Here is a 112,776-nt window from a genome sequence, read left to right on the forward strand (position 1 = left end):
CCAGAACGCCGTCGACGTCGAACACCGCCAGCGGGCGGGCGTCCCCGGAGGGGGCGAGGCTCACTGGAACAGCCGCACGGGGTTGATCACGTCGGCCACCAGCAGCAGCCCGCTCCACACGATGAACACCATCGCGACCACGTAGGCCACCGGCATGAGCTTGGCGACGTCGACCGGCCCGGGGTCGGGCTTGCCGCGCACCTTCCAGATCCGCTTCTTCACGGCCTCCCAGACCGCGGGGAAGATCTGCCCACCGTCGAGCGGCGGGATCGGCAGCAGGTTGAACAGGAACAGCGAGATGTTGACGGCCGCGAGCAGGTTGAGCAGCAGCGACGCCTCGGCGGCCAGCGGGATCTCCTGGGCCAGGACCTCCCCGCCGATCCGCGAGACCCCGACGATCCCGATGGGCCCGTTGACGTCGCGCTCCTCGCCGAGGAACACCGACCCGAACAGGCTCGGGACCCGCGACGGCAGCTCGGCGATCGCCTGCCCGGTGCGCCCGACGACGTCGCCGATCTCGACGAACACCGCGCCGACGCCGAGCCGCTCGTAGTCCGAGACCAGCCCGATGCCCAGGAAGCTGCCCTGCACGAGCTGCTCGGGGTCGTCGGCCGAGGCGACGAGGTTGGTGATCGGGCTGGCGGCGAGGTCGAGCTGCTGGCCGTCGCGCAGGACGGTGACCGTGATCGGGCCGACGGACTGCTGGATCGCGGCGCGCAGCTCGTCGCCGTCGAACCGCTCGAAGGGCTGCCCGTTCAACGCGACGATCTCGTCGCCCGCCCGGAACCCGGCGACCGCGGCCGGGGTGGGCGGGGCGCCGACGGGGCAGGTCTGGGTCGTGGAGTCGGCGGGCAGCACGCACTCGCTGACCGCGCTGACGGTGGTGGTGCCGTTGAACTGGCCGATGCCCATCAGCAGCACCGCGAACAGCAGGATCGCCAGGATCAGGTTCATGATCGGCCCCGCGGCCATCACGACGATCCGCTTCCAGGGCTTGCGCAGGTAGAACTGCCGGTGCGCGTCCTCGGGCCGCACGTCCATCGCCGACTGCCTGCGGACGTCGTCGATGAGGCCCTGGAACGGGCCGGTGCGGCGGCTGCTGCCCAGCAGCTCCCCGCGGGCGGGCGGGATCATGCCGATCATGCGGACGTAGCCGCCGAGCGGGATGGCCTTGAGGCCGTACTCGGTCTCGCCGCGCTTGACGGAGTAGACCGTCTTCCCGAACCCGACCATGAACTCCGGCACCTTGATGCCGAACCAGCGGGCGGTGACGAAGTGGCCCAGCTCGTGCCAGGCCACCGAGAACAGGATCCCGACGAAGAAGATCAGGATGCCGAGCACGAACATCATCGGGCCACTCCCGTGGCTTCGCGGGCGTGCGCCCGGGCCCAGTCCTCCGCCGCCAGCACGTCGTCCACGCTAGCGGGGTCGCCCGTCCAGCCGTCGGCGGCGTCGAGCACGCGGTCGAGCAGGTCGGTGATGCCGGTGAACGGCAGCGCGCCCGCGACGAACGCCGCCACCGCCTCCTCGTTGGCCGCGTTGAGGACCGCGGGCAGGCAGCCCCCGGTCTCCCCCGCGCGCCGGGCGAGCCGCACGCCGGTGAACGCGTCCTCGTCGAGCGGCTCGAACTCCCAGGTCTGCGGCGCCGCCCAGGTGCACGGGCGCGCCGCCCCGGCGAGGCGCTCCGGCCAGCCCAGGGCCAGCGCGATCGGCAGCGTCATGTCCGGCGGGCTGGCCTGCGCCAGGGTGGAGCCGTCGAGGAAGGTGACCATCGAGTGCACGATCGACTGCGGGTGCACCACGACGTCGATCCGGTCGTAGGGCACGTCGAACAGCAGGTGCGCCTCGATCACCTCGAGCCCCTTGTTGATCAGGGTGGCGGAGTTGATGGTGATCACCGGGCCCATCGCCCAGGTCGGGTGGGCCAGCGCCTCCTCGACGGTGACGCCGGCCAGCTCGTCGCGGGTCCGGCCGCGGAACGGGCCGCCGGACGCGGTGAGCACGAGCGTCGCGACCTCCTCGGCCCGCCCGCCGCGCAGGCACTGCGCCAGCGCGGAGTGCTCGGAGTCGACGGGCACGATCTGCCCCGGCGCGGCCGCCCCCGTGACCAGCCGGCCGCCGGACACCAGCGACTCCTTGTTCGCGAGCGCGAGCGTGGCCCCCGACCGCAGCGCGGCCAGCGTCGGGCCCAGGCCCACCGAGCCGGTGATGCCGTTGAGGACGACGTCGGCGCCCGCGTCGCGCGTCAGCTCGGTGGCGGCGGCGGGCCCGGACAGCACCTCGACGCCCCGCATCCCGGCCGACGGCAGGGCCCGGCGCAGCGTCTGCGCCGCCGCGGGATCGGCGACGGCGACCCGGCGCACGTCGAAGCGGCGGACCTGCTGCATCAGCAGCGCGACGTCGCTCCCGCCCGCGGCGAGACCGGCGACGGTGAAGCGGTCGGGGTGGGCGTCGAGCAGGTCGAGCGCCTGCGTGCCCACGGAGCCGGTGGAGCCCAGCACGAGCACGGATCGGGTGTTCATCACCGACCATCATCCTCGCGCGGGTGTTGTGACACCATGTGGCCCATGGCGAGTGAGTCCCGTGAGCTGGCGCAGCGATCCGCGGTGGATCCCGAGGAGGAGCCGTCGGCCGAGTGGGGGTGGCACGGCGGCTTCCCGAAGGGGTCGCTGATCGCCGGCTGGGTCGTCACTGTGCTCATGTTCGTCCTGCTCATCGGCAACCACACCGGTCGCACCGAGGACATCTGGCTGATCGGCACGGGCGTCCTCATGGCCGCCGCGCTCGTCTGGCAGACGCTGCGCAAGCGCAACGCCTGGCGCAGGTAGGTGGCGGACGCGGTCGAGCTCACCGTCGGTGACCGCACCGTACGGCTGAGCAACCCCGACCGCGTCTACTTCCCGGCCCGCGGGGAGACCAAGCTCGACCTGGCGCGGTACTACCTGGCCGTCTCCGACGGCATCGTGCGCGCGCTGCGCGACCGCCCCTGCATGCTGCACCGCTTCCCCACCGGCGTCACCGGGGAGAAGGTGCACCAGAAGCGGCTGCCGCGCGGGGCGCCCGACTGGGTCGAGACCGTGCGCGTGACGTTCCCGCGCTGGAACCGCACCGCCGACGAGCTGTGCGTGCAGCACCCGGCCGACGTCGTGTGGGCGGTGCAGATGTCGACGGTGGAGTTCCACCCGTGGAACTCCCGGCGCGACCACGTCGAGCAGCCCGACGAGTGGCGCATCGACCTCGACCCGATGCCCGAGGCCTCCTACGACGACGTCCGGCGCGTGGCGCACGTCGTCCACGAGGTGCTCGACGAGCTGGGCGCGGTCGGCTTCCCGAAGACCTCCGGCGGCTCGGGGATGCACGTGTACGTGCGGGTCCCGCCCGAGCACGGGTTCGCCGACGTCCGGCGCTCGGCGCACGCGTTCGCCCGCGAGGTCGGTCGCCGCTGCTCGCTCGTGGACCTCACCTGGTGGCGCAAGGACCGTGACCCCGCGTCGGTGTTCGTCGACTACAACCAGAACGCCCGCGACCACACGATCCGCAGCGCCTACTCGGTGCGCGGCGTGCCCGAGGCCGTCGTCTCGACCCCGATCCGCTGGGACGAGATCGACGACGCCGACCCGCGCGACTTCACCATCGCCACCGTGCCCGCCCGGTTCGCCGAGCTCGGCGACCTGCACGCCGGCATCGACGACGCCCCGTTCTCCCTGACCCCGCTGCTGGAGTGGGCCGACCGCGACGGGACCGAGGTCCCGGACCTCGACTGACGCGTGCGCGGGCGGTGGCCGGCGCTCACGAGGTCAGCGGGACCAGCGCCTCCCGGATCCGCTCGGGGTCCGCGCCGGTGCAGGCCCGCAGGAACAGCCCGTCGAGCACCGCGGAGAACGCGGCGGCCCGCTCCGGGGCGAACCGGGCCGCGAGGGCGTCCAGCGCCTCCCACCACCGGTCCAGCTCCGGGCGCAGCTGCGGGCGGCGGGCCGCCAGCAGGTAGAGCTCGTACTCGGCGAGGCCCGCGTCCCCCGCGGAGCTGCCGGCCACCAGCGCGACGAGCGCGTCGAGGTCGGCGGGCAGCTCGCGCAGCGCCGCCACCCACCGGTCGTTGACGTCGACGAGGGCGGCGACCAGCAGGTCGTCGACGGTCGGGAAGTAGTACAGGACCGCGCTCGCCGCCACCCCGGCCTCCGCGGCGACGGCGCGCTGGGTCACCGCCGTGAGGCCGCCGCGGCCGACCAGCCGCAGGGTGGCGTCGAGCAGCAGCCGGCGGCGGCGCTCCCCCTTCACCAGCCGGCCGTCAGGCATGCGCGCCGCCCAGCTCCAGCGCCAGCACCCCGCCGATCACCAGCCCGATGCCGCCCACCTGGATCCAGGTCAGCCCCTCCCCCAGGAACGCCGCCCCGATCAGCGCGATCAGCGCGACCCCGGCCGCCGCCCACACCCCGTACGCGACCCCGAGCGCCATGCCCTTCGCCAGCGCCTGGGACAGCGCGTAGAACGCCGTGCCGTAGCCGAGCACCACCACCACCGACGGCACGAGCCGGGTGAACCCCTCGGAGAGCCGCAGGGCCACCGTGCCCGTCACCTCGGCCGCGATCGCGCCGGCCAGCCAGAACCACATCGTCGCACCTCCGGGACAGAAACCTGAGCATCTGCTCCAGATTCTAGCGGGCTCAGGCCAGGGTGCGCACCGACTCGTCCCAGAGCCGGGCCGCCGCCTCCGGGTCGAGGGCGTGTGCGGCGACCCCGGTGCGGGACCCGGGGCGCGTGGGGCCGGCCTCCGCGCAGTCCTCGAAGTAGCGGCCGCCGATCCCGGCCACCACCGGTGACGCCGCGAGCAGCACCGAGGTGGCCGCGCCCTGGGCCGGGGTCTTCCAGCGCACCGGACCCGACATCCGCCCCAGTTCGGGGCCGACGAGGTGGCGCTGCAGCCGGGTGCGGATGCCGCCGGGCATCACCGCGTTGGCGACGATGCCGTCCCCGGCCCAGCGACGGGTGGCCTCCACCGCGAAGAGCACGTTCGCCGTCTTCGACTGCGCGTACGCGGCCGACGGCACGTACGGCCTGGTCAGGTAGTGCACGTCGTCGAACACGACCGGCGAGCGCAGGTGCGCGCTCGAGCTGACCGACACGATCCGCGCGTCCCCGGCCGCGGCGAGCGCGAGGTGCAGTCCGGTGGCCAGCGCGAAGTGGCCGAGGTGGTTGGTCGCGAACTGCAGCTCCCACCCCTCGCGGGTGCGCAGCTCGGGGGTGGCCATGATGCCGGCGTTGGCGACCAGCACGTGCAGCGGGCCGTCCCAGGTGCGGACGAAGGACTGGATCGAGTCCTGGTCGGTGAGGTCCAGGGGCGCGACGAGGACGTGGTCGTTGCCGGTCGACGCGACGATGTCGGCGGCGGCGCGCACGCCCGCGTCGACGTCCCGCACGGCGAGGGTGACGTCGGCGTTCGCGGCCGCGAGCGCGCGGGCCGTCTCGGTCCCGATGCCGGAGGAGGCGCCGGTGACGATCGCGCGGCGACCGGTGAGGTCGACGTCGGCGACGACGTCGAGGGCGGTGGAGGTGGCGGTGAAGGGGGTGGTGACCCGGGATGCGGTGGTCATGTGCCGTCCTCTCGTAGCCGGTAGGCTCGAAGCGGAGGAACCTCCGCTACCTTCCGTTCAAACGGAGGCGCCTCCGCATGATTCCGAGGAGTGGCTGTGACGCCCGACACACACCCGATGCGCGCCGACGCGCGGCGCAACCGGGAGCGCGTGCTCACCGCGGCCGCCCGAGCGTTCGCGCAGCAGGGTCCGGACGCCACGCTGGAGGGGATCGCGAAGGACGCGGGCGTCGGCATCGGCACGCTCTACCGGCACTTCCCGACCCGTGAGGCGCTGGTCGAGGCGGTCTACCGCAACGAGGTCACCCGGCTGTGCGGCGCGGCGTCCGACCTGCTCACGCAGCTGCCCACCGACCGCGCGCTGCGGGTCTGGATGGACCGCTTCGTCGACTACATGACCACCAAGCGCGGCATGGGCGACGCCCTGCGCACCCTCGCCGCGTCCGGCGGCAGGCCGTTCGCCGCGAGCCGCGAGCGCATGGTCGAGGCCCTGTCGTCGCTGCTCGGCGCCGGTGCCGCGGCCGGCACGCTGCGGGGCGACGTCGAGCCGGCCGACGTGCTCGCGAGCATCAGCGGCATCGGCCTCGCCGCGGCCGAACCGGCCCAGGCCGCCCGCATGCTCGACCTGCTGATGGACGGCCTGCGCCCCTAGGTCGCGGCGCGCAGCCGGGCGAACTCCCCGGCCATCGCCTCGACCGTCCAGTGCGCGTTCAGCCCGCTCGGGTTGGGCAGCACCCACACCCGCGTGCCACCCCATGCCTCGTCCTGCCGCCCGATCGCGGCCCCGCGGACGCCGAACGCCGTGCGGTAGGCCGTGACGCCGACGACGGCGAGCCACGCCGGCCGGTGCTCCGCGACCAGCGCCCGCAGCCGCTTCCCGCCGGCGACGGTCTCCGCGGCGGTCAGCTCGTCGGCGCGGGCGGTGGCCCGGGCCACGAGGTTGGTGACGCCCAGCCCGAGCGCCGCGAGCTCCCCCTGCTCCGCGGGCGCGAGCTGCCGCGGGGTGAAGCCGGAGCGGTGCAGCACCGGCCAGAACCGGTTGCCGGGGCGGGCGAAGTGGTGTCCGGTGGCGGCCGAGACCAGCCCGGGGTTGATGCCGGAGAACAGCACGCGCAGCGGCGGGTCGTCCGGCCCCGGGAGGACGTCCCGGATCGTCCGGGTGCGGGCGGCCTCCAGCTCGGCGGGACCGGGGAGGCGTCGACGCGTCACGCCCCGATCATGTCGGTACTGGTGCAGGATGGCGCCCGTGGACCTGCCCGTGATGCCGCCGGTCAAGCCGATGCTGGCCAAGCCCGTGGCCGCCATCCCCGACGGCCAGCTCTACGAACCGAAGTGGGACGGCTTCCGCTCGATCATCTTCCGCGACGGCGACGAGGTCGAGATCGGCAGCCGCAACGAGAAGCCGATGACGCGGTACTTCCCCGAGGTCGTCGAGGCGGTGAAGGCCAACTTCCCGGAGCGCGCGGTGATCGACGGCGAGATCGTCGTCCTCGACCGCGAGCACAACACGCTCGACTTCGAGGTGCTCCAGCAGCGCATCCACCCGGCCGCGAGCCGCGTGACGATGCTGTCCGAGACCACGCCGGCCAGCTTCGTCGCCTTCGACCTGCTGGCCCTGGGCGACGACGACCTCACCGGGCTCCCGTTCGCCGAGCGCCGCGCCGCGCTGGAGACCGCGCTGGCGGGCGCGGAGCCACCCGTGCACGTCACCCCGCTCACCCGCGACAGCACGCTCGCCCAGCAGTGGTTCGAGCAGTTCGAGGGGGCCGGGCTCGACGGGCTGATCGCGAAGAAGGCCGACCAGACCTACCAGCCCGACAAGCGCGTGATGGCCAAGATCAAGCACGAGCGCACCTGCGACTGCGTGGTGGCCGGGTACCGCGTGCACAAGTCCGGGCCCGACGTCATCGGCTCGCTGCTGCTCGGCCTGTTCGACGACCGCGGCGTGCTCGCCTCCGTCGGCGTGATCGGCGCGTTCCCGATGGCCCGGCGCCGGGAGCTGTTCACCGAGCTGCAGCCGCTCGTCACCACCTTCGACGACCACCCGTGGGCGTGGGCCAAGCAGGAGGAGGGGGAACGGACCCCCCGCAAGGGCGAGGGCAGCCGCTGGAACAACGGCAAGGACCTGTCGTTCGTGCCGCTGCGCCCGGAGCGGGTGGTGGAGGTGCGCTACGACTACATGGAGGGCGTCCGGTTCCGGCACACCGCCCAGTTCGTGCGGTGGCGCGAGGACCGCGCCCCGGAGTCCTGCACCTACGCCCAGCTCGAGCAGGCCGTCGACTTCGACCTGGGCGAGGTCCTCGGGCTCCCCTGATCGCGCCCATGATCACCAAGAGTGGTCGGGAGGTGCCGCCCGTGACCGCCCTGCACCACTCCCGGCGATCATGCCGTCGGACGAGTCGCGCCTCGGGCCCAGCCGTCGAGGGTCGTGCGGATCAGGCGGCCGAACTCCGCGCTGCCCAGGTGCCCCGCCTCCTCCACCAGGTGCAGCTCCGCACCCGGCCACGCCCGGGCCAGCTCCCAGGCCGTGACGGGCGGGCCGCCCATGTCGAGGCGGCCGTGCACCAGCACCCCGGGGATCCCGGCGAGGCGTCCGGCGTCGCGGATCAGGACGCCCTCGTCGAGGAACGCGCCGTGCGAGAAGTAGTGGGCGCACAGGCGGGTCAGGGCGAGCAGGTCGCGCGAGGGGCGTCCGGCGTAGACGGCCGGACGCGCGGTGGGCTCCAGGGAGAGCACCGCGTCCTCCCAGGTCGCCCAGGCCAGCGCCGCCCGCTCGCGCACCCCGGCGTCGGGGTCGGCGAGCAGCCGGGCGTAGCCGCCGAGGAGGTCGTCGTCGTCGTGCCGGGCCCGGAACTCCGCCCACTCGCGCGGCAGGAACCGGCCGACACCGCGGTAGAGCCAGTCGATCTCGCTGCGCCGGGTGGTGGTGACGGACACGAGCAGCAGCGCACGCACCCGCTCCGGGTGGGCCTGCGCGTACGCGAGGGCGAGCGTCGAGCCCCAGGACCCCCCGAACACCACCCACCGGTCGACGCCCAGGTGCGCGCGCAGCGCCTCCAGGTCCGCGACGAGGTGCGCGGTCGTGTTCGCCTCCAGCGACGTCGACGGGTCGGACGCGTGCGGCGTCGAACCGCCGCACCCGCGCTGGTCGAACGAGACGACCCGGTAACGCTGCGGGTCGAAGCTGCGCGGCGTGCCCGTCGGCGCACCCGAGCCGGGCCCGCCGTGCACCACGACCGCGGGCGTCCCGGACGGGTTCCCGCGGACGTCGAAGCGGATCCGCTGGCCGTCGCCGACGTCGACCATCCCGGCGTGGTGCGGCTCCACCGCGGGGTACCGGTCGGTCACCCCTGCGAGGCGGCCAGCTGCCCGCAGGCCGCCGCGATCTCGCGACCGCGCGTGTCGCGCACCGTGCACGCCACCCCCGCGGCCTCGACGCGCCGCACGAACTCGTCCTGCACGCGGCGCGGCGAGGCGTCCCACTCGCTGCCCGGCGTGGGGTTGAGCGGGATGAGGTTGACGTGCACGCGGTGCTTGCCGATGCGCTGCGCCAGCTTCTTGCCGAGCAGGTCGGCGCGCCACGGGTGGTCGTTGACGTCGCGGATCAGCGCGTACTCGATCGACACCCGGCGCCCGGTGGTCATCGCGTAGCGGCGCGCGGCGTCGAGCACCTCGTCGACCTTCCACCGGTTGTTGACGGGCACGAGCGTGTCGCGCAGCTCGTCGTCGGGGGTGTGCAGCGAGACGGCGAGCGTGACGGGCAGGCCCTCCGCGGCCAGCTTGTCGATCGCCGGCACCAGCCCCACCGTGGACACGGTGACGCCGCGCGCGGAGATGCCCAGGCCGTCGGGCGCGGGCGAGGTGATTCGCCGCACCGCGGCGACCACGCGCTTGTAGTTGGCCAGCGGCTCGCCCATGCCCATGAACACGACGTTGGACAGCCGCGCGGGGGTGCCGAGCGCACCGTCGCGGGCGGCCGCGGCGGCCTGGCGGACCTGCTCGACGATCTCGCCCGTCGACATGTTGCGCTCCAGCCCGCCCTGGCCGGTGGCGCAGAACGGGCAGGCCATCCCGCAGCCGGCCTGGCTCGACACGCACACCGTGGCGCGGTCGGGGTACCCCATCAGCACCGACTCCGCGCGGGTGCCGTCGTGGCCCTTCCACAGCGTCTTGCGCGTGGTGCCGTCGTCGCAGGACTGCTCCAGCACCGGGGTGACCAGGGCCGGCAGCAGCGGGCGCAGCGCCTCCCGGGCCGCGGGCGACAGGTCGGTCATCGCGTCGACGTCGGCGGTGAACCGGCCGAAGTAGTGCCGGGCGACCTGGTCGGCGCGGAACCCGGGCAGGCCGAGCTCGGCGACGGCGGCCCGGCGGTCGGCGGGGTCGAGGTCGGCGAGGTGGCGGGGCGGGAGGGCGCGCTTGGGCGCGTCGAAGACGAGCGGGAGGGAAGTCATGACCGCTCCAGTGTGCCAGGTATCAGATCGGCCGCCCCGCCGCTCCGATCCCCCATGAGGCGTGTGGTGACCGTCGTGCTGCTGGGGGCGCTGCTGACGGCGTGCGCCGGGCCGCCGGGGCCCGGGCCGCAGGGCGGCGCGCCGCTCGACCCCGGGCCCGACGTCACCTACGTGGGCGGCTCGGCGGACGGGGCGCTGTCGGTCGCCGTGACCGTCCACGACGGGCGCGCGACCGGGTTCACCGCGGACGGCGCCACGGGCGTCTGGTTCGACGGCGCCGTCACCGGGGGGCTGCTCGACCTGCGCGCCGCCGACGGGTCGGAGCTGCGCGGCGGTGTCCACGGTCGGATCGTGCACGGGGGCGTCGTCCCGGCCGGCGGCGGCGCCGACCGGTCCTTCGTCGCGGTGCGGGCCGACGACCCCGCCGGGCTCTACCGCGCCGACCCCGTCAGCGGCACCGGAGTGCTCACCTGGATCCGCTTCCCCGACGGGACGACCCGCGGCGCGGCCGAGGTCGACGGGACGCCCGTCCCCGCCCCGGACCCCGCGCCCGACCTGGTCGTCGACGGGGTCCACTTCGGACCACCGGTCCGGGTCGTGACCCGACCGTGATCACCCGGGCGTATCCCCGGCTCCGGCCGCCCGCTCTGTCACCAGGACACGCCACTCCCGAAGGAGCCCCGATGACGATCCCACCCACCCGGCTGACGGCCTGCCTCGCCGCGTCGGCCCTCGCGCTCGCCCTGGGCGCCTGCGGCGGCGCTCCCGCGGCCCCCTCCGCCGAGCCGGGAGCCGCGGCCACCGCCGACGGGTCGGCGCCGGTCGCCGCCTTCTGCGAGTCGGTCGTCGACTTCGAGGGCGCGTCGAGCGCGGGCCCGCCGGTCGACTTCGCCACCGCGACCCCCGAGGAGATCCAGGCCGCTCTGGCGCAGTTCGGCACCACCCTGCAGCCGTTCCTCGCCGCCATCGACTCCGCGGCACCGGAGGCGGTCGCCGCCGACACCGCCACCCTCACCGGGCTCACGCGCCAGGCCCTGTCCACCGGCGACGACACCGTGTTCGAGTCCCCCGAGTTCACCGCGGCCGAGGACCGCGTCGACACCTACATGCTCGCCGAGTGCGGCTACGAGCAGGTCGAGATCACCGCGGCCGACTTCGAGTACCAGGGGCTGCCGGAGTCGCTCCCCGCGGGCGTCACCGCGATCACGCTCGTCAACGAGGGCGAGGAGCAGCACGAGGTCGGCATCGTCCGCATCAACGACGGCGTGACGCTCACCGTCGAGGAGATCCTCGCGCTCCCCGAGGAGGAGGGCATGGCCGCCGTGACCTTCGCCGGCGCCGCGTACGCCGAGCCCGGTGGCACCGACACCTCGTTCATCCGCCTCGCCGAGCCCGGCCGCTACGGGGTGGCCTGCTTCATCCCGGAGGGCAGCACGGCGGGCGCCGAGGGGACCGGTGCCCCGCACTTCACCCTGGGCATGTTGGGCGACTTCACCGTCACCTGAGCAGCGCCCGTCCACCACCCCGAGAGGAGTCATCCGATGTCCGCTTCCACCCGGCGCGGCTCACCGTTCGTGGCCGCCGCCCTCCTGATGTCGCTCGCCGCGTGCGGGGGCGCACCCGCCGCGCCGCCACCGGCCGCCGCCGCGCCCGCCACCGCGGCGGACCGGACCCCGGAGTTCTGCAGCACGGTGGTGGGGATCGACACGGTGTTCTCCAGCTCGCCGCCGCCGGACGCGCTGCCCCCCGAGGCGCTGCCGGGGCTGTTCGCGCAGCAGCTGCAGGCCCTCCAGCCGCTGTTCGCCACCGCGCAGGAGACCGCACCGGCCGGGATCCGATCCGCCGTGGACACCGTCGTCGAGACCAGCACCCAGGCTCTGACCAGCGGGGACACCTCCGCCACCGAGACCCCCGAGTTCGCCGCCGCCCAGGCCGAGGTCGACGCGGGGGCACTGGCCGCCTGCGGGTTCGACGAGACGTCGGTGACGGCGGTCAACTACGAGTACCAGGGGCTGCCCGACACGCTGCCCGCAGGCGAGTCGGCGGTGACGCTGACCAACGAGGGCGAGGACCTGCACGAGATCGTGCTCGCCCGGCTGAACGACGACGTCACCCTGCCGGTCGAGCAGGTGCTGGCCCTGCCGACGGAGGAGGCGCTGGCGTCGGTGCAGCTCGTCGGCATCGTCGTCGTCCCGCCCGGGGCGTCCGACACGGTGTTCGTCGACGCGTCGCCCGGCCGCTACGTGGTCGCCTGCTTCATCCCGGAGGGCACGACGCTCGCCGGGCCCGGGACCGGCCCGCCGCACTTCACGCTCGGCATGATGAAGGAGATCACGGTCGCATGACACCGGTGAGCCGGCGGTCGTTCCTGCGGACGGTCGGGGCGGGGGCCGGGCTGCTCGTGCTCGGCGCCTGCTCCGCCCCCGCGTCCGGGCCGCCGGTCACCGAGGTGGCACTGGGTGCCGGCGAGGTCGGGATCGACCTGGCCGGCACCCTGGCCACGACCTGGGGCTACAACGGGACGGTCCCGGGCCCGGAGCTGCGGGTGCGGGCCGGTGACGTCCTGCGCGCCCGGCTGCGCAACGCCCTGCCCGAACCGACCACGATCCACTGGCACGGGATCTCGCTGGTCAACGCCATGGACGGCACGCCGGGGCTCACCCAGGCCCCGGTGGATCCGGGTGCCGCGTTCGACTACGAGTTCCGGGTGCCCGAGGCGGGCACCCACTGGTACCACGCCCACTCCGGGCACCAGCTCGACCGCGGCATGTACGGGGCGCTGATCGTCGAGCCGCGCACCGAGGAGCTCGCCTACGACCGCGAGCACACCCTGCTGCTCGACGACTGGCGCGACGGCCTCGATGCCCCCGGCGACGACGGCGAGCACGCGGCGCACGGCGGGGTGGGGCTCGGCGGCGGAGTGGGGCTCGGCGGCGGCCCGGGGACCGCCCCCGGCACGGGCGCCGTCGCGGATCCGGGGCCCGACCGCGTGTCCTTCGGCGGCCGGTCCTACCCGTTGATGCTGGTCAACGCCCGCCCCCCGGCCGACCCCGCTGTGTTCGAGGTGCGCCGCGGCGACCGGGTGCGCCTGCGCGTCGTCAACGCTGCGGCCGACACCGGCTTCCGGTTCGCGATCGCCGGGCACCGCCTCACCGTCACCCACTCCGACGGGATGCCGGTGCGGCCCGTCACCGTCGACGCGCTGCGGATCGGCATGGGCGAGCGCTACGACGTCCTCGTCGACGCCGGCGCGCCGGGGGCCTGGCAGATCGGGGTGCTGCCGGAGGGCAAGACCGGCTTCGGGCGGGCGGTGCTGCGCTACGCCGACGCCCCCGCGACGCCCGCCCCGCCCGCCGACGCCCGCCCGACCGAGCTCGACGGTCGGCTGCTCACCTACGACGACCTCGTCGGCACCGGGCCGGCGGAGGTCCCGCCGACCGGCGGCCCCGACCGCACCTTCGCCCTGACGCTGCGGGGCACCGACATCGACGTCGACGGCCTCGGCCCCGACGAGCCGCTCCCGGTGAGCCCCGGCGAGTGGGTGCGGGTGGCGGTGCGCAACGAGAGCGCGAACTTCCATCCCGTCCACCTGCACGGGCACCACTTCCAGCTCGCGACCCCCGGGCGCGCCCTCAAGGACACCGCCGTCGTGGCCGCGCGGGGCGGCGAGCTGACGTTCGACTGGCGCGCCGACAACCCCGGCGAGTGGATGATCCACTGCCACAACCACTACCACATGGAGGACGGGATGATGCGGACGATCAGCTACCGGTAGCGCGAGCCCCGCAGCTGCGCGACCAGGCCCGAGCGGTGCGCGGACGCGGCCCACAGCAGCACCCCGGCCCCCAGCCCGACCAGCCCCCGCGGGTACAGCTGCCCCACCGAGTTGAGCGCCAGGAACGCCCCGAGCGCCGCCAGCACCATCAGCGCCGCCCCCAGCAGCAGGTACGTGCGGTCGCCCAGCAGCGACGACGCCGGCACCAGCAGCGCGCCGACCACCCCGAACCCGAGCGGCACCGCCAGTTCGCCGTACGGGGTGAACCCGAGCAGCGCCGACCCGGCGACGATGACGACGAGCCCGATCACCGCCAGCCGCAGCAGGCGGCGGCTGCGCCAGCGCTCCATCGGTCGCTCGGCGCCGTCGCGGCTGCCGACGACGAACAACCACGCCGTGACGCCGAGCCCGGCGGCCAGCACCACCGTCCCGGTGCCCGCGTCCAGCGCCGAACTCCCCACCAACCACCCGACGCCGCCGGCCAGTGCGAGCACCGCGGCGGCGGAGAGCGTGACCGTCCTCGCCATGCTTCTCACGGTAGCGCTACGCCCCGCTGTGCCAGGCTTGACCCGAACGACGCTCCCCCACCACCACCGCCTGGAGTCGCTCCGTGCCCCACCCCCAGTTGGACCGCCGCACCGTCGTCGTGGGGGCCGCCGCGCTGACCGCGGGGCTCGCCGTCGCCGGCTGCTCGGCCGCCTCGCCCGCCTCCGCCCCGGCCGCCGCGGACGGGCCGCTCGCCCCCACCACCGACGTCCCCGTCGGCGGTGCGACGATCTTCGCCGACCAGGGCGTCGTCGTCACCCAGGCCACCGCGGGCGCGTTCGCCGCGTTCTCCACGGTCTGCCCGCACCAGGGCTGCAACGTCAACGCCGTCGAGGGCACCGAGATCGTCTGCCCGTGCCACGACAGCCGCTTCGACCTCGGCGGCGCCGTGCTCACCGGCCCCGCCGAGTCGGGCCTGACCAGCGTGCCCGTCACGGTCTCGGGCACCGAGCTCACCCTCGGCTGAACCGCCGCACCTGCAGCCGGTAGCCCACCGGGATCTCCAGGCCCGGCACGGCCGCGAGCGCGCGGTCGGCCGTGGCCCGGGAGAACTCGATGCGCAGGACCGCCTCGAGCGTCGCGCGGTCCGGGAAGGCCCACCGCGTCGCGATCCGGCGCAGCGAGAACCCGCGCCGGACGAAGAACCGCTCGGCCGCGACGGGGTCGTAGTGCGGGATGTCGGCGCGCATCCAGTCGCCGTAGGGCGGCTGCGTGGCGTCGAGGTCGACGATCGCGAGCACCCCGCCGGGACGCAGCACGCGCCGGGCCTCGGCGAGCCCCGGTTCGCACCCCGCCCCGAAGAAGTACGCGGTGCGCGCGTGCAGGAGGTCGACCGACGCGTCCGGGAGCGGAAGGGCCGCGGCCCCGCCCTCCAGGACGGGGAGCCCGCGTCCGCGGGCCCGGCGCACCAGCGGCGGGTGCGGCTCGACGCCGATCACCGACGCCGCCCCGTCGGCGAAGACGGGCAGGTGGAAGCCGTCGCCGCAGCCGACGTCGACGACGTCGGCCCCCGCCCACGGGGCGTCCTCGCGCAGCGCGGCCCAGATCGCCCCGTCGACGTCCTGGGCGCGGTTCTCCTGCTCGTAGACCTCCGGCCAGTTCCACAGGTTCGGGCTGGGGATGGTCATGCCGCGGTCCTCACACCGGCACGAGCACGCTCAGCACCAGCCAGGCCACGACGGCGGTGGGGAGCAGGGAGTCGAGGCGGTCCATCATGCCGCCGTGCCCGGGCAGCAGGTTGCCCATGTCCTTGATGCCCAGGTCGCGCTTGATCATCGACTCGACGAGGTCGCCCAGCGTCGCGGAGATCACCAGCAGCGACCCGGTGAGCACCCCGACCAGCCAGGGACCGCCGAGGAACAGGTGGACGCAGAGCGCGCCGGTGGCCATGCCCGCGAGCTGCGAACCGGCGAAGCCCTCCCAGGACTTCTTCGGGCTGATCGTGGGGGCCATCGGGTGGCGGCCGAACAGCACGCCCGCGGCGTAGCCGCCCACGTCGGAGGCGATCACCGGGAGCATGAACGTGAGCACGCGGCCGAGCCCGTCCGGGGCCACGGTCATCAGCACGGCGAACCCGCAGCACAGCGGCACGTAGGCGGCGGTGAAGACGGTCGCGGTGACGTCGCGGACGTAGTGCGAGGCTCCCCCGCGCATCCGCCACAGCAGCGTGGCCACCATCGTCAGCGCGAACGACCCGGCCAGCCCCGCGGTGCCGAACGGCCAGGCCAGCCAGATCATGGCCTGCCCGCCGACCAGCACCACCGGCAGCGGCACCTCGATGCCCGCCCCGCGGCGCAGCGCGCCCGCGAGCTCCCAGGTGGCGATGGCCGCCGACACCGCGAGCACCGCGACGAAGAACTGCCGCACGATCAGCAGCGACGACAGGATGATCGCGCCCATCGACAGGCCCACCGCGATCGCCGCGAACAGGTTGCGGCCCAGCCGCGCCGATTTCGGCACCCGGGGCGGCAGCACCTCCCCGGGCGTCAGCGGTGACCCCGCCGCGGCGAACGGCAGGTCACGGGATGCGGAGGTCGACACCGTCTCAGACTTCGAGGAGTTCGGTCTCCTTGTGCTTCACCAGGTCGTCGATCTGGTGGACGTACTTGTCGACGGTGGTCTGCAGCTCCTTCTCCGCGCGGGCCACCTCGTCCTCGCCCGCCTCGCCGTCCTTGGCGATGCGGCCGAGCTCGTCCATCGCCTTGCGGCGGACGCTGCGGACGGTGACGCGTGCGTCCTCGCCCTTGCTCCGCGCGACCTTGACCATCTCGCGGCGGCGCTCCTCGGACAGCTGCGGGATGACGCACCGGATGATCTGGCCGTCGTTGCCGGGGTTCAGGCCGAGGTCGGACTCGCGGATCGCCTTCTCCAGCGCCTTGAGCGAGCTCGCGTCGTACGGCTTGATGATCACCATGCGGGCCTCGGGGATGGTGATCGAGGCGAGCTGGTTGATCGGGGTCATCGCGCCGTAGTACTCGACGACGACCCGGGAGAACATGTTGGGCGTCGCGCGGCCGGTGCGCACCGAGGCGAGGTCGTCCTTCGCGACGGTGACGGCCTTCTCCATCTTCTCCTCGGCGTCGAAGAGCGTCTCGTCGATCACGACGTACCTACCTTTCCCCGGGCCGTTCCACCGGCGTACTGACCAGCGTGCCGATCCTCTCACCCCGCACCGCACGGGCGATGTTGCCCTCCACGAGCAGGTTGAACACGATGATCGGCATCTTGTTGTCCATGCAGAGGCTGAACGCGGTGGCGTCGGCGACCTTGAGCCCCTGCTCCAGCACCTCGCGATGGGTGATCTCGTCGAAGAGCTTCGCGTCGGGGTCGGTCTTCGGGTCGGCGGTGAACACGCCGTCGACGCCCTTCGCGAGCAGCAGCGCCTCCGCGCCGATCTCGAGCGCGCGCTGCGCACCGGCGGTGTCGGTGGAGAAGTAGGGCATGCCCACGCCCGCGCCGAAGATCACGACGCGGCCCTTCTCCAGGTGCCGGATCGCGCGCCGCGGGATGTAGGCCTCGGCGACCTGGCCCATCGTGATGGCGGTCTGCACGCGCGTGTCGATGTGGTGCTCGCGCTCCAGGAAGTCCTGCAGGGCGAGGCAGTTCATGACGGTGCCGAGCATGCCCATGTAGTCGGCCCGGGAGCGCTCCATGCCCCGGTCCTGCAGCTCGGCGCCGCGGAAGAAGTTGCCGCCGCCGATGACGACCGCCACCTGCGCCCCCGAGGAGACGACCTCGGCGATCTGCCGGGCGACGGTCTCGACGACCTCCGGGTCGACACCGACGGCACCACCGCCGAACATCTCCCCGCCGAGCTTGAGCAGTACGCGGCGGAATCCGGGGCGGTCGTCGGTGTCGACTCGGGGTGCGGTCATCAGGCCTGGCCGACCTCGAAGCGCGCGAACGTCTTGACCGTGACACCGGCCTCGTCGAGCAGCGCCTTCACGGTCTTCTTCGAGTCCTGCACCGACGCCTGCTCGAGGAGCACGACGTCCTTGTAGAACCCGTTGATGCGGCCGTCGACGATGCGGGGCAGCACCTGCTCGGGCTTGCCCTCCTCGCGGGCGGTGGCCTCGGCGATGCGACGCTCGTTCTCGATCACGTCGGCCGGGACCTCGTCGCGGGTGGTGTAGGTCGGGCGGGCCGCGGCGATGTGCATCGCGACGCCCTTGACCACCTCGTCGGAGGACCCGTCGTAGGAGACCAGCGCGCCGATGGCCGGCGGCAGGTCCGACGCGCGGCGGTGCAGGTACAGCGCGACCGGCCCGTCGACGTGGATGTAGCGCTTGAGCTCGAGCTTCTCGCCGATGCGGGCGGACAGAGCGAGGACGGCGTCCTCGACGGTGCCGTCGTCGAGCTTGGCCGCCTTGAGGGCGTCGAGGTCGGCGGGCTTGTCGGCCACGGCGACCTGCAGGATCGAGTCGGCGAGCTTCTGGAAGTCGTCGCTCTTGGCGACGAAGTCGGTCTCGCAGTTGAGCTGGACCATCGTGCCGCCCTCGGCGACGACGAGGCCGTTGGCCGTCTCGCGGCCGGCGCGCTTGTCGATGTCCTTCGCGCCCTTGATGCGCAGCAGCTCGACGGACTTGTCGAAGTCGCCGTCGGAGTCCTCCAGCGCCTTCTTGCAGTCCATCATCCCGGACCCGGTGAGGTCGCGGAGCTTCTTCACGTCGGCGGCGGTGTAGTTCGCCATGGTGGGTCTCTTCGTCCTTCGTCGATGGGACCGGCACCGCCCCGGGCCCCGCACGTGGAGTCGCGGAGGCCTGGGGCGGCGGAGGTCAGCTGGCGGTCTGGGTGCCGTTGCTGGTGGTGGCCGGAGCGGGCTCGGCGGCCGGGTTCGGCGCCTCGGCCGGGGCCGCGGCGGCTGTGAGGCTCGCCCCGTCGGAGCCGGCGCCGCTGGTGAGCAGCTCCTGCTCCCACTCGGCGAGCGGCTCCTCGGCCGCGGCCTTCTCCTCGCCGCCGTCGCCACCGCGGGCGCGCGAGCGCTGCATGAGGCCGTCGGCCGCCGCCTGCGCCACGACCTTGGTCAGCAGTGCGGCGGAGCGGATCGCGTCGTCGTTGCCCGGGATCGGGAAGTCGACCTCGTCGGGGTCGCAGTTCGTGTCCAGGATGGAGACGACGGGGATGCCCAGCTTGCGGGCCTCGCCGACCGCGATGTGCTCCTTCTTGGTGTCGACGATCCAGACCGCGCTCGGGACCTTGGTCATGTCCCGGATGCCGCCCAGGGTCTTCTCGAGCTTGGTCTTCTCGCGGGTGAGCATGAGGATCTCCTTCTTGGTGCGACCCTCGAAGCCCCCCGTCTGCTCCATCGTCTCGAGCTCCTTCATCCGCTGAAGGCGCTTGTGGACGGTCTGGAAGTTGGTGAGCATGCCACCCAGCCAGCGCTGGTTGACGTACGGCATGTTGACGCGGCCCGCCTCGTCGGCGATGGCCTCCTGCGCCTGCTTCTTCGTGCCGACGAACATGATCGTGCCGCCGTGCGCGACGGTCTCGCGCACGAACTCGTAGGCCCGGTCGATGTAGGACAGCGTCTGCTGCAGGTCGATGATGTAGATGCCGTTGCGCTCGGTGAGGATGTAGCGCTTCATCTTCGGGTTCCAGCGTCGGGTCTGGTGCCCGAAGTGCACGCCGCTGTCGAGCAGCTGCTTCATGGTGACGACGGCCATGGCCGGTGTTCACCTCTCGGTCTGGCGCGGTCGCTCGGCGACCGTGCGTGCGGTTGCGCGGAGCGTCGGTCGACGGTTCCGCCCTGGCGTCGCGTCGGCGTCCGGACCCGCCGGTCGGAAACCCGCGGGACCGCCCGTCCGCCGATCCCGCCCCGTGGGATGCGCGGGGTGGAAACGCGAGCGCGCGAAGTCACCCCGGGAATCCGGGGTGCGGGTCGAGTGTACGCCGGGGCCCGCTCCCCCCTCACCGGGCGTCCCGGGGTTGTCCACGTCGACGGGGGCCCGTCCACAGCGGGCGGATCCGGCCCCCCGTCCCGGCCGATCCGCGGCAGCCTGGGGGCATGGACCGAGGCGGGACCGCTCCCCCGCGCCGCCCCGCGGCGGCGGCGCGGCGGGGCGTCCCCGGTGCTCTGCTCGCGGTCCTCGTGGCGGCCGCCGCACTCGTGGCCGCGGCGCCACCGGGCGAGGCGGCCGCGCCCGCTCCGCCAGGGAGCCCCGCGGTTCCCCCAGCGCCCGTTCCCCCAGCGCCCGTTCCCCCGGCCGCGCCCGTTCCGCCGGCCGCGCCCGTTCCGCCGGCCGCGCCCGTTCCGCCGGCCGCGCCCGTTCCGCCGGCCGCGCCCGTTCCGCCGGCCGCGCCCGTTCCGCCGGCCGCGCCCGTTCCGCCGGCCGCGCCCGTTCCGCCGGCCGCGCCCGTTCCGCCGGCCGCGCCCGTTCCGCCGGCCGCGCCCGTTCCGCCGGCCGCGCCCGTTCCGCCGGCCGCGCCCGTTCCGCCGGCCGCGCCCGTTCCGCCGGCCGCGCCCGTTCCGCCGGCCGCGCCCGTTCCGCCGGCCGCGGAGCCGCCTCCCGCTCCACCGGGAGCGGGGGTGCCGGCGCCTGGGGCCGGGTACGCGTGGCCGCTGCTGCCGGTGCCGGTGGTGCGCACCCCGTTCCGGCCGCCCGAGCACACCTACGGGCCCGGGCACCGGGGCGTCGACCTCGCCGGGGCCCCGGGGCAGGCGGTGCTGGCGGCCCGGGGCGGGACGGTGGTGTTCGCGGGTCCGGTCGGCGGGCGGTCGCTGGTCTCGGTGCAGCACGACGACGGCCTGCGCACCACCTACGAGCCGGTGACGCCGCTCGTCGGGGCGGGCGCGGTGGTGGCAGCCGGTGCGGTGCTCGGCACGCTCGAGCCCGGCCACGCCGGTTGCCCCGACCCGGCGTGCCTGCACTGGGGGGTGCGCCGCGACCGCACCGACTACCTCGACCCGCTGGTGCTGCTGCGCCCGCCCCGGGTCCGACTGCTCCCGGTGCCCGACCCGTGGCCGGCCTGACCGGCGCCGTCCGACCACCCGCGCACGCCCGGCGGTCGCGGGACAGCGGACGGTGCGCGGACGTCGGCGCTCAGCCCGCGGCGAGCTCCTCGAGGCGCCCGCGCAGGCGCCCGACCAGCCGGGTGTGCAGCTGGCACACCCGCGACTCGGTGACGCCGAGGTGGCGGCCGATCTCGGCGAGCGTGCGGTTCTCCAGGTAGTACATCTGCACGACCAGCCGGTCGCGCTCCCCCAGCTGGGCCACCGCGACCGACAGCTGCCGCGAGGTCTCCCGGTCCTGCACCACCGACATCGGGTCCGGCGCGGCGTCGTCGGCGAGCAGCTCGGAGAGCCCACCGCTGCCCTCGTCGAGGGCCTCGACGCTCACCAGCTGCACGTGGTGGCCGACCGAGCGCAGGTCGCGCGGGGCGACGCCGAGCTCCGCGGCCAGCTCGTGGTCGGTGGCGGCGCGGCGCAGCCGGGCCTCCAGGCGCTGCTGCACCCGGTCGAGCTCGCGGGCCCGCCCGCGGATGGTCCGCGGCACCCAGTCCTGGGCGCGGAGCTCGTCGAGGATCGCGCCCCGGATCCGTTGCGCCGCATAGCTCTCGAACCGCGGGCAGCGCTCCGGGTCGAACCGCTCGACGGCGTCGATGAGGCCGAAGACCCCGGACTGCACGAGGTCCGCCAGGTCGACGTAGCTCGGCAGCCCGGCCGCGGTGCGGTGGGCGACCGCCCGGACGAGCGGTGTGTAGTGGACGAGCAGTCGATCACGCACCGGGCGTGTCGGCTCGGCCAGATAGGCGTCCCAGAGCTGCTCGACAGGGGTGCGCTGCGCGACCGCCCCGGCGGCCGGAACCGGCGCGGACACCGCCGGGGAACGCTCGACCAGCGACTGCTCGCGCACGGCCAGTGCGGAGATCACTGCCCCGCCGAGCGCCCTGAGCTGCACGGACCCGTCGAGGACCGTGCTACGCCCTGGGGTGAGCCTGCTCATGAACCACCTTCAGACGCTCGACGGTGACGTGTGTGTAGAGCTGAGTGGTTGCTAGCTTAGCGTGACCGAGTAACTCCTGTACGTAACGGAGGTCCGCGCCGCCTGCCAACATGTGGGTGGCGGCGGCGTGTCGCAGACCGTGCGGGCCCGTGTCGGGCGCGCCGGGCACCGCGGCCACCGCGGAGTGCACGATCTCCCGCACGATCCGCGGGTCGATCCGTCCTCCGCGGGCCCCCAGGAACAGGGCGGGCGGTGACGCGCTGCGGGCCAGAGCAGGCCGCCCGGTGTCGAGCCAGCGGTCCAGGGCCCGGGCGGCGGGGACACCGTAGACGACGGTGCGCTCCTTGTTCCCCTTGCCGAGCACCCGCAGGGCGCGCCGGCCCGCGTCGACGTCGTCGACGTCGGCCCCGCACAGCTCCCCCACCCGCACGCCCGTGGCGTAGAGCAGCTCGACGACGGCCAGGTCGCGCAGCGCGACCGGCTCCCCCTCGGCCGCCCCGGCGACGGCTGCCGCGAACAGGGACCCGGTCTCGGCGGTGTCGAGCACGTCGGGCAGGGCCGGGCGAGGCCGGGGTGACACCAGCAGCGCCCCCGGGTCGGCGGCCAGGTGCCCGGCCCGGTGGGCCCAGGCGGTGAACGTGCGGGCCGCCGCGGCCCGACGGGCCAGCGTCGAGCGCCCCAGGCCGGCCGCGTGCCCCTCCGCCAGCCAGCGGCGCAGCAGGCCGAGGTCGAGCGCCGACACGTCCTCGACGCGGGACAGCAGGCCCGTCAGGTCACCGCGGTAGGCCCGCACGGTGTGCTCGGACCGTCCCCGCTCCAGGGCGAGGTGCCGGAGGAATCCGTCCAGCACGCCGGCGACCGGCCCGGACGGCTCCGGCGCCCCACCGGGCGGGCCGGGCGGGTCCGCGGGCGGGACACCGTCCGGGGCGGCGGGGTGCGGCGGCGTCGGGGACATCCACCCGACGGTCCGGCCCCGGCCGGGCGCGGTCAAGCACCGCGGCGGCCGTGTCGTGGCTCAGCCCCCTCCTCCGGTGCGCAGCCGCTCGGGTCGCAGCTGCCACCGGCCGTTGCGGTGGTCGGCCAGCCCGCGCCGTTCGAGATCGACCAGCGCCACCCGCACCGACCCGACCGGGACGCCCGCCTCGCGGGCCAGCCAGCCCACCTCCCGCGCCTCGCGGGCGGGCAGGGCGTCGTGCACGAGCCGGCCGACCGGGTCGAGCGCGTCGGTGGCCCGCCGCTCCCCCGGCGGGTCGGCGGCGAGGTGGGCCCCGATCGGACCCAGCTCCTCCAGCACCTCCTCGACCCGGGTGACCAGGACGGCGCCCTCCCGCACCAGCCGGTGGCAGCCCGCCGACACCCCCGACGTGACCGGCCCGGGGACCGCCAGCACGGGGCGCCCCAGCGTGGCGGCGTCGCTCGCGGTGCGGGTGGCCCCGCTGCGCAGCCCGGCCTCCACCACGACGGTGGCCGCGGAGAGCCCGGCGATCAACCGGTTGCGGACGAGGAACCGGTGCCGGGCGGGCACGCTGCCGGGCGGGTACTCGCTGACCACCAGTCCGCTGGCGGCGATCCGGGCGATCAGGCCCTGGTGCGCCGCGGGGTAGGCGCGGTCGGCCCCGCAGGCGAGCACCGCCACCGTCGGCCCGTCGACGCCGAGCGCGCCCCGGTGCGCCGCGCCGTCGATGCCGATGGCGGCCCCGGAGACCACCGTGTGCCCGCCGTCGACCAGCCCCGCCCCGAACTCGGCGGCCACGTGCAGGCCGTAGCCGGTGGCCGCCCGCGCCCCCACCACCCCGGTGGCCCGCACGCACATCCGGGCCAGGCTCCCGGGGCCGCGGACCCACAGGGCCACCGGCGGCGCCAGGTCGGGCACCCCGCACGCGGCGAGATCGGCGAGCGGCTCGCCCGGCCAGTCGGGGTGCTCGGGGACGAGCAGCCGGACCCCGGCCGCCGCCGCGGTGGCGAGATCGGCGTCGGCGCGCTCCACGGCGCGTCGCGCCGCGGTCTCCGCCGCCACCCGCTCGCTCACCTCCCCGCGGCGCACCCGGTCGGCCGCCTCCACCGCCCCGACCTCCGCGGCCAGGGCCGCCAGGCCCGGTGCGGGCGGCTCGGCGACGCGGGACAGGTAGGCGCGGGCCCGCAGGACAGCGACCGGCACCGCGCTGTCCGGGACCGGGCCGACCGGCCCCGCGTTCACGCCGCCCTCCGGTCGCGGAAGTACAGCGCGGCCTCGACGTGCTCGGGCTCCGGCCGGGCGCACCCGGACAGGTCGGCCAGGGTCCAGGCCACCCGCAGCGCGCGGTCCGCCCCGCGCGCGGTGAGCGCGCCGCTGCGCATGCCCGCCTCGAGCGGCCGCACGGTGCCGCGCGGCAGGCCGAACCGGGACCGCAGCTCCGGTCCGGGCACCTCCGCGTTGGTGCGCCAGCCGTGCGCGGCCCACCGCTCCGCCGCCGCCGAGCGGGCGGCCGCCACCCGGGCGCCGACGGTGGCGGTGTCCTCCCCGTCGCCCACAGCGGAGAAGGTGGTGACCGGGAACATCGCGGCCCGCAGGTCGACCCGGTCGAGCAGCGGCCCGGACAGCCGGCCCAGGTAGCGCCGCCGCGCGGGCGAGGAGCACACGCAGTCGCGGTCGTGGGCCGGCGCGCACGGGCAGGGGTTGGCCGCCAGCACGAGCTGGAAGCGCGCCGGGTAGCGCACCGCCCCCTCGGCCCGGGCCAGCCGGACCTCCCCCTCCTCCAGCGGGGTGCGCAGGGCGTCGAGCAGGTGCGGGCCGAACTCCGGGGCCTCGTCGAGGAACAGCACGCCGCGGTGCGCGAGCGACACCGCGCCCGGCCGGGCCAGCCCGCTGCCGCCCCCGACGAGCGCGGCCATCGAGCTCGAGTGGTGCGGGGCCTCGACCGGCGGCAGCGTGGCCAGCCCCCCGTCGGCCGGCAGCCGCCCGGCCACCGACCGCACCGCGGCCAGCGCCAGCGCGTCGTCGGGGGCGAGGCGGGGCAGCAGCCCGACCAGCCGGCGGGCCAGCATCGTCTTGCCCGTGCCCGGCGGGCCGACGAGCAGCAGGTGGTGCCCGCCCGCCGCGGCCACCTCCAGGGCGTGGCGGGCGTCGTCCTGCCCGACGACGTCGGCGAGGTCGGGCGGCTCCGGCCCCGGCCCGTCGACGACCGGCCCGGGCGAGCGCAGCGGCGTGCCGTCGCGGAGCCAGTCGAGCACCTCGCGCAGGTCGGCCGCGCCGAGCACCTCGATGTCGGGCACCAGCGCGGCCTCGGCCAGCGCCGCCACCGGCACCACGACCCGCCGCATCCGCGCGGAGCGCGCCGCCAGCAGCGCGGGGAGGATCCCGCGGACCGCGCGCAGGCGCCCGTCCAGGGCCAGCTCCCCGAGCAGGACGGTGCCGTCGAGCGCCGCCTGCGGCACCTGCTCGGCGGCGGCCAGCACGCTGCAGGCGAGCGCCAGGTCGAACCCGCTGCCGGTCTTGCGCAGCGTGGCCGGGCTCAGCGCCAGCACGATCCGCTCGTTGGGCCACACCAGCCGGGAGTTGACGACGGCCGACCGCACGCGGTCGCGCGACTCCTGCAGCGCGGCGTCCGGCAGCCCCAGCAGGTGGACGCCCGGCAGCCCGCCGCCGAGGTCGGCCTCGATCTCCACCACGTGCCCGTCGACGCCGTGCAGCGCGACCGACCACCCCCGTGCGAGCACCATCAGAACGCCGCCTCGTAGTACTGCACGGTGGCCGGGCGGCCCTGCTCGACGAGCACCGCGCAGACGTCGAACCGGACCTCGACCCACGGCAGGCCCTGCTGGGCGAGCCAGCGCTGGGCGACGCGCCGGATGCGACGGGCCTTCTGCCCCGTCACCGCCTCGGCGGGCTCGCCGTAGCGCGTGCCGGAGCGGGTCTTGACCTCGCACACCACCAGCCGGCCGCCGTCGGGCTCCGTGGCGACGACGTCGAGCTCACCCTCGCGACATCGCCAGTTGCGGTCGAGGACCACCAGGCCCCGACCCTCCAGGTACCGCACCGCCACGTCCTCGCCGTGGCGTCCGAGCTCGTCCTTCGCTGCCATGCGTCCACGATGGCGCCGCGCGGGGCCGTCGGCGGGACTTCCGGGGATCTGTGGACGGAGCGGGGTCGATGTGGACAACTCCCGGTCAGGAGCCGAACTGGTCGCCCTCCGGCAGCCGCAGCTCGGGCTTGTCCAGCTCCTCGACGTTGACGTCCTTGAACGTCAGGACCCGGACGTTCTTCACGAACCGGGCCGGGCGGTACATGTCCCACACCCACGCGTCCGACATGCGGACCTCGAAGTAGACCTCGCCGTCGGCGTTGCGGGCGGCGACGTCGACGGAATTGGCCAGGTAGAAGCGGCGCTCGGTCTCCACGACGTAGGAGAACTGGGACACGATGTCCCGGTACTCCTTGTAGAGGGTGAGCTCCATCTCGGTCTCGTACTTCTCGAGATCCTCGGCGCTCACAGCTCGGTCTCCTCGCTCACCCCGTCATTGTGGACCAGTGCGGGCGCCCGTCCCGCCGCGGCCCGCACGTTGACGAAGGACCAGCGGTGCACGGCGCTCGGCCCGTGCTCGGCCAGCGCCGCGTCGTGCACCGGTGTGCAGTAGCCCTTGTGCTCGGCGAAGCGGTACCGCGGGTGCTCCCCGTCGAGCTCTACCATGATCCGGTCCCGGGTGACCTTCGCCAGCACCGACGCCGCCGCGACGCACGCCGCGACCTGGTCGCCCTTGGGCACCGCGAGGGCCGGGGTGCCGAACCCGCGCACCGCGAACCCGTCGGTGAGGACGTAGCCGGGCGGCGACGCGAGACCGGCGACGGCCCGGCGCATGCCCTCGATGTTGGCGACGTGCACCCCGCGCCGGTCGACCTCCTCGGGCGGGATCACGACGATCGCGTGGTCGAGCGCCCGGCGCCGGATCAGCGCGTAGTACTCCTCGCGGGCCGTCGCGGTGAGCAGCTTGGAGTCGGTGAGCCCGTCGAGCGCGCGGGCGTCGCCGGGGCGCAGGACGCACGCGGCGACGACGAGCGGGCCCGCGCACGCCCCGCGACCGGCCTCGTCGACCCCGGCGACGGGACCGAGCCCGTGCCGGTGCAGCGTCGACTGGAGGGTCCAGCTGCCGGCGGAGCGCCGCACCACCGCGCGGGCGGGACGCAGCTCGGCGGGCAGCAGGATCCGCGGACGGCGGCGACGAACAGGCACGTGCGCTCCGGTCGGGCAGGACTCACGGGAGGAAGGTGTCGCCGCGCTCCGCCCGACGGCGGCGCCACACGGCCAGGGGGAGCGTACCCAGCAGGCCCATCGCGAGCGGCGCCCCGGCCCCGTCGGAGACACCCATGCCGACGGCCTGGGTCTGCGGGTCGATCGCGTCGATCCAGCCGAACCGGCCGAAGGGCAGCACGATCAGCCGCGCCTGGCCGATGACGTTCTCCACCGGCACGGCCCCGTGGCCGGTGGCCCGGGAGTCCGAGGAGTTGTTGCGGCTGTCGCCCATCATCCAGAGCTGGCCCTCGGGCACCGTGACCGGGTCGAACCGCTGCTCGCGGGCCGGGCCGGCCTCGGGCAGGAAGTAGACGTAGGGCTCGTCGAGGGGTTCGCCGTCGACGAGCAGGCGGTCGCGGCTGTCGCAGCACTGTACGGTCTGCCCGCCCACCGCGATGACGCGCTTGACGAAGTCCTTCTCGTCGGGCGGCGCGAGACCGATCAGCGACCCGAACTGCTGCAGGCCGTTGACCAGCGGGTTGTCCGACGGCGGCGCCGAGAACTCGGTGTTGATCCAGCCGTCGGGGCCGCGGAAGACGACGACGTCGCCGGGGGCGGGATCGGTGAACCGGTAGGTGACCTTGTCGACGAGCACGCGGTCGTTGTTGCAGCCCGTGCAGCCGTGCAGGGTGGTCTCCATCGACCCGGACGGGATCACGTAGACCTTCGCCAGGAACGTCTGGATCATGAACGTGAGCACGAGGGCGACGACGATCAGCAGCGGCAGCTCGCGCCAGAAGTTCTCGCGGCGCCGACGGCCGGGCCGGACCTTCTTCCCCCCGCGCGCGGCGGCGGCCTGGGCCTTGTACTCGGCGGCGGGGCGGGAGGTGGGCGACGCCCCGGCCCGGCGGCGGTGGCGGCCGGGGAACTCCGCGGCGGTGGCGGGCGGGGCCTCGGGCTCGTCGTCGGAGAGGGCCTCGTCGGGGACGGCCCGGGCCGAGGACCCCCGGCCCGCGGCGGGCGCGTCGTCCTGCACGTCGGAGGCGAGCTCGTCGTGCACGACGGTGGGCTCGTCGTCGGGGGTGCGCTGCGGCGGCGCAGGCGGCCGGGCCCCGCGGACGGGCGGGGGCACCACGCCGTAGCGACCGGCCCGCGGCGGGGCGGCGGAACCGTTGCGGCGGGGCGCGCCGTCCGCGTCGGCGGAGCCGTCGCGGCGGACGCCGTCCCCCCGGGCGGACCCGCGCGCGGGTGACGATCCGGCGGCCGGGGCCCGTCCGTCGGCAGGGGCCCGTCCGTCGACCGGGGGCCGCCCGTCGGCGGGTGTCCGCCGGTCGGTCGGGATGCGCCCGTCGGCCGGGGCCCGTCCGGCGACAGGCGCCCGCCCGTTGACCGGGGTCCGCCCGTCGACCGGGCGCCGTACCGCTCCGGGGACGGCGGACCCGTTCGCGGGGGCCGGCGCCTCGGGTCGGCGCGGCCCGTTCACCGGGGCCGATCCGTTCGCGGGAGGGGCGCCGTTCGCGGGAGGAGCGCCGTTCACGCGCCCGTTCGGACGCCGCGGCGGCGGCCCCACGACCGGCATCCGACGCGCGGGAGCCGCCCCGCCGACGGGCCGCGGGACGGGCTCGCCGTCGACCGGGTCCGGCGTGGCGGGTTGCCCCCCGGGGGGCGTCCGCACCGCGTGCCGGGACCCGGACGGACCGGCCGGCGTGAAGCGCTGCGGTCGGGCCCGCCGGTCGTCGGGGAGCTCGGGTAGGGCCACGGCCACGAGGCTACGGCAACGGGTCCGGGTCGGTCAGGACGCGGACGTCGTCTCGCGCTTCTCCTTGATCTTCGCGGCCTTGCCGCGCAGGTCACGGAGGTAGTAGAGCTTGGCGCGGCGCACGTCGCCGCGGGTGAAGATCTCGATCTTGTCGAGGTTCGGGGAGTGCACCGGGAAGGTGCGCTCGACGCCGACGCCGAAGGAGACCTTGCGGACCGTGAAGGTCTCGCGGGCGCCCGCGCCGTGACGGCGGATGACGACACCCTGGAAGATCTGGATGCGCGAGCGGGAGCCTTCGATGACCTTCACGTGCACCTTGAGCGTGTCGCCCGGCCGGAAGGCGGGGATGTCGGAGCGCAGCATCTGTGCGTCCAGTGCGTCCAGGGTGTTCATCGCGAAGGTCCGTCCTCGGTTCGAATAGCAGTCATGCGGTGCGCGCAACGCGTTCTACGTCCAGCGGGGCGCGGGCAGGCGCCTGCGGGCGCGGCAGCTCCCGTCCATAGTGCCAGACGCGGACCGCCGGGCCGACATCACCCGTCCAGACCGGCCAGGAACGCCCGGTCGGCGCGGTCGAGGGCGTCGGGGGGCAGGGCGTCGAGGAGGTCGGGCCGGCGCGCGGCGGTGCGCTCCAGCGCCCGGTCGCGGCGCCAGCGGGCGATGGCGGCGTGGTTGCCGCTGCGCAGGACGTCGGGCACGTCGAGCCCGCGCCAGGAGACCGGCCGCGTGTAGGCGGGCCCCTCCAGCAGGCCGTCGGAGAAGGAGTCCTCCTGCGCGGAGACCGGGTTGCCGAGCACGCCGGGCAGCAGCCGCACCACCGCCTCCACCATCACCAGTACGGCCACCTCGCCGCCGACCAGCACGTAGTCGCCGATGCTCACCTCGTCGACGGGCCCGCGGTCGGCGTAGGCGTCGACGACGCGCTGGTCGATCCCCTCGTACCGCCCGCAGGCGAACACCAGCCGCTCCTCGGCGGCCCACGCCTGCGCGGTGGCCTGCGTGAACGGACGCCCGGCCGGGGTGGGCACGACGAGCCGGGCCGGCTCCTCCCCCAGCACCGCGTCGAGCGCCTCGCCCCACACCTGCGGGCGCATGACCATTCCCGGCCCGCCGCCGTACGGCGAGTCGTCGACGGCCTGGTGGACGTCGTGGGTCCAGTCGCGCAGGTCGTGCACCCCGAGCTCGACGAGGCCGGCCTCGATCGCCCGCCCCAGCAGCGCCTCCCGCAGGGGCGCGAGGTAGCCGGGGAAGATGGTGACGACGTCGATCCGCACGCGCCGCACCGTACGCGGGGCCCCACCGTGCACACCGCGGCGCCGCCGGGCACAGGTCACGACGTGTGCACGGCGACCGCCGGGTGTGCACCCTCAGCCCGCCCGCCGCCCCCGGAGCAGCTCCTCGACGATGACGCGGGCGCTGTCGAGCCGCGCCCCCCTGGCGACGAGGATCGTCTGCGCCGAGCCCCCGGCGTGCAGCAGCCCGAGCAGGACGTGCTCGCAGCCGATGTAGTTGTGCCGGAGCCGCAGGGCCTCGCGCAGCGCGAGCTCCAGCACCTTCTTCGCGTCGCGGTCGAACGGGACGTGCCCGGCGAACCAGCGCCTGCCCCGCGAGCGCGGGCGGTCGAGCGCCCCGGGCCCGAAGGCGTCCTCGACCTGGCGGCGCACCTCGTCGAGGTCGATCCCCAGCGTCGACAGCGCCTCCGCGTCGGCCGGGCCGAGCCCACCGCGCAGCCCGTCGACGTCGGAGCGCACACCCTGCGCGTCGACGGAGTGCGCCTCCAGCACCTCCAGTGCGAGGTTGCCCGGCACGCCGTACAGCGCGATCAGCAGGTGCTCGGACCGGATGGCGTCGGCCCGCCGCTCGCGGGCCTCCTCCTGCGCCAGCACGACGACCCGCCGGGCCTTGTCGGTGAACCTCTCGAACATCGTCGAACCCCTCTCAGAACCCGGACCGGCGGTACTTCTTGTGGACGGCCTGGCGGCTCACCCGCAGCACCTCCGCGATCTGCTGCCAGGACCAGCCCTGGTCGCGCGCGTTGCCCACCTGCAGCTCCTCCAGCGACTCCAGCAGCCCCCGCAGGGAGGCCACCGCCGCCAGACCGACGGACGGGTCTCTGCTGGACGCCGCCGCCGCGACCTTCGTGGCATCACTCATGGCCGTCAACCTACGTTGACAGGACCGGCGCTGTCAACCCACGTTGACACTATCGTTCTGGCCGTGGACGGCGTGCGGATCCGGCTGTCCGGGTCGTTCGCCGTCGAGGACGGGGACGGGCCGGTGGTCGTGGGCGGCCGCAAGTCCCGGCGGCTGCTCGCCCGGCTGGCCGCGGCCCGCGGCGGGACGGTCGCCGTCGACGACCTGGTGGCGGACCTCTGGCCCGCGACCGCGCCGCGCGGCCCGGCCGACAACGTCGCCACCCTCGTCAGCAGGCTGCGCGCGACGCTCGGCCCGGACGCGGTGCTCGGCGCCCGCCCCGCCTACCGCCTCGGGCCGGGGGTGCGGGTGGACGTCGCGGAGGCCGACGTGCTGGCCGCGGAGGCGGCCCGGCGGACCGGGGAGCCGGCCCTCGCGCTGGTCGCGGCCCGGCGCGGGCTGGACCTGCTGGGCGCGGGCGCCGTGCTGACCGGCGAGTCCGGCGACTGGGTGGACGTCCTGCAGCGCGAGGTCGACGCCATCCTGCGCGCGCTCCGGCACGCCGCGGCGGACGCGGCCCTGCGGGTCGGCGACCCGGGATCGGCCGTGGTCACCGCACAGGCCGCGGCCGACGCCGACGCGCTCGACGACCGCGCCCACCGCCTGCTCATGGCGGCCCACCACGCCGCGGGCGACCCGCAGCGGGCCCTGGTCGTCTACGCCCGGCTGCGCGCCGCCGTGGCCGACGAGCTCGGCACCGACCCCTCCCCCGCCGCGCAGGCGCTGCACCTCGCGGTCCTGCGCGGGGACCCGCTCCCCGGCGCGCACCCGGTGCCCGACCGGTACCCCCGCCCCGCCCCCGCCGGACGCGGCGCCGAGCTGGACCGGCTCACCGCGGCCTGGGCGGCCGCCGCCGGCGGCGCCACCGGTCTCCTGCTGGTCACCGGAGAGGCCGGGATCGGCAAGACCACCCTGGCCGAGGCCCTCGCGGGGGTGGTCGCCGACACGGGCGGCCTGGTCCTGCGGGCCCGGTGCTACGCGGCCGAGCGCTCGCTGCTGCTGCAACCCGTCCTCGACGCCGTCGCACCCGCTCTGCGCACGCTCCCGCCCGGGGAGACCCGGCGGCTGGCCGGGCCGGGCGCCCCGGTGCTCGCCGGACTGCTCCCGGACCTCGCCGCGGTGCTGGGCGAGCCCGACCCGGCCCGCGGCAGCGCCGACCAGGAGCGCAGGCGCACCTCCGACGCCGTCCGCGCCCTGCTCCGGTCGTGGGCCGCGGTGCGCCCGGTGCTGCTCCTGCTCGACGACCTGCAGAACGCCGGGACCGCGACCGTCGAGCTGCTCCACTACATCGCGGCCCGCCCGGGCCCCGACCGGTTGCTGCTGCTCGCGACGGTGCGGTCCGAGGAGGGCTCCGAGGCCCTCGCCCTGCTCGACGACGTCGGGACCCGGGTGGAGATCGGCCCGCTGGCGGCCGACGCGGTGGCCCTGCTCGCCGCCCGCGCCGGTGCCCCGCGGCTCGCCGAGGACATCCTGCGGCGCACCCGCGGGCACACGCTGTTCGTCGTCGAGACCCTCCGCGGACTCGCGGCCGGTGAGACCGGCGTGCCGGACTCGCTGCAGGCCGCGGTGCTGGCCCGGATGCGGAGGGTCGGGCCCGACGTCGAGCAGGTGCTGCGCGCCGGGGCCGTGCTCGGCGCCGCGGTGGCCCCCGAGACCGTCGCCGCGATGCTCGGCCTCCCGCTGCCCGACGTCCTGCTGCGCCTCGCCGACGCCGCGACGGCGCGCCTGCTGGTCGACACCGGCGACCGGTACGAGTTCGCGAACGACCTGGTGCACGAGGTGCTCTACGCGTCGACGCCCGCTCCCGCGCGCCGCGCCTACCACCGCCGCGCCGCCGACCTGCTCGCCGACCGTCCCGAGGTGCTCGCCGGGCACGCGGCCGCCGCAGGGGACCCGGAGGGCGCGGCCCGTGCGTGGCTGGCCGCCGGACGCCAGGCCGTCGACCGGTTCGCCGCGGCCGACGGCCGGGACCTGCTGGACCGGGCGCTGGCCACGGGCGTCGACGACGCGGCCCTGACCGCGCGGATCCACCTCGCCCGCGGTCTGGCGCACCTCGCGCTCGGGGCGTTCGGCCCGTCCGCCGCCGACCTGCGCGACGCGCTCGGCGCGGCCCGCGCGGCTGGTGACCGCCGGCTCGAGATCGAGGTGCTGCGCCACCTCGCGGGCGACGTCACCTCCGCGCTGGGGCTCTCCGAGCGCGCGCTGCACCTCGCGGAGGCCGTGCGGATCGCGGTCGAGCTCGACGACCCGGCCGCCCAGGCCGACCTCCTCGGCTGGCAGGCGGTGGTCGCGACCAACCGGCTGCGCTTCACCGGGGCCATCGACCTGGGCCGGCGCGCGGTGGCCGCCGGGCGGGCGTCCGGCTCGGAGGCCGCGCTCGCCGCCGGCCTGGACGGGCTCAAGACCGCCTACGCCTACCTCGGCGACACCGTCCACCTCGCCCCGGTGCTCACCGAGCTCGAACCCCTGCTGCGCCGCCGCGGCGACCTCCGGGTCCTGTACTGGGCGGTGTTCGAGTCGGCGCTCCCGTTCGTGGCGGCCGCCGAATGGGACCGGGCCGCGGAGCGCATCGCGGACGCGCTGGAGATCAACCGGCGCAGCGGGTACGTCTCCCACGCGCCCTGGTTCGTGGCGCACCAGGGCTGGCTGGAGCGGCTGCGCGGGCGGCTCGACCGGGCGGAGGAGCTCGGCAGGCGGGCCGTCGACCTCGCCGACGCCGCCGAGCACCACTGGTGGCGGGCCACGGCGCACGGGATCCTCGCGACCACCCTGCTCGGGCTCGGCCGGGGCGACGAGGCCGCCGCGCTGCTCCGGGCGGTGCGCGACGACGCGGGGCGGACCGGGATCGAGGGCTACCTGCTGCGCTGCCTCGCCCCGCTCGCCGAGGCCACCGGGGACCCCGACGTCCTGCTCACGGCGGAGGAGGTCCTCTCCGGCGTCGACGCCCCGCCGGGCCACGCCTGGCTGACCGGCGGCGACACCTACCTCTCCGTCGCCCGCGCCCGGCTGGCCCGCGGCGAGCCGGACCGGGCCCGGGCCGTCTTGGCCCCGCTGCGGGAGGCCGCCGCGCGGCAGGGCTGGGTGCCGTGGCGGGCGGCGGCGGCACTCGTCGACGCGGACGCGCTGGACGCGCTCGGCGACCACGCCGCCGCGGAGCGGAGCCGGACACCGGCGGTGGACCTCGCGACGCGGCACGGCATGCCGCACCTGGCGCGCGCCGCGCGGCCGGGCGGCTCCGGCTGACGTCCCGGCCCGGCTCGCCCCCGGGCCCGCGTCAGAGGATCTCCGCCAGGCGGGCCGCCGCCCGCGCCGCACCGCCCGCGTCGACGGGGCGGTAGTCGACCTCCCGGCCGATCTCCGTGACGATCGCGTCGGCGAGGGCGTCGGGCGTCAGGTCGTCCCAGTCGATGCGGCGGCCGGCGCCGTGGCGGGCGAGGCGGTGCGGCACGTGCAGGTTCTGCTCGAAGTGCCGGCGCAGCGGGACGTAGAGGAAGGGGCGGCGGTTGGCCGTCAGCTCCATCGTCGTGGTGAGCCCGGCGTGGGTGATCGCGAGGTCGCACGCGGCGAGGTGGCGGTAGAGGTCGGGCACCCAGCCGTGCACCTCCAGCCCCGGTAGCGGTGCGACGGTCTCGGGGTCGATCCGCGGCCCGGTGACGACCACCATCCGCAGTCCCGGCACCCGCCGCGCCGCCTCCGGGTACGCGGCCGCGACCCGCCGCAGCAGCGGCAGCCCCACCCCGGTGCCGCCCGCCGTGACCAGGCAGACCGGCTCGCCCGGCCGCCAGCCCAGCTCGTCGCGGATGCCGGCGCGGTCGCGGTCCTCGACCGGGGTGAAGCCGGTGACGTAACCGGGGAAGTCGTAGTGCCCCGCGGTCCAGTCGCGGATCGACGGCAGGCCCGGCCCGAACGGGTCGGGCACGACGTCGTCGCGATCGCCGACGAACAGCGCCCGGTCGCGCAGCCGCGGGTAGCGGGCGACGTGCTCGAGCATCTCGGCGTTGTAGTCGGCGGTCAGCGCCGCCTCCCGCTCTCCGCCCTCGGGCATCGGGAGGAAGCCGACGAAGTCGGTCAGCCAGGCGTACGGCGTGCGCTTGAGCTCGGGGTTCTCGTACAGGAAGTGGTCGAGGTCCCACGCCTCGTCGCCGATCCACAGGTCGTGGTGCTCCGCCTCGGCCAGGTCGGCGAGCACGTGGAAGTTCGCGACGAGGATCTCGTCCATCGTGCGCAGGGCCTGGAACACGTGCAGGTCGTGCTCACCGGACTCGCCCTCGACGTGCGCGGCCTCGCTCACCAGGTGGCGCGACGCCGGGTGCACCCGCTCCCCCGCCGCGGCCAGCGCGTCGGTGACGGGGTGCTGGGCCAGCCACTCGATCTCGACGTCCGGCCGCAGGGCACGCAGCTCGCGGGCGATCGCGAGGTCGCGGCGGGCGTGCCCGAGACCGATGGGCGAGGACAGGAACAGTGCGCGCCGGGGCCGGTACCGGGCGGGTGTCCAGTCCCGCACCGGCCGCCGGACGCCGAACACCGCCTCGGTGAACCCCTGGACCAGCAGGTTGATCCGGACCGGTTCGCGGCCGGTCGGGACGTGGCCCGCTCCGGGCAGCGTGACGAGGTCCCCGCCGGTCGCCTCCGCGACCGCGGCGCCGCTCGCGTGCGGGATGATCAGGTCCTCGCTGCCGTGCACGACGAGCACCGGGCAGCGCACCTGCGCGCCCAGGGCCCGCAGCCGGTCCTGCCTCGGGCTGACGTTGCCGCGGAAGAAGTCGATCACGACCTCGGCCGTCACGCCGCGGGCCCACCCGAGCGCGTCCTCGAGCGGTTTCGTCGAGTGCGGGTCCGAGTGGCACGCGGAGAGGAAGACCTCGGCGAACCGGTCGACGTCCTCGGCGATGAAGTTGCTGTTGATCGCCGCGAGTCCCTCGTAGGAGTCGAGGACGTCGTCGAAGCCGAGGCGGTCCAGCAGCACCGCGGGCGCGATCGCGACCACCCCAGCGACGCGCTCCGGATGCGTGGCGGCGAGCTCCAGCACCCGCCGCCCGCCCCCGGAGAGCCCGACGGCGACGACCCTGCGCGTGCCGGTGGCGTCCAGCACCGCCACCAGATCGGCGACGTCCTCGGCCAGTGCGTACGCGGCCGGCCCGCGCGGCCGGTCGCTGCGCCCGTTGCCGCGGTGGTCGACGACGACCACGCGGAAGTGCCGGGCCAGGTGGGGCACCTGCGCCTTCCACTGCCGCGCGTGCACCAGCGGCATCGAGGACGGCAGCAGGATCGTCGCCTCGCCGGTCCCGTAGACCTCGTAGCCGATCCGGACACCGTCGCGGACCACCTCGTCCTCGACGTCGGGGTATCTGGCGCGCACGGCGGACCTCCTCGGGAGAGAGGTCGTCACGGTGCCCCCTGTCGTTGCAGCCGCGTCGCAACGCCACCGCAACGCCCGGCCGCAGGCTCGTCGCCCTCACCGACGCGAGGAGGACACCATGACCGCGTACGTGCTGGTGCACGGCGGGTTTACCGACGGCTGGTACTGGGGCGCGACGGCGCGGCTGCTGGAGGAGCAGGGGCACCGCGTGACCGTCGCGGAGCTGCCGAGCACCGGGACCGACCCGGCGGTGCTCGGTACCGTCGCCGACGACGTCGCCGAGGTCCGCCGGCTCGTCGCGGCGGCCGGGGAGCCGGCGGTCCTCGTCGGCCACTCCTACGGCGGGCTGGTAATCACCGACGCCGCGGACGAGCCGGGGATCGTGCACCGCGTCTACGTCAGCGCGTTCTGGCCCGCGCGCGGGAGATCGCTGATGGACGACTACACCGGACCGACGGACTGGTTCGTGCCCACCGAGGACGGCACCGCGGCCCGGATCACCGACGACGTCGACCGGGCCGCCGAGGTGCTGTACGCCGACCTCGACCCGGCGCAGCGGGCCGAGTTCCACCGGCACCTGATGTTCTCCTCCGGCGCGGCCATCGGCGCCCCCGCCACCGCCCCCGACAGCGACACCCCCGTCACCTACGTGGTGCTGGAGAAGGACGTCGCGGTGCCTCCGGAGGAGCAGGAGGCGATGGCAACCCGGGCGGACCGCGTCGAGCGGATGGCCACCTCGCACTGCCCGCAGCTCGTCGACCCCACCGGTCTCGCCGCGATCCTGTCCCGGATCCCGGCGTGAACGACACGACCACCACCACGGGAGGAACCACCATGACCGACCTCATGTCCGGCCTGGACGACGTCAAGAACCGCACCGAGGAGGCCCTGCGCGCCACCGAGGCCGACGCCGGCGCGTCCGTCGTCACCGTCGCCGTCGTCCGCGAGTTCGACGCCAAGGCCGTCAAGGGCAGCGCCGCGAACGACCGCGACGCCGTCATCGAGCTGGAGCAGGCGGGCGACAGCGCGAAGGCCGCCGCCGAGGCCGACCCCGGGCTGGGCGCGACGGCCCGCGAGGCGGTACTGGCCGCCCACCTGGCCATCTGCATCCTCAAGACGACGGTCTGAGGGGGGAGCGGAGATGGACGACTCCCGACTGATGGAGCTGATCGGGCGCTTCGCGGGCGACCTCGGCGCCACCCTCTCGGCGGGCTCGGTGGTGATCGGGCACCGGCTCGGCCTGTACCGGGCGCTCGCCGACGCCGGACCGAGCGGCGCCGCCGACCTCGCCGCCCGCACCGGCACCGACACCCGGTACCTGACGGAGTGGCTGCGCGGGCAGGCCGCAGGCGGGTACCTCACCTACGACGCCGACACCGACGCCTACTCGATGACCGAGGAGCAGGCGTTCGCGTTCGCCGACCCGAACGGTCCGGTGTACCTGCCCGGCGCGTTCGTCCTCGCGCTCGGGGCCCTGCGCGCGGAGCCCCGGATCACCGAGGCGTTCCGCACCGGGGAGGGGGTCGGCTGGCACGAGCAGCACGAGGACGTGTTCACCGGCTGCGAGCTGTTCTTCCGGCCCGGCTACCTGATGAACCTGGTCCCGAGCTGGATCCCGGCGCTGGACGGCGTCGAGGACAAGCTGCGGGCCGGTGCCCGGGTCGCCGACATCGGCTGCGGGCTCGGGGCGTCGACCGCGCTGCTGGCGGCGGCGTACCCGAACTCGCGGTTCAGCGGCTCGGACTACCACGCCGGGTCCGTCGAGCTGGCCCGCAAGCGGGCGGCCGATGCCGGGGTGGCGGCCCGGGTGTCGTTCGAGGTCGCGTCGGCGCAGGACTTCACCGGCACCGGCTACGACCTCGCCGCCACCTTCGACTGCCTGCACGACATGGGAGACCCGCTCGGCGCGGCCCGCCACGTGCGCGGGGCGCTGGCCGACGACGGCACGTGGCTGATCGTCGAGCCCGTCGCCGCCGACGCCGTGGCCGACAACCTGAACCCGGTGGGCCGGGTGTACTACTCGGCGTCGACGCTGCTGTGCGTGCCGAACGCGAAGTCGCAGCCCGGGGGGTACGCCCTCGGCGCACAGGCGGGCGAGGCGGCGATCCGCGACGTGGTGACCGCGGCCGGGTTCACGCGGTTCCGGCGGGCCGCGGAGTCGCCGTTCAACCTGGTCTACGAGGCCCGGCCCTGAGACCTGCGCCTACTCGGCGTCGAGCAGGCCCTCGGGCGGGGTGAGCAGCACGCGGCCGCCGTCGAGGTCGACGGTGGGGACGATGGCGTGGACGAACGGCACGAGCACGTCGGGGCCGCCGCCCGCGCGGGTGAGCACCAGCAGGTCACCCGCCGGGCCGTGCAGGACCTCGCGGACGGTGCCGACGACCGTGCCGTCCTCCAGCTCCGCCCGCAGGCCCTCGAGCTGGTGGTCGTGGAACTCGTCGGGGTCCTCGGGGGGCGCCAGCTCGGAGGTGTGCACGAGCAGGCGGGTGCCGCGGAGCGGTTCGGCGGCGGTGCGGTCGGGGGTCTCGACGAAGCGGACGAGCAGCTTCCCGGAGTGCCAGCGGACGGCCTCGACGGTCAGCGTCACGTCCGGCGCCCCGGCCCGGCGCCCGAGCAGCGCCGCCCCGGGCGCGAAGCGCTCGTCGGGGGAATCGGTGCGGACCTCCACGCCGAGCTCGCCGCGGAGGCCGTGCGCCCGCACCACGACGCCGACGAGCAGTTCTCCTGCTCGTCCGCGGACGGGTGCGGGCACGGTCGTCCTACCGACGGCTCAGCGGTCGGTGTCGACGACGTCGACGCGGACGCCTCGACCGCCGATGCCACCGACGACGGTGCGCAGCGCGGTGGCCGTGCGGCCGCCGCGGCCGATGACCTTGCCCAGGTCCTCCGGGTGGACCCGCACCTCGAGGGTGCGGCCCCGCCGGCTGGTGACGAGGTCGACCTGCACCTCGTCGGGGTGATCGACGATCCCCCGGACCAGGTGCTCCAGCGCGTCGGCCAGGACCGTCACGACTCGGCCGGGGCCTCGGCGGCAGCCTCGTCGGCCTTGGGGGCCTCGGCGGCGGCGTCGTCGGCCTTCGGGCGACGGTCGGCCTTCTTCTTGGCCGTGGTGGCCTCGGTGGTGGGCTCCTCGCTGGCTGCGGCGAGGGCGGCGTTGAAGCGCGCGAGCTTGTCGACCTTCTCCGGCTGCGGCTTGAGCGTGCCCTCGGAGCCCGGCAGGCCCTTGAACTTCTGCCAGTCGCCGGTGATCTTCAGCAGGTGCTCGACGGGCTCGGTGGGCTGTGCGCCCACGCCGAGCCAGTACTGCGCGCGCTCCGAGTCGACCTCGATGAGGCTCGGGTCGTTCTTCGGGTGGTACTTGCCGATGGTCTCGATGGCCCGGCCGCTGCGGCGGCTGCGGGCATCGGCGACGACGATGCGGTAGTACGGCTGACGGATCTTGCCCAGACGCATCAGCTTGATCTTGACGGCCACGCTCTTGACTGCTCCCTGAATCGGTCTTACGGCGATGAGGCCGCGCTGCTCGCGTGGGGTTACGGGCTGCACGTCGCTCGAACGTTGTGTGGCCGCGGCTGGTAGAGGGCCGGCCGCGGGGCCGACACGCCATTGTGCCAGACGCTCAGAGAGCGGGGAACGCGCCCGTCAGCATGAGGTAGAGCCCGATGCCCGGGAGCAGGTTGTTGATCTGGTGCGCGATCACCGGCGCGAGCAGCCCGTCGCTGTAGACGCGGGCCAGCCCGAGTGGCAGCGCGACCACGAGCAGCAGCAGCGCGCGGGGCCACTCGAAGTGCGCGAGCGCGAAGATGACGGTGGTGACGGCGAACGCGAGCCAGCGGTTCGCCCCCAGCCGCGTCAGCCCGCCCCAGAGCAGCCCGCGGTAGAGGATCTCCTCGCACAGCGGCGCGACGAGCACCACGATCGCCACGATGAGCAGCGCGACGCCCGGACCGGCCGTGATGTCGCCGAAGATGTCGCCGACCGCCGACGAGGCGTCCTCGCCCACCACCGACACGTAGACCAGCGAGGCCGGGATCGTGAGGAACAGCCCGCCGAAGCCGAACGCGAACCCGAGGCCCACGTCGCGGGCGGTGGGGCGCAGCTGCAGGTCGACGACCGGGCCGTTGCCGCGGAGCCGGGTGACGAGCAGGCCGACCAGTGCCGCGGCCACCGTCGGCACCGCCAGCGCCGCGGCGAGCGATCCGGCCGTGACCGGGTCCTGCGCGACGAGGAGCAGGCCCATCAACCCCGACGCGACGAGGAACACGGCCTCGGCGACGAGGTAGGCCCCGAGCCCCCAGCGGTGCGCCGGCCGGGGCGCCGGGCCCGGCGTGACCGGCTCCATGGTCAGGGTGCCGGGAGTCGGGTGGCCGGGAGTCGGGTGGCCGGGGACCGGGGTGCCGGGAGCCGGTGCACCGGACGGCGGGACGCCGGGGCCCACGGCGCCCGACCAGGCCGCGGACCCGGCGGGCGCCGCACCCGGCGGGGGCACCGCGACGGCAGCGGCGGCGGGCGGGGACCCGGCCGGGAAGGAGCCCGCCGGGAGGGACCCGCCGGGCGGCGCGGCGGCGGCGAGGGTCGCGACCGGGATGCGGTCGGTGGCCTCCGCGGAGCCGTGGCCCGGCAGGCGCGGGTCGAGACCGGGCGGGATGCGCAGCGCCGGGTCGGTGATCTCCGCCGATCCGGCGGGCCCGACCGGGCCGACCGGGGCCGAGCCGGTGGGACCGGGGACGGCCGGGGCCGAGACGACGGGGGCTGCGACGACCGGGGCTGCGACGACCGGGGCGGGCACGGCCAGGGCCGCGGCCCCGGGCAGGCGCTCGGGCGCCGAGGTCGGGATCCCCATCGGCGGCGTGGACGTCTCGGTGGGCAGCGGCGCGTCGAACCAGCTGCTCGCCTGCTCCTCCCGGTCCGCGACGACCGGGTCGACCGGGGCGGGCGCGGACCGGCCGCGCCGCTGCAGCACCCGCGCGGCGACGACGACCGCGACCACACCGAGCACCGCGGCGACGATCATCCACGGGCGACGGCCCGTCCCGGCGCCCCCGCGGGGCCGCCCACCCCCGCTGACTCCGACAGATCGCACGATCACGACGTTACCGGGACGGTCGTGGGGTCCGGGTACGCGCGTCAGGCCGCGACGACCCGGCCGCGGAGCATGATCAGCGTCGGGGTGTCGAGGGCGGCGAGGTCGGCGCGCGGGTCGGTGCGGTAGACCACCAGGTCGGCGGGCACACCGGGGTGCGGGGCCGGGCGGCCCAGCCAGTGCCGGGCGTTCCAGCTGGCGGCCCCGAGCGGGTCGGTGTGGCCGGCCGCGGCGAGCGCGCGGACCTCGTCGGCGATGCGGCCGTGCGCGATGCCACCGCCCGCGTCGGTGCCGGCGTACACCGGGACACCCGCCTCGACGGCCCGCCGGACGACGTCGTGCGCCCCGGCGTGCAGCTGCCGCATGTGCGCGGCGTACGCCGGGTACTTCGTCGCCGAGTCGGCGATCCCCGGGAACGTCTCGACGTTGATCAGCGTGGGCACCAGCGCGGTGCCCCGCTCCGCCATCTGCGCGATGAGGTCGTCGGTGAGGCCGGTGCCGTGCTCGATGCAGTCGATGCCCGCGCCGATCAGCCCGGGCAGGGCGTCGGTGCCGAACACGTGCGCGGTGACCCGGGCGCCCGCGGAGTGGGCGGCGGCGATCGCGTCGCGCAGCACGTCGTCGGGCCACAGCGGGGCGAGGTCGCCCTCGCCGCGGTCGATCCAGTCGCCGACCAGCTTGACCCAGCCGTCGCCCGCCGCCGCCTGCTCCGCCACCAGCTCGGGCAGCAGCGCGGGGTCGTCGGCGTCGATCGCGAGGCCCGGGATGTAGCGCTTGGGGCGGGCCAGGTGCCGTCCGGCGCGGATGATCTCCGGGAGGTCCTCGCGGGCCCGCAGCGCCGAGGTGTCGACGGGCGAGCCGCAGTCGCGCAGCAGCAGCGCGCCGGCGTCGCGGTCGCAGCGGGCCTGGGCGTCGGCCTCCTCCAGGTCGACCGGGCCGTCCGGGCCGAGACCGACGTGGCAGTGCGCGTCGACCAGGCCGGGCACGATCCACCCGCCGTCGACGAGCGTCTCGGCGCCCGCGACGGGCTCCTCGACCAGCATCCCGTCGCCGTCGACGAACAGCTCGACGGTGTCCTCGCCCGGCAGCAGCACCCCGCGCAGCCGGTACACCTAGCGGCCCTTCGGGAAGCGCAGCTTGCTCGGGTCGAAGCCCGGGGGCAGCTGGTCCAGGCCCGGCGGGAGCTGCTGCAGCGTGGGCGGCAGGCCCGAGAGGTCGGGCATGCCTCCCCCGGCGCGCGAGGGCGTCGGGCGGCCCTTGCCCTTCTTGGACTTGCGCTTGCTGGCCAGCTTCTTCGTGGCGCTGCGCTGCCCGCCGCCGAAGCCGAACTGCCCGGCCATCTGCTTCATCATCTTGCGGGCCTCGAAGAAGCGGTTGACCAGGTCGTTGACGTCGCCGACCGACACCCCGGACCCGTTCGCGATGCGCAGCCGCCGCGACCCGTTGATGATCTTCGGATCGGCCCGCTCGCCGGGGGTCATGCCGCGGATGATGGCCTGCAGCTTGTCGAGGTGGCGGTCGTCGACCTGCGCCAGCGCGTCCTTCATCTGCCCCGAGTTGGCCCCGGGGAGCATGCCCAGGATGTTGCCGATCGGGCCCATCTTGCGGATGGCCATCATCTGCTCGAGGAAGTCCTCCAGCGACAGCTCGCCGCTGGCGATCTTCGCCGCCGCCTTCTCCGACTGCTCCTGGTCGAAGGCGCCCTCGGCCTGCTCGATGAGCGTGAGCAGGTCGCCCATCCCGAGGATGCGGCTGGCCATCCGGTCGGGGTGGAAGACGTCGAAGTTCTCGAGCTTCTCGCCGTCGGAGGCGAACAGGATCGGCTGCCCGGTGACCTCGCGGACCGACAGCGCGGCACCGCCGCGGGCGTCGCCGTCGAGCTTGGTGAGGACCACACCGGTGAACCCGACGCCGTCGCGGAACGCCTCGGCCGTGGCCACCGCGTCCTGGCCGATCATCGCGTCGACGACGAACAGCACCTCGTCGGGCTGCACCGCCTCGCGGATGTCGGAGGCCTGGCGCATCAGCTCCTCGTCGACGCCCAGGCGGCCCGCGGTGTCGACGATGACCATGTCGAACATCGTGGAGCGGGCGTGCTCGATGCCGCGGCGGGCGACGTCCACCGGGTCGCCCACGCCGTTGCCGGGCTCCGGCGCGAACGTCGTGACCCCGGCCCGCTCGCCGACGATCTGGAGCTGGTTGACGGCGTTGGGGCGCTGCAGGTCGCAGGCCACCAGCAGCGGCGCGTGGCCCTGCGACTTCAGCCAGAACGCGAGCTTGCCCGCCAGCGTGGTCTTGCCGGAGCCCTGCAGACCGGCGAGCATGATCACCGTCGGCGGCTCCTTGGAGAAGCGCAGCCGGCGGGTCTCGCCGCCGAGCACCCCGACGAGCTCCTCGTTGACGATCTTGACGACCTGCTGGGCCGGGTTCAGCGCCCCCGAGACCTCGGCGCCCTTGGCCCGCTCCTTCGTGCGCGCGACGAACCCGCGCACCACGGGCAGCGCGACGTCGGCCTCGAGCAGCGCGATGCGGATCTCGCGCGCGGTGGCGTCGATGTCGGCCTCGGAGAGACGGCCCTTGCCACGGAGGTTCGCAAGCGTGCCGGAGAGGCGCTCGGAGAGGGTGTCGAACACCCGGACAAGACTACTTGGGCCGGTGCGGGGCGTGCATCGCGCACGGCCGGGCGGCTCGGGCGGGCTCGAGCCTGAGCCCTGCCCGGGCCCGGTCGCGGTCGAGCACGGTGACCTCGTGCCACCCCGCCGCGGCCCGTCCGGCCAGCAGCTCGACGGTGGTGGCCGCCGCCCGCGCCGCGTGCCCGGTGAAGGAGCCCTCCGGGACGACCCGCCCGCGGACCCGCTGGCCGCGCCGTGCCTGCTCGGCGTCGACGTGCAGCCAGACCAGGTGCGCGCGACGCCCGGTGAGCGCGGCGAGCCGGGCCAGCACCGCACGGGTCCGCTCCCCCGTCGCGGGCAGGTGCACGACGACGACCTCGGTGCGCGAGCAGGCCGCCGCGAGCACCGCGAGCCGGTGGCCGAGGTGGACCAGCCAGCGGTAGGCCCCGTACGGCGCGCCGGGGAGGGCGCGGCGCAGGCGGGCCCGGTGGGCGTCGGAGTCGAGCACCGCGACCCGCGGGTCCGGCGGCAGGCCCGCGAGCAGCGTCGACTTCCCGGCTCCCGGCATCCCGCCGACCAGCACCAGCGCCCGCCCCGGCACCGCGAGGCACACGGTCTCACTCCCCGTCATGGGGGCAGAACGCGCGGTAGGGGCGGTTCGTTCCGGCTCAGATGGCGTCCCCGCCGCGCTCCCCCGTCCGCACCCGGACGATCTGCTCCACGCGGGTGGTCCAGACCTTGCCGTCGCCGATCTTCCCGGTCCGGGCCGCCGCGACGACGGAGTCGACCACCTTGTCCGCCACCTCGTCGTCCACGACGACCTCGATCCGGACCTTCGGCACGAAGTCGACGTTGTACTCCGCACCCCGGTACACCTCGGTGTGCCCCTTCTGGCGGCCGTGGCCCTGCACCTCGGACACGGTCATGCCGAGCACGCCGAGGCGCTCCAGCGCGGTCTTGACTTCGCCGAGCGCGAACGGCTTGACGATGGCGGTCACCAGGATCATGGGGTCGTCCCTTCGTGGAGGCGAGCACCGTCGTGGAGCCGGGCGGTGGTGCTCAGGGGCATGAAGTCGTACGCGGTCTCGGCGTGCTCGGCCTCGTCGATGCCCTCGGCCTCGACCTCGGCGTCCACCCGGAACCCGACGGTGGCGCGCACCAGCCAGGCCAGCAGGAACGACACCGCGAACGCGAACGTCATGGCGGCGAGCACCGCGACGGTCTGCTTCCCGAGCTGGGCGAACCCGCCGCCGTAGAACAGGCCGTCGGCGCCCGCGGCGTTGACCGCGTCGGTGGCGACGAGGCCGAGCATCAGCATCCCGAGCAGGCCGCCGACGCCGTGGATGGCGACGACGTCGAGCGAGTCGTCGTAGCCCAGCCGGTACTTGAGCCGGATCGCGAGCTGGCAGACCACCCCGGCGAGCAGGCCGATGAGCAGGGCGCCGAAGGTGTCGACGTACCCGCAGGCCGGGGTGATCCCGACGAGCCCGGCGATCGCGGCGGACGCCGCACCGAGGCTGGTCGGGCGGCCGTCGAGGCGGTGCTCCAGCGCCAGCCAGGACAGCACGGCGGCGGCCGACGCCGTCATCGTCGTGACGAACGCGTTGCCCGCCACGGCCCCGGCGGCCAGCGCGGACCCGGCGTTGAAGCCGAACCAGCCGAACCACAGCAGGCCCGCACCGAGCAGCACCGACGGCAGGTTGTGCGGGCGCATCGGCTGCTGGGGCCAGCCGCGGCGGCGCCCGAGCACGATCGCCAGCGCGAGCGCCGACGCCCCGGAGTTGATCTCGACGGCGGTGCCGCCCGCGAAGTCGAGCGCACCCAGCGAGTTCGCCATCCAGCCGCCGGCGTCGGCGACGTACCCGTCGAAGGCGAAGATCCAGTGCGCGAGCGGGACGTAGACGCACACCGTCCACAGCGCGATGAACAGCGCGAACGGCCAGAACCGCGCGCGGTCGGCCACGGCCCCGGACAGCAGGGCCGCGGTGATCACCGCGAACATCAGCTGGAACATCGCGAACACCTGCAACGGGATGCCGGTGTCGCCACCGACGACCGCGGTGGCGTCGCGCAGCCCGGCGTGGTCGAGGTTGCCGATCAGCCCGGCGGTGGAGTCGCCGAACGCGAGCGAGAACCCGCCGAGGACCCACACGAGCCCCACGACGCCCAGGCACGCGACGCTCATCATCATCATGTTGAGCACGCTCTTCGCCCGGACCATGCCGCCGTAGAACAGCGCCAGCCCCGGCGTCATGAGCATGACCAGTGCCGCACAGCCCAGCACGTACGCCGTGTTGCCCACCTGCACACCCGACAGCTCCGTCACGGCGGTGATCCTATGTTTCCGGCACACGGAACGGGCAAGGTCCTACGCTGCAGCGGTGCGCGCCGAGCTGGTCCTGCTCCCCCGCGTCGCGTACCGGGACGAGGAGGTCACCGGTCCGCGCCCGCGCGCGCTGCTGGCCCTGCTCGCCGCCGACCTGCGCGCCGGGGCCGGCACCGCCCGCCTGGCGGCCGGGCTCTGGCCGGACGCGCGGCCCGCGAACCCGGCGAAGGCGGTCCAGGTCGTCGTGTCCCGCGCCCGTGCGCAGCTCGGCGCCGACCTCATCGCCAGCACGCCGACCGGCTACCGCCTGGCCCTGCCCGCGGAGCAGGTCGACGCCGCCGCGGTGCTCGCGCACGCCGACACCGCCGCCCGGTGCGCCCGCGCGGGCGACCACGCCGCCGCGCTGGCTGCGGCGGAGGAGGGCCTGTCCGCCTGGGAGGGGGCCGGGGCGGCCGACACAGAGGACGGCCCGGTGGCCGAGCTGCGCGCGGAGCGCGAGCCCGTGCGCCGGGCGCTCGGCCGGGCCCGCGCGCTGGCCATGGCGCGGCTGGGCCGCGCCGCGGAGGCCGCCGGGCCGCTGACCGACCTGGCCCGCGACCACCCCCGGGACGAGGAGGTGCTGCTGGAGCTGCTGCGCAGCGAGTCGGCCACCGCAGGCCCGGCCGCGGCGCTGGCCCGCTACGACACCCACCGCCGCCGCCTGCGCGACGAGCTGGGCGCCGATCCCGGCCCGGCGCTGGTCGCCGAGCACCGGCGGCTGCTGCAGGACGGCGGTCCGGCCGTGCGCCGCGGCGTGCGGCACGAGCCGAACGCATTGCTGGGCCGCGGCCGCGACGTCGCCGCGGTGGGGGCGCTGCTGCGCTCGTCGCGGGTGACCACGGTCGTCGGGCCGGGCGGGCTCGGCAAGACCCGGCTCGCGCACGTCGTCGCCCACGCGGCCGACCAGCGGGTGGTGCACGTCGTCGGGCTGGCCGGGGTCACCCGCGACGAGGACGTGCTCGGCGAGGTCGCGACGGCGCTCGGCGTGGGCGCCGCCCGCCCGAACCCCCCGCCGCCCGACGCCCTGACCGGCATCGTCACCGCGCTCGGTGCCGGGCCCGTGCTGCTCGTGCTGCTCGTGCTCGACAACTGCGAGCACGTCGTGGGCGGCGCGGCCGACCTCGTCGGGGCGCTCGTGGCGATGACCCGTGACCTGCGGGTCCTCGCCACGAGCCGGGCCCCGCTGGGCCTGACGTCGGAGTCGGTGTACCCGCTGCCGGCGCTGGACCGGGCCACCACCGTCGAGCTGTTCGGGCAGCGCGCGCGGGCGGCGCGGCCCGGCGTCGAGCTGCCCCCGGACGTCGTCGACGAGCTGTGCGCCCACCTGGACGGGCTGCCGCTGGCGGTGGAGCTGGCGGCGGCGCGCACGCGGGTGCTGCCGGTCACCGAGATCGCCCGCCGCCTCGACGACCGCTTCGCGCTGCTGCGCGGCGGGGCCCGCGACAGCCCGCAGCGGCACCGCACGCTGCACGCGGTGGTCGACTGGAGCTGGAACCTGCTCGACCCGCGGGCGCAGGCCGCGTGGGGGGCGCTGTCGGTGTTCCCCGCCGGGTTCACCGCCGAGGCGGCGGCCCACCTGGTGGACGGCGACGCGCTCGAGGTGCTCGAGCACCTCGCCGACCAGTCCCTGCTCACCGTGGCGGAGGCGGCGTCGGGCACGCGGTTCCGGATGCTGGAGACCGTCCGCGAGTTCGGGGCGGCCCGCCGGGACCCCGCCGCCGACCCCGTCGCCGGGCTGCTGGCCTGGGCCGGGGAGTTCGGCCGGCGCCACCACGACGCGCCCTTCGACGTCGACGCGCCCGCGTCGGCCGGGCGGATCCGCGCGGAGCAGGAGAACCTGGCGTTCGCGCTGCGGCAGGCGATCGCCCGCGGCGACGACGCGACCGCCGCCGCGGCCGGGGCGGTGCTCGCGGCCCTGTGGACGGTGGAGTCGGACTTCCTCAGGACGACGACCCTGACCCGGCAGACCGCCGACCTCGTCGCCCGGTTCCGCCCCGGGCCCGCCGACGTCGAGGTGACCCGCACGCTCACCGCCCTGTCCGTCACCACCGCCTTCGTGCTGCAGGGGCCGCGCGCGTCGCGGGCGCTGCTCGGTCTGCGCCGGCTCCCCGCCGCTCCCGCCGACACCCTGGTCCGGGCACTGGCCGAGGTGCTGCGCACCCCCGGCGTCCTGGGTCCCGACCCGGAGCCGCGACGCCGGCTGGCCGCGGCGGGCGGGCCGCTGCAGGCCGCGGTCGCGCACTCCGTCGACAGCTACGTGCGGGCGCACGCCGCCGACCCCGAGGGGGCGCTGCGCGCCGCCGAGCGGGCCGCCGCGGCCCTCGGGACCGGCGCGGCCGCCGAGCCGTGGATCCGGGTGGTGGCCCGCACGCGCGTCGCCGAGCTGCAGATGCTGGCCGGGCGGGGTGATCTCGTGCTGGCCGACCTGCGGGCGGTGGCCCCGATGCTCGACGCCGTCGGCGCCTCCCCCGCCCTGCAGCTCGTGTGGGCCACCGCGCTGGCGCACCTGCACGCGGGCGACCCCGTCGCGGCGCAGCTGCTCCTCGACGGGGCGCCGGCCACCGACGATCTGGACGTCGGCACGGCCACCTTCGACCTCGCGGTGCGCGCCGAGCTCGCGCTGGCCCTCGGCGACGTCGACGACGGCCTGGCGCTGTGGCGGCGCAGCCTGGAGCGCCTGCGCGACCCCGCCGGCCTCGACGTCGACCTCCCCGGACCCGACCCGTGGGCCCTGGAGCTGCACGCCGCCGCGGTGGTGGCGCACGCCCGGCACGGGCGCCCCGACCTCGTCGCCGACATCGTCGCCGAGCTGCCGCACACCCTCGCCGCGCTGCTCGACGACCCGGTCGAGCATCCCCCCGGGTACGTGGTGGCGTCGTCGCTGTGGGGGGCGCTGCTGCTGGCGCTGGCCACCGCGGACCTCGCCCGCGACGACCGGCAGAGCACGGCGGCCCGGATGACCGCCCTGGCCGAGCGGCTGCACGTCCCGCAGCAGTTCCGGCCGACGATGACGGTCGACACGGCACGGCGGGCGGCCCGGGACGCGGACGGGCCGGCGTACGACGACGCCGTGTCGTCCTACGCCGGCCTGGGTCCCGACGAGCTGCGGGTCGCCGCTCAGGTCCTGCTGGGGTCCCGGGTGTAGAGCCGGCGCGCCCACAGGTACCCGCCGAGCGCGATGACGGCGCACCAGCCCAGTGCCGCCCACCCGCTGCCGCCGATCGGGGTGCCCATCAGCAGGCCGCGCAGGGTCTCGATGAACGGGGTGAACGGCTGGACCTCGGCGAACCAGCGCAGGGCCGTCGGCATCGAGTCGGTGGGCACGAACCCGCTGCCGAGGAACGGCAGGAGCACCAGCGGCATCGGCAGGTTGCTCGCCGTCTCGACGCTGTCGGTGACCATGCCCAGCGCCACCGCGAGCCAGGTGACCGCGAACGTGATCAGCACGAACACCCCCAGCGCCGCGAGCCACGACAGCGGCCCGGTCGTGGGCCGGAAGCCGATCAGCAGCGCCACCAGGACCACCAGGACCGTGCTGAACAGGGTCTGGACCAGACTGCCGACCACGTGCCCGGTGAGCACGGAGGCCCGCGCGATCGACATCGTCCGGAAGCGGGCGACGATCCCCTCGGCCATGTCCATGGCCACGGAGATCGCCGTGCCCTGCGCGGAGGCGGCGACCGTCATCAGCAGGACGCCGGGCACGACGTAGTCGACGTAGGACCGCCCGATGCCCGCCTCCAGCGTGCCGCCGAGGACGAAGACGAACAGCAGCAGGAACACGATCGGCATCCCGGCGAGCATCAGCGTCAGCGACGGGTAGCGGCGCATGTGCAGCAGGTTGCGGCGCAGCATGGTGGCCGAGTCGGTGAGCACGTGGGCGGTCATGCCGCGACCCCCTCGCCGGTCAGCGCGAGGAAGACGTCGTCGAGGTCCGGGGTGTGCACGGTCAGGGCGTCGGCCTCGACACCGGCGCGGTCGAGCCGGTCGAGCACGGCGCGCAGCGAGCGGACTCCCCCGTCGGCCGGGACCTCCAGGGTCAGCGCGGGCGCGTCCGACCTCGCCTCCCCGAACTCCGCGGACGCCGCGGCGTGGGCGAGCGGGTCGGTGAAGCGGAGCCGGACGTGCCCGCCGGGGACGAGCGCCTTGAGCTCCTCGGGGCTGCCCTCGGCGACGATCCGGCCGTGGTCGAGCACCGCGACCCGGTCGGCGAGCTTGTCGGCCTCCTCCAGGTACTGCGTGGTCAGGAAGATCGTGACGCCGTCCGCGACCAGCGCGCGGACGATCTCCCACATCAGCTGGCGGCTGCGCGGGTCCAGGCCGGTCGTCGGCTCGTCGAGGAAGATCACCCGGGGGTCGCCGACCAGCGTCATCGCCAGGTCCAGGCGGCGCCGCATCCCGCCGGAGTACGTCGACAGCGGCCGGGACGCCGCCTCGACCAGGTCGAAGCGCTCCAGCAGGCCGTCGACCCGCCGCCGCGCCGCCGCGCGGTCGAGGTGGTGCAGGTCGGCCATCAGCGCGAGGTTCTCGCGGCCGGTGAGCAGCCCGTCGACCGCGGAGAACTGCCCCGTGACGCCGATGACGGCCCGCACCGCCGCCGCCTCGGCGACGACGTCGTGGCCGAGCACGCGCGCCGTGCCGCCGTCCGGTCGCAGGTAGGTGGTGAGGACGTGCACCGTCGTGGTCTTCCCCGCGCCGTTGGGTCCCAGCAGCGCGAAGACCGAGCCCTCCGCGATGTCCAGGTCGATGCCGTCGAGCACCACCCGCTCCCCGTAGGACCTGCGCAACCCGACCGCCCTGATGGCCGCCATCGTGATCCCCCTTCTCGTCGTGATCACGTACCGGCGCAGCGTGCGGCGGCCCGCCTGCACGGCGGTTGCGGGACGGTTTCACGGGTCGGGGGGAACGGCGGTCAGCCGACGGCGGCGATCACCGCCTGCTCGATGCGGCGCCGGTCGGCGGTGCGGATGGCGCCGTCGCCGTTCGGCCCGGCCAGGGAGAAGGAGTCGACGACCGAGGACCCGAGCGTCGCGACGCGGGCCCACCGCAGCTCGGCGTCGCAGCCCTCCAGCGCGGCGGCGACGCGGTGCAGCAGCCCGATGCGGTCGGTGCCGCGCAGCTCCAGCACCACCGCACCGGTGGCCTCGTCGTCGAACCACAGGACCCGGGGCGGGGCCGGGGGCTCCGAGGAGTTGGTCGGGGCGTAGTCGCGCTCCTTGCGGGCCAGCGCGTCGGCCAGGACCAGCGTGCCGTCGACGACGCGCCCGAGGTCGGTGCGCAGCAGCGCCGGATCGGGCAGCCCGCCGAAGCGCGGCGACACCGTGAACCGGAAGACCGCGACCTCACCGGTCGTCGACAGCTCCGCGGCGTGCACCTCCAGCGAGTGCAGGGCGAGCACGCCCGCCGCGGCCGCGAGCGACCCCTTCGCCGCGGGCACCGCCACCAGCACGGTGGCCGGGGTGGCCTCGTCGGCGAACCGCACCTGCGGGCGGTGGTCGGCGAGCACGGCCGCGGCCATCTCCTGGTCGGAGTCGTCGGGCGGGGCCGGCAGCGGTTCCCCGGCCAGCAGCGCGCGGCAGCGCCGGGACAGGTCGCCGATCAGCGTCTTCTTCCACGGGCTCCACACGCCCGGCCCGGTGGCGAGGGAGTCGGCCTCCGCGAGCGCGGTGAGCAGGTCCAGCAGCAACCCGCTCGTGCCGGGGGCGCCGTCGCCCACGGCCTCGTCGAGCGTCTCGACGACGCGCGTGACGGTGGCCGGGTCGTCGAGGTCGCGGCGGGTGGCCGTGTGCGGGAGCAGCAGGTGGTGGCGGACCATCGCCCCCAGCACCACGACGTCCGGCTCGGTGAACCCGAGCCGCCGCCCGACCTGCACCGCCAGCGACTCGCCCACCACGGAGTGGTCGCCGCCGCGGCCCTTGCCGATGTCGTGCAGCAGCGTGCCCACCAGCAGCAGGTCCGGCCGGGCGACGCGCGTGGTCAGCCGGGCGACCTGCGCGCAGGCCTCGACGAGGTGCCGGTCGACGGTCCACACGTGGGCCCGGTCGCGCGGCGGCAGGTCGCGGACCGCGCCCCACTCGGGGAACAGCCGCCCCCACAGCCCGGTGCGGTCCAGCGCCTCCACCACGTCGACGAGCGGGCGGCCGGTGCCCAGCAGCGACAGCAGCTCGCCGAGCGCGTCGCGGGGCCAGGGTTCGCGCAGCTCGGGGGCGGTGTCGGCCAACCGGTGCAGCGTGCCCGCCGCGACCGGGAGGCCGGTGCGCGCCGCGGTGGCGGCCACGCGCAGGACCAGGGCGGGATCGCGCGACGCGGCGGCGTCGCGGGCCAGCGCGACCTCCCCCGCGTGCTCGACGACGCCGGAGTCGAGCGGGCGGCGCACCGGGTTGCGGCGCAGCGCGGCGAGGCCCCGCCTGGGCAGCGCCCCCCGGGCCGAGCGCAGGCTGGTCTCCGCGGAGAACGCCACCGCCCTTGCGGCGCCGGACAGGGCGCGGGCCAGCTCGAAGCGGTCACCCAGCTCCAGCACGGCGGCGACCTCGTCGGCGTCCTGGGCGCGCAGGACGTCGCGGGCGCGGCCGGCGAGGCGGTGCAGCTCCGTGCGGACGTCGAGCAGCAGGCGCTGGGCCTCCAGCACGTCGCCGCCGGGGCGGTCGACGAGCTGGGCCGCGGCGAGGGCGTCGATGAGCTGGACGTCGCGCAGGCCGCCGTGGCCGTTCTTCAGGTCGGGCTCCACGCGGTGCGCGACGTCGCCGATCTTGCGCCAGCGCCCCTGGGCCCCCTCGACGATCTCGTCGAAGCGGCTGCGGATGCCCGCGCGCCAGGCCTGCCGGACCGACGCGCGGACCGAGTCGGACAGGGCGGCGTCGCCCGCGATGTGGCGGATCTCCAGCAGCCCGAACGCGGCGCGCAGGTCGGTGGCCGCCACCTGCACGGCCTGGCCGGGCGTGCGCACGGAGTGGTCGAGCCCGATCCCCGCGTCCCACAGCGGGTACCAGAGCTGGTCGGCGATCCGGTCGATGTCCTTGCGGCCGTCGTGCAGCAGCACGAGGTCGAGGTCGGACCACGGCGCGAGCTCGCGGCGGCCCAGCGCCCCGACGGCGACCAGCGCGGCGCGGTCGGTGAGCCCGATCGCCGCGCAGCGCGAGGACAGCCAGAAGTCGTGGAGGTCGACGAGCGCGGTGCGCAGCGCCTCCGGGGACAGGCGGCGCTTCGCGTCCCCGGTCTGCAGCAGGACGGCCTTGGCGCGCACCAGGTCCTGGGCGTCTCCCGCGGACGACACGGTGATGGCGTCGCTCACAGCGCGTCGGCGCCCCGTTCACCGGTGCGGACCCGCACCACGGTCTCCACGGGCGTCACCCACACCTTGCCGTCGCCGATCTTGCCCGTCCGCGCGGCGGCCAGCACGGTGTCGATCACCTTCTCCACCACCCCGTCGTCGACGACGATCTCCACGCGCACCTTGGGCACGAAGTCCACCTGGTAGTCGGCACCGCGGTAGACCTCGGTGTGGCCGCGCTGCCGACCGTAGCCGGACACCTCGCTCACGGTCATCCCGGCGACGTCGAGGTCCTCCAGTCCGGAGCGGACGTCGTCCAGGGCGAACGGCTTCACGATGGCCGTCACGAGCATCATTGCGGTTTCTCCGATCGGTGACGAACCGGACATTCTCCGGGAATGGGTCCGGGCCCGCCGTACCTGCGTGGAGGTACGGCGGGCCCGGGGACGAGACGGTGGAGCTAGATCGCGTCGGTTCCGCGCTCGCCGGTGCGCACCCGGATCACGCTCTCGACCGGGGTCACCCAGACCTTCCCGTCACCGATCTTGCCGGTGCGGGCGGCCTCGACGACGGCGTCCACGACCTTCTCCGCGAGGGCGTCGTCGGCGACGACCTCCACGCGGACCTTCGGCACGAAGTCGACGGAGTACTCCGCGCCGCGGTAGACCTCGGTGTGGCCCTTCTGCCGGCCGTAGCCCTGGACCTCGCTGACGGTCATGCCCAGGACGCCGATCTGCTCCAGCGCCCCCTTCACGTCCTCCAGCACGAACGGCTTGACGATCGCCGTGACCAGCTTCATCGCTCAGACCTCCTGACCGGCGGTGGCCGGCTCGTGGTCGCGCGCCGACTGCGTCGACGCCCCAGCGGACGGACGCAGGCCGCTGCCGCCCCGCAGGGTGGAGAAGTCGTAGCCCGACTCCGCGTGCTCGGTCTCGTCGATGCCCGTGGCCTCGTCCTCGTCGGAGATGCGCAGGCCGATCGAGAACTTCAGCGCGAAGGCGATGATCGCCGTGACGATGCCGGAGTAGGCCAGCACCGCGAAGGCACCGACGGCCTGGCGCCACAGCTGGTCGGCGCCGCCGCCGTAGAAGAGCCCGGCGACACCGGCCGGCGAGTCGGCGGTGGCGAAGAAGCCGATGAGCAGCGTGCCGGCGAGACCGCCGACGAGGTGGACGCCGACGACGTCGAGCGAGTCGTCGAAGCCGAAGCGGAACTTCAGGCCGACGGCCAGGGCGCACAGGACGCTGGCGATGGCCCCGACCGCGATGGCGCCCAGCGGCGACACCGAGGAACAGGCGGGGGTGATCGCGACCAGACCCGCGACGACGCCGGACGCGGCACCGAGGCTGGTCGGGTGACCGTCGCGGAAGCGCTCGACGAGCAACCAGGCGATCATCGCGGCCGCGGTGGCGACGATGGTGTTGAGGAACGCGAAGCCGGCGATGGCACCCGAGCCGACGGCCGAACCGGCGTTGAAGCCGAACCAGCCGAACCACAGGAGGGCGGCACCGAGCATGACCAGCGGCAGGTTGTGCGGCCGCATGGGCTCGCGCGGCCAGCCGCGGCGCTTGCCGAGGACGATGGCGAGCACCAGCGCGGCGATACCGGCGTTGATGTGGACCGCGGTACCACCGGCGAAGTCGATCGCGGCGAGGTCGTTGGCGATCCAGCCGCCCGCACCCGCGGTGACGTCGTCGAAGTTGAAGACCCAGTGCGCGACCGGGAAGTAGACGATCGACACCCAGATGCCGGCGAAGACCAGCCAGGAGCCGAACTTCATGCGGTCGGCGACCGCACCCGAGATCAGGGCCACGGTGATGATCGCGAACGTGGCCTGGAAGCCGACGAACACCAGCGAGGGGATCGTGCCGACCAGCGGGACGGCCACCTCGGTGCCGGCCTCGGCGTCGGCGAGGTACGTGCCGGCCGTCAGGCCCTGCAGCCCGGCGAACTGCAGCGGGTCGGCGACGATGCCGGCGTCGCCCACGCTCGTGCCGAACGTCATCGAGTAGCCGTACAGCACCCACAGGACGCCGACCAGGCCCATCGAGGCGAAGCTCATCATCATCATGTTCAGCACGCTCTTGCTGCGCACCATGCCGCCGTAGAACAGCGCGAGTCCCGGCGTCATGAGCAACACCAGGGCCGTCGCTGTCAACATCCAGGCGGTATCGCCGGTATCGGGCACTCCAGGCACGTCGACTCCTTCCCGTCTGCGCCGCGCTCCGTCCGGTATGGACGGATTCCGCGGCTGGTGCGGGAACTATCGAATCGCCGTGTTTCCGGCGTCCTCCACCGGTGTTTCGCGCAGGTGAACGAGGCCCCCCGGGGAGTTACATCCGCATGACGCGTCAGCTCAGGAGGGCGTCGACGTAGGCGGCGGGCTCGAACGGGGCCAGGTCGTCGGGGCCCTCGCCGAGCCCGACGAGCTTCACCGGGACGCCCAGTTCGCGCTGCACCCGGAACACGATGCCGCCCTTGGCCGTGCCGTCGAGCTTGGTCAGGACGATGCCGGTGACCTTGACGACGTCGCCGAACACGCGGGCCTGCGTCAGCCCGTTCTGGCCGGTCGTGGCGTCGAGGACGAGGAGCACCTCGTCGACCTCGGCCTGCCGGGTGACGACCCGCTTGATCTTGTCGAGCTCGTCCATCAGGCCGGTCTTGGTGTGCAGGCGGCCCGCGGTGTCGAGCAGCACGACGTCGGCGCCCTCGGTGGAACCCTGCTTGACGGCGTCGAACGCGACGCTCGCCGGGTCGGCGCCCTCGGCACCGCGCACGACGGTGGCCCCCGCGCGCTCGCCCCAGGTGACGAGCTGCTCGGCGGCGGCGGCCCGGAAGGTGTCGGCCGCGCCCAGCACGACCTGGTGCCCGCTCGCGACGAGCACCCGGGCCAGCTTGCCGGTGGTGGTGGTCTTGCCCGTGCCGTTGACGCCGACCACGAGCAGCACCGCAGGCCGCCCGTCGTGCGGCAGGGCGCGGACGGACCGGTCGAGCTCGGGCCGCAGCGCCGCAGTGAGGACGTCCTTGAGCAGCTGGCGCGCCTGCTCCGCGGTGCGGACGCCGCGGGCGGCGAGCTCGGTGCGCAGGGTGTCGACGAGCTCGGCGGTGGTCTCCGGCCCGAGGTCGGCCTGCAGCAGGGTCGCCTCGACGTCCTCCCACGACTCCTCGTCCAACTCCCCGGCCCCCAGCAGGCCGAGCAGCCCCTGCCCGAACCCGGAGCGGGAGCGGGCGAGGCGGCCGCGCAGGCGCTCCAGCCGCCCGCCGGGCGGGGCGATGTCGTCGGCGGGGGTGGTGGCAGGCGTGGTGGCGGCCGGGGACGAGCCGTTCGCGGACGGGGCCGGGGTGGTCGGGGCGGGGGTGCTCGGGGCGGGTGCCGTGGGGGCCGGGGGCGTGGGGGCCGGAGTGGTCGGCGCCGTCGCCGGCGGAGTGGTGGAGGCCGGGGGCGGCTCGGTCGGGGTCGACGGGGTCGGGGTCGACGGGGCCGGGGTCGACGGGGCCGGGGTCGACGGGGCCGGGGTCGACGGGGCCGGGGTCGACGGGGCCGGGGTCGACGGGGCGGTCGGCGCGGTGGCGGTCGACGACGGTTCCGCCGGCGCGGGCCGCGTCGGAGCCGGGGTGGTGGGCGCGGTGGCGGGCGGGGCGGGCTCAGTCGGCGTCGGAGCGGTGGCGGCTGGGGACGAGTCGGCGCGGGTGTCGGAGTCGGTCGTGGAGCCGCCGTGCGGGGTGCCGTCGGTCGCGGTGCCGGGCGTCGCGGTGCCGGGCGTCGCGGTGCCGGGCGTCGCGGTGCCGGGCGTCGCGGTGCCGGGCGTCGCGGTGCCGGGCGTCGCGGTGCCGGTGCCCGTCCCGTCGGGGGCCGGGGCGTCGGGGACCGGGGCGTCGGTCGCGGTGCGGCCGTCGGTGGCCGGGGGCGCGGTGGACGCGGAGGGCGTCACGCCGGGGAGGGTCGGGTCGCCGTGTCCCGGGCTCGCCCGCGGGGCGTCGGGCGCCGGCGCCGCGGGCGGATCCGGAGTGGCCGCCCCGGTGCCGGGGGCGAAGGTGAAGCCGCCACCGGCCTGGTAGGTGCCGCCTCGGCGGGGCGGGGCGGCGGTGTCGTCGCGCTGCTCCAGCTCCTCGGCCTGCCGCAGGCTGATGCGTCGCCGGCTGCGCAGGACCAGGCCCGCCACGACGGCGATGAGCACGACGGCCACCACGACCGCGACGACGATCCACAAGGTCTCCGGGGTCACCCGACCACCCTGTCATGCCCCGGCCGGGGCATTCCGCGGGCACCGGGCAGCAGCCCCCTCACGGGACCCGCACCCGACGACGATCGCCGCGAGCCGCACGCCCGGGCCCCGGCCACCGGCTGCGGCAGCGGCAGGCACCGATCACCGGCCCCCGCTCGCCGCCCCACCGGATGGCAGGAAGGCCACCGTCCCGCCACGAGACGGCGGCATGGTGGCCTTCCTGCAACTCAGGAGGCCGGCCGCAACCGCTGGCTGATCACCGTCGTGATCCCGTCCCCCCGCATCGCGACGCCGTAGAGCGCGTCCGCGACCTCCATCGTCGGCTTCTGGTGCGTGATGACGATGAGCTGGCTGGTCGAGCGCAGCTCCTCCATCAGGCTGATCAGGCGGCGGAGGTTGACGTCGTCCAGGGCGGCCTCGATCTCGTCGAGGATGTAGAACGGCGACGGGCGGGCGCGGAAGATCGCCACGAGCAGCGCCATCGCGGTCAGCGATCGCTCGCCCCCCGACAGCAGCGACAGCCGCTTGACCTTCTTCCCGGGCGGGCGGGCCTCGACCTCGACGCCGGTGGTCAGCATGTCCTCGGGGTCGGTGAGCACGAGCCGGCCCTCGCCGCCGGGGAACAGCGTGTCGAACACGATCGCGAACTCGCGGGCGACGTCGTGGTAGGCCTCCGCGAACACCTCGAGGATCTTGTCGTCGACCTCGCGGACCACGGTGAGCAGGTCGCGCCGGGTGTTCTTGAGGTCCTCGAGCTGCGTCGACAGGAAGCGGTAGCGCTCCTCCAGCGCCGCGAACTCCTCCAGCGCGAGGGGGTTGACGCGGCCGAGCAGCGCGAGGTCCTTCTCCGCCCGCGACGCCCGGCGCTCCTGCGTGGCGCGGTCGTAGGGCATGGCCGGGGGCTCGGTGACGTCCTCGCCGCGCTCCCGGGCCGCCTCGTACTCGGCGACCTCGGCGAGCGACGCCGGGACGGGGGTGTCGGGGCCGTACTCCGCGACGAGGTCGTCGACGCCGATCCCGTGGTCGGCGAGCACCTTCTCCGTCAGCTGCTCCAGCCGCAGCCTCGACTGCGCGCGCAGCACCTCGTCGCGGTGCACCGTGTCGGTGAGCTTCTCCATCAGCGCGGTGAGCCGCTGCGCGGTGAGCCGGGCCTCCCCCAGCTCGCGCTCGCGGGCGTCGCGGGCGGCGGCCGCCGCGTCGCGCTCGGCGGCGGCCGCGGCGAGGGACTGCGCGATGCGCGCGCACGCCGTCTCCCCCGCCGCGACGACGAGCGCGGCCACCGCGGCCCCGCGCTCGCGCGACTCGCGGGCCGCGGCGGCGCGCTGCCGGGCCAGCCGCTCCGACGACGCCTGGCGCCGCAGCGACTCCGCCCGCCCCGAGATCGCGCGGGCCCGCTCCTCCGCGGTGCGCAGCGACAGGCGCGCGTCGACCTCGGAGCTGCGGGCGGTCTCCAGCGCGTCGGCGGCGGCGTCGCGGAGCTCGGTGTCGGGCTCGTCGTCGACCGGCTCGTCCTCGGCCACGGCGAGCTGCTGCTCGGCGGCCTCGAGCGCGAGCAGGGCGTCGGAGCGGCGGGCCTCGACGGCGTCGCGGCGCTCGCGCAGCCGCTGGGCCTCGGCGGCAGCCGACCGCACGGCCTGCTCCATCCGTCCGAGCTGCGCGGACGCGGCGGACCGGCGCTGCTCGGCGGCGTTCTGCTCCCGGCGCGCGGCCTCGACGTCGGCCAGCCGCGCCGCCTCCTCCGCCCGCGCCCCCTCCAGCGCCGGGCGCAGCCGGCCGAGCTCCTCCTCCACGCGGTCGCGGGCCTGCACGGCCTCGTCGACGGCGGCCTGCACGTCGAGCGCGCTGGTCGCCGTGCCGGATCCGCCCGACGCCCGGGCGGCGCCGAGCACGTCACCCTCGGCGGTGACGGCGGTCAGCGCGGGGTCGGCGGCGACGACGGTCGCGGCGAGGTCGAGCGACTCGACGAGCACCACCCCGGACAGCAACCGCTGCACGGCCGCGCCCACGTCCCCGGACGCGGAGACGCCGTCGGCCACCCACCGCGCCGTTGCAGGAAGGCCACCATCACGCGGTCCGGCTGCATGAAGGTGGCCTTCCTGCAGCGACGGGGCCCCCACCACCAGCGCCGCCCGCCCCGCGTCCCGGGCCCGGAGCAGCCGCAGCGCCGCCACCGCCGCCGCCGGGTCGGCCACCGCCACCGCGTCGGCCAGCTCGCCGAGCACCGCCGCCACCGCGGTGCGGGCCCAGGGCTGCACCGTCACGAGGCCGGACAGGGCCCCCAGCACCCCGTCCTCCCCGAGCAGCGACGCCGAGCCGTCCCTGCGGGCCAGCCCCACCGACAGCGCGTCGACCCGGGCCCGCCAGTGCGCGCGCTGCTTCTCCGCCTCGCGCTCCTGGCCCACCAGCTCCGCGACCCGCCTGCGGGTGCCCTCGTGCGCCTCGACCGCGGTGACCCGGCGCTGCTCCAGGTCGGCGGGCACCTCCCCGGAGTCGGCGGCGTCCCCCGCGGCGTCCAGCTCCGACTGCGCCGCGGCCGTACGGTCCTCGGCCTCGGCGAGCGCGTCGGAGAGCCGCTCGATCTCGTCGGCGGTGGCGGCCGCGGTGCTGCGCATCGCCTCGGCGCGACCGGCGAGGGTGGCGAGGCCGGCGCGGCGGTCGGCCAGCGCCCGGACCGCGGCCCGGTGCGCGCGGTCGGCGTCGGCGAGGGTGCGCTCGTGCTCGGCGCGGGTCTCCAGCAGCTCGGCGAGCAGGCCGCGGGCCTCGGTGACGGCCGCCAGCAGCTCGTCCTCCTGCTCGGCGACGGCGTCGGCCTCGGCGTCGAGCTGGTCGGGGTCGCGGCCGGGCGCCCGCTCCTCGGCCGACGCGGCGAGGTGCCGGCCGCGCTCCTGCGCGAGCCGGACCGTGCCGGACAGGCGCTCGGCCAGCGCGGAGAGCCGGTACCAGGTGTCCTGCGCGGCGGCCAGGCGCGGGGCGTCGGCGGCGAGCGCGGTCTCCAGCCGCTCCTGCTCGACGCGCGCGACCGACAGCTGCTCCTCGACCTCCGCCCGCCGCGCCCGGGCCTGGGACTCGTCGGCCTCCTCGCGCGCGAGCGAGTCGCGCAGCGTCACCAGGTCGTCGGCGGACAGGCGCAGCCGGGCGTCGCGCAGGTCGGCCTGCACGCTCTGCGCCTTGCGCGCGATCTCGGCCTGCCGGCCCAGCGGCTTGAGCTGGCGGCGCAGCTCGGCGGTGAGGTCGGTGAGCCGGGTGAGGTTGGCCTGCATCGCGTCGAGCTTGCGGAGGGCCTTCTCCTTGCGCTTGCGGTGCTTGAGGACCCCCGCGGCCTCCTCGATGTAGGCGCGGCGGTCCTCGGGCTTGCTCTGCAGCACGGAGTCGAGCTGGCCCTGCCCGACGATGACGTGCATCTCGCGGCCGATGCCGGAGTCCGACAGGAGTTCCTGGATGTCGAGCAGCCGGCACGCCGAGCCGTTGATCTCGTACTCGCCCGCGCCGTCGCGGAACATCCGCCGCGTGATCGACACCTCGGAGTACTCGATGGGCAGCGCGCCGTCGGAGTTGTCGATCGTCAGGGTCACCTCGGCGCGGCCCAGTGGCGCGCGCCCGGAGGTGCCGGCGAAGATGACGTCCTCCATCTTCCCGCCGCGCAGCGCCTTCGCCCCCTGCTCGCCGAGCACCCAGCTGATCGCGTCGACGACGTTGGACTTGCCCGACCCGTTCGGGCCGACGACGCAGGTGATCCCGGGTTCGAGGCGCAGCGTCGTGGCCGAGGCGAAGGACTTGAAGCCCTTCAGCGTCAGGCTCTTGAGGTGCACGGCTCTCCTGCGTCGGACGGGTTCCGCAGAGTAGCGATCCGTGCGGTGCCGCTAGCGGAGCGCCCCCGCCCGCCGCCCGCCCGCGACGACGACCGCCAGCAGCCCCACCGCGAGGGCGGCGACCGAGAACCCCAGCGCACCGAAGTCGCCGACGGCGACCACCACCCCGGCGAGCACGCCCCCGCACGCCCCGGCGACGTTCATCGTGACGTCGGAGAGCCCCTGGACCCTGGCCCGGTCGGCGAGCGGCACCGCGTCGGTGAGCAGGGCCGACCCGGCGACCAGCGCCGCGGACCAGCCCAGCCCGAGCGCGACGAGGCCCACCGCCAGCACGACGGGGTCGGTGGGTGCGGCCGGCCCGGCGACCAGGCCCGCCGTGACGAGCAGCGCCGCGCCGACGGCGAGCACCGGCCGCCTGCCCCAGCGGTCGGCGAGGGCGCCGAACACGGGGCTGAGCACGTACATGCCGGCGACGTGCAGGCTGATGACCAGCCCGACGAGCGACACCGACGCGCCGCCGTGGTCCATGTGCACCGGCGTCAGCGACATCAGCCCGACCATCAGCAGGTGCGAGACGGCGATCGCCCCGATCGCGAGCAGCGCCGCGGGGTGCTCGCGCGCCGCGGCCCACGCCCCGCGCCCGGGCGCCGGCGGGGCGGCGGCCAGCGCCTCCCGCGCGCGGGCCAGCAGCAGGGGGTCCGGCCGCAGCCCCGCCCCGACGACCGCCGCGGCGGCCGCGAAGGCCACCGCGGCGAGCAGGAACGGGCCGGTCGCCGGCACCATCCCCAGCCCGGCCGCGACGGCCTGCATCGGCCCGGCCAGGTTGGGCCCGGCGACGGCGCCGACCGTCACCGCCCACACCACGACGGCGAGCGCGCGGGCCCGGGCGCCGGGCTCCGCCAGGTCGGTGGCCGCGAACCGCGCCGCGAGCCCCGCGGCCGACGCCGCACCGAAGGGCACCAGCGCCACCAGCAGCAGCGGCCAGCTGCCCAGCGCCAGCGCACCGACGGCCCCGGCCGCGCCCACCGCCCCCGCCCCGTACCCGAGTACCAGCGCCGGCCGCCGACCGGAGCGCGCGGCGAGCCGCGAGACGGGCAGCGCCGCGAGCGCCGTGCCGACGACCATCGCGGTGAGCGCGGCACCGCCGACCACGTCCGAGCCCGAGAGGTCCGCGGCGGTCAGGCTCGCCAGCGCGATCCCCGTGGCCACCCCGATCCCGCCCAGGACCTGCGCCACCACCAGCACCGCGACGATCCGTCGCTGCAGCTCCGCGGTCCGGCGATCCGTCGTGGTCACCGGGACATCGTGTCCTGCGCGGGGCCCGCGGCGCCAGAACGTTCTCAGGCCTCGACGAACCCGTCGAACCCGCCCTTCGCCTCGCCCCACTGCTCGACCACCTCGTCGACGCGCCCGGGCGTCCGGTCGCCGCGCAGGAGCGCGAGCAGCCGTTCGCACGACCGGCGATCACCCTCCGCGGTCACGGCGACACGGCCGTCGCGCAGGTTGCGGGCCTCGCCGACGAGGTGCAGCTCGCGCGCCCGGCAGCGGGTCCACCATCGGAACCCGACTCCCTGGACGTGGCCGTGGACCCACGCGGTGAGCCGGACGGCGGAACGGCTGTTGGTGCTCACAAGGCTGCTAGGTTACCCGGCGTGATCAGCCCCGGGCGCCGCGCGGCACCCCTGCTCGCCGGGCTCGCGGCCGGTGCCGTCCTGATCGGGACCGTCGCCGCCGTCGCCCCGTCCGCCGCGCTGCCCGACGCCGTCACCACCGCGCTGGGCACGCCGCTGACGGCCCCCGTCCCGCCGACCCCGCCGACGCGACCCACGCCGCCGCCGCGCCCGACGATCAGGGTCCCCTTCCCGGCCCCGGCGATCCCGACGACGACGCCCGCACCGGCCACCACCGCGGCCCCGACCACCACCCCGGAGCCGACGACCGCGCCCGAGCCGACGACGACCGCGCCGCAGCGCAGCGCGGGCGGCCCGGCGGCGCAGGTCGTGGAGCTCACCAACGCCGAGCGCGTCGACGCCGGCTGCGCGCCGCTGGCCGGCGACCCCCGGCTCGCGGCCGCCGCGCAGGGGCACGCGGAGGACATGTCGGCCCACGGCTACTTCGACCACGTCAGCCGGGACGGGCGCCGGTTCGACGACCGGATCAGCGCCGAGGGCCACCCCTCCCCCGGCGGCGAGAACATCGCGCGCGGCCAGGAGAGCGCGGCGGAGGTCGTGCAGGGCTGGATGAACTCCCCCGGCCACCGCCGCAACATCCTCGACTGCGACTTCACGACCATCGGCGTCGGGTTCGCCGACGACGGGAACTACTGGGTGCAGAACTTCGGGTTCTGACCCGACGAGTCGGGCGGCCGGCGGAGCCCCCGCGCCGCCGGCCGCCCGTCGCGGGCGTCACCCGGTGGGTGGCGCCTGGACCGTGGGGGCGGCGGGTGCCGTCGTCAGGGGCACGGCCGTGGTCGGGGCCGTGGTCGGGCCCGCCGTCGGCACCGCGACGACCAGCGGCCCGGCCGGCACGAGCACGCAGGTACCGGTGTCCGCGTCGTAGCGCGGGGTGCCCCGCGGGTAGGGCTGCACCGGGCGCTCCCGCACGGAGTAGCCCTCCCCGACCGCGCACTCCGCGCCGCCGGAGACGTCGATCGGCCGCCCGTCCTGATCGAACAGGTACACGCCGGAGAGCGGCTGACCGGCGGCGTCGACGGGACGGATGTCCTCGATCGGGCGCTCCCCGTCCTGCCAGAGGCCGGGCAGGTAGGGCGAGGAGTAGCCGCTCTGGTCGACCGACGAGGACGGGCCGACCCACAGGATCCCCGCGACGGCGACCACCGCGGCGAACGCGTTGAGCGGCACGACCGGCCACAGCAGCCTGCGGTCGGTGCGGGAGCGGAACCCGAGCCACACCGACACCGGCGCGAGGACCAGCGCGAGCAGCACCGTCGGCACGATCCCGCCGCCGAGGAGGGCGCCGACGACGAGCGCGGCCGCGACGACCGCGCGCAGCAGCCACCACGCCGGCTGCAGGCTCGCGAGGAACGCGGACGCCCGGCCCGCGGCGGAGCCGGGCGGCGGCTGCGACTCCCGGAACCGCCGGACCGCGGGCAGTGCGGCGACCCGGGCGACCCGGGGGCCCGCGGACACGACGACCGGCAGGGCGACGAGGACCAGCAGCACCGCGAGGACGATCAGGAGCAGCGCCACCTCGGGCTGGAACGCCGCGAGACCGGCCAGCACCACCAGCACCGGCGTGACCACCAGCACGGCGAGCGCGAACGTCGCGCCGCCCGTGCCCGCGGGGGCCGTCGCGATCGCGGCGGTGGGCGCGGCGGGGTAGCCCGCCGCCGTGCGCAGCTCGGCCGCGTAGGCCTGGGGCGGGCCGAGGCGGGCGACGAGGTCGTCGTCGGGATCCAGCTCGGCCAGGTGCGCGCCGACGTCGTCGAGGATCTCGGTGACCTCGCCGGCCGGCAGGTCGGCGAGCGCGGCCCGCAGCCCCGCGAGGTACTCCTGCTGCGCTGCCCCGTGCACGTCGGCGGTCATCCCCCCACCAGCCCTTCCATCGTCCCGGCGAACGCGCGCCAGGCCTTCGTCGACTCCGTCAACCGGTCGCGCCCGTGGGCGTTGAGGCTGTAGTACTTGCGGTGCGGGCCCTCCTCGCTCGGCACGACGTAGGAGGTGAGCAGCCCGGCGTTGTAGAGGCGGCGCAGCGTCCCGTAGACCGAGGCGTCGCCCACCTCCTCCAGCCCGGCCGCGCGGAGACCGCGCAGCACCTCGTAGCCGTAGCCGTCCGCACGGTCGAGGACCGCGAGGACGGCGAGATCGAGCACCCCCCTGAGCAGCTGCGTCGGATCCACGTCACGCACACTACTACGCAGCGCGCAGTAGTGCGACAGGCGCACCACCTCCGCGCTGCGGACGACGATCACGCGCGGATATCCTGCGGTCCGACCGCTGGTGAGGAGCACGCATGTCCGTCGTGGACAACGCCATCTACGTCGACGGCAGGCGCGCCGTGGTCCCGACGTCGCTCGACCACACCTTCGACGAGCTCAAGGCCTGCCCCACCGACGGCCACACGTTCTGCTGGATCGGCATGCTGCGGCCGAGCGGCGAGGAGATCCAGGCGGTCGCCGAGGAGTTCGGGCTGCACAGCCTCGCCGTCGAGGACACCGTCACCGCCCACCAGCGCCCCAAGCTGGAGCGCTACGGCGACCTGCTGTTCGTGGTGCTGCGCCCCGCCCGCTACGTCGACGCGGTCGAGGTCGTGGAGATCGGCGAGGTGCACCTGTTCGTCGGGCCGGACTTCGTCATCACCGTGCGGCACGCGGAGGAACCCGACCTCGCCGCCGTCCGCAAGCGCCTGGAGGCCGATCCCGACCTGCTCCACCACGGCCCGCACGCGGTGCTCTACGCCGTGCTGGACAAGGTCGTCGACGACTACGCCCCCGTGCTCGACGGGCTGCAGGACGACATCGACGAGATCGAGGTCCAGGTCTTCGGCGGCGACCCCGGCGTCTCCAAGCGCATCTACACCCTCACCCGCGAGGTGATCGAGTTCCAGCGCGCGGTGGAGCCGCTGCAGGAGCTGTTCACCGAGCTGCGCGAGCGGCTCAAGGAGAACGCGGGCGCGTCCGACCTGGAGCTGCGCCGGGCCCTGCGCGACGTCGCCGACCACGCCACCCGCGTCATGGAGCGCATCGAGGGGTTCCGGCAGCTGCTCACCAACATCCTCACCGTCAACGCCGCGCTGGTCGGGCAGCGGCAGAACGAGGAGATGGCCCGCATGACCCAGGCGGGCTACGACCAGAACGAGCAGGTCAAGCGCATCTCGTCGTGGGCGGCGATCCTGTTCGCCCCCACGCTGGTGGCGTCGATCTACGGCATGAACTTCGACGTCATGCCGGAGCTGCACTGGGCGCTGGGCTACCCGTTCGCGGTGCTGCTCATGGTGCTGCTGGGTACCGGCCTCTACCTGAGCTTCAAGCGCCGCGGCTGGCTCTGATCAGAGCCCGCGGGGCCGGGGTTGGCAGCGGGGGCAGCTGAAGCTGCTGCGGTTCATGAAGCTCTCCCGCCGGATCGGGGTGCCGCAGCGGCGGCAGGGCCGGTCGGCCTGGCCGTAGGCGTCGAGCGAGCGGTCGAAGTAGCCCGAGGCCCCGTTGACGTTGACGTAGAGCGCGTCGAACGAGGTGCCGCCGGCGTCCAGCGCCGCGTCCATCACCTCGGCGGCCGCGGCCAGCACGGTCCGGCCCTGCGCCCGGGTCAGCTTCTCCGTGGGCCGCTCGCCGTGCAGCCGCGCCCGCCACAGCGCCTCGTCGGCGTAGATGTTGCCGATGCCGGAGACCACGGTCTGGTCGAGCAGCGCGCGCTTGAGCCCGGTGCGGCGGCGGCGGATCCCGGCGACGGCGGCGTCGAGGTCGAACGCGGGGTCCATCGGGTCGCGGGCGATGTGCCCGACGGGTTCGGGCAGCCGGTCCGGCCCGACGACGGGGTGCAGCGACAGCCCCCCGAACGTGCGCTGGTCGACGAACCGCAGCTCCGGGCCGCCGTCGGCGAACCGCAGGCGGACGCGCAGGTGCTTCTCGTCGGGCCGGCCGTGGTCGGCGACGAGCATCTGCCCGCTCATGCCCAGGTGGGCGAGCAGCGCCTCGTCGCCGTCGAGGTCGAGCCACAGGTACTTGCCGCGGCGGCGCGCCGCGGTGATCGTGCGGCCGGCGAGGCGGGCGGCGAAGTCCGGGCCGCCCGCGACGTGCCGGCGGACCGCCCGCGGATGGGCGACGTCGACGGCGGCGACGGTGCGGTCCAGCACGTGGTCGGCCAGCCCGCGCCGGACGACCTCGACCTCGGGGAGCTCGGGCACGCGCGCGTCAGGAGGCGGCGGAGCTGCCGGTGGCGGCCTCGGCCGTCAGCGTGCGCCAGGCCAGCTCGGCGGCCTTCTGCTCCGCCTCCTTCTTCGTGCGCCCGTCGCCGGAGCCGAGGTCGCGACCGGACACCACCGCGGTGGCGGTGAAGACCTTGAGGTGGTCGGGCCCGTCCTCGGTGATGCGGTACTCGGGCACGCCGAGGTCGGCGGCCGCGGTGAACTCCTGCAGGCTCGTCTTCCAGTCCAGGCCCGCGCCGAGCAGCGGGGCGCCGACGAGCAGCGAGTCGAACAGCCGGTGCACGACGTCGCGCGCCGTCTCCAGGCCGTGGTCGAGGTACACCGCGCCGATCAGCGCCTCGGTGGCGTCGGCGAGGATGCTCGACTTCGTGCGCCCGCCCGTCATCTCCTCGCCGCGGCCGAGGTAGAGGTAGGCGCCGAGCCCCTCGGGGCCCATCGTCTCGGCCACACCGGCCAGCGCGTGCATGTTGACGACGCTCGCGCGCAGCTTCGCGAGCTGCCCCTCCGGCAGGTCGGGGTGCTCGAGGTAGAGCCGCTCGGTGACGACGATCGACAGCACCGAGTCGCCCAGGAACTCCAGGCGCTCGTTGGTGGGCAGCCCGCCGTTCTCGTAGGCGTAGCTGCGGTGGGTCAGCGCGAGGACGAGGAGGTCCTCGCCGAGCCCGACGCCCAGCGCACGGAGCAGGGGCCCACGGTCCTCCGTGGGCCCCTGCTGGCCGTGTCCTGACACGAGGATCCGGGGATCAGGCCGGGCTGACGACCTGGCGGCCGTCGTACTGCCCGCACGTCGGGCAGGCGACGTGCGGCGGCTTGACGGCACGGCAGGCGCGGTTCGAGCAGGCGGCGAGCGTGGGGGCAGTGGCCTTCCACTGCGACCGACGCGAGCGCGTGTTCGACCGCGACATCCGGCGCTTCGGAACGGCCACGATGAATCTCCTAGCAGTGCTCGATTTCCGACTGGGGGTCTCAGTCGGCAGGCAGGCGCTCACGCAGAGCGGCCCAACGAGGGTCAAGTGTCTCATGCCCGTGGTCGGGCGCGAGGTCGGCCCACTTCTCGCCGCACTCGACGCACAGCCCGGCGCAGTCCGGGCGGCACAGCGGCGACAGCGGCAGGTCCAGTACCAGGGCGTCGCGGACGATCTGCTCGACGTCGACCTGGTCGTCGGCGACGCGCGGGAGCTCGTCGGCGTCGGTCGTCTCGTCGGTGACGCTGTCGGGGTAGGCGAACAGCTCGGCCAGCTCGACGGTGATCTCGTCGGTCAGCGGGTCGAGGCAGCGCGCGCACTCCCCCTCCAGCGACGCGTGCGCCGAACCGGAGACGTAGATGCCCTCGGTGACCGACTCCAGGCGGACGTCGAGGTCGACGGGGCTGCCCTCGGGCACGCCGATGGTCTCCAGGCCGAGCCGCTCGGGCTCGCCGGGTGCGGGGACGGTGCGGGTGTAGGACTTCATGGCGCCCGGTCGGCGCCCGAGCTCCCGGGTGCCGAAGACCCAGGGGCTCACGGGGCCGCGGGACGCGGGACGGTGTGCGCTCACCGCACCCAGGGTAGGCCCCCGCGCGACCGGGTACCGACCGGCGGCGCCCGTCAGTGCGGCGAGCCCTGCGCGGGCGGGCCCGGCGGGAGTGGACCGGGCGGCGGGGGCGGGCCGTCCGCCACCGACCGGTCGAAGCGGTCGGCGACCAGCGCGGCGAGCCCGAGGAACGCGTCGCGGGTACGGGGCCGCAGCCGCCCCAGCTCGACGCGGCCCCCGGTGGCCAGGTGCGGGTCGTGCGGGATCTCGACGACGGCGCGGCAGCGGGCGGCGAAGTGCTCCCGGATGCGCCCGGCGTCGACCTCGTCGCTGGTGCGGTCGCACGACAGCACCACCACGGCGGTGCGGGCGAGGTCGGGGTGGCCGTGGGCGAGCAGCCAGTCGAGGGTCTTGCTGGCCCGGCTGGCCCCGTCCACGGTGGGTGCGCCGACGATGATCACGCTGTCGGCCAGCGTCAGCGTGCCCTCCATCGCCGAGTGCACGAGCCCGGTGCCCGAGTCGGTGATGACGATGTTGAAGTACCGCGACAGCGCCGCGCTGATCTGCTCGTACTCGGTGCGGCTGAACGCGTCGCTCGACGCCGGGTCCTGTTCGGACGCCAGCACCTGCAGCCGTCCGGCGAGGCTGGTGTAGCGGGTGATGTCGGCCCAGGAGTGGATGCGGTCGATGTCGCGCAGCAGCTCCCGGACGGTCACCGAGGACTCGCCGGTGAGCCGGTCGGCGAGCGTCCCGGCGTCGGGGTTGGCGTCGAGGACGACGACCCGGTCGCCGCGGTGCTCGGCCAGCGCCAGCCCGAGGCACGTGGCCACGGTGGTCTTGCCGACGCCGCCCTTGATCGAGGTGACGGCGATGCGGTGCGTGGTCGACAGGGGCCGCCGCAGCCGGTGCACCAGCACCCGGCGGGTGCGCTCCAGCTCGCTCGGGCCCGGGTTGACCAGCCCGCCGCTGAGCCGGTGCACCACGGAGCGCCAGCCCTCCCGGGGCACGTCGGCGCGGCGGCGCACGATCATGTCGTCGGTGAGCTCACCGGCGGTGTGCCCGCCGTCCCCGAACCGCGTCTCCACCGCATCCCCCGCACCCGGCCCGCCCGGTGCGCGCTGCAGGCGATGCCCGTAGCGCTCCCACCAGCCCGCGGGGTCCGGTTCGACCCGTCGCGCCATGGCACGCAGAGTAGCGTGATCAACCCGGTGCGTGGCCGGGTTCGGGATCAGTCGATCAGGTCCATCCCGGTGCCGGTGCGGCCGTAGCCGGGGGCGGGCTGGCCCGGGGCGCCCTTGCCGCGCCAGAGCTGGCTGCGGCCCTGCCCGACGGTGCGCAGCGCCTTGCCCAGCGTGTCCTCGAACTCGGCGAGCTTCGCGTCGACGTAGGCGTCGCACTCCCGGCGCAGCCGCTCGGACTCGGCCTCCGCCGCGTCGACGACCCGCGCCCCCTCGGCGTGCGCGGTGCGCACCACCTCGGTCTGCGACACCAGCCGCGCCTGCTCGGCGAGCCCGTCGGTGGCGTACCGGTCGTAGGCGGCGCGCCCGGCCGCGTCGAGCCGCTCGGCCTCGGCGCGGGCCCGGTCGGTCAGCTCGGTGTACTGCCGGCGCCCCTCCCCCACCGCGCGCTCGGCCTCGTGGCGGGCCTGCGCAAGGGTCTGCTCCGCCTCGGCGCGCGCCTCCTCGACCAGCCGCGTCGCCTCGGCGTGGGCGTCGGCGAGCATCTGCTCGGCGTCGGACTGGGCACCCGATCGGGCCGCCTCGGCCTCCCGCTCGGCCTCGCCGACGATGTCGTCGCGGCGGTCGAGCACGTCCTGGGCGTCGTCGAGCTCGCCGGGGAGCGCCTCCCGCACGTCGTCGAGCAGTTCGAGGACGTCGCCGCGGGGGACCACGCAGTTCGAGGTCATCGGGACGCCCCGCGCCTCCTCGACGACGGTCACCAACGCGTCGAGTGATTCGAAGACCCGGTACACGCGGGCATCCTCCCACCGGGACACCGCCGGACGGCGTATTGGGCCCGGCCCCGCGTGTCAAGTTCCGATCGGGTGATCAGGCCCGTTCCGCGATGCGCTCCAGCAACCGCTGGTGTACCGCCCCGGGCAGCAGGTGGGCGACGTCGCCGCCGAAGGTGGCGACCTCCTTCACCAGCGAGCTCGCGATGAAGCTGAACTCGGGGCTGGTGGGCATGAACAGCGTGTCGACGCCGGAGAGGCGGTGGTTCATCTGCGCCATCTGCAGCTCGTAGTCGAAGTCGGACACGGCACGGATGCCCTTGACGATCGCGCGGATGTCCTGGGCCAGGCAGTAGTCGACGAGCAGGCCGTGGAAGGAGTCGACGCGGACGTTGGGCCACTGCTGCGCCTGCTCGGTGAGCATCTCGATCCGCTCCTCGAGCGTGAACATGCCCTTCTTGGACTTGTTCACCAGCACCGCGACGACCACCTCGTCGAACAGCGGGGCGGTGCGCCCGATGATGTCGAGGTGACCGTTGGTGACGGGATCGAACGAACCGGGGCAGACCGCGCGCCTCATGCCCGGGACCCTACCCGCCGGGCACGACCCGGCCGTGCGGAGTAGAAATCGACGCGTGCCCGTACTCGATCACGTCGTGACGACCGCCGACGGCGACTGCCCCGTGACCCTGCACCTGCCCGACGAGGGCTCCGGTCCGTGGCCTGCGGTGATCCTCTACCCCGACGCGGGCGGCACCCGCGAGACGATGCGCGCGATGGCCGACCGCCTCGCCGCCACCGGTGACGGCTACGCCGTGCTGCTCCCCGACGTCTACTACCGCACGCCCGGCTGGGCGCCGTTCGACCTGGCCACCGTCTTCACCGAGGACGAGGAGCGCGGGCGCCTGATGGGCATGGTCAAGAGCGTGACCGCGGCGCACTACCGCACCGACGTCGACGCGTACCTCGACTTCCTCTCCGCCGCGTCGGAGGTCTCCGGCGACGCCGTCGGGACCACGGGGTACTGCATGGGCGGGCGGGCCTCGCTGATCGTCGCCCCGCACCGGCCGGACCGGATCGCCGCCACGGCGTCGTTCCACGGCGGCGGGCTGGCGTCGGCCGAGGACCCGGACAGCCCGCACCTGAGGGCGGGCGAGATCCGCTCCACCGTCTACGTCGCGGGCGCCACCGACGACGGCTCCTTCGACGACGCCGCGCGCGACCGGCTGGAGCAGGCCCTCTCCGCGGCGGGCGTGACCCACACGATCGAGACCTACCCCGCCGCCCACGGCTTCGCGGTGCCCGACAACCCCACCTTCGACGAGGACGCGGCCGCGCGGCACTGGGCGGCGCTGGAGACCCTCTACGCGGAGGCCCTCCCCCGCGCGTGACCGTCCTGCTCCTGGTCGTCGCCGGGTTCGCCGCGGGGCTGTCCGGGTCGATCGCCGGGCTGGCGTCGCTGTTCTCCTACCCGGCGCAGCTCGCGGTCGGGCTGCCCGCCGTCACGGCGAACGTCACCAACACCGTGGCGCTCGCGTTCTCCACCGTCGGGCAGGTCGCCGGGTCGCGCCCGGAGCTGACCGGGCAGTGGCCGGTGCTGCGCCGCCTCGCCCCGATCACGCTGGTCGGCGGCGCCACCGGGGCCGCGCTGGTGCTGGTGACGCCGCCGGAGACGTTCGAGCGGATCGTGCCGTTCCTCGTCGGCGGGGCGGCGGTCGTCCTGCTGTTCCAGCCCCGGATCCGGGCGGCCGCCGAGCGCCGCGGGGCGCCCGAGGCCGGGCCGTCCGTGCTCGTCGGGATGTTCCTGGTCGCCGTCTACGGCGGGTACTTCGGGGCCGCGGCGGGCGTGCTCATGCTCGCGCTGGTCCTCATCGGGCTGCCGGTGTCGCTCGCCCGCGGCAACGCGCTCAAGGCCGTGCTGCTGGGGATGGCGAACGCCGTGGCCGCGGTCGGGTTCGTGGTGCTCGGCGTCGTCGCGTGGTGGGCGGTGCCGCCGCTGGCGATCGGGGTGGCGCTGGGCGGCTGGTGCGGTCCGCAGATCGTGCGCCGGCTGCCCGCGGGGCCGCTGCGCGTCGGCATCGCGCTCGCCGGGCTCGGGCTCGCCGTCGGGCTGGCCGCGCAGGCCTACTGAGCCTCCCCGGCCCGGGGTTCACCGGTGAACAGCACGGTCTCGCCGTAACGCCGCCGGCGGACCGCGACGAGCGGGTCGGGCCAGGCGAACGACCCGCCGTCGCGTCCCCGCCCGGCCCGGCGCTCCACGACGACGAGGGCGTCGGCCGCGAGCCACCCGTGCCCCGCGGCCGCGGACAGCCAGCGGGCGACCTCGTCGTCGGGGACGTCGTAGGGCGGGTCGACGAGCACCACGTCGTACGCCCGCGGGGCCGCGGCGCCCAGCACGGTGCCCGCCGGCGCCACCCGCACCTCCGCGCCGGGCAGCCCGAGCTCGGTGACGTTGCGCCGCAGCACGGCCGCCGCCCGCCGGTCGGACTCCACGAGCAGCGCGTGCGCCGCCCCCCGCGACAGCGCCTCCAGCCCGAGCGCCCCCGATCCCGCGCACAGGTCGAGCACCGCGGTGCCGTCGAGGCCGGGGTCGTGCTCCAGCGCGCTGAACAGGGCCTCGCGGACGCGGTCGGACGTGGGCCGGGTGCCCGACGGGGGGACGGCGAGCCGCCGCCCGCCCGCCGTGCCGGCGATGACCCGGGTCATGCGGCGCCGCCGCCCGTCACTCCAGCTCCAGCAGCAGGTCGCCGCCCTCCACCTGCTGGACCTTGCCGATCGCGAGCCGGCCCACGGTGCCGCCCTGCTGCGCGGTGATCGAGGCCTCCATCTTCATCGCCTCGATGGTGGCGACGGTCTGGCCGGAGGAGACCGCGTCGCCCTCCTCCACCTGCAGCGTGACGACGCCGGCGAACGGGGCCGCGACGTGGCGGTCGTTGCCCCGGTCGGCCCGCTCCGCGGCCTTGACGTCGGTGGAGACGGACTCGTCGCGCACCGCCGTCGGCCGCATCTGCCCGTTCAGGGTGGCGAGGACGGTGCGGTAGCCGCGCTCGTCGGGCTCGGAGATCGCCTCCAGCTCGATGAGCAGCGTGACGCCCTGCTCCAGCTCGACGATGTGCTCCCTCTCGGGCTCCAGCCCGTAGAGGAAGTCCTTGGTCGAGAGCACCGAGGTGTCGCCGTAGGCCTCCTGGTGGGCCTCGTACTCCTTCGTCGGCGCCGGGAACAGCAGCCGGTTCAGCGTGACCCGGCGCTCCTCGCGCAGCCCGCGGCGGTCCTCGATCGACAGCTCGACGGTCTCCTTCTCCGGTGAGCGGCCCTCCAGCGCGCGGGTGCGGAACGGCTCGGGCCAGCCGCCGGGCGGGTCACCCAGCTCGCCGCGCAGGAACCCGATCACCGAGTCGGGGACGTCGAACTTGCCCGGCTCGGCCTCGAAGTCGGCCGCCTCCACCCCGGCGCCGACGAGGTGCAGCGCGAGGTCGCCCACCACCTTCGACGACGGCGTGACCTTCACCAGCCGCCCCAGCATCCGGTCGGCCGCCGCGTACAGGTCCTCGATCAGCTCGAAGCGGTCGCCCAGGCCGAGCGCGATCGCCTGCTGGCGCAGGTTGGACAGCTGCCCGCCGGGGATCTCGTGGTGGTAGACCCGCCCCGTCGGCGACGCCAGGCCCGACTCGAACGGCGCGTACACCTTGCGCACGGCCTCCCAGTACGGCTCCAGGTCGCCGACCGCGGCCAGCGAGAGCCCGGTGGCGCGCTCGGTGTGGTCGGTGGCCGCGACCAGCGCCGACAGCGACGGCTGCGACGTCGTCCCGGCCATCGACGCGACCGCCGCGTCGACCGCGTCGACGCCGGCGTCGATCGCCGCGACCAGCGTGGCGAGCTGGCCGCCCGCGGTGTCGTGGGTGTGCAGGTGCACCGGCAGGTCGAAGCGCTCGCGCAGCGCGCCGACCAGCTTCTTCGCCGCGGGCGGGCGCAGCAGCCCGGCCATGTCCTTGATCGCGAGCACGTGCGCGCCCGCGTCGACGATCTGCTCGGCCAGGCGCAGGTAGTAGTCGAGCGTGTAGAGCTGCTCGCCCGGCTCGGACAGGTCGCCGGTGTAGCAGAGCGCGACCTCCGCGACCGCCGTCCCGGTCGCGCGCACCGCGTCGATCGCGGGACGCATCTGGTTGACGTCGTTGAGGGCGTCGAAGATCCGGAAGATGTCCATCCCGGACGCCGCGGCCTCCTCGACGAAGGCGTCGGTCACCTCCGTCGGGTACGGCGTGTAGCCGACGGTGTTGCGCCCGCGCAGCAGCATCTGCGTGCAGATGTTCGGGACGGCCTCCGACAGGGCCGCGAGCCGGTCCCACGGGTCCTCGTTGAGGAACCGCAGCGCCACGTCGTAGGTGGCGCCGCCCCAGCACTCCAGGCTGAGCAGCTCCGGGGCCGTGCGCGCGACGTACGGGGCGACGGCGAGCAGGTCGCGGCTGCGCACGCGGGTGGCCAGCAGCGACTGGTGGGCGTCGCGGAACGTGGTGTCGGTGACGGCCACGGCCGTCTGCTCGCGCAGCCGCCGCGCGAACCCCTCCGGTCCCAGCTCGCGCAGCTGCTGGCGCGAGCCGGCCGGGGCGGGCGTGGACAGGTCGCAGGCCGGGAGCTTGTCGACGGGCTCGACGACCTCGGGCCGCGCCCCGTTCGGCCGGTTCACCGTGATCTCGGCCAGGTAGTTGAGGATCCGCGTGCCGCGGTCGGCGGGCCGCCGCGCGCTGAGCAGCTGCGGGCGCTCCTCGATGAAGCTGGTGGTGACCCGCCCCTCCTGGAAGTCCGGGTCGGCCAGCACCGCGGCGATGAACGGCAGGTTCGTCGACACGCCGCGGATGCGGAACTCCGCGATCGCCCGCCGGGCGCGGCGCACCGCGTTGGGGAAGTCGTGGCCGTTGCAGGTGAGCTTGACCAGCATCGAGTCGAAGTGCGCGCTGACCTCGGCGCCGGTGTGGGTCGTGCCGCCGTCGAGGCGCACGCCCGGCCCGCCCGGGGAGCGGTAGTTGCTGATCGTCCCGGTGTCGGGGCGGAAGCCGTTGGCCGGGTCCTCGGTCGTGACGCGGCACTGCAGCGCGGCACCGGTGCAGGTGATCTCGTCCTGGGTCAGGCGCAGCTCGGGCAGCGTCTTCCCGGACGCGATGCGCAGCTGGGCGATGACCAGGTCGCGGTCGGTGACCTGCTCGGTGACGGTGTGCTCCACCTGGATGCGCGGGTTCATCTCGATGAACACGTGCTCGCCGCGCTCGTCGAGCAGGAACTCCACCGTGCCCGCGTTGACGTAGCCGATGGCCTTCGCGAACTTCACCGCGTCGTCGCAGATCCTGGCCCGGATCTCCGGGTCGAGGTTCGGGGCCGGCGCGATCTCGATGACCTTCTGGTGGCGCCGCTGCACCGAGCAGTCGCGCTCGTAGAGGTGCGCGACGTTGCCCTCGGCGTCGGCGAGGATCTGCACCTCGATGTGGCGGGGGTTCACCACCGCCTGCTCGACGAACACCGTCGCGTCGCCGAAGGCCGACTCCGCCTCGCGCATCGCCGCCTCGACGGCGTCGCGCAGGTCGCCCGGCTCCTGGACGCGCCGCATCCCGCGCCCGCCGCCGCCCGCCACGGCCTTCACGAAGACCGGGAAGCCGATCTCGTCGGCCGCGGCCACGAGCGCGTCGACGTCGGTGCCCGGCTCGGAGGACTCCAGCACGTTGACGCCGGCCTCGCGGGCCGCGGCGATCGCGCGCGACTTGTTGCCCGTCAGGTGCAGCACCGACGACGGCGGCCCGACGAACGTGATCCCCGCGTCGGCGCACGCCTGCGCGAGGTCGGGGTTCTCCGACATGAACCCGTAGCCCGGGTAGATCGCGTCGGCCCCGGCCTTGCGCGCCGCCGCGATCACCTCGTCGACCGACAGGTAGGCGCGCACGGGATGCCCCGGTTCACCGATCTGGTAGGACTCATCGGCCTTCGCCCGGTGCAGGGAGTTGCGGTCCTCGTACGGGAACACCGCGACGGTCGACACCCCGAGCTCGTACGCGGCCCGGAACGCCCGGATCGCGATCTCTCCGCGGTTCGCGACCAGCACCTTGCGGAACACGGCGGCCCCTCTCGTGATCGTTGGTGCGCAGAACCTACCCGGGCGCACCCGATCGGACCCGTGGGAATCTCACGATGGATCGGGTACCAAGGAGGTGTGGGACACCGCCGGCACTCCACCCGACACGACGCGAGGCGTCATCCCGCGGCGTTCGCCGAGGGCAGGCGGCTGCGCCACGACGCGGAACGCCGGCGTCGCGAGCGGCACCTCACCCGGCGCCACCGCCCGGTGTCCCGCCGGGTGCTGCCGTGGCTGCTGCTCATGCCGTTCCTGTTCACCGGGGTGCTCTCGGTCGTCGCGCTGGTGCTCGCCACCACGTTCGCGATCGGCCTGACGGTCGCCGCCGCCGCCCCGCTCCTGCTCGCCGGCGGGATCGCGTTCCACGTCGTGCGGCGCCGGTTCCGGGCCCGCTCGGCCGGCACGGCCCCGCTGCCCGCCCGTCCCGCGGCCCGCCGCCGGCCCGACCTCGTGTGGGGCCACGCGCGCGACCGCTTCCGCACCCTGGCCGCCGCGTACGCCGCCCACGAGTGCGACCCGATGGCGGTGCTGCGCCTGCCCGCGCTGTCCGACGTCACCGTCCCGAGCACCGGCCGGTTCGTGGACGCCTTCGCCCACGCCCAGGCGCTGGAGTCCGACGCCTACCCCGGCGACGACCACGCCGGCCGGTTCGTCACGGCCGTCGACGCCGCGGAGCGCGCCTGGCGCGCCGCCCGCGGGGCCGCGGAGCGCATCCGGCTCGCCGGGCTGACGCCGGCCGAGCGCTCCACGGTGGAACGGGTGATCAAGCTGCTCACCACCGCCCGCGACTCCGACCACGAGCCCGAACGGCTCAGCGCCTACGCCCTCGCCCGCGCCGAGCTCGCGAAGCTCGACGCCGCCGGCACGATCCACCTGCCCCGAACCGCCCGTGCCGCCCTGGACGACGCCTCCCGGGGAGCACTTCCCGCCTGACCCATCGGGGTTGAAACGGTCCCGGACCGGACACCCCGTACGCGAGGCATCCCCTCACCGACCACGGAGGACCCCCATGCCCCTCACGCCCCGCGAGCAGAAGGCGCTGGACGCCATCGAGCAGGAGTTCGCCCAGCAGGACCCCGATCTGGCCGCCACGTTCGACGGCGCCCGGCCCGGCCGGGGTGCGCTGCCGTTCTGGCTGCCGCTGTCCTGGATCGCGCTGGCCGCGCTCGTCCCCGTGCTCGTGGTGCTCGCCGGCGTGCACGCGCTCGTCCCGGAGCTGCCCGCGCTGCTGACCGGCGTGCTCACCGTCGTCCTCGCCGGCGGGTGGGTCGTGTTCGCCGTCCGCACCGGCACGTCGCACCCCACGCCCGCCCCGAGCCCGACCGGTGGGTCCACCGACGTGCGGGTCTGAGCCTCAGACCTTGTCGAGGTACTCCGCCCGGTCGTCGGTGACGACCTCGCCGACCAGGGCGGCCAGGCCGGGGCTGTGCACGAGCCCCGGGTCGTGGGCCACGAGGTCGGCCGCGTAGACCTGCGCCTTCGCGATCACGTCCTCGTGCTTGAGCAGCGACAGCAGCCGGAGCCCCGAGCGGCGCCCGGACTGCAGCGCGCCCAGGACGTCGCCCTCGCGGCGCAGCTCCAGGTCGAGCCGGGCGAGTTCGAAGCCGTCGGTGGTGCCCTCGACGGCGGCCAGTCGCTCGCGGGCGGCCGTGGCCTCGGGCATCTCGGTGACCAGCAGGCACACCCCCGGCGCCGACCCCCGGCCGACGCGCCCGCGGAGCTGGTGGAGCTGGGACAGGCCGAAGCGCTCGGCGTCGAGGATGACGATCGCGGTGGCGTTGGGCACGTCGACCCCCACCTCGATGACGGTGGTGGCCAGCAGCACGTCGAGCTCGCCGCGCTCGAAGGACCGCATCACGGCGTCCTTCTCGTCCGACGGCAGCTTGCCGTGCAGGATCCCCAGCCGCAGGCCCTCCAGGGCGCCCTCGGCCAGCCGCGGGGCGATGTCGAGGACGGCGAGCGGCGGGCGGCGGGCCTCGTCGCTCGCGTCGTCCGGCGGCGGCTCGGAGTCGTCCTCGGCCCTGGCGCTCTCCCCCACCCGCGGGAACACGACGTAGGCCTGGTGGCCCTTCGCCACCTCGTCGCGCACCCGGCGCCACACGCTCGCGAACCACTGCGGCTTCTCGGCCAGCGGCACCACGGAGGTGGCGATCGGTGAGCGCCCGCGGGGCAGCTCGCGCAGCGAGGACACCGTGAGGTCGCCGTAGACCGTCATCGCGACCGTGCGCGGGATCGGGGTGGCCGTCATGACCAGCATGTGCGGCGCCCGGTCCCCGCGCCCGCGCAGCGCGTCGCGCTGCTCCACGCCGAACCGGTGCTGCTCGTCGACGACGACGAGCCCGAGGTCGGCGAACCCGACGCGGTCCTGGATCAGCGCGTGGGTGCCGACCATGATCCCGGCCTCGCCGGACTGCGCGTCGAGCAGCGCCTGCTTCTTCGCCCGCGCCCCCAGCGACCCGGTGAGCAGCGTGACGCGGGTGGCCCGCTCGGCCGCCCCCAGCTCGCCGCCCTGCGCGAGCGGGCCGAGCATCGCCCGCAGCGACCGCGCGTGCTGCGCGGCGAGCACCTCGGTGGGCGCGAGCATCGCCGCCTGCTGCCCGGAGTCGACGACCTGCAGCATCGCCCGCAGCGCGATGATCGTCTTGCCCGCGCCGACGTCGCCCTGCACGAGCCGGTTCATCGGGTGGGCGCGCCCGAGGTCGGCCGCGACCTGCGCCCCGACCTCCTGCTGCCCCGCCGTGAGCGTGAACGGCAGCGCGGCGTCGAACGCGTCGAGCAGCCCCCCGGCGACGGGCGGGCACCGCGGCGCCGGCCGCGCGGCGGTGGCCTGGCGGCGCAGCGCGAGCGCGAGCTGCACGCCCAGCGCCTCGTCCCAGACCAGGCGGTGGCGGGCGGCGTGGATGTCGGCCTCGACCTCCGGCACGTGGATCCGCCGCAGCGCGCGCCCCAGCTCCGTCAGCTTCTCCCGGTCGCGGATCTTCGGGGGCAGCGGATCGGTCGGGTCGTCGAGCATGTCGAGGACGATCCGCACGCACTTCGCGATCACCTGCGAGCCGAGCTTGCCGGTGGCCGGGTAGACCGAGAGGAACGGGCGGACCTCGTCGGTCTCGTCGAGCGGCTCGAACTGCGGGTGCGTGAGCTGCAGCTTCTGGTTGAACATCCCGACCTTGCCCGAGAACACCGCCCGCACGCCGGGGTACACGAGGTGCTTGACCTTGTGGGCGTTGAAGAACGTGCAGTCGAGCGAGCCGCCCGACTCGTCGCGCAGCACGACCTGCAGCATCGTGCCCCGCCGCGCCCGCATCTCGCGGGTGGTGGTCTTCTCCACCTGCGCGACGAGCGTGGCGTGCTCCCCCAGCTCCAGCCCCGTGATCGGCGTGAGCTTGCCGCGGTCGACGTAGCGGCGCGGGTAGTGCCGCACCAGCTCGCCGACGGTGCTGATCTCCAGCTGCGCGGCCAGCAGATCGGCCGACTTCCGCCCGATCAGCGGCTCCAGCGCCGAGTCGAGATCGACGTTCACTCCACTCCCAACACGATCGGATGGTCGGTCTGCCCGCCCCGGTGGACCACGACGTCGACCTCGGGGTGGGTGCGCCGCAGGTCGGCGGCCAGTCCCTCGCCCAGCTCGTCGGCGGCCCCCTCCCCGAGCAGCGCCGTGACGATCTCGCCGCCCGCGGTGAGCATGCGGTGAGCCAACCACAGGGCACCGACAGCCAGGTCCGGCGCGATGAGCACGACCTCGCCGTCGGACAGGCCCAGCACCTCGCCGGGCTCGCAGCGCCCCACCCACGTCATCGCCTCGGTCTCGGCGACGACGAGCGACGCGGTGCGGGTGAGCGCGGCGGCCTCCGCCATCGCGACGACGTCGTCGGCCGCGCGCCGCTCCGGGTCGTGCACCGCGAGCGCGGACAGCCCCTGCAGCACCGACGCCGTGGGCAGGACCTGCACCTCCTGGCCGTCGCGCCGGGCCGCCGCCGCGGCGCGCTCCGCGACCTCGTAGAGCTCGATGTCCGACGGCAGCAGGACGACGTGCCGCGCGCGGGTGGCGACCAGCGCCCGGTGCACGGCCCCGTCGTCGACGGCGTCGGCGCGGGCCAGCACGTCGGCCCCCGCCGACCGGGCCAGGTCGGCCAGCTCCGCCCCCTCCGCGACGAGGACGACGGCGCGGCGGCGGTCGAACCGGTCGGGGGCCGGCGCGAGCTGGTCGGCGAAGCGCACCACGGTGATCCGGTACGGCCGCCCGGCGACGACGCCCGCCTCGATCGCCGCCCCGACGTCGGTGCAGTGCACGTGGACGTTCCAGGTGCCCGCCCCGTCGCCGACGACCGCCACCGAGTCGCCCAGCTCGTCGAGCTCCCCGCGGAGCACGGCGACGGCCTCGTCGGGGGCGTCGAGCAGGTACATGACCTCGTAGTCGAACGCCGAGCTGCCCGACTCCCGCGCGGCGACGAGCGCGTCGCGGCCGCGGGTGGGCCCCCGCTCCCCCGCCGGCTCGGGCACCCCGACCCCGGAGCGGCCGCTGGCCAGCGTCGCGAGGGCGTCCAGGACGAGGTAGAGGCCCATGCCCCCGGCGTCGACGACCCCGGCGCGGGCCAGCTCGGGCAGCTGCCCCGTGGTCTCGCGCAGGGCCTCGCGGGCCGCGTCGGCGGCCGCGACGGCCACGGCGTCGAGCCGGTCGGAACCGACCGCAACCGAGGCGACGGCGGCCGCGGACAGCACCGAGAGCACCGTGCCCTCGCGGGGCCGGGTGACCGCGGCGGTGGCGAGCCGGTGCGCGCGGCCCAGCCCGTCGGCCAGCACCTTCCCGCCCGCGGACGGCCCGGCCTTGGCCGCGACGGCGTCGGCGACCCCGCGCAGCACCTGGGAGAGGATCACGCCGGAGTTGCCGCGGGCCCCGATCAGCGCGCCGCGGGCCAGCGCCGCCGCCACCTGCGGCTCGCCCCGGCCGACCGCGTCGAGGGCGGCCCGCATGGTGAGCAGCAGGTTGGTGCCGGTGTCGCCGTCGGGCACCGGGAAGACGTTGATCCGGTCGATCTCCGCGCGGTGCCGCTCCAGCGACCCCACCGCGGCCTTCGCCCAGCCGGTGAGCAGGGCGGCGTCGAGGATCGGGGGCACGTCGGCGAGCGTAGTGACCGGGGGGTGTGCGCCGCCCGGGACGCCGCAGGTATCCTCGTGATTCACGACCGGGGCATCCCGGCGTTTCCCCGATTCGAGGAGTTCGACGTGGCTGCCGTCTGCGACGTCTGTAGCAAGGGTCCGGGCTTCGGCATGTCCGTCTCGCACTCGCACCGCCGCACCAACCGCCGCTGGAACCCGAACATCCAGACCGTTCGGGCCCGTCTCACCACCGGTGGCAACCGTACCCGCCTCAACGTGTGCACCTCCTGCCTGAAGGCCGGCAAGGTCGCGCGCGCCTGAGCGCACACCGACGCACCGACGACGGCACCCCCGCCACGGCGGGGGTGCCGTTCGCCGTCTGCGGGGCGGATCAGGCCGGGACGACCGTCGTGCACGGGCGTGCTCATGGGGACTCCTGGACGGGGGTGGGGACCGGGTCAGCGGGTGGGCCGGGCGGGACCGGGGCCTGCCGCAGCAGCCCGGGCAGGTCGGTGCCGCCGGTCCGCAGGCGGGCGTGCAGCAGCAGCGAGCCCAGGGCGGAGAGCGTGAGGTGGCGGGCGCGCGCCGCCGGGTCCCGGCTGGGCCGCACCGTGCCGGCCGCGACACCCGCGGCCAGGTAGCCCTCGGCGTCGGACACCATCTGCTCGACGAACGCGGCGGCCAGGTCCCCACCGGCCTGCAGCGCCTGCAGGACGTACGCGGCGAGCCGGGCGTGCTCCTCGACGGCCGCGAGCCGGGCGAGTGCCGCCGCCGGGCTGCCCGTGACGGCGTCGGTCTCGGCCTCGCGGATCCGGCGCAGCACGTGCTCGTCGCACGCGGCGCGCAGCCCGTCCTTCGGCCCGAAGTGGTGGTTGAGCACGCCGGGGCTGACCCCGGCCCGGGCGGCCACGGCGCGCACCGGCGCGTCGAACCCGGTGCTGCCGAACACCTCGACCGCGGCGTCGCGGATGCGCGCGCGGGCGGTGAGGTCTCCGGTGCCGGCCGCCGGTGCTGAACGCATGTTCAGCGCGTGTTCAGTGCCGCGGCAAGGGCCGTTCCCCGCGGCCGGTCCGGGCGGCGGGCCGCCCGGCGCTACGGCAGCTTCCAGTCGACGGGTTCGCCGCCGATCTCCTCGAGCAGGTCGTTGGCGCGGCTGAACGGCTTGGAGCCGAAGAACCCGCGGTCGGCGCTCATCGGGCTGGGGTGGGCCGACTCCACCAGCGGCACGTCGACGAGCAGCGGGGCGAGGTTGCGGGCGTCGCGGCCCCACAGGATCGCCACCAGCGGCTCCCCGTCGCGGTCGACGAGTGCGCGGATCGCCTGCTCGGTGACCTTCTCCCAGCCCTTGTCCCGGTGCGATCCCGGGTTGCCCGGCTCCACCGTGAGCACGCGGTTGAGCAGCAGCACGCCCTGCTCGGCCCACGGCGTGAGGTCGCCGGTGGCCGGCGTCGGGTGGCCGAGGTCGTCGCTGTACTCGCGGAAGATGTTGGCCAGCGAGCGCGGCACCGGCTTCGTCTCCGGCGCCACCGAGAACGACAGCCCGATCGCGTGCCCCGGCGTCGGGTACGGGTCCTGGCCGACGATCAGCACGCGCACGGCGTCGAAGGGCTGGGTGAAGGCGCGCAGGATGTTCGCCCCGGCCGGCAGGTAGCGCCGCCCGGCCCCCATCTCGGCGCGCAGGAACTCCCCCATGTCGGCGATCACCGGGGCGACGGGCTCCAGGGCCTGCGCCCACCCCGCCTCGACGACCTCGTGCAACGGCTTGGCCATCTCAGCCCTCCAGTCGACGGAGCTCGGCGCGGAACCGCTTCCCGCGACGGACGTAGGACGTGGCGGCGTAGGCGGTGGCGTCGGCCGGCACCTCGAAGCCCTCGCGCACCCGCGCCGGGATCCCCAGCGCCATGGTCCGCGGCGGAATCTGCGCCTTCGGCGACACCACGGCCCCGGCGGCGACGATCGCGCCCTCGCCGACCGTGGCCCCGTTGAGCACCACCGACCCGGACGAGACCAGCGCGCGGTCGCCGATCGTGGCGCCCTCGATGTGCACGTTGTGGCCGACCGTCACCTCGTCGCCGATGATCGTCGGCCGCTCCAGCGTGGTGTGGATGATCGACCCGTCCTGGATGCTCGTGCGGGCGCCGACGACGATGTGGCCGTCGTCGCCGCGGAGCACCGCCGTGGGCCACACCGACGACTCGGCGCCGATCGTCACGTTGCCGATCACGACGGCGTCCGGGTGGACGTAGGCGTCGGGATGGATGTCGGGCTCGACGTCACCGAGCGCGTAGAGGGGCACCGGGTCACCCTATGACGGCGGGGGTTCCGGTCCCTCGCGCGGCATCCGCGGCGCCAGCTCGTCGACGACGAGCAGCCGGGGCTGCACCGACCCGCCGTTGTACGCCGACCGCCCGACGAGCTGCGCGATGACCGGCGCGGTGATCAGCTGGAACACCGCGACGAGCAGCAGCGTGACCGCGCTGTCGAGCGGCACCCGCAGCGCGGCCCCGGCGAGGATGAGGAACAGCCCGAGCGTCTGCGGCTTCGTGGCCGCCTGCATCCGGGACAGGACGCTGGGCAGGCGGACCAGGCCGATCGCCCCCAGCAGGCACTGCGTCGCACCGGCCAGCAGCAGGACCGCGGACAGGACGTCCGTGACGGCGGCGGGGATCACCGGTGCCACTCCCTTCGCTCGGCCAGCCGCGCGGCCGTGGCGGACCCGACGAACGCCAGCAGGGCGAACGCCACCAGCAGCGGGATGTTCGAGCCGTCGCGGAAGTACGCCACGTACACCGCGGTGGCCCCGATGATGAGGACGACGAACACGTCGAGGGCGGCGATCCGGTCGAGCGTGTCGGGGCCGCGGAACAGGCGCACGAGCGTGAGCAGACCGGCCAGGACCATGATCCCGAGCACGATCACGTAGACGGTGTCCATCAGCGCGAGCACGCCCTCTCCAGCTCCAGAGCCGCCGCGTGCTCCTCCGGTGTGCCGAAGGCCGCGAGCACCCGCCGCTGGATGCCCAGCGCGGACCGGCGGGCCGTCTCGACCCCCGCGGCGTCGCGCGGCCCGACGACGTAGATGTACCAGCGGCTCTGCCGCAGGTCCATCTGCAGGACCAGCGTGCCCGGCGTGAGCGTGTAGGCCCCCGCGACGAGCGCGACGACGCGGTCGGAGCTGCTCAGCAGCGGCAGGTCCAGCACCGCGCCGAGCGTCCGCGGCCCGTGCCGCAGCGTCTGCCGGCTCACCTCGGCCGAGGACACCACCAGGTCGCGCGCGAGGAACCCGACCAGCCGCAGCAGCGCCAGCGGCCGCACGGGCAGCCGTCCCTCGACCGCGCCCGGCCGCCAGATCCCGGTGATCACGTACCCGACCACCACCCCGCCGACGATCGTCAGCAGCGTGAACGACCCCCACAGCAGCACCCACACCAGCGTCAGCCACGCCACGCTCAGCGCCCGGTTCATCGCTCCGCCCCCAGCACCGCGGCGATGTAGGGCTCGCGGTCGAGCAGGTCGACCCCGGCCCGCCCGGTGACCGACGTCAGCGGCCCGGCGAACGCCGCGATCGCCAGGCTCACCACGACCAGCCCGGCCGTGGCCGCGAACATCGGCGTGGGCGTGCGCGACGTGCCCACCAGCACCTCGTCGTCGGGATCGTCGTCGGGCAGCGCGGCCTTCGGCTCGCCCCAGAACACGCGCACCCACACCCGGGCCAGGGCGTAGAGGGTGAGCAGGCTGGCCACGACCACCACCCCGGCGACGACGGTGGGCCACAGCCCGGCCGCCGCGCCGGCCTGCAGCAGCGCCAGCTTCGCGACGAACCCGGCCGTCGGCGGCACGCCCGCGAGCGTGAGCGCGGGGACGGCGTAGAGCGCGGCGAGCCACGGCGCCGTGCGCAGCAACCCGCCCATCTCGTCGAGCAGGACGGTGCCGGTGCGCCGGGTGATCAGACCGCTGACCAGGAACAGCGTGGCCAGCACCGTGATGTGGTGCGCGGCGTAGAGCGCGGCGCCGGACACCCCGGCGGCGTCGAACACCGCGAGCCCGAACAGCATGAACCCGATGTGGCTGACCAGCAGGAACGACAGCAGCCGGTTCATGTCGTTCTGCGCGAGCGCCCCGAGCGCCCCGATCAGCATCGTGGCGGTGGCGATCACCAGCAGCAGCGCCCAGGGCTCCTCGCGGGGGAAGAGCAGCGTCTGGGTCCGCAGCATCGCGTAGAAGCCGACCTTGGTGAGCAGGCCCGCGAACAGCGCCGCGACCGGGCCGGGGGCGTTCGGGTAGCTGTCGGGCAGCCAGAAGTGCAGCGGCACCATCGCGGCCTTGATCCCGAACACCAGCAGCAGCATCAGGCCGAGGACGGTGGCCAGGCCGGGCGGCAGCAGCTCGACGCGGCCCGCGAGGTCGGCGAGGTTGACCGTGCCGGTGGCCGCGTAGACCAGCGCGATCGCGGTGAGGAACAGCAGCGAGGACAGCAGGCTGACCGTCACGTACGTCATCCCCGCGCGGATCTTCTTCGCGCTGGTGCGCCGGGTGATCAGGACGTAGGACGCGGTGAGCATGACCTCGAACGCCACGAACAGCGAGAACAGGTCGCCGACGAGGTAGGCGAGCGAGACGCCCGCCGACAGCATGAGGTACATGGGATGGAACGTGGTGCTGGCGGTGCCGCGGCCGTAGTCGGCGATGCGCTGGTCGATCGCGTAGACCAGCACCGCGAGCGTCACCAGCGTGGAGACCAGCAGCAGCAGCGCCGAGAGCCGGTCGGCCACCAGCGCGATCCCGACGGGCGCGGCCCAGCCGCCGAGCGAGGCGACCACCGGCCCGGACCCGTCGCTGACGACGAGCAGCACGCCGGCGATCGCCGACACCGCGAGGAGCACCACGATGCCGACGACGCGCTGCAGCGTGGGCGAGCGGCTCCCGATGACGGTCACGGCCGCGCCGAGGATCGGCAGCAGCACGGGGAGGGCGAGCAGCCACGCGTACGGGCTCGTGTCGACGGCGGGGTTCACCGGGCCGCCGTCTCGAGGTCGTCGTCGGCCTCGTCGTCGTCGGTCCCGTCGTCGTCGGACGGGCGGTCGCGGTCGGCGTGGTCGTGGTCCTCGTCCAGCGACGCCGACGGCATCCGCTGGGTGGCGATGCGGCGGTCCTCGACGTCGTCCTGCACCTCGTCGTGGCCGACCAGCACGAACGACCGGTAGCCCAGCGCCAGCAGGAACGTGGTGAGCGCGAAGGTGATCACCACCGCGGTGAGGGCGAGCGCCTGCGGCAGCGGGTCGGTGATGGCCCCCACGATGCCCGTGCCGAGCACCGGAGGGGCCCCGGGCGGGCCCGCGGCGATCTGCAGCAGCAGGTTGGTGCCGTGCCCGAGCACGACGACGCCGAGCAGCACGCGCATGAGCGAGCGCTGCAGCAGCAGGTAGAAGCCCGCGGCGAACAGGGTGCCGACCGTGAGCGCCATGATCACGTTGATGGTGGTCATCAGGGGCTCTCCCCCGCGTCGTGCATGTCGCGGTCGATGCCGGCGCCGAGCGAGCGCAGCAGGTCGAGCACCACGCCCACGATGAGGACGTAGACCCCGACGTCGAGGAACAGGCTGGTCTGCGTGGAGACGGTCCCGACCAGCGGCAGCGTCGTCTCCAGCTTCGCGCTGGACAGCACCGGAGCCCCCAGCGCCAGCGGCACCAGCGCCGTGAGCACCGAGATCGTGAGGCCGGAGCCGATCAGCACCGGCGGGCGCACCGACACCACCGCGCCGAGCCCGACGTCCCCGCCCGCGATGTAGCGCAGCACGAACGCCAGGCCCGCGACCAGCCCGCCGGAGAAGCCGCCGCCGGGCGAGTAGTGCCCCACCAGCAGCAGGTACAGCGAGAACACGAGCATCGTCGGGAACAGCGTGCGGGTGGCGACCTCGAGCAGCAGCGTGCGGTCGTGCCCGTCGCGGCAGCGCCCGGAGAGCAGCCAGCCCTCGACGGGGCGGTCCCACTCGTCGAACGGGACGGGATCGGTGTGGACGGGGTCGGTCATCCGAGCACGTCCTTCTCGTGGGAGGGGGTGCCGCTGCCGCTGCCGCGGCCCCGGTCGTAGCGGGTGGCGAGGACGAGGCTGGCGACGCCGGCCGCGGCGACGAACAGCACGCCGATCTCGCCGACGGTGTCGAGCGCCCGGAAGTCGACGATGATCGCGGCGACGATGTTGTCGGCCCCGGCGCCCTCGGGGGCCAGCGCCACGAAGTCGTCGCTGGCCGACGCCGGACCGACCCGGGCGCCGGACAGCACCACCGCCACCCCGGCGACGACGGTGCCGCCGACCGCGGCCAGCGCGGCCTTGAACACCTGCGAGCGCCGCGGGGACGCCTGCTCGGTGAAGTGCGACGGCAGCCGGCGCAGCACGAAGACGAACGCCACCAGCGACAGCGTCTCCACGAGGAACTGCGCGAGCGCGAGGTCGGGCGCGCCGTCGACGACGAACAGCCCGCCCACGCCGTAGCCGATGACGCCGACGAGCAGCACCGCGGTGAACCGGCGCCGGGCGCGCACCACCGCGACGGCGGCCACCACGACCGCGATCCCCAGCGGGACCTGCGCGATCTCGTGGTAGAAGACCTGGTCACCGGGCCACGTGCCGCCGACGATGGTGGCCGGGGCGAGGAACAGCACCACCACGGCCAGGATCGTGGCGAGGTAGGCGGGCAGGGAACCCACCTGCAACCGCCCGGTGACGCCGACGGCCACGCGCTCCAGGCCGGCCACCGTGTTCTCGTAGCCGTTCTGGGCGCTGAGCGGGCTGCGGTGCGCGAGCTTCTTCACGCGCCTGCGCTGCACGTGCAGGGCGAGACCGCCGCCGAGGGCGATCGCCGAGAACAGCAGCGGCAGGCCGAGGCCGTGCCACAGCGCGAGGTCGTAGTCGGCCTGCTCGGCGTCGACGGGCACGTACTGGTCGGCGTAGGGGCCCGCCAGCGCGTCGACGACGGGGGCGACGAGCCCGAGCGCGAGCCCGCCCAGCACGCACAGCCAGACCGGTGCGGTGAGCAGCGGCCCCGGCGCGTGCACCGGCGTCGCGTCCTTCCCTGCCTTGTCCGCGAACGCCCCCCACACGAACCGGGCGCTGTAGGCCGCGGTGAGCACCGAGCCGACGAGCAGCCCGATCGCGATCGCCCAGCTCCGCGCGCCCTCCTCGGCGATGAAGGCCTCGAACGCGGTCTCCTTGCCGATGAACCCGAGCAGCGGCGGCAGTCCGGCCATCGACGCCGCGGCGAGCACACCGGCGATCGCGAGGCCGGGCATCGACCGGCGCAGGCCCGAGAGCCTGCGCAGGTCGCGGGTGCCGGTGGCGTGGTCGATCGCCCCGACGATCATGAACAGCGGGGCCTTGAACAGCCCGTGCGCGAGCAGCATCCCGATGCCGGCCAGCGCCGCGATCCGCCCGCCCGCGCCGAACAGGACCATGAGGAAGCCGAGCTGGCTGACGGTGCCGAAGGCGAGCACCCGCTTGAGGTCGGTCTCGGCGAGCGCCCGCCAGCCGCCGACGAGCATCGTGCCCAGCCCGACGACGACGATCGGCACCCACCACACCGCGAGGTCGGCGAACCCGGGCGACAGGCGGGCCACCAGGTAGACCCCGGCCTTCACCATCGACGCCGCGTGCAGGTACGCGCTGACGGGGGTGGGCGCGACCATCGCGGCCGGCAGCCACGGGTGGAAGGGCAGCTGCGCCGACTTCGTGAACGCCCCGAGCAGGATCAGCAGCAGCGCCACCGGGACCATCCCGCCGCGCGGCGGGTCGGCGAGGATCTCCGAGATCCGGTACGTGCCCGCCGCCTCGCCGAGCAGCACGAACCCGAGCAGCATCGACAGCCCGCCCAGCACCGTGACCAGCAGCGCCTGCAGGGCCGCGCGCCTGCTCTCCCGCTTGTCGCCGCGCTGCCCCACGAGCAGGTACGACGTGATCGAGGTGAGCTCCCAGAACACGTACAGCGTCAGCAGGTCGTCGGCCAGGACGAGGCCGAGCATGACGCCCGCGAACGTGAGCACCAGCGCGGCCGAGCGGGTGGCCTCCTCCGACGTGGGTCCGAAGTAGCCCGCGCTGTAGACGAGGATCACCGCGCCGAGGCCGGAGACCAGCACGATCATCGCCAGCGCGAGCGCGTCGAGGCGGAAGCTCAGCTCCAGCCCGAGCGTCGGCGCCCAGGCCACCGACTCGGTGACCCCGGCCCCGAGCACGGTCCCCACCTGCGCCAGCGCCCACAGCAGGGTGACGGCGGGCAGCACGGCCGCCACGAGGAACGCGAGGCGGTGACCACGGGCGGAGGCCAGCGGGAGCAGCAGCGCCACGACGAGGTGGGCGACGACGAGCGCGAGCACGCCACTCCTCTCGGTCGGGGCCGGGCAGGCGTCACCGTCGTCGGCGTGGGGACACCGGCGACGGTCGGGGACTTGTTGACCACCACCCTACCGGCGGTGCTCGTCGGCTCCGAGCAGCGAACGACCCGTGAGGGGGCTCACGCTGATCTGCTGGAACGATTCAGAAGATCGACGCGCTGTACCTGACGTGACTGCTTCCACCACCTTCCGTCAGCTCCTCCGCCGCCTCGACGCCTGGACCCTCACGGTGTTCAACCCGCGCCTGCCCGCCGACACCCGGCGCTGACGCCCGCGCACCCGGCCGCCCGCGCACGTCCTGCGTGCGCGGGCGGCCGGTGCGTGCGCGGCCCGGTCAGCCCGTGATCGTCGGGCGCAGGCGCTGCCAGGTCACGAAGATCGCGGCGACGACGAGCATGCCGATGCCCGTCCACAGGTTGATGTCGACGCCGCCGGACTTCGCCAGCTGCTCGGGGCTGCCGCCGAACAGGCCGAGCAGGGTGAGGATCACGCCGTAGACGCCGAACAGCACGGCGATCACGGTGCGCAGGTCGAACAGCGAGCCGGCCGCGCTGCGCGGCGCGGCGGTCGGGGTGTTCTCGTCCGTCATCGGGTTGCCTCCCATGGCACGAGCGGGTCTCAGGGCACGAGCAGGTAGAGACCTGCGGTCAGGGCCAGGACGATCCCGCCGAGCAGCGCGGGCGAGCGGTACCAGCCGGCGTCCTCACCGGTGGTGGAGTGGCTGCGCTCCGCCTTGGAGGTGAGCGACCACACCAGCCCGACCAGCTCGGCGTCGGGCTTGGGACGGGTGAACGACGTGACGATGACCGCCACCACGATGCCGACGACGAACGCCGCGCTCGCCCCGACGAAGCTGCCCGCCTGCGACGACAGCTCGAGCACGCCGGTGCGGACGAGCACGTCGATCGTGACCGCGGCGATCGTGCCGGACACCAGGCCCGTCCAGCCCGCCGGTCCCGTCATCCGCTTCCAGAACAGCCCCAGGATGAAGATCGCGAACAGCGGGGCGTTGAAGAAGCTGAACAGGGCCTGGATGTAGTCCATGATGTTCTGGTAGCTGCCCGCCAGGAACGCGGTGCCGATCGCGAGCAGGCAGCCGACGATCGTCACGGTGCGCCCCACCCGCAGGTAGTAGGCGTCCTCGCGGCCCGGCCGCAGCCAGTCCTGCCAGATGTCGTAGGTGAACACCGTGTTGAGCGAGCTGACGTTCGCCGCCATGCCCGCCATGAACGCGGCCAGCAGCCCGGCCAGCGCCACCCCGAGCACGCCGTTGGGCAGCACCTCGCCCATGAGCAGCTGCAGGGTGTTGTTGTAGGTGACGCCCTCGGCCCCCGCCCCCGCCTTGAGGTCGGTGAGCTGCGGGACGAGCACCGCGGCGATGATGCCCGGCACCACGATGACGGCCGGGATCAGCGCCTTCGGGAACGCCGCGATGATCGGCGTGCGCCGCGCGGCCGACATGGACTTGGCCGACAGGCAGCGCTGGACCTCGGCGAAGTTCGTCGTCCAGTAGCCGAAGCTGAGCACGAACCCGAGCCCGAACACGATGCCGACCACCGACAGGAACGGGTTCTGGATCTCGGTGAGCTCGGTGCCCGGCCACGCGGAGAGCTGCTCGGCCCCGCCCGGCCCGGCCGTGACCTTCTCCACGAGCCCGTTCCAGCCGCCGACCCGGGCGAGCCCGGCCACCGTCAGCGGGATGAGCAGCGCGAGGATCACGAAGAACTGCAGCACCTCGTTGTAGATCGCGGCCGACAGGCCGCCGAGGAACGTGTAGCTGAGCACAACGAACGCGGCCACCGGGATCGCGACGCCCAGCGACCAGCCGAGCAGCGCCTCCAGCACCAGGCCGAGCGCGAACAGGTTCACGCCCGCGATGAGCACCTGGGCCAGCGCGAACGTCACGGCGTTGACGCGCTGCGTGGTCTCGTTGAACCGCTTGCGCAGGAACTCCGGGACGCTGCGGGCCTTGCTGCCGTAGTAGAAGGGCATCATCACGATGCCGAGGAAGACCATCGCCGGTACGGCGCCGATCCAGTAGTAGTGCACGGTCGCCATGCCGTACTGCGCGCCGTTGGCGGTGAACCCGATCAGCTCGATCGCACCGAGGTTGGCCGAGATGAACGCCAGGCCGGTGACCCAGGCCGGGAGCGATCGCCCGGAGAGCAGGAAGTCGAGGCTGGAGTTCACCGAGCGCCGGGCGGCGACCCCGATCCCCAGCGCCAGTACGAAGTAGAAGACCACGAACACGTAGTCGACGAACGTGGTGTCGAGCCGCAGGTCGGCCTGCGCAGAGATCATCCGTTTCCCCCGGGGCGTCGATGCCGTGGGGCGGATCATGGACCCCGGATCCGGACTCCGCCAGGGGGGCTGGGCACTTCGTCCCGATCGTCCGGTTCGGCCTGGTCAGGTCAGGTCCCGGGGCGGGCCTCAGGGGACGCGGGCGCGCAGGAGCTTGGCGAAGCAGCGGCTGTCGGGCTCGCCGCGGTAGATGCCGAACGTCGACATCGGCTCGTAGCCCTCGCTCGCGTAGAGCGCGAGGGCCTCGGGCTGCTTCGTGCCGGTCTCCAGGACCGTCCGGACGCGGCCGGCCGCCGCGGCGGTGCGCTCCAGCTCGGCGAGGACCAGCCGGGCGTACCCGCGGCCGCGGTGGGCCGCGGACACGTACATCCGCTTGAGCTCCGCGTCGCCGTCGCGCAGCTCCGGGTCCTCGCCCGCGTCGCGCGCCCGCCACCCGCCGCTGGCGACGGGGGTCCCGTCGACGTAGCCGACGAGGAAGAACCCGCGCGGCGCCGCGAACTCCGACGGGTCCAGCGGCGTGAGGTCCTCGTCGCCGTAGCGCTCGCGGTAGAAGGCCTGGACCTCCGCGATCAGGCGCAGGGCGTCGGGGTGGTCGAAGGGGACGGGACGCAGATCGAGCACCCGTCGACCCTACGACGGCGCCCGGTGGGGTCGTGCGCGGAGACGGTGGCCGGGGCCACCGTTTCCGCGCACGGGCGACTCAGGCTCCCGCCTTCGCCTTCTGGCGCCAGGTGGTCAGGGCGCGCTCGGTGTAGCCGTTGGGCTCGGCGCGCCCGGAGAACACCAGGTCCAGCGCGGCCTGGAAGGACGGGCTGCCGTCGAGGTCCTTCGCCATCGGCGCGTAGCCGGGCTCGCCCTCGTTCTGCCCGTCGACGACCTCGGCCATGCGCGCGAAGGTCTCCCGCACCTGCTCCTCGGTGACCAGGCCGTGGTGCAGCCAGTTGGCGATGAGCTGGCTGGAGATCCGCAGGGTGGCGCGGTCCTCCATCAGGCCGACGCCCTCCAGGTCGGGCACGGTCGAGCAGCCGATGCCCAGCCCGACCCAGCGCACGACGTAGCCGAGGATCGACTGGGCGTTGGTCTCCAGCTCGTGGCGCTTCTCCTCGTCGGACAGCTCACCGGTCTGCACCGGGACCTCCAGCAGCAGCGCGCGGTCGGTCGTGCGACCGGCCAGCTCCTCCTGCCGGGCGTGCACGTCGGTGCGCAGGTAGTGCAGCGCGTGCAGGGTCGCCGCGGTCGGCGAGGGCACCCACGCGCAGTTGGCGCCGGCCTGCGGCTGCGCGCCCTTCTGCTCCAGCATCGCGGCCATCGCGGCGGGCTTGGCCCACATGCCCTTGCCCACCTGCGCCTGGCCGACGAACCCGGCGGCCAGCGCCACGTCGACGTTGCGGTCCTCGTAGCCGGTGAGCCACGGCGTCGACTTCATGTCGTCCTTGCGCACGACCGGACCGGCCTCGAAGTCGGTGTGGATCTCGTCGCCGGTGCGGTCGAGGAACCCGGTGTTCACGAAGATCACGCGGTCCTGCGCGGCCTCGATGCACGCGGCGAGGTTGAGCGAGGTGCGCTTCTCCTCGTCCATGATCCCGATCTTGACGGTGCGCGGCTCGAGCCCCAGCGCCTCCTCGACGGCCGCGAACAGCTCGACGGTGAGCGCCACCTCCTCGGGCCCGTGCTGCTTGGGCTTGACGATGTAGACGCTGCCCGCGCGCGAGTTGGAGTGCCGGCCGAGCCCGCGCAGGTCGTGCAGCGCGGCGGTGACCGAGACCAGCGCGTCGAGGACGCCCTCGGCGACCTCCTGGTCGCCGGCGTGGACCGCGTTCGTCGTCATGTGGTGGCCGCAGTTGCGCACCAGCATCAGCGAGCGGCCGGGCAGGACCAGCTCCGAGCCGTCCGGTGCGGTGTAGGTGCGGTCGCCGTGCACGCGCCGCTCGACGGTCTCCCCGCCCTTCTCGAACGACGACACCAGCTCGCCGGTCATCAGGCCGAGCCAGGTGCGGTAGGCCTCGGTCTTGTCCTCGCCGTCGACGGTGGCGACGGAGTCCTCCAGGTCGACGATCGTGGTGACCGCCGACTCCAGCACGACGTCGGCCACGCCCGCGTGGTGCTGGCGGCCCACCCGGTGCTCGGGGTCGATCCGCAGCTCGACGTGCAACCCGTTGCGGCGCAGCAGGATGACGCCGTCGGCGGAGCCCGCGAACTGCGCGGGATCGGCGAGCGCCGGCGTCAGCACGCCGTCGGCCACCTCGTAGGACGTGACGTCGGCGTGGCTGCCGGACGCGAGCGGGAACAGCTCGTCGAGCAGCTCGTCGGCGGCCGCGATGACCTGGGCGCCGCGCTGCTCGTCGTAGCCCTTCGCCAGCTCGCGGTCCAGCGGCAGTGCGTCGGTGCCGTAGAAGGCGTCGTAGAGCGAGCCCCAGCGCGCGTTGGCGGCGTTGAGGGCGTAGCGCGGCACCGTGGAGGGCACGACGAGCTGCGGGCCGGGCACCTGGGCGATCTCGGCGTCGACGCCGGAGACCTGCACGCGCGGCGCTCCCTCGGGCAGCAGGTAGCCGATCCCGGTGAGAAACTCCGCGTAGGCGGAGGCGTCGCCCGCACCGTGCTCGCGGTGCCAGTCGTCGACCTGCGCCTGCAGCTCGTCGCGGCGGGCGAGCTGCGCGGCGATGCGGGGCGCGAAGCGCTCCTGGAGATCGGCGAGGACGGTCCAGAACCGGTCCGGCTCGATGTCCAGACCGGGCAGGAGCTCCTCGGCGACGAACGTGCGCAGGGTGGGGTCGATCCGCAGGCTCATGCTGCTTTTCTACCATACGGATCAAGTTTTCCGCATCGTGGAATCCTAGGCCGTCATCCCGGAGTGCTCGAGGAGCGCGCGCAGCTCGCGCAGCGTCCGCGCGCGCGTCGGCCCCAGGCTCCCGACGGCCATCCCGAGGTCGTGCGCGATCTCGGTGTAGGGCCTGCGGTCGTCGGTGAACAGGGCGTCCATCAGCGCGCGGCGGCGCGGCGACAGCGCCTCGAGCGCGGTGCGCAGTGCGGCGCGCACCTCGTCGTCGACGACGCGGTCCTCGGGACCGGGCGCCGGGTCGGCCGCGGCGGCCAGCGGCTCCTCCACCGGCAGCGAGCGCGACCCGTGGCGCAGCAGCCGGATGCACTCCCGGCTCACGACGGTGGCCAGCCAGCCGCCGAGGTGCTGCGGGGTGTGGATGCGGTGCACGTTCTCGGCGAGCCGCAGCCAGGTGGCCTGGGCGACGTCGAACGCGTCCGCCTCCTGCAGCCGGAAGCCGCTGATCCGCGAACGCAGCAGCGGGGTGTAGCGGCGCACGAGCTCGCTCCACGCGCCGGGGACGCCCGCGGCGGCGGCCGCGAGGAGGTCGGTGGTGTCGCTACCGGATGGGGTGAACTGCTGGCTCGTCTGCATCACGGGGGCCCTTCAGGAGTTCCTGGGTGGACACCCGTGACGCTCGGCTCCGACCGGTCCCGCGACGAGGCCGCGGATCCCGTGGCGACCGGGACGTCCGCCCGATCTCCCGGGCTAGAGTCCCGTCGCATGGAGCCGGTCACGGTGCTCGTGGTCGACGACCACCCGCTGATGCGCCGCGGCCTGGCCACGCTCCTGGCCCTGGAGGACTGGGTCGCGCGCGTCGTCGAGGCCGGATCGGTGCGCGAGGGCGCGGCGACCGGGGCGGCCGAGGCCGTCGACGTCGCCGTGGTCGACCTGGGCCTGCCCGACGGCAGCGGCATCGACCTGGTGACCCGCCTGCGCCGCACGCCGGGCTGCCCGGTCCTGGTGCTGACGATGACGCGCGACGACTCCTCGGTCCGCGCCTGCCTCGAGGCCGGGGCCACCGGCTACGTGCTCAAGGACAGCCCGCCCGACACCGTCGTCCGCGCGGCCCGGACCGTGCTCGACGGCGGGCTCGTCCTGGGACCGGAGGTCGCCTCGGCCGCACTCGGCCCACCCCGCCCGGCCGCGCTGCCCGCCCCGCTCGACCGCCTCTCCCCCGCCGACCTCCGCCTGCTCCGCCTGATCGCGCAGGGCCGCACCAACGGCCAGCTGGCCCGCGAGCTGGGGGTGGCGGAGAAGACCGTCCGCAACCGGGTCGCGATCCTGCTCGGGGTGCTCGGCGTCGCCGACCGGGTCCAGGCCGCGCTGCTCGCCCGGGACCGGGGGCTGCTGCGCTGAGGGTCGCGGCTGGGCCGAACGAGTGCCGGCCGCTTCCACTGCACCGCCCGGGGTGCCACGCTGAATCGGATGCGACCAGAAGTCGGCCGTCGGGGAGGAAGCGAGGGTGACGCCGTGTCCGATCCCGTTCTGGCGATCTCCCCCGGGAACGACCGGATGCACGTCGGTGCGGCCGCCACGGTGCTCTCGCACGTCACGGCGGAGGAGGCCGACGGCGGCGACACGACCGCTTGGGAGTACTTCGACGCCCGCGGTGCGGCGCTCGCCGTCGTCGACCACGGCGCCGGGGAGGTGCTGGAGCCCGCCGACCCGAACGCGGCCCCGCCGCTGCGCCCGGCCCGGCAGGTCCTCGTCGCCCGCATCGACCTGGTCCTCGCCCACGCCCAGCTGCGGCTCGACGAGGAGATCGCCCGGCGGATCGCGGGCAACGACCCGCCACGGGACCGGGAGTCGGTCCGCATGGTGCGGGTGCAGGGCGAGCTGCCCGACGTGCTGATCATGCTGGCGGCGCTGGACAAGGACCTGGACCCGTCTCCGCAGGGGCCCAACCCCGGCAGCTGGTGGCACAACTTCTGGGCCCACTGACCCGTGCCGACCGACCGGCTCGCACGCGTGCTCGGGCTGCCGCCCCGCGTCCTGCTGCTCGTCGCCGGCGTCCTGACCGCCGCGGGCGCCGCCGGGTTCCTGGTCGCCGAGCCGGCGCCCTCCCCCGGTGCGGCGATGACCGTGACCTTGGCCGTCGCGTTCACCCCGCTCGCCGTGCTGGTGCTGCGCCGGCTGCCCGGCAACCCGATCGGCCGGCTGATGCTGCTGGTGGGCGTGCTGGCCGCGCTCGCGGCGGCCGCCGTCAGCTGGTCGGGGTTCCTGCCCGTGGCGTGGTCGAGCAAGTGGCTCTGGCTCCCGGCGTGGGCGCTGATCCCGATCATCCTGCTGCTCGTGCCCGACGGCGCCCTGCCGTCACCCCGGTGGCGGCCGCTCCTGGTGGCGCTGGTGGCCGCGACCGCCGTGCTCACCGTCGCGGCGGCGGCCGCCGCGGCGTTCGAGCCGCGCCTGCTGTTCACCGGCTCGGAGGTGCTCGACGGCCCGGGCCGGGCGCTGCTGCTGGTCGCCCGCGGCGCGGCCGTGGTGCTGGGGCTGGCCACGATCGGCGTGCTGGTGTCGCTGGCGATGCGCTGGGCGCGGGCCGATCCGCACGTGCGCGGCCAGCTGACCTGCCTGCTGCCGGCCGGGGTGCTGCTGCTCGCGGGCGTCGCGCTGGACGCCTCCCAGGTGCCCTTCGCCTGGGTGCCCGCCGTGCTCGCGTTCCCGCTCGGCCTCACCGTCGCGGTGCTGCGCTACCAGCTGCACGACCTCGATCTCCACATCCACCGCGGCGTCGTGTGGGCGGTGCTGACCGGGTTCGTCGTCGCGGCCTACGTCGGGATCGCGACGCTCGCCGGGGCGACGGTGGCGCAGCCGGGCTCCCCGACGCAGTCGGTGATCGCCGCGGCGGCGGTCGTGGCCCTGCTGCAGCCCGCGCAGTGGCTGGCCCAGCGCGGGGTGCGGCGGCTGCTCTACGGCCGCCGCGACGAGCCCTACGCCGTGCTCACCGAGCTGGGCCGGCACCTCGGCGACGTCCGCGACCCGCTCGCGGTGCTGCCGCGGATCGCCGAGACGGTCGTCGAGACGCTGCGGGTGCCCTACGCGGCCGTGCGGGTGATCGACGACGACGGCACCATCGGCACCGCGGCGGAGCGGGGCCGGTGGGCCGGTGAGCCCGAGGCGTTCCCGATGGTCGCCCACGGCGCGGTCGTCGGTGAGCTGCTCGTCGCGCCCCGCACGGCCGGCACCCGGTTCTCCGCCGTCGACGCCCGGCTGCTGCGCGACCTGGCCGGGCAGGCCGCCCAGGCCGCGGACGCGTGCCGCAGCGCCGTCGCGCTGGCGCGGGCCCGCGACCGCCTCGTGCTCGCCCGCGAGGAGGAACGCCGCAGGCTCCGCCGGGACCTGCACGACGGGGTCGCGTCGGCGCTGGTCGGCACGCGGATGCTCACCGAGGCCGTGCGCCGCACCGTGCCCGCCGACGGGCCCGCCCCCGGCCTGCTCGACGCGCTCGCCACCGACCTGGACGGCGCCACCGCCGAGGTCCGCGAGCTGATCGACGGCCTGCGACCCGCCGCCCTCGACGACGGTCTGGAGGCCGCGCTGAAGGGCCTGGTCGGGCGCTTCCGCGGCCACGGGCCCGAGGTCGGGCTGCACGTGCACGCCGACCTGACCGAGCTGCCCGCCGCGGTCGAGGTCGTGGCGTTCCGGGTCGTCACCGAGGCGCTCACCAACGTCGTCAAGCACGCGCGCGCGACCCGGGCCGACGTCGACGTGCGCCGCGACGACCGGCACCTCGACGTGCGGATCACCGACGACGGCCGGGGGCTCGGTCCCGACCGGGAGCCCGGCGCCGACGGCGTCGGCCTGGGCTCGATCCGCGGCCGCACCGAGGAGATCGGCGGGCGCTACGAGCTGCACTCCGGCCCGTCGGGCACCGTCGTGGCGGTGCTGCTGCCGGTCGCCTCCTGAACCGGCAGGGCGCCCACCGCCGTCGCCAGCCGGCCCAGGTCCGGCATGACCCCGATCAGGAAGGTCGACGCGACCGGAACCTGCCCCGTGCCCGGCGTGTCGCGCAGCAGGTCGCGCATCGCCTTGGTGCGCAGCCGCGGCCCGCCCGCCGCGACGACCATCCCCTGCACCGCGGCGGCGACCCCGGCGATGATCGCCGCGGCCGCACTCGTGCCGCCGAAGGGTCCGTGGGCGCCGCCCCGGGTGCCGACGACGGGGGCCCGCACGCCGTCGCCCCAGGCGTAGCAGTCCACCCGCGCCCCGTAGTTGGACCGGGCGGCACCGTGGTAGGCGTGGCCGGTGACCCCGCCGTCGGTCTCGACCTCCTGCCAGCAGGCGCCCACCACGATCGCCCCGGAGTCCTCGGCCGGCACGTCGCGCGACAGCCTGCGGCCCGCGGTGCTGCGCCACAGCGAGATGTCCGCGGCCCCGTTGCCCGCGGCCTCGACGACGACGATGCCCTTCGCCGCCGCGAGCCGGATGGCGTGGAAGGTGGCGTCGTCGGCCTCGGCGCACAGATAGCCCGTGTGCGGCAGGTGCACCTCGAGCAGCAGGACGTCACCGGCGGCGAGGTCGTTGCGGGCGACGAGGATCGCGTCGACGGTGCGCATGACGGTGCCGCCGTCGTAGTGCGAGCAGGTGCGGACCGTGGCGCGCGGCACGATGCCGGTGCCGCCGACGCCGTTGGTGCGCCCGACGAGGATGCCGAGCACGCTGGTGCCGTGGTCGCCCTCCGACGGGCTCTCGTCGAACCGGTTGCGGTGCACCAGCGGCGCCGTCCCGGCGAGACCGTCCACGTCGGGGTGGGTGAACTGCCATCCCTGCTCGACGTCGACGACGCGGATGTCCTCGCCCCGCCCGCCCCGGTGGTCCCAGGCCGCCCAGGCGTTGACGCCCTCCTCCCCCGGCCGCAGCCAGCCCTGTCCGGACTGCACGGTCAGAGCGCCGATCGCCGCCGGTGCGCCCGGGCTCTGCGCCGCCGACTCGACGTAGGCGTTCACCACCCCCCGCTCCGACGCCGCCCGGTCCCGCTCCCCGGCGAGCAGCTCCTCGACCAGCTGCTCCGCGGACTTCACCCCGTCCAGGCCCGCGAGGTCGATGCGCCAGTACCGGGTGAGGCTCTCCAGCGGCGCGAAGTCGGGGTCGTCCGCCGCCTCCCGCTCCGCCTCCAGCAGCTCGCCGACGCTCAGCGCGGTGACGACCCGCTCGACCCGCGGCACCTTGTTGCGGGCGAGGAAGTCGCGCAGCGGCCCGAGCAGGTCGAGGTTGTCGTCCAGGACGCGGTCCAGGTCGTCGCCCGCGCCGGCGGCCACCTTCTCGCCCAGCACGAGTACGACGGCGGGGGCCGGGACACTGGGCCGGGGCGGCATGTCCGGAGCCGGTTCGTCGGGGGTTCGGGGGGTGTCCATCTCGCCTCCAGCTCGCCGTCGCGGTCGTCCGGTGCCGACCGGGGTCGGGGGCGTCCCGCCCCGGTACGGCGTCGCCCGGCTCCGGCGGAACGCCGCGACGCGACGCAGTCTCGTCCGGACCGGCGACGCGGGGAAGGGCTGCGGTGACGCTCCCCGGCGTCCACCCCGCCCCGGACCCCGCCGGTCACCTCACCCGCGCTCCTGCGGCCGGGTCCGGCGCGCCACCGCCACGAACTCCGCCACCAGCGGGTGGGCGGCGCTGCGCAGCCAGGCCAGTGAGATCGGGACGCGCGGGGCGTCCACGATCTCGCGGTAGCGGATGGCGGGGTGGCTGTAGAGCCTGCCCGTGGAGGCCGGGGTCAGGCCCACCCCGCGGCCCGCGGCGATCGCCTCCATCCACTCGTCGACGTTGCGCACCCGCACCATGACCTGCGGCCTGCGCCCCGCGTCCCACAGGTCCGGCGTCGTGGTGCCGGACACGACGTTGATCACCACCGGCCCATCGGCGAGGTCGGCGAGGCGCACCACCTCGTGCGCGGTCAGCGGGTGGTCGGCGGGCAGCGCCGCCACCCGGGGCTCCTCGGCCAGCACCAGCGAGCCCAGGCGCGGGTCGTCCGGCACACCGGGCAGGAAGCCCACGTGGGTGCGCCCGTCGGCCAGGCCCGCGACGGCGTCGTCGTAGCGCCGGATCTCGACCACGACGTCGGGGTGCTCCTGCTCGAACGCCCGGACGATCGGCCCGGTGTACTCGGCCGTGGAGCCCCACGTGAAGCCGACGCGCAGCACCGGCAGCCGGTCCGACGCCGCCCGCACGGCCTCGTCCATCGCCGAGAGCACGCGGTGCGCGTGCGGCAGGAACCGGACGCCCGCCGCGGTGAGGGCCACCGACCGCCGGTCCCGCCGGACCAGCGTGCCGCCCACCATCCGCTCCAGCCCGGCGATCGTGCGGCTCAGGGCGGGCTGGGTCATCCGCAGCCGGACGGCCGCTCGGGTGAAGCTCAGCTCCTCGGCCACCGCGACGAACGCGCGCAGGTGCCGCAGCTCGACCGCGTTCTCCTGCGTCATCTACCCGCCCCTCACGGCATCTCTGTGATGCCTCACATGCATAACAGCTGCCAGATCGGCATTTCCGCCACCCCGAACCACGGACGTAACTTCCCGTCGACCCGCTGGTCGCTCTCCTCCGACCGGCGGCCCCGACGAAGGGAACGACCGACGATGGTCTCACTGCGCGGTGTGATCCCCGCCCACCTGCTGCCGTTCACCGCCGACCTCGAGATCGACGAGCCCCAGCTCCGGAGGCACGTGCGCGCCCTGCTCGACGTGGACGGCGTCACCGGGATCACCACGAACGCCCACGCCTCCGAGGTCGCGACCCTCACCGCCGACGAGCAGCGCCGCGTCCTCGACGTCGTGCTCGACGAGGCGGCCGGCACCGTCCCGGTGATCTCCGGTGTCTACCAGGACGGGTCCGCCAAGGCCGCCCGGATCGCCGCGGACGCCGAGGCCGCCGGCGCCGACGCGCTGCTCGTCTTCCCCTCGGTCGTGCTCGACGGCGGGTCGCAGCTGCGGCCGGAGATGGCGTTCGCGCACTACGCGGCGATCGCCGACGCCACGAGCCTGCCGATGATCGCGTTCGTCTACCCGTCCACGTCCGGCCTGCGGCTGGGCACCGACGCGGTCGTGCGGATCTGCTCGGAGATCGACAACGTCGTGGCGGTCAAGGAGTGGTCCAACGACATCGTCGCCTACGAGCGCACCCTGCGGGCCCTGCGCTCGCTGGCCAAGCCGGTCTCGGTGCTGTCGAGCTTCAGCCGCTCGCTGCTCGCCTCGCTCGTGCTCGGTGCCGACGGGGTGCTCTCGGGGCACGGCAGCCTCGTCGTCGACCTGCACGTCGAGCTGTGGCGCGCGGTCGAGAAGCAGGACCTCGCCGAGGCCCGGCGCGTCTGGGAGCGCATCCGGCCGGTGGCGGAGGTCTGCTACGACGACCCGTTCCTCGACGGCCACAACCGCATGAAGGTGGCCCTGGCCGAGCTGGGTCGGATCGACCGGGCGCACGTCCGGCCGCCGCTGCAGCCCGTGGGTGCCGCCGAGCGCTCCCGGATCCGCTCCGTCGTCGAGCGGGCGGGGCTGTCCCGTGGCTGACCTCTTCGACCCCGTCGTCATCGGTGGGGTCACACTGCGCAACCGGACCCTGCTGCCGTCGATGACCACCCGCCTGGCCGACGACGACGGCCACGTCACCGACGCGACCGTCGCCTACTACCGGGCGCGGGCGGAGGGCGGTGTCGGCCTGGTCACCGTCGAGATGGCGTCGCCGGAGATCGCGGGCAAGCACCGCTTCCACGAGCTGGGGATCCACCACGACCGGTTCCTCCCCGGCCTGCGCCGGCTCGTCGACGTGCTGCACGAGGCGGGCGCGACGGCCTCGATCCAGCTCGGCCACGGCGGCAGCCGGGCGCGCAGCGTCGTCTCGGGGGTCCGGCCCGTGTCCGCGTCGGCCGTGCCGACCCCGGTGTTCGAGATCGAGCACGAGATCGCGGTGCCCGAGGCGATGACGGCGCAGCGGCTGGAGGAGGCGTTCGCCGCGTACGTGGCCGCCGCGCGCCGGGCCCGCGAGGCGGGCTTCGACGTCGTCGAGCTGCACGGCGCGCACGGCTACCTGATCTCGCAGTTCCTCTCGCCGGCGGAGAACACCCGGACCGACTCCTACGGCGGGTCGCTGGAGAACCGGGCCCGCTTCGGCCTGGAGATCCTGCGGCGGATCAAGGCCGAGGTCCCGGGCCTCCCGGTGATCTTCCGCATCGGGGTGGAGGACTTCTTCTCCGGTGGCCTCACCCTCGACGAGGGCATCCGGGTGGGGTGCTGGGCCGAGCGCGACGGCGCCGACGCGGTGAGCGTGACCGCGGGGCACTACCGCTCGCTGCCCGACGCCGCCCGGATGATCCCCCCGATGGTGTACCCGGAGGCCACCTTCCTGGAGTACGCGGCGCGGATGAAGCGGTCCGTGTCCGTGCCCGTGATCGGGGTCGGGCGACTCGGCGACCCGGAGGTCGCGGCGCGCGCGGTGGCCGAGGGCCACCTCGACGTGGTCGCGCTGGGCCGACCGCTCATCGCCGACCCGCGGTGGGTCGCCAAGGCGCAGGCGGGCGAGCCGGTGCGGCGCTGCCTGGCCTGCAACCACTGCGTCACGCACATGCGCTCGGGGGCGACACTGTCCTGCGTGGTCAACCCGGCCACGGGACGCGAGCTGGAGTACGCGGACGCCACCCCCGCCACCGGGCGCCGCATCGTCGTGCTCGGCGCGGGGCCGGCCGGGCTGACCTACGCCGCCGAGGTGGCGCGGGGCAACGACGTCGTCGTCGTCGAGCGGGCCGACCGGCCCGGCGGGGCGTTCCGGCTCACCGGTCTCGCGCCGCGGTTCAACGACGTGGTCGCGGCCGAGCCGACGTTCGCCGCGTACGTCGCCGAGATGGAGCGCGACTGCGCCCGCAAGGGCGTCACGTTCCACTACCGCACCGAGGCCACCGCCGCACTGCTCCGGGACGCCGACCTCGTCGTCGTCGCCACCGGGGCCCGCTACCGCTTCGGGCTCGGCGCGGTGGTCCCCCGGCTGCTGCACACCCGCGCCGCCCGCTCGCGCGCCGCCCACCGCCTGTTCGCCTCCGACCGGATGCGCGACTGGCTCTACCACCGGGTCCGCCGCGGAACGGGCGCCGCCCTCGCCGCCCGGCTCCCGCTCGCAGCGCGCACGGAGGTGGTCGTGATCGGCGACGCCGCCCGTGCCGGCAAGGCCCGCGAGGCGATCACCAGCGCCTACGACGCCGCCCTGCGGAGCACCACCCGTCCCACCCCCGACCCGACCCGACCCACGGAGGTCGCATCCCGATGACCGACACCACCGAGCGTCCCGCAGGCGGCGCACCCGCCGGCGCGGCCACGCCACGCCAGACCCGCAAGGTCGCCTTCGCCAGCCTGGTCGGCACCACCGTGGAGTGGTACGACTTCTACATCTACGGCACCGCCGCTGCGCTGGTGTTCCCCACGGTGTTCTTCCCGGACTTCTCCCCCGCCGCGGGCCTGCTCGCGTCGCTGTCCACCTACGCCGTCGGGTTCGCCGCGCGGCCGCTGGGCGGCATGGTCTTCGGTCACTACGGCGACCGCGTCGGCCGCAAGAAGATGCTGGTCATCTCGCTGCTGGCCATGGGGGCCGCGACGCTGGCGATGGGCCTGGTGCCCGGGTTCGCGCAGATCGGGATCCTCGCGCCGATCCTCGTCGTGGGGCTGCGCTTCGTCCAGGGTGTCGCCGTCGGCGGCGAGTGGGGCGGCGCCGTCCTGATGGCCGTCGAGCACGCACCGCCGGGCAGGCGGGGCTTCTACGGCTCCTGGCCGCAGATCGGCAGCCCGCTGGGGCTGGTGCTCTCCACCGCCGCGTTCTCCGCCGTCGGCTTCCTGCCCGACGAGGACTTCATCGCCTGGGGGTGGCGCCTGCCTTTCCTGGCCAGCGCGCTGCTCATCATCGTCGGGCTCGTGGTGCGGCTGCGGATCATGGAGTCGCCGGTGTTCGCGCAGATGGAGGCCGCGGGCGGCACCGCGCGCATGCCCGTCAAGGACGCGATCACCCGCCACACCCGCAGCGTGCTCGGCGCCGCAGGCGCGTTCGTCATCATCAACACCGTCTTCTACCTGGTGACCGTGCTCGGCCTGTCGTGGGCGACCACGCACGTGGGCATCCCCCGCGGCACGTTCCTCGCCGCCGTGCTCGTGGCCGCCGTGCTGATGTGCGCCACCGTGCCGCTGTTCGGCGCGCTGTCCGACCGCCTCGGCCGCAAGCCGGTGTTCGGCGCGGGCGCGGTCCTCGTCGCGCTCTTCGCGTTCCCGCTGTTCTGGCTCATCGAGTCCGGCTCGACGCCGCTGCTGTTCCTCGGCGTCATCGTGGTCATGGGCATCGGCCACCCGCTGATGTACGGGCCGCAGGCCGCGCTGTACTCGGAGATGTTCCCGCCGGAGGTCCGCTACAGCGGCGCGTCGCTGGGCTACCAGATCGGCGGCATGCTCGGCGGGCTGGTCCCGCTGCTGGCCAGCGCCCTGCTCGTCGCCAACGACAACGCCGCATGGCCGATGTCCGCGCTGCTGGCCGTGATCGCCGTGATCAGCCTGGGCTCGCTGCTGAGCATCCGCGCCCGCTACGGCGACGAGGTCCCGTCGTGACGGGTGTGCTCGCCGGCCGCACGGCCGCCGTCACCGGCGGGGGCCGCGGCATCGGCGCGGCCATCGCCGCGGCGCTGGCCCGCGAGGGCGCCACCGTCGCGGTGATCGACAAGGACGCGGAGGGGGCGGAGCGGACGGCGGCCGGGCTCGGCGGCGTCGCCGTCGCCGTCGCCGCGGACCTGACCGACGCCGAGCAGGCCGAGCGCGCCGTGCAGGACGTGGTCGACGCCGTGGGCGCACCGGACGTGTTCGTCAACAACGCGGGCATCCTGCGCGCGGGCGACCTGACCACCTCGCCGGTGGAGGACTGGGACGCGCAGTTCGCCGTCAACACCCGGGCCGCCTACCTGTCGGTGCGGGCCGCGTCCCGGCACATGCGGGAGCGCGCCGCGGGCGGGTCGATCGTCGTGGTGACCTCCAACTGCGCCGACACCCCGCGCATGGACCTCGGCGCGTACTGCGCGTCGAAGGCCGCGACCGACATGATGGCCCGCTGCCTCGCGCTGGAGCTGGCCGGTGCGGGCATCCGCGTCAACAGCCTGTGTCCCGGCTCGTGCGACACCGAACTGCAGCGCGAGCAGTGGCGCCGCCTCGGGATCGGCCCGGAGCGGCAGATCGCCGGCGACCCCGCGACGTTCCGCACCGGCATCCCGATGGGGCGCCTCACCACGCCGGAGGACGTGGCCGATCTCGCGGTGGTGCTGGCCTCCGACGCGACGCGCTTCGTCACCGGACAGTCGTGGCACGTCGACGGCGGGCAGACGCTCTCGTGACGGACCTCGACGGAATGACCGCGCTCGTCACGGGCGGCGCCTCCGGGATCGGCCGGGCCACGGCCCTGCTGCTCGCCGGGCGCGGCGCCACCGTGGCGGTGCTGGACCTCGACCCCTCAGGGGCACCGGACCCGCTGCTACGGGTGCGCGCCGACGTGGCCGACGACGCCTCGGTCGCGTCGGCGGTCGCCGAGGCACTCGACCGGCTCGGCGGCCTCGACGTGCTGGTCAACAACGCCGGCATCGGGGCGGCGGGCACCGTGGAGGCGGGCGGCCTGGACGAGTGGCGGCGCGTGCTGGAGGTCAACCTGCTCGGCACGGTGCGCGTGACCCGGGCCGCGCTGCCCGCGCTGCGCGCCTCGGCCGCGGCCTCGATCGTCGTGATCGGGTCGATCGTGGCCACGGCGGGGCTGCCCGAGCGGGCGCTCTACTCCGCGAGCAAGGGGGCGGTGACGGCGCTGGCCCGCGCGATGGCCGCCGACCACGTGGGCGAGGGCATCCGGGTCAACTGCGTGCATCCCGGCACCGTCGACACGCCGTGGATCGGGCGGCTGCTCGACGCCGCCGCGGATCCCGATGCCGCCCTGACGGCGTTGCGGGCACGCCAGCCCCTCGGCCGGCTCGTGTCGATGGACGAGGTGGCGCACGCCGTCGCCTACCTCGCGAGCCCGGCCGCGGCGTCGGTGACGGGCACGGAGCTGGCCGTCGACGGCGGGATGGCCGGCCTCCGGATGCCCCGGGCGTGACCGCGGGCGCTCGCGCCGGCCCCGGCGCGAGCGCCCGTTCCGTCGTAGTCTCGTTCGGACCATCGACACGCAACGAAGGAGGCCACCCGTGACGCTCCACGGCGGGGTGCGGCAGGCGTTCGAGCGGGTGCTCGATCCGGCGGACGTGCTGTCGGACCCGGTGAAGTGCCGGGCCTACGAGTGCGACGGCCTGACCGGCTACCGGGTGCGCCCGGACCTGGTGCTGCTGCCCCGCGACGCGTCGCAGGTGGCGGCAGCGGTGCGGGTCTGCCACGAGCACGGGGTGCCGTTCGTGGCCCGCGGGGCGGGCACCGGCCTGTCCGGCGGCGCACTCCCGGTCGCCGACGGGGTGGTGATCAGCCTGGCCCGGCTCAAGCGGGTGCTCGAGGTCGACCCGGTCAACCGCCGCGCGGTCGTGCAGCCGGGCGTCACGAACCTGGAGATCACCGCGGCCGCCGCGCCGCACGGGCTGTACTACGCGCCGGACCCGTCGAGCCAGCAGGTCTGCACGATCGGCGGCAACGTCGCGGAGAACTCCGGCGGCGCCCACTGCCTGAAGTACGGCTTCACCACCAACCACGTCCTGTCCTGCGAGGTCGTGCTGCCCGACGGCTCGGTCGTCACCCTGGGCACCGACACGAACGAGCAGGCCGGCCCCGACCTGCGCGGGGTCTTCCTCGGGTCCGAGGGCACCCTCGGCATCACGACGTCGGTCACGGTGCGCCTGCTGCGCACCCCGGAGTCGGTGCGCACGCTGCTCGCCGACTTCCCGTCGGTCGCGTCGGCAGGCGACGTCGTCTCCGACATCGTCTCCGCCGGGATCGTGCCCGCGGCCGTCGAGATGATGGACACCCTCGCCATCGAGGCGGCCGAGGAGGCGGTGCACGCGGGTTACACGGTGGGCGTCCCGGCCGCGCTCGTCGTGGAGCTCGACGGGCCGGTCGAGGAGTGCGACGCGCAGTTCGAGCTGGTCAAGGCGATCTGCGAGAAGCACGGCTGCACGCGGCTGCACATCGCTGGGTCCCCGGAGGAGCGCGCGAAGATCTGGAAGGGCCGCAAGGCCGCGTTCGCCGCCGTCGGCCGCATCTCCCCCGACTACTTCGTGCAGGACGGCGTCGTGCCCCGCACCCGGCTCGCCGAGGTCCTCGACCGGATCGCCGGCATGGGCACCGACGCGGGCCTGCGCGTCGCCAACGTCTTCCACGCGGGCGACGGCAACCTGCACCCGCTGGTGCTCTACAGCGCGGCCGCCGGGGAGACCGAGCGCGCCGAGCGCCTGTCGGGCGAGATCGCGGAGCTGTGCGTCGAGATGGGCGGGTCCCTCTCGGGCGAGCACGGGATCGGGACCGACAAGGCGTGCTCGATGCCGAAGATGTTCGGCGAGGAGGACCTGGCCACGATGCACCGGGTCCGCCACGCCTTCGACCCCGACGGGATCTGCAACCCGGGCAAGGTCCTGCCCACGCCGCGGTTGTGCGGCGAGCGCCCGGGGAAGTACAAGCCGCACCCGCTGGAAGAGACCGGAGCGATCGAGCGACTGTGACCACTACGACGACCCTGCGGCCCGCCGACCTCGCCGAGGTCCGCGACGCCGTCCGCGACACCCCGGGGCGCCTCGCGGTGACCGGCGCCGGGACGGCGGCGAACTGGGCGGGCGAGCTCGACCCGGTCGACGCCGTGCTCGACGTCTCCGCGCTGACCGGCGTGGTCACCCACAACCCCGGCGACATGACGGTGTCGGCCCGCGCCGGCACGCCCCTGCGCGCGCTGGTCGATGAGCTGGCCGAGCACGGGCAGCACGTCTCGCTCGACGCCGCCCGGATCGCCGACGGCGCCACCCTCGGCGGGCTCGTCGCGACGGCGGACTCCGGGCCGTCGTCGCTGGTCTACGGCACGATGCGCGACCTCGTCATCGGGGTCACGGTCGTGCTCGCCGACGGCACGGTGGCGCGCAGCGGCGGGCACGTGATCAAGAACGTCGCCGGGTACGACCTGGCCAAGCTGCTGCACGGCTCGTACGGGACGCTCGGGGTGCTCGCCGAGATCGTGCTGCGGTTGCACCCGGTGCCGCAGCGCACGGCCACGCTCGTCGTCGACGCCCCGCTGGCGCAGGCCGCCGAGCTGGCCGCGCGCGTGCTGGAGGGGCCCTACGAGCCGGTGGCGCTGGAGTGGGTCAGCGACGGAAGCGGGCGGCTCCTGGTCCGGATCGAGGGCACCGACGAGGCGCTCCCGGCGCGGGTGCAGCGGCTGCGGGAGGTGCTGGGCGGGGGCGACGAGGCCGCAGGCGCCGACGACCCGTGGCTGCGGCACGCCGAACTGACCCGCGGGTCGCCCGAGGCCGCCGTGCTGCGGATCGGGGCCCGGCCGTCGGTGCTGCCGGCGCTGGTCTCCGAGATCGCCGCCGACGCCGCCACCGTCGGGCTGGGTACGGGCGTCGCCACGGTGTCGCTGCCGCCGCACGTCGTCGCCGAGGCGCACGGCCGGGTGCACGCCGCGGGCGGCACCTCCCAGCTGCGCTACCGCCCACCGGGGGCCGACGCCGCCGCGTGGGGACCGCCGCCCTCGGCACTGCCCGTGCTGCGCGCCCTCAAGACCGAGCTCGACCCGGACGGCCGCTTCGGTCCGGGCCGCTTCTCCCCCTGGATGTGATGTGAGTACTCCCGCCGGCTCCGCCGACACCAACCTCCCGCAGACCGGGCCGAGTGCGTTCGACGCGCACCGTCCGCCGGAGCGCGAGCTGCTCGACGACTGCGTGCACTGCGGCTTCTGCCTCCCGACCTGCCCCACCTACCAGCTGTGGGGCGAGGAGATGGACTCCCCGCGCGGGCGCATCTACCTCATGGACCTCGCCAGCAAGGGCGAGATCGAGCTGGAGGGTCCGTTCTCCGAGCACATGGACGCGTGCCTGGGCTGCATGGCGTGCGTGACGGCGTGCCCGTCGGGCGTGCAGTACGACAAGCTGCTGGAGTCGGTGCGTCCGCAGATCGAGCGCAACGTCGAGCGCGACCGCGGCGACCAGCTCTTCCGCGAGGCGATCTTCGCCCTGTTCCCGTACACGCGGCGGCTGCGCGCGGCCGCGCTGCCCGGGGCGCTGTACCAGAAGCTGCGCACGATCCCGGCGGTGCGGAAGCTCGCCGAGCGGCTGCCGGGGCGGCTCGCGGCGATGGAGTCGCTGCTGCCGCCGGTGTCGGTGCGCGAGGCGTTCGCGCGTCTGCCCGTGTTCACCCCGGCCGTCGGGGCGCGGCGCGGGCGGGTGGCGCTGCTGTCGGGCTGCGTGCAGGACGTGTTCTTCCACCGCGTCAACGAGGCCACCGTGCGCGTGCTCGCCGCGGAGGGCTACGACGTGCTCGTGCCCCGCGACCAGGGGTGCTGCGGCGCGCTGGAGCTGCACGCCGGGCGCGAGGAGCCGGCACTCGGGCGGGCGCGGCGCACGATCGCGCGGTTCGAGACCCTCGACGTCGACACGGTCATCACCAACGTCGCAGGCTGCGGGTCGTCGATGAAGGAGTACGGGCACCTGATGTCCGACGACGACGCCTGGTCCGACCGCGCACAGGCGTTCAGCGCACGGGTGCGCGACGTGCACGAGGTGCTCGCCGAGCTGGAGCCGGTGGCCCCGCGCCACCCGTTCCGCGGGCGGGTCGCCTACCACGACGCCTGCCACCTCGGGCACGCCCAGAAGGTGCGGGCGCAGCCGCGGGCGGTGCTGCGGACGATCCCGGACGTCGAGCTGGTGGACCTGCCCGAGGCCGAGCTGTGCTGCGGGTCCGCGGGGATCTACAACATGGTCGCGCCGGAGGCGGCGGGCGAGCTGGGGGCGCGCAAGGCCGCGAACGTGCGGTCGGTGCACCCGGACGTCATCGTCACCGCCAACCCGGGCTGCCTGCTGCAGATCGGCAAGCACATGGCCGCCGACGGCGTCCCGATCCTGCACCCGGTGCAGCTGCTGGACGCGAGCATCCGCGGGGTGCCGGTCCCCCGCACCTGAGCGCGATCGGCCGACGCACCGGACGTGAACGGCGAACTCGCCGGTGCAGTTCGGCGAACTCGCGGGGAGGTGGACCCCCACCCCCGCGAGTTTGCCGGCCCCGCCCGGCGAGTTTGCCGATCCGGCCCGGCGAGTTTGCCGATCCCGCCCGGCGAGTTTGCGGTCCCCGCCCGGCGAGTTTGCCGATCCGGCCCGGCGGGTCGGCCGCGGCGTCAGGACTCCGCGACGACCGCCCGGCCGTCGACGTCGGAGACGTCCGGGACCGGGGCGAACGGGGGCGGGCTGGCGCTGTCGAAGTAGCCCCGCCCGATCTCGTCGCACGACGCACCCGGCTCGGGGTGGGTGTAGCGGTTCTGCCGCAGGGCGGCGACGAACTGGTCGATCCGCGGGTCGTCGGCGTCGTCGAGGGCGAGCTGGTGGCCCCAGGACTGCAGCGAGATCGGCGAGTCGAGGCCGGGGTAGGGCGAGAGCAGCATGTACGGCTGCCCCTCGACGCGGGCGGTGAGGGCGTCGAGCGCGGCGCCGTCGACCCGGTCGGGGTCGTAGGCGATCCAGACGGCCCCGTGCTCGAGCGAGTGCACGGCGTTCTCGCTGCGGAGCGGTTCGGGGTAGACCGCACCGTTGCACGCGGCCCACGCCTGGTCGTGGGTGCCGCCGATCGGCGGGGTGAACGTGTACGCCACGCGCGTGTCGGGACCCACGTGCTGCGCGCCGGAGAACACCATCCCCTCGACGCCGTCGATCTGCACCGACGGGTCCTTGTTCTCGGCGGTGGGCGCGAACGCCGCGAGGTCGACGGGGGCGGCGGCCCGGTCCGGCAGCATCCCGCAGCCCGCGAGCAGCAGGGCCGAGAGGGCGAACAGCGGAGCGTGTGTGGTGCGGCGCACGGAGCGACGCTACGACATCCGGGGCAACGCGATCCGGTCGGGACCGTCGGGGGTCACCCCTACGGTG

112 protein-coding genes (1 of these 112 cut by a window edge) are annotated in these 112,776 nt (G+C 75.1%); 33 read left to right on the forward strand and 79 right to left on the reverse strand.

Features of this window, described 5'->3' with window-relative positions; translation table 11 throughout:
- The 3 genes in view from H6H00_RS30945 to dxr are tightly spaced (each overlapping or abutting the next) and all read right to left on the reverse strand, a layout consistent with a single transcriptional unit that may run on beyond the window.
- On the reverse strand, positions 1 to 64 hold the 5' end (the start) of the coding sequence (locus tag H6H00_RS30945; protein WP_185719142.1) for a phosphatase domain-containing protein. Its footprint begins 437 nt before the window's first position; only the first 64 of its 501 coding nucleotides appear in the window; the start codon lies at positions 62 to 64; the stop codon falls past the left edge of the window.
- Positions 61 to 1,350, reverse strand: coding sequence for a M50 family metallopeptidase (locus H6H00_RS30950; protein WP_185719143.1), 1,290 nt, complete (start codon positions 1,348 to 1,350; stop codon positions 61 to 63). Before H6H00_RS30950 ends, H6H00_RS30945 begins: the two co-directional genes overlap by 4 nt.
- Positions 1,347 to 2,522 carry a 1-deoxy-D-xylulose-5-phosphate reductoisomerase gene (gene dxr, locus H6H00_RS30955; RefSeq protein WP_185719144.1) on the reverse strand — a complete coding sequence of 392 codons (1,176 nt, stop codon included), beginning with the start codon at positions 2,520 to 2,522 and terminating at the stop codon, positions 1,347 to 1,349. Before dxr ends, H6H00_RS30950 begins: the two co-directional genes overlap by 4 nt.
- Positions 2,523 to 2,567: 45 nt before the next feature.
- On the opposite strand from dxr, the gene H6H00_RS30960 reads away from it, so the two are divergent.
- Together H6H00_RS30960 and H6H00_RS30965 are read left to right on the forward strand one after the other, a co-directional pair.
- Entirely contained in the window at positions 2,568 to 2,828 is a 261-nt protein-coding gene (locus tag H6H00_RS30960; RefSeq protein ID WP_185719145.1) for a DUF2631 domain-containing protein, read from the forward strand.
- Positions 2,829 to 3,764, forward strand: a complete 936-nt coding sequence (locus tag H6H00_RS30965; RefSeq protein ID WP_185719146.1) for a DNA polymerase domain-containing protein — start codon at positions 2,829 to 2,831, stop codon at positions 3,762 to 3,764.
- 25 nt (positions 3,765 to 3,789) lie between these two features.
- On the opposite strand, the gene H6H00_RS30970 is transcribed toward H6H00_RS30965, so the two are convergent.
- From H6H00_RS30970 to H6H00_RS30980, 3 genes are read right to left on the reverse strand one after another with little or no spacing between them, the layout of a single operon-like run.
- Positions 3,790 to 4,296 carry a TetR/AcrR family transcriptional regulator gene (locus tag H6H00_RS30970; RefSeq protein ID WP_185719147.1) on the reverse strand — a complete coding sequence of 169 codons (507 nt, stop codon included), beginning with the start codon at positions 4,294 to 4,296 and terminating at the stop codon, positions 3,790 to 3,792.
- Entirely contained in the window at positions 4,289 to 4,612 is a 324-nt protein-coding gene (locus H6H00_RS30975) for a DMT family transporter (RefSeq protein ID WP_185719148.1), read from the reverse strand. The genes H6H00_RS30970 and H6H00_RS30975 overlap by 8 nt, the downstream gene beginning before the upstream one ends.
- A gap of 52 nt (positions 4,613 to 4,664) precedes the next feature.
- Positions 4,665 to 5,591 carry an SDR family NAD(P)-dependent oxidoreductase gene (locus H6H00_RS30980; RefSeq protein ID WP_185719149.1) on the reverse strand — a complete coding sequence of 309 codons (927 nt, stop codon included), beginning with the start codon at positions 5,589 to 5,591 and terminating at the stop codon, positions 4,665 to 4,667.
- A gap of 96 nt (positions 5,592 to 5,687) precedes the next feature.
- Here H6H00_RS30980 and H6H00_RS30985 point away from each other — a divergent pair, with 96 nt between their 5' ends.
- Positions 5,688 to 6,242: a TetR/AcrR family transcriptional regulator gene (locus H6H00_RS30985; RefSeq protein ID WP_255425470.1), complete on the forward strand. Its 555-nt coding sequence runs from the start codon at positions 5,688 to 5,690 to the stop codon at positions 6,240 to 6,242.
- Here the strand turns inward: H6H00_RS30985 and mug are convergent.
- Positions 6,239 to 6,799: a G/U mismatch-specific DNA glycosylase gene (gene mug, locus H6H00_RS30990; RefSeq protein WP_255425471.1), complete on the reverse strand. Its 561-nt coding sequence runs from the start codon at positions 6,797 to 6,799 to the stop codon at positions 6,239 to 6,241. The two genes, H6H00_RS30985 and mug, sit on opposite strands and share 4 nt — an antisense overlap.
- Before the next feature lie 37 nt (positions 6,800 to 6,836).
- On the opposite strand from mug, the gene H6H00_RS30995 reads away from it, so the two are divergent.
- On the forward strand, positions 6,837 to 7,904 hold the full coding sequence (locus H6H00_RS30995; RefSeq protein WP_185719151.1) for an ATP-dependent DNA ligase: 1,068 nt from the start codon (positions 6,837 to 6,839) through the stop codon (positions 7,902 to 7,904).
- Between the two features lie 68 nt (positions 7,905 to 7,972).
- On the opposite strand, the gene pip is transcribed toward H6H00_RS30995, so the two are convergent.
- Together pip and rlmN are read right to left on the reverse strand one after the other, a co-directional pair.
- Complete coding sequence (gene pip, locus H6H00_RS31000; RefSeq protein WP_185719152.1) at positions 7,973 to 8,938, reverse strand: prolyl aminopeptidase; 966 nt, start codon at positions 8,936 to 8,938, stop codon at positions 7,973 to 7,975.
- A complete protein-coding gene (gene rlmN / locus H6H00_RS31005; protein WP_185719153.1) occupies positions 8,935 to 10,041 on the reverse strand; it encodes a dual-specificity RNA methyltransferase RlmN in 1,107 nt (368 codons plus the stop codon). The genes pip and rlmN overlap by 4 nt, the downstream gene beginning before the upstream one ends.
- A 54-nt stretch (positions 10,042 to 10,095) precedes the next feature.
- Between rlmN and H6H00_RS31010 the strand changes: the two genes are divergently transcribed.
- From H6H00_RS31010 to H6H00_RS31025, 4 genes are all read left to right on the forward strand, one after another.
- Positions 10,096 to 10,653, forward strand: a complete 558-nt coding sequence (locus H6H00_RS31010) for a hypothetical protein (RefSeq protein WP_185719154.1) — start codon at positions 10,096 to 10,098, stop codon at positions 10,651 to 10,653.
- A gap of 71 nt (positions 10,654 to 10,724) precedes the next feature.
- On the forward strand, positions 10,725 to 11,546 hold the full coding sequence (locus H6H00_RS31015) for a hypothetical protein (RefSeq protein ID WP_185719155.1): 822 nt from the start codon (positions 10,725 to 10,727) through the stop codon (positions 11,544 to 11,546).
- Between the two features lie 36 nt (positions 11,547 to 11,582).
- A complete protein-coding gene (locus tag H6H00_RS31020) occupies positions 11,583 to 12,386 on the forward strand; it encodes a hypothetical protein (RefSeq protein WP_185719156.1) in 804 nt (267 codons plus the stop codon).
- Positions 12,383 to 13,816, forward strand: a complete 1,434-nt coding sequence (locus H6H00_RS31025; RefSeq protein WP_185719157.1) for a multicopper oxidase family protein — start codon at positions 12,383 to 12,385, stop codon at positions 13,814 to 13,816. The genes H6H00_RS31020 and H6H00_RS31025 overlap by 4 nt, the downstream gene beginning before the upstream one ends.
- On the opposite strand, the gene H6H00_RS31030 is transcribed toward H6H00_RS31025, so the two are convergent.
- Entirely contained in the window at positions 13,807 to 14,343 is a 537-nt protein-coding gene (locus H6H00_RS31030; protein ID WP_185719158.1) for a hypothetical protein, read from the reverse strand. The genes H6H00_RS31025 and H6H00_RS31030 overlap by 10 nt on opposite strands.
- Positions 14,344 to 14,426: 83 nt before the next feature.
- Here H6H00_RS31030 and H6H00_RS31035 point away from each other — a divergent pair, with 83 nt between their 5' ends.
- A complete protein-coding gene (locus H6H00_RS31035; protein ID WP_185719159.1) occupies positions 14,427 to 14,828 on the forward strand; it encodes a Rieske (2Fe-2S) protein in 402 nt (133 codons plus the stop codon).
- Here H6H00_RS31035 and H6H00_RS31040 read toward each other — a convergent pair.
- The 6 genes from H6H00_RS31040 to rpsB form a co-directional block, all read right to left on the reverse strand.
- Positions 14,815 to 15,489, reverse strand: coding sequence for a class I SAM-dependent methyltransferase (locus H6H00_RS31040; protein ID WP_185719160.1), 675 nt, complete (start codon positions 15,487 to 15,489; stop codon positions 14,815 to 14,817). The two genes, H6H00_RS31035 and H6H00_RS31040, sit on opposite strands and share 14 nt — an antisense overlap.
- A gap of 10 nt (positions 15,490 to 15,499) precedes the next feature.
- Positions 15,500 to 16,351, reverse strand: a complete 852-nt coding sequence (locus tag H6H00_RS31045; protein ID WP_255425900.1) for a phosphatidate cytidylyltransferase — start codon at positions 16,349 to 16,351, stop codon at positions 15,500 to 15,502.
- Positions 16,352 to 16,406: 55 nt separating this feature from the next.
- Positions 16,407 to 16,964: a ribosome recycling factor gene (gene frr, locus H6H00_RS31050; RefSeq protein WP_185719161.1), complete on the reverse strand. Its 558-nt coding sequence runs from the start codon at positions 16,962 to 16,964 to the stop codon at positions 16,407 to 16,409.
- A gap of 7 nt (positions 16,965 to 16,971) precedes the next feature.
- Complete coding sequence (pyrH, locus tag H6H00_RS31055; protein WP_185719162.1) at positions 16,972 to 17,736, reverse strand: UMP kinase; 765 nt, start codon at positions 17,734 to 17,736, stop codon at positions 16,972 to 16,974.
- Complete coding sequence (gene tsf, locus H6H00_RS31060) at positions 17,736 to 18,551, reverse strand: translation elongation factor Ts (RefSeq protein ID WP_185719163.1); 816 nt, start codon at positions 18,549 to 18,551, stop codon at positions 17,736 to 17,738. The genes pyrH and tsf overlap by 1 nt, the downstream gene beginning before the upstream one ends.
- Before the next feature lie 85 nt (positions 18,552 to 18,636).
- Positions 18,637 to 19,524, reverse strand: coding sequence for a 30S ribosomal protein S2 (gene rpsB, locus H6H00_RS31065; protein WP_185719164.1), 888 nt, complete (start codon positions 19,522 to 19,524; stop codon positions 18,637 to 18,639).
- A gap of 863 nt (positions 19,525 to 20,387) precedes the next feature.
- Between rpsB and H6H00_RS32630 the strand changes: the two genes are divergently transcribed.
- Entirely contained in the window at positions 20,388 to 20,831 is a 444-nt protein-coding gene (locus tag H6H00_RS32630; RefSeq protein WP_255425472.1) for a M23 family metallopeptidase, read from the forward strand.
- Positions 20,832 to 20,901: 70 nt separating this feature from the next.
- Here H6H00_RS32630 and H6H00_RS31075 read toward each other — a convergent pair whose 3' ends face one another.
- The 12 genes from H6H00_RS31075 to H6H00_RS31130 form a co-directional block, all read right to left on the reverse strand.
- Entirely contained in the window at positions 20,902 to 21,804 is a 903-nt protein-coding gene (locus H6H00_RS31075) for a FliA/WhiG family RNA polymerase sigma factor (RefSeq protein WP_185719166.1), read from the reverse strand.
- Entirely contained in the window at positions 21,779 to 22,759 is a 981-nt protein-coding gene (locus H6H00_RS31080; RefSeq protein WP_185719167.1) for a tyrosine-type recombinase/integrase, read from the reverse strand. Before H6H00_RS31080 ends, H6H00_RS31075 begins: the two co-directional genes overlap by 26 nt.
- A 60-nt stretch (positions 22,760 to 22,819) precedes the next feature.
- Complete coding sequence (dprA, locus tag H6H00_RS31085) at positions 22,820 to 24,001, reverse strand: DNA-processing protein DprA (protein WP_255425473.1); 1,182 nt, start codon at positions 23,999 to 24,001, stop codon at positions 22,820 to 22,822.
- Positions 23,998 to 25,503 (reverse strand): YifB family Mg chelatase-like AAA ATPase, encoded by a 1,506-nt coding sequence (locus H6H00_RS31090; RefSeq protein ID WP_185719168.1) that lies wholly within the window; start codon positions 25,501 to 25,503, stop codon positions 23,998 to 24,000. The genes dprA and H6H00_RS31090 overlap by 4 nt, the downstream gene beginning before the upstream one ends.
- The gene (locus H6H00_RS31095) at positions 25,503 to 25,865 is read right to left on the reverse strand and encodes a YraN family protein (RefSeq protein WP_185719169.1); all 363 of its coding nucleotides are present in this window, start codon (positions 25,863 to 25,865) and stop codon (positions 25,503 to 25,505) included. Before H6H00_RS31095 ends, H6H00_RS31090 begins: the two co-directional genes overlap by 1 nt.
- Before the next feature lie 85 nt (positions 25,866 to 25,950).
- Complete coding sequence (locus H6H00_RS31100; RefSeq protein WP_185719170.1) at positions 25,951 to 26,274, reverse strand: DUF2469 domain-containing protein; 324 nt, start codon at positions 26,272 to 26,274, stop codon at positions 25,951 to 25,953.
- Positions 26,271 to 27,011 carry a ribonuclease HII gene (locus tag H6H00_RS31105; RefSeq protein ID WP_255425474.1) on the reverse strand — a complete coding sequence of 247 codons (741 nt, stop codon included), beginning with the start codon at positions 27,009 to 27,011 and terminating at the stop codon, positions 26,271 to 26,273. Before H6H00_RS31105 ends, H6H00_RS31100 begins: the two co-directional genes overlap by 4 nt.
- A gap of 22 nt (positions 27,012 to 27,033) precedes the next feature.
- Positions 27,034 to 28,146, reverse strand: coding sequence for a signal peptidase I (gene lepB / locus H6H00_RS31110; RefSeq protein WP_255425475.1), 1,113 nt, complete (start codon positions 28,144 to 28,146; stop codon positions 27,034 to 27,036).
- Positions 28,147 to 28,803: 657 nt separating this feature from the next.
- Positions 28,804 to 29,163, reverse strand: coding sequence for a 50S ribosomal protein L19 (rplS, locus tag H6H00_RS31115; protein WP_185719171.1), 360 nt, complete (start codon positions 29,161 to 29,163; stop codon positions 28,804 to 28,806).
- Between the two features lie 137 nt (positions 29,164 to 29,300).
- Positions 29,301 to 30,041, reverse strand: coding sequence for a tRNA (guanosine(37)-N1)-methyltransferase TrmD (gene trmD / locus H6H00_RS31120; RefSeq protein WP_185719173.1), 741 nt, complete (start codon positions 30,039 to 30,041; stop codon positions 29,301 to 29,303).
- A gap of 93 nt (positions 30,042 to 30,134) precedes the next feature.
- Positions 30,135 to 30,692: a Clp protease N-terminal domain-containing protein gene (locus H6H00_RS31125; protein WP_185719175.1), complete on the reverse strand. Its 558-nt coding sequence runs from the start codon at positions 30,690 to 30,692 to the stop codon at positions 30,135 to 30,137.
- 13 nt (positions 30,693 to 30,705) lie between these two features.
- Entirely contained in the window at positions 30,706 to 30,921 is a 216-nt protein-coding gene (locus tag H6H00_RS31130) for a helix-turn-helix domain-containing protein (protein ID WP_185719177.1), read from the reverse strand.
- A gap of 63 nt (positions 30,922 to 30,984) precedes the next feature.
- Here H6H00_RS31130 and H6H00_RS31135 point away from each other — a divergent pair, with 63 nt between their 5' ends.
- On the forward strand, positions 30,985 to 34,203 hold the full coding sequence (locus H6H00_RS31135; RefSeq protein WP_185719179.1) for an ATP-binding protein: 3,219 nt from the start codon (positions 30,985 to 30,987) through the stop codon (positions 34,201 to 34,203).
- Positions 34,204 to 34,234: 31 nt separating this feature from the next.
- Here H6H00_RS31135 and H6H00_RS31140 read toward each other — a convergent pair whose 3' ends face one another.
- On the reverse strand, positions 34,235 to 36,319 hold the full coding sequence (locus tag H6H00_RS31140) for an alpha/beta fold hydrolase (RefSeq protein WP_185719181.1): 2,085 nt from the start codon (positions 36,317 to 36,319) through the stop codon (positions 34,235 to 34,237).
- A gap of 118 nt (positions 36,320 to 36,437) precedes the next feature.
- Between H6H00_RS31140 and H6H00_RS31145 the strand changes: the two genes are divergently transcribed.
- From H6H00_RS31145 to H6H00_RS31155, 3 genes are read left to right on the forward strand one after another with little or no spacing between them, the layout of a single operon-like run.
- Complete coding sequence (locus H6H00_RS31145) at positions 36,438 to 37,121, forward strand: alpha/beta fold hydrolase (protein ID WP_185719183.1); 684 nt, start codon at positions 36,438 to 36,440, stop codon at positions 37,119 to 37,121.
- On the forward strand, positions 37,118 to 37,447 hold the full coding sequence (locus H6H00_RS31150; RefSeq protein WP_185719184.1) for a hypothetical protein: 330 nt from the start codon (positions 37,118 to 37,120) through the stop codon (positions 37,445 to 37,447). Before H6H00_RS31145 ends, H6H00_RS31150 begins: the two co-directional genes overlap by 4 nt.
- Positions 37,448 to 37,460: 13 nt before the next feature.
- Positions 37,461 to 38,513, forward strand: coding sequence for a class I SAM-dependent methyltransferase (locus H6H00_RS31155; protein ID WP_185719186.1), 1,053 nt, complete (start codon positions 37,461 to 37,463; stop codon positions 38,511 to 38,513).
- 9 nt (positions 38,514 to 38,522) lie between these two features.
- On the opposite strand, the gene rimM is transcribed toward H6H00_RS31155, so the two are convergent.
- From rimM to H6H00_RS31200, 9 genes are all read right to left on the reverse strand, one after another.
- Positions 38,523 to 39,071: a ribosome maturation factor RimM gene (gene rimM, locus H6H00_RS31160; protein ID WP_185719188.1), complete on the reverse strand. Its 549-nt coding sequence runs from the start codon at positions 39,069 to 39,071 to the stop codon at positions 38,523 to 38,525.
- 18 nt (positions 39,072 to 39,089) lie between these two features.
- Positions 39,090 to 39,329 carry an RNA-binding protein gene (locus H6H00_RS31165; protein ID WP_141279615.1) on the reverse strand — a complete coding sequence of 80 codons (240 nt, stop codon included), beginning with the start codon at positions 39,327 to 39,329 and terminating at the stop codon, positions 39,090 to 39,092.
- Positions 39,326 to 39,793 (reverse strand): 30S ribosomal protein S16, encoded by a 468-nt coding sequence (gene rpsP / locus H6H00_RS31170; protein ID WP_185719189.1) that lies wholly within the window; start codon positions 39,791 to 39,793, stop codon positions 39,326 to 39,328. The genes H6H00_RS31165 and rpsP overlap by 4 nt, the downstream gene beginning before the upstream one ends.
- Before the next feature lie 145 nt (positions 39,794 to 39,938).
- Positions 39,939 to 41,402, reverse strand: coding sequence for a CPBP family intramembrane glutamic endopeptidase (locus H6H00_RS32050; RefSeq protein ID WP_221775728.1), 1,464 nt, complete (start codon positions 41,400 to 41,402; stop codon positions 39,939 to 39,941).
- A 44-nt stretch (positions 41,403 to 41,446) separates the two neighbouring features.
- Positions 41,447 to 42,514, reverse strand: a complete 1,068-nt coding sequence (locus H6H00_RS31180; protein ID WP_255425476.1) for an amidohydrolase family protein — start codon at positions 42,512 to 42,514, stop codon at positions 41,447 to 41,449.
- Positions 42,515 to 44,035 (reverse strand): signal recognition particle protein, encoded by a 1,521-nt coding sequence (ffh, locus tag H6H00_RS31185; protein WP_185719191.1) that lies wholly within the window; start codon positions 44,033 to 44,035, stop codon positions 42,515 to 42,517. It abuts the gene before it with no gap.
- 10 nt (positions 44,036 to 44,045) lie between these two features.
- Positions 44,046 to 44,645, reverse strand: coding sequence for a P-loop nucleotide/nucleoside kinase family protein (locus H6H00_RS31190; RefSeq protein ID WP_185719193.1), 600 nt, complete (start codon positions 44,643 to 44,645; stop codon positions 44,046 to 44,048).
- Between the two features lie 37 nt (positions 44,646 to 44,682).
- A complete protein-coding gene (locus H6H00_RS31195) occupies positions 44,683 to 45,021 on the reverse strand; it encodes a P-II family nitrogen regulator (protein ID WP_185719195.1) in 339 nt (112 codons plus the stop codon).
- Positions 45,018 to 46,274 (reverse strand): ammonium transporter, encoded by a 1,257-nt coding sequence (locus H6H00_RS31200; protein WP_185722909.1) that lies wholly within the window; start codon positions 46,272 to 46,274, stop codon positions 45,018 to 45,020. Before H6H00_RS31200 ends, H6H00_RS31195 begins: the two co-directional genes overlap by 4 nt.
- A 121-nt stretch (positions 46,275 to 46,395) precedes the next feature.
- Between H6H00_RS31200 and H6H00_RS31205 the strand changes: the two genes are divergently transcribed.
- Complete coding sequence (locus H6H00_RS31205) at positions 46,396 to 49,524, forward strand: ATP-binding protein (RefSeq protein ID WP_185719197.1); 3,129 nt, start codon at positions 46,396 to 46,398, stop codon at positions 49,522 to 49,524.
- Here H6H00_RS31205 and H6H00_RS31210 read toward each other — a convergent pair.
- The 10 genes from H6H00_RS31210 to H6H00_RS31255 all read right to left on the reverse strand — a co-directional run bounded on the left by H6H00_RS31210 (position 49,497) and on the right by H6H00_RS31255 (position 63,315).
- On the reverse strand, positions 49,497 to 50,267 hold the full coding sequence (locus tag H6H00_RS31210; protein WP_185719199.1) for an ABC transporter permease: 771 nt from the start codon (positions 50,265 to 50,267) through the stop codon (positions 49,497 to 49,499). The two genes, H6H00_RS31205 and H6H00_RS31210, sit on opposite strands and share 28 nt — an antisense overlap.
- Positions 50,264 to 51,190 carry an ATP-binding cassette domain-containing protein gene (locus H6H00_RS31215; RefSeq protein WP_185719201.1) on the reverse strand — a complete coding sequence of 309 codons (927 nt, stop codon included), beginning with the start codon at positions 51,188 to 51,190 and terminating at the stop codon, positions 50,264 to 50,266. The genes H6H00_RS31210 and H6H00_RS31215 overlap by 4 nt, the downstream gene beginning before the upstream one ends.
- Before the next feature lie 101 nt (positions 51,191 to 51,291).
- On the reverse strand, positions 51,292 to 53,670 hold the full coding sequence (locus tag H6H00_RS31220) for a [protein-PII] uridylyltransferase (RefSeq protein WP_255425478.1): 2,379 nt from the start codon (positions 53,668 to 53,670) through the stop codon (positions 51,292 to 51,294).
- Complete coding sequence (locus H6H00_RS31225) at positions 53,667 to 54,005, reverse strand: P-II family nitrogen regulator (RefSeq protein WP_185719203.1); 339 nt, start codon at positions 54,003 to 54,005, stop codon at positions 53,667 to 53,669. Before H6H00_RS31225 ends, H6H00_RS31220 begins: the two co-directional genes overlap by 4 nt.
- Positions 54,006 to 54,109: 104 nt before the next feature.
- On the reverse strand, positions 54,110 to 54,448 hold the full coding sequence (locus H6H00_RS31230; protein ID WP_185719205.1) for a P-II family nitrogen regulator: 339 nt from the start codon (positions 54,446 to 54,448) through the stop codon (positions 54,110 to 54,112).
- 3 nt (positions 54,449 to 54,451) lie between these two features.
- On the reverse strand, positions 54,452 to 55,810 hold the full coding sequence (locus H6H00_RS31235) for an ammonium transporter (protein WP_185719206.1): 1,359 nt from the start codon (positions 55,808 to 55,810) through the stop codon (positions 54,452 to 54,454).
- A gap of 190 nt (positions 55,811 to 56,000) precedes the next feature.
- Positions 56,001 to 57,875: a signal recognition particle-docking protein FtsY gene (gene ftsY / locus H6H00_RS31240; protein ID WP_185719208.1), complete on the reverse strand. Its 1,875-nt coding sequence runs from the start codon at positions 57,873 to 57,875 to the stop codon at positions 56,001 to 56,003.
- Positions 57,876 to 58,102: 227 nt separating this feature from the next.
- Positions 58,103 to 61,684, reverse strand: a complete 3,582-nt coding sequence (gene smc / locus H6H00_RS31245) for a chromosome segregation protein SMC (protein ID WP_185719210.1) — start codon at positions 61,682 to 61,684, stop codon at positions 58,103 to 58,105.
- 51 nt (positions 61,685 to 61,735) lie between these two features.
- The gene (locus H6H00_RS31250) at positions 61,736 to 62,980 is read right to left on the reverse strand and encodes an MFS transporter (protein ID WP_255425479.1); all 1,245 of its coding nucleotides are present in this window, start codon (positions 62,978 to 62,980) and stop codon (positions 61,736 to 61,738) included.
- Positions 62,981 to 63,024: 44 nt separating this feature from the next.
- A complete protein-coding gene (locus H6H00_RS31255) occupies positions 63,025 to 63,315 on the reverse strand; it encodes an acylphosphatase (protein WP_185719212.1) in 291 nt (96 codons plus the stop codon).
- 21 nt (positions 63,316 to 63,336) lie between these two features.
- On the opposite strand from H6H00_RS31255, the gene H6H00_RS31260 reads away from it, so the two are divergent.
- Complete coding sequence (locus tag H6H00_RS31260) at positions 63,337 to 64,032, forward strand: CAP domain-containing protein (RefSeq protein WP_255425480.1); 696 nt, start codon at positions 63,337 to 63,339, stop codon at positions 64,030 to 64,032.
- Positions 64,033 to 64,089: 57 nt separating this feature from the next.
- On the opposite strand, the gene H6H00_RS31265 is transcribed toward H6H00_RS31260, so the two are convergent.
- Both H6H00_RS31265 and H6H00_RS31270 read right to left on the reverse strand, forming a co-directional pair.
- On the reverse strand, positions 64,090 to 65,229 hold the full coding sequence (locus tag H6H00_RS31265; protein WP_185719214.1) for an HAAS signaling domain-containing protein: 1,140 nt from the start codon (positions 65,227 to 65,229) through the stop codon (positions 64,090 to 64,092).
- Complete coding sequence (locus H6H00_RS31270) at positions 65,226 to 65,543, reverse strand: PadR family transcriptional regulator (RefSeq protein WP_185722913.1); 318 nt, start codon at positions 65,541 to 65,543, stop codon at positions 65,226 to 65,228. The genes H6H00_RS31265 and H6H00_RS31270 overlap by 4 nt, the downstream gene beginning before the upstream one ends.
- 113 nt (positions 65,544 to 65,656) lie before the next feature.
- On the opposite strand from H6H00_RS31270, the gene H6H00_RS31275 reads away from it, so the two are divergent.
- A complete protein-coding gene (locus H6H00_RS31275; RefSeq protein ID WP_185719216.1) occupies positions 65,657 to 66,691 on the forward strand; it encodes a magnesium and cobalt transport protein CorA in 1,035 nt (344 codons plus the stop codon).
- On the opposite strand, the gene mutM is transcribed toward H6H00_RS31275, so the two are convergent.
- The 7 genes from mutM to coaD all read right to left on the reverse strand — a co-directional run bounded on the left by mutM (position 66,692) and on the right by coaD (position 71,610).
- Entirely contained in the window at positions 66,692 to 67,546 is an 855-nt protein-coding gene (gene mutM / locus H6H00_RS31280) for a bifunctional DNA-formamidopyrimidine glycosylase/DNA-(apurinic or apyrimidinic site) lyase (RefSeq protein ID WP_185719218.1), read from the reverse strand.
- Between the two features lie 7 nt (positions 67,547 to 67,553).
- Positions 67,554 to 68,297 carry a ribonuclease III gene (gene rnc, locus H6H00_RS31285; RefSeq protein ID WP_185719220.1) on the reverse strand — a complete coding sequence of 248 codons (744 nt, stop codon included), beginning with the start codon at positions 68,295 to 68,297 and terminating at the stop codon, positions 67,554 to 67,556.
- Between the two features lie 13 nt (positions 68,298 to 68,310).
- A complete protein-coding gene (rpmF, locus tag H6H00_RS31290) occupies positions 68,311 to 68,493 on the reverse strand; it encodes a 50S ribosomal protein L32 (protein ID WP_185719222.1) in 183 nt (60 codons plus the stop codon).
- 40 nt (positions 68,494 to 68,533) lie between these two features.
- Complete coding sequence (locus H6H00_RS31295) at positions 68,534 to 69,103, reverse strand: YceD family protein (protein ID WP_379540025.1); 570 nt, start codon at positions 69,101 to 69,103, stop codon at positions 68,534 to 68,536.
- A gap of 50 nt (positions 69,104 to 69,153) precedes the next feature.
- Positions 69,154 to 70,260 (reverse strand): MinD/ParA family ATP-binding protein, encoded by a 1,107-nt coding sequence (locus H6H00_RS31300; RefSeq protein WP_255425481.1) that lies wholly within the window; start codon positions 70,258 to 70,260, stop codon positions 69,154 to 69,156.
- A gap of 47 nt (positions 70,261 to 70,307) precedes the next feature.
- On the reverse strand, positions 70,308 to 71,051 hold the full coding sequence (locus H6H00_RS31305; RefSeq protein ID WP_185719224.1) for a DivIVA domain-containing protein: 744 nt from the start codon (positions 71,049 to 71,051) through the stop codon (positions 70,308 to 70,310).
- 76 nt (positions 71,052 to 71,127) lie between these two features.
- Positions 71,128 to 71,610, reverse strand: coding sequence for a pantetheine-phosphate adenylyltransferase (gene coaD, locus H6H00_RS31310; RefSeq protein ID WP_185719225.1), 483 nt, complete (start codon positions 71,608 to 71,610; stop codon positions 71,128 to 71,130).
- 55 nt (positions 71,611 to 71,665) lie between these two features.
- Here coaD and H6H00_RS31315 point away from each other — a divergent pair, with 55 nt between their 5' ends.
- Positions 71,666 to 72,421, forward strand: coding sequence for a dienelactone hydrolase family protein (locus H6H00_RS31315; protein ID WP_255425482.1), 756 nt, complete (start codon positions 71,666 to 71,668; stop codon positions 72,419 to 72,421).
- Positions 72,418 to 73,161: a sulfite exporter TauE/SafE family protein gene (locus tag H6H00_RS31320; RefSeq protein WP_185719226.1), complete on the forward strand. Its 744-nt coding sequence runs from the start codon at positions 72,418 to 72,420 to the stop codon at positions 73,159 to 73,161. The genes H6H00_RS31315 and H6H00_RS31320 overlap by 4 nt, the downstream gene beginning before the upstream one ends.
- Here the strand turns inward: H6H00_RS31320 and rsmD are convergent.
- A complete protein-coding gene (rsmD, locus tag H6H00_RS31325) occupies positions 73,155 to 73,736 on the reverse strand; it encodes a 16S rRNA (guanine(966)-N(2))-methyltransferase RsmD (protein ID WP_185719227.1) in 582 nt (193 codons plus the stop codon). The genes H6H00_RS31320 and rsmD overlap by 7 nt on opposite strands.
- A 16-nt stretch (positions 73,737 to 73,752) precedes the next feature.
- On the reverse strand, positions 73,753 to 77,130 hold the full coding sequence (locus tag H6H00_RS31330; RefSeq protein ID WP_185719229.1) for a pyruvate carboxylase: 3,378 nt from the start codon (positions 77,128 to 77,130) through the stop codon (positions 73,753 to 73,755).
- Positions 77,131 to 77,226: 96 nt separating this feature from the next.
- On the opposite strand from H6H00_RS31330, the gene H6H00_RS31335 reads away from it, so the two are divergent.
- Positions 77,227 to 78,081, forward strand: a complete 855-nt coding sequence (locus H6H00_RS31335) for a hypothetical protein (protein WP_185719231.1) — start codon at positions 77,227 to 77,229, stop codon at positions 78,079 to 78,081.
- A 76-nt stretch (positions 78,082 to 78,157) separates the two neighbouring features.
- On the forward strand, positions 78,158 to 78,499 hold the full coding sequence (locus tag H6H00_RS31340) for a DUF3040 domain-containing protein (RefSeq protein ID WP_185719232.1): 342 nt from the start codon (positions 78,158 to 78,160) through the stop codon (positions 78,497 to 78,499).
- 3 nt (positions 78,500 to 78,502) lie between these two features.
- Here H6H00_RS31340 and recG read toward each other — a convergent pair whose 3' ends face one another.
- Positions 78,503 to 80,668 (reverse strand): ATP-dependent DNA helicase RecG, encoded by a 2,166-nt coding sequence (gene recG, locus H6H00_RS31345; RefSeq protein WP_185719234.1) that lies wholly within the window; start codon positions 80,666 to 80,668, stop codon positions 78,503 to 78,505.
- Positions 80,665 to 82,263: a DAK2 domain-containing protein gene (locus H6H00_RS31350; protein WP_185719235.1), complete on the reverse strand. Its 1,599-nt coding sequence runs from the start codon at positions 82,261 to 82,263 to the stop codon at positions 80,665 to 80,667. The genes recG and H6H00_RS31350 overlap by 4 nt, the downstream gene beginning before the upstream one ends.
- Positions 82,264 to 82,371: 108 nt before the next feature.
- Between H6H00_RS31350 and rpmB the strand changes: the two genes are divergently transcribed.
- The gene (rpmB, locus tag H6H00_RS31355) at positions 82,372 to 82,566 is read left to right on the forward strand and encodes a 50S ribosomal protein L28 (RefSeq protein ID WP_185722917.1); all 195 of its coding nucleotides are present in this window, start codon (positions 82,372 to 82,374) and stop codon (positions 82,564 to 82,566) included.
- A 103-nt stretch (positions 82,567 to 82,669) separates the two neighbouring features.
- Here the strand turns inward: rpmB and H6H00_RS31360 are convergent, their stop codons facing one another.
- The 15 genes from H6H00_RS31360 to H6H00_RS31430 all read right to left on the reverse strand — a co-directional run bounded on the left by H6H00_RS31360 (position 82,670) and on the right by H6H00_RS31430 (position 96,341).
- Positions 82,670 to 83,266, reverse strand: coding sequence for a TetR/AcrR family transcriptional regulator (locus tag H6H00_RS31360; RefSeq protein ID WP_185719237.1), 597 nt, complete (start codon positions 83,264 to 83,266; stop codon positions 82,670 to 82,672).
- Between the two features lie 71 nt (positions 83,267 to 83,337).
- Positions 83,338 to 84,015 (reverse strand): uracil-DNA glycosylase, encoded by a 678-nt coding sequence (locus H6H00_RS31365; RefSeq protein ID WP_185719239.1) that lies wholly within the window; start codon positions 84,013 to 84,015, stop codon positions 83,338 to 83,340.
- Position 84,016: 1 nt separating this feature from the next.
- Entirely contained in the window at positions 84,017 to 84,541 is a 525-nt protein-coding gene (locus H6H00_RS31370) for a gamma carbonic anhydrase family protein (RefSeq protein WP_185719240.1), read from the reverse strand.
- Between the two features lie 9 nt (positions 84,542 to 84,550).
- Complete coding sequence (mnhG, locus tag H6H00_RS31375; RefSeq protein WP_255425483.1) at positions 84,551 to 84,916, reverse strand: monovalent cation/H(+) antiporter subunit G; 366 nt, start codon at positions 84,914 to 84,916, stop codon at positions 84,551 to 84,553.
- Positions 84,913 to 85,191 carry an MrpF/PhaF family protein gene (locus H6H00_RS31380; RefSeq protein WP_344735338.1) on the reverse strand — a complete coding sequence of 93 codons (279 nt, stop codon included), beginning with the start codon at positions 85,189 to 85,191 and terminating at the stop codon, positions 84,913 to 84,915. Before H6H00_RS31380 ends, mnhG begins: the two co-directional genes overlap by 4 nt.
- Positions 85,179 to 85,709: a Na+/H+ antiporter subunit E gene (locus tag H6H00_RS31385; RefSeq protein WP_185719241.1), complete on the reverse strand. Its 531-nt coding sequence runs from the start codon at positions 85,707 to 85,709 to the stop codon at positions 85,179 to 85,181. The genes H6H00_RS31380 and H6H00_RS31385 overlap by 13 nt, the downstream gene beginning before the upstream one ends.
- Complete coding sequence (locus H6H00_RS31390; RefSeq protein ID WP_255425484.1) at positions 85,706 to 87,259, reverse strand: Na+/H+ antiporter subunit D; 1,554 nt, start codon at positions 87,257 to 87,259, stop codon at positions 85,706 to 85,708. The genes H6H00_RS31385 and H6H00_RS31390 overlap by 4 nt, the downstream gene beginning before the upstream one ends.
- A complete protein-coding gene (locus H6H00_RS31395; protein ID WP_185719242.1) occupies positions 87,256 to 87,729 on the reverse strand; it encodes a Na(+)/H(+) antiporter subunit C in 474 nt (157 codons plus the stop codon). Before H6H00_RS31395 ends, H6H00_RS31390 begins: the two co-directional genes overlap by 4 nt.
- A complete protein-coding gene (locus H6H00_RS31400; protein WP_185719244.1) occupies positions 87,729 to 88,274 on the reverse strand; it encodes an MnhB domain-containing protein in 546 nt (181 codons plus the stop codon). Before H6H00_RS31400 ends, H6H00_RS31395 begins: the two co-directional genes overlap by 1 nt.
- Positions 88,271 to 90,610, reverse strand: a complete 2,340-nt coding sequence (gene mbhE / locus H6H00_RS31405) for a hydrogen gas-evolving membrane-bound hydrogenase subunit E (protein WP_185719246.1) — start codon at positions 90,608 to 90,610, stop codon at positions 88,271 to 88,273. The genes H6H00_RS31400 and mbhE overlap by 4 nt, the downstream gene beginning before the upstream one ends.
- 352 nt (positions 90,611 to 90,962) lie before the next feature.
- The gene (locus H6H00_RS31410) at positions 90,963 to 91,217 is read right to left on the reverse strand and encodes a hypothetical protein (protein ID WP_185719248.1); all 255 of its coding nucleotides are present in this window, start codon (positions 91,215 to 91,217) and stop codon (positions 90,963 to 90,965) included.
- Positions 91,218 to 91,246: 29 nt separating this feature from the next.
- Positions 91,247 to 92,929 (reverse strand): sodium:solute symporter family protein, encoded by a 1,683-nt coding sequence (locus H6H00_RS31415; protein ID WP_185719250.1) that lies wholly within the window; start codon positions 92,927 to 92,929, stop codon positions 91,247 to 91,249.
- Between the two features lie 129 nt (positions 92,930 to 93,058).
- Positions 93,059 to 93,550 carry a GNAT family N-acetyltransferase gene (locus tag H6H00_RS31420; protein ID WP_185719252.1) on the reverse strand — a complete coding sequence of 164 codons (492 nt, stop codon included), beginning with the start codon at positions 93,548 to 93,550 and terminating at the stop codon, positions 93,059 to 93,061.
- Between the two features lie 79 nt (positions 93,551 to 93,629).
- Positions 93,630 to 95,717, reverse strand: a complete 2,088-nt coding sequence (locus H6H00_RS31425) for a malate synthase G (protein ID WP_185719253.1) — start codon at positions 95,715 to 95,717, stop codon at positions 93,630 to 93,632.
- A gap of 45 nt (positions 95,718 to 95,762) precedes the next feature.
- Positions 95,763 to 96,341 carry an RNA polymerase sigma factor gene (locus H6H00_RS31430; protein ID WP_255425901.1) on the reverse strand — a complete coding sequence of 193 codons (579 nt, stop codon included), beginning with the start codon at positions 96,339 to 96,341 and terminating at the stop codon, positions 95,763 to 95,765.
- Between the two features lie 129 nt (positions 96,342 to 96,470).
- Between H6H00_RS31430 and H6H00_RS31435 the strand changes: the two genes are divergently transcribed.
- From H6H00_RS31435 to H6H00_RS31445, 3 genes are all read left to right on the forward strand, one after another.
- On the forward strand, positions 96,471 to 97,106 hold the full coding sequence (locus tag H6H00_RS31435; RefSeq protein WP_185719257.1) for a response regulator: 636 nt from the start codon (positions 96,471 to 96,473) through the stop codon (positions 97,104 to 97,106).
- Between the two features lie 114 nt (positions 97,107 to 97,220).
- Positions 97,221 to 97,691, forward strand: a complete 471-nt coding sequence (locus tag H6H00_RS31440) for a hypothetical protein (protein WP_185719259.1) — start codon at positions 97,221 to 97,223, stop codon at positions 97,689 to 97,691.
- 3 nt (positions 97,692 to 97,694) lie between these two features.
- On the forward strand, positions 97,695 to 99,656 hold the full coding sequence (locus H6H00_RS31445) for a sensor histidine kinase (protein WP_185719261.1): 1,962 nt from the start codon (positions 97,695 to 97,697) through the stop codon (positions 99,654 to 99,656).
- Here the strand turns inward: H6H00_RS31445 and H6H00_RS31450 are convergent.
- Both H6H00_RS31450 and H6H00_RS31455 read right to left on the reverse strand, forming a co-directional pair.
- On the reverse strand, positions 99,593 to 101,104 hold the full coding sequence (locus tag H6H00_RS31450) for a S8 family serine peptidase (RefSeq protein ID WP_185719263.1): 1,512 nt from the start codon (positions 101,102 to 101,104) through the stop codon (positions 99,593 to 99,595). The genes H6H00_RS31445 and H6H00_RS31450 overlap by 64 nt on opposite strands.
- A 189-nt stretch (positions 101,105 to 101,293) precedes the next feature.
- Positions 101,294 to 102,169, reverse strand: a complete 876-nt coding sequence (locus H6H00_RS31455) for a LysR family transcriptional regulator (RefSeq protein ID WP_185719265.1) — start codon at positions 102,167 to 102,169, stop codon at positions 101,294 to 101,296.
- Between the two features lie 153 nt (positions 102,170 to 102,322).
- On the opposite strand from H6H00_RS31455, the gene H6H00_RS31460 reads away from it, so the two are divergent.
- The 8 genes from H6H00_RS31460 to H6H00_RS31495 all read left to right on the forward strand — a co-directional run bounded on the left by H6H00_RS31460 (position 102,323) and on the right by H6H00_RS31495 (position 111,822).
- Positions 102,323 to 103,249 carry a dihydrodipicolinate synthase family protein gene (locus H6H00_RS31460; RefSeq protein WP_185719266.1) on the forward strand — a complete coding sequence of 309 codons (927 nt, stop codon included), beginning with the start codon at positions 102,323 to 102,325 and terminating at the stop codon, positions 103,247 to 103,249.
- Positions 103,242 to 104,996 (forward strand): oxidoreductase, encoded by a 1,755-nt coding sequence (locus H6H00_RS31465; RefSeq protein WP_185719268.1) that lies wholly within the window; start codon positions 103,242 to 103,244, stop codon positions 104,994 to 104,996. Before H6H00_RS31460 ends, H6H00_RS31465 begins: the two co-directional genes overlap by 8 nt.
- Positions 104,993 to 106,315, forward strand: a complete 1,323-nt coding sequence (locus tag H6H00_RS31470; protein ID WP_185719270.1) for an MFS transporter — start codon at positions 104,993 to 104,995, stop codon at positions 106,313 to 106,315. Before H6H00_RS31465 ends, H6H00_RS31470 begins: the two co-directional genes overlap by 4 nt.
- Positions 106,312 to 107,088: an SDR family NAD(P)-dependent oxidoreductase gene (locus H6H00_RS31475; RefSeq protein ID WP_255425485.1), complete on the forward strand. Its 777-nt coding sequence runs from the start codon at positions 106,312 to 106,314 to the stop codon at positions 107,086 to 107,088. The genes H6H00_RS31470 and H6H00_RS31475 overlap by 4 nt, the downstream gene beginning before the upstream one ends.
- A 14-nt stretch (positions 107,089 to 107,102) precedes the next feature.
- Entirely contained in the window at positions 107,103 to 107,834 is a 732-nt protein-coding gene (locus H6H00_RS31480) for an SDR family NAD(P)-dependent oxidoreductase (RefSeq protein ID WP_185722921.1), read from the forward strand.
- Between the two features lie 88 nt (positions 107,835 to 107,922).
- The gene (locus H6H00_RS31485; RefSeq protein WP_255425486.1) at positions 107,923 to 109,377 is read left to right on the forward strand and encodes an FAD-linked oxidase C-terminal domain-containing protein; all 1,455 of its coding nucleotides are present in this window, start codon (positions 107,923 to 107,925) and stop codon (positions 109,375 to 109,377) included.
- Positions 109,374 to 110,483, forward strand: a complete 1,110-nt coding sequence (locus tag H6H00_RS31490; RefSeq protein WP_185719274.1) for an FAD-binding oxidoreductase — start codon at positions 109,374 to 109,376, stop codon at positions 110,481 to 110,483. Before H6H00_RS31485 ends, H6H00_RS31490 begins: the two co-directional genes overlap by 4 nt.
- A gap of 1 nt (position 110,484) precedes the next feature.
- Positions 110,485 to 111,822, forward strand: coding sequence for a (Fe-S)-binding protein (locus H6H00_RS31495; RefSeq protein WP_185719276.1), 1,338 nt, complete (start codon positions 110,485 to 110,487; stop codon positions 111,820 to 111,822).
- Positions 111,823 to 112,034: 212 nt separating this feature from the next.
- Here H6H00_RS31495 and H6H00_RS31500 read toward each other — a convergent pair whose 3' ends face one another.
- Positions 112,035 to 112,646 (reverse strand): thioredoxin-like domain-containing protein, encoded by a 612-nt coding sequence (locus H6H00_RS31500; protein ID WP_185722923.1) that lies wholly within the window; start codon positions 112,644 to 112,646, stop codon positions 112,035 to 112,037.
- Positions 112,647 to 112,776 lie beyond the last annotated feature (130 nt).

It is taken from the genome of Pseudonocardia petroleophila (genome assembly GCF_014235185.1).
In the GTDB taxonomy this organism is placed as follows: domain Bacteria; phylum Actinomycetota; class Actinomycetes; order Mycobacteriales; family Pseudonocardiaceae; genus Pseudonocardia; species Pseudonocardia petroleophila.

Excerpts from the sequence above, each read along its gene's own strand:
- H6H00_RS30950 (WP_185719143.1), bottom strand. The coding sequence starts at position 1,350 with ATGATGTTCGTGCTCGGCATCCTGATCTTCTTCGTCGGGATCCTGTTC.
- dxr (WP_185719144.1), bottom strand. The coding sequence starts at position 2,522 with ATGAACACCCGATCCGTGCTCGTGCTGGGCTCCACCGGCTCCGTGGGC.
- H6H00_RS30960 (WP_185719145.1), top strand. The coding sequence starts at position 2,568 with ATGGCGAGTGAGTCCCGTGAGCTGGCGCAGCGATCCGCGGTGGATCCC.
- H6H00_RS30970 (WP_185719147.1), bottom strand. The coding sequence starts at position 4,296 with ATGCCTGACGGCCGGCTGGTGAAGGGGGAGCGCCGCCGCCGGCTGCTG.
- H6H00_RS30975 (WP_185719148.1), bottom strand. The coding sequence starts at position 4,612 with ATGTGGTTCTGGCTGGCCGGCGCGATCGCGGCCGAGGTGACGGGCACG.
- H6H00_RS30980 (WP_185719149.1), bottom strand. The coding sequence starts at position 5,591 with ATGACCACCGCATCCCGGGTCACCACCCCCTTCACCGCCACCTCCACC.
- rlmN (WP_185719153.1), bottom strand. The coding sequence starts at position 10,041 with ATGACTTCCCTCCCGCTCGTCTTCGACGCGCCCAAGCGCGCCCTCCCG.
- H6H00_RS31010 (WP_185719154.1), top strand. The coding sequence starts at position 10,096 with ATGAGGCGTGTGGTGACCGTCGTGCTGCTGGGGGCGCTGCTGACGGCG.
- H6H00_RS31015 (WP_185719155.1), top strand. The coding sequence starts at position 10,725 with ATGACGATCCCACCCACCCGGCTGACGGCCTGCCTCGCCGCGTCGGCC.
- H6H00_RS31020 (WP_185719156.1), top strand. The coding sequence starts at position 11,583 with ATGTCCGCTTCCACCCGGCGCGGCTCACCGTTCGTGGCCGCCGCCCTC.
- H6H00_RS31025 (WP_185719157.1), top strand. The coding sequence starts at position 12,383 with ATGACACCGGTGAGCCGGCGGTCGTTCCTGCGGACGGTCGGGGCGGGG.
- H6H00_RS31030 (WP_185719158.1), bottom strand. The coding sequence starts at position 14,343 with ATGGCGAGGACGGTCACGCTCTCCGCCGCCGCGGTGCTCGCACTGGCC.
- H6H00_RS31040 (WP_185719160.1), bottom strand. The coding sequence starts at position 15,489 with ATGACCATCCCCAGCCCGAACCTGTGGAACTGGCCGGAGGTCTACGAG.
- pyrH (WP_185719162.1), bottom strand. The coding sequence starts at position 17,736 with ATGACCGCACCCCGAGTCGACACCGACGACCGCCCCGGATTCCGCCGC.
- tsf (WP_185719163.1), bottom strand. The coding sequence starts at position 18,551 with ATGGCGAACTACACCGCCGCCGACGTGAAGAAGCTCCGCGACCTCACC.
- rpsB (WP_185719164.1), bottom strand. The coding sequence starts at position 19,524 with ATGGCCGTCGTCACCATGAAGCAGCTGCTCGACAGCGGCGTGCACTTC.
- H6H00_RS31075 (WP_185719166.1), bottom strand. The coding sequence starts at position 21,804 with ATGAGCAGGCTCACCCCAGGGCGTAGCACGGTCCTCGACGGGTCCGTG.
- H6H00_RS31080 (WP_185719167.1), bottom strand. The coding sequence starts at position 22,759 with ATGTCCCCGACGCCGCCGCACCCCGCCGCCCCGGACGGTGTCCCGCCC.
- H6H00_RS31090 (WP_185719168.1), bottom strand. The coding sequence starts at position 25,503 with ATGGTGCTCGCACGGGGGTGGTCGGTCGCGCTGCACGGCGTCGACGGG.
- H6H00_RS31095 (WP_185719169.1), bottom strand. The coding sequence starts at position 25,865 with ATGGCAGCGAAGGACGAGCTCGGACGCCACGGCGAGGACGTGGCGGTG.
- rplS (WP_185719171.1), bottom strand. The coding sequence starts at position 29,163 with ATGAACACCCTGGACGCACTGGACGCACAGATGCTGCGCTCCGACATC.
- H6H00_RS31125 (WP_185719175.1), bottom strand. The coding sequence starts at position 30,692 with ATGTTCGAGAGGTTCACCGACAAGGCCCGGCGGGTCGTCGTGCTGGCG.
- H6H00_RS31130 (WP_185719177.1), bottom strand. The coding sequence starts at position 30,921 with ATGAGTGATGCCACGAAGGTCGCGGCGGCGGCGTCCAGCAGAGACCCG.
- H6H00_RS31145 (WP_185719183.1), top strand. The coding sequence starts at position 36,438 with ATGACCGCGTACGTGCTGGTGCACGGCGGGTTTACCGACGGCTGGTAC.
- H6H00_RS31155 (WP_185719186.1), top strand. The coding sequence starts at position 37,461 with ATGGACGACTCCCGACTGATGGAGCTGATCGGGCGCTTCGCGGGCGAC.
- H6H00_RS31190 (WP_185719193.1), bottom strand. The coding sequence starts at position 44,645 with ATGACGGGGAGTGAGACCGTGTGCCTCGCGGTGCCGGGGCGGGCGCTG.
- H6H00_RS31195 (WP_185719195.1), bottom strand. The coding sequence starts at position 45,021 with ATGATCCTGGTGACCGCCATCGTCAAGCCGTTCGCGCTCGGCGAAGTC.
- H6H00_RS31200 (WP_185722909.1), bottom strand. The coding sequence starts at position 46,274 with ATGCTCATGACGCCGGGGCTGGCGCTGTTCTACGGCGGCATGGTCCGG.
- H6H00_RS31210 (WP_185719199.1), bottom strand. The coding sequence starts at position 50,267 with ATGACCGCCCACGTGCTCACCGACTCGGCCACCATGCTGCGCCGCAAC.
- H6H00_RS31215 (WP_185719201.1), bottom strand. The coding sequence starts at position 51,190 with ATGGCGGCCATCAGGGCGGTCGGGTTGCGCAGGTCCTACGGGGAGCGG.
- H6H00_RS31225 (WP_185719203.1), bottom strand. The coding sequence starts at position 54,005 with ATGATGCTCGTGACGGCCATCGTGAAGCCGTTCGCCCTGGACGACGTC.
- H6H00_RS31230 (WP_185719205.1), bottom strand. The coding sequence starts at position 54,448 with ATGAAGCTGGTCACGGCGATCGTCAAGCCGTTCGTGCTGGAGGACGTG.
- H6H00_RS31235 (WP_185719206.1), bottom strand. The coding sequence starts at position 55,810 with ATGTTGACAGCGACGGCCCTGGTGTTGCTCATGACGCCGGGACTCGCG.
- H6H00_RS31265 (WP_185719214.1), bottom strand. The coding sequence starts at position 65,229 with ATGACCGCCGACGTGCACGGGGCAGCGCAGCAGGAGTACCTCGCGGGG.
- H6H00_RS31275 (WP_185719216.1), top strand. The coding sequence starts at position 65,657 with ATGTCCGTCGTGGACAACGCCATCTACGTCGACGGCAGGCGCGCCGTG.
- H6H00_RS31300 (WP_255425481.1), bottom strand. The coding sequence starts at position 70,260 with ATGGCGCGACGGGTCGAACCGGACCCCGCGGGCTGGTGGGAGCGCTAC.
- coaD (WP_185719225.1), bottom strand. The coding sequence starts at position 71,610 with ATGAGGCGCGCGGTCTGCCCCGGTTCGTTCGATCCCGTCACCAACGGT.
- rsmD (WP_185719227.1), bottom strand. The coding sequence starts at position 73,736 with ATGACCCGGGTCATCGCCGGCACGGCGGGCGGGCGGCGGCTCGCCGTC.
- H6H00_RS31340 (WP_185719232.1), top strand. The coding sequence starts at position 78,158 with ATGCCCCTCACGCCCCGCGAGCAGAAGGCGCTGGACGCCATCGAGCAG.
- H6H00_RS31360 (WP_185719237.1), bottom strand. The coding sequence starts at position 83,266 with ATGCGTTCAGCACCGGCGGCCGGCACCGGAGACCTCACCGCCCGCGCG.
- H6H00_RS31365 (WP_185719239.1), bottom strand. The coding sequence starts at position 84,015 with ATGGCCAAGCCGTTGCACGAGGTCGTCGAGGCGGGGTGGGCGCAGGCC.
- H6H00_RS31385 (WP_185719241.1), bottom strand. The coding sequence starts at position 85,709 with ATGAACCGGGCGCTGAGCGTGGCGTGGCTGACGCTGGTGTGGGTGCTG.
- H6H00_RS31395 (WP_185719242.1), bottom strand. The coding sequence starts at position 87,729 with ATGACCACCATCAACGTGATCATGGCGCTCACGGTCGGCACCCTGTTC.
- H6H00_RS31400 (WP_185719244.1), bottom strand. The coding sequence starts at position 88,274 with ATGACCGACCCCGTCCACACCGATCCCGTCCCGTTCGACGAGTGGGAC.
- H6H00_RS31410 (WP_185719248.1), bottom strand. The coding sequence starts at position 91,217 with ATGACGGACGAGAACACCCCGACCGCCGCGCCGCGCAGCGCGGCCGGC.
- H6H00_RS31415 (WP_185719250.1), bottom strand. The coding sequence starts at position 92,929 with ATGATCTCTGCGCAGGCCGACCTGCGGCTCGACACCACGTTCGTCGAC.
- H6H00_RS31425 (WP_185719253.1), bottom strand. The coding sequence starts at position 95,717 with ATGAGCCTGCGGATCGACCCCACCCTGCGCACGTTCGTCGCCGAGGAG.
- H6H00_RS31430 (WP_255425901.1), bottom strand. The coding sequence starts at position 96,341 with ATGCAGACGAGCCAGCAGTTCACCCCATCCGGTAGCGACACCACCGAC.
- H6H00_RS31435 (WP_185719257.1), top strand. The coding sequence starts at position 96,471 with ATGGAGCCGGTCACGGTGCTCGTGGTCGACGACCACCCGCTGATGCGC.
- H6H00_RS31450 (WP_185719263.1), bottom strand. The coding sequence starts at position 101,104 with ATGGACACCCCCCGAACCCCCGACGAACCGGCTCCGGACATGCCGCCC.
- H6H00_RS31455 (WP_185719265.1), bottom strand. The coding sequence starts at position 102,169 with ATGACGCAGGAGAACGCGGTCGAGCTGCGGCACCTGCGCGCGTTCGTC.
- H6H00_RS31460 (WP_185719266.1), top strand. The coding sequence starts at position 102,323 with ATGGTCTCACTGCGCGGTGTGATCCCCGCCCACCTGCTGCCGTTCACC.
- H6H00_RS31470 (WP_185719270.1), top strand. The coding sequence starts at position 104,993 with ATGACCGACACCACCGAGCGTCCCGCAGGCGGCGCACCCGCCGGCGCG.
- H6H00_RS31480 (WP_185722921.1), top strand. The coding sequence starts at position 107,103 with ATGACCGCGCTCGTCACGGGCGGCGCCTCCGGGATCGGCCGGGCCACG.
- H6H00_RS31500 (WP_185722923.1), bottom strand. The coding sequence starts at position 112,646 with ATGCTGCCGGACCGGGCCGCCGCCCCCGTCGACCTCGCGGCGTTCGCG.